Raw genomic sequence first — 115,343 nt, 5'->3', positions numbered from 1 at the left:
TGCTTTCGTTGTCCATATCGATCAGCTGATACTTTAAAGAAGAGCTTCCGCAGTTGATAACTAAAATCTTCATAATAGGTGATTCTCCTGTATATTTATTAATAATTAGTTGTTCTGGCACTGTACAGCTGTAATAGCAACAACACCTACGATATCGTCAGCAGAGCATCCTCTGGACAGATCGTTTACTGGCTTGGCAATACCCTGGCACATTGGACCGTAAGCAGCTGCTTTACCAAGTCTCTGAACCAGCTTATAACCAATATTACCAGCATCCAGGTCTGGGAATACCAGTACATTGGCATGTCCGGCAACCTTGGAATCTGGAGCCTTGGAAGCGCCGATCTCAGGAACGATAGCTGCATCTAACTGCAGTTCACCGTCAAGTGCTAATTCAGGAGCCATTTCCTTAGCTAATCTGGTAGCTTCTACTACTTTGTCTACATCAGCATGCTTTGCGCTTCCCTTGGAAGAATGGGACAGCATAGCAACCTTAGGCTCATGTCCTACTAACATCTTGAAGCTCTCAGCGGAAGAAACAGCAATTGCTGCTAATTCTTCTGGAGTTGGGTTCTGGTTCAGACCACAGTCAGCGAATACAAATGTACCATTATCGCCAAGATCGCAGTCCGGAACTTCCATTAAGAAGAATGCGGAAACCAGCTTGGTTCCTGGTTTGGTCTTGATAACCTGTAAGCAAGGTCTTAAGGTATTTGCTGTAGAATGGCAGGCACCAGATACCATACCGTCAGCATCACCGTTCTTGATCATTAAACAGCCATAGTAAGCATAGTCTCCTAAGATGGTCTCCTTTGCTTTTTCTGGAGTCATGCCTTTTGCTTTTCTTAACTCAACGAAAAGATCGATATATTCCTGGGTCTTCTCATAGGTCTGTGGATTGATGATGGTTGCGCCGGAAACATCTAAGCCCTTGCTGTGTTCGCCGATATCCTCTGGTGTACCGATGATGATCAGGTTAGCAAGTCCCTCTTTTAAAATTTTCTCAGCAGCTTCCCATGTTCTGCGGTCCATGGACTCTGGAAGAACGATAGTTTTTTTGTCTGCTTTTGCTTTTTCTTTGATAATGTCGATTACTGCCATAATCTTATTTACCCCTTTCCTTATGTTGAAGCATATAACCTTATTATATACGTAGGCCCTTGCGGAAACAAGCTGAAATTAACGAAATCTTGCACTTTTTTTCATACTTTTCCAGTTATATGGCTATATTTTCTCGTAGTGGTCTACATTGATAACAAAAATCGTAGCACCGCCTACTTCTACGGTCATAGGCATAGTAGCATAATTTACCATAGCAGTACCGGAAATATAAGGCATATTTACAGTCAGCTTCTGATGCTGTCCACACTCCTGCTTGATCAGGGAGATCACCTCTTCTACTTTCTCATCTTCTACACCGATCATTAATGTTGTATTTCCCTTTTTTAAGAAACCACCGGTAGTAGACAATCTGGTCACACTGTAGTGATTCTGGTTTAAAAGGCTTACTACATCATCTTCATTATCATTGCGTACAATGGCGTATACTAATTTCATAGTCTTGGTCCTCCTTATTTGTGTTATGTTCTCTCGGAATCTTTCTGTACCTGATTTTGTGAGAAGATTTTTTGTCAGTTGTCCCCAAATTTTTGAGGCGTACATTGATGAAATTTGAGTGCGACTGGCAAAAAACCGGCCGCAAAAGCAAGTGCAGGAAAGACTCCGAGAGGACATTGTTTATAGATCCACAGGCACGCTTACGGACTCTGCTGTCGCAGCCGCCTGCTTTTTCATACACTTATTATAGTATAGCATATAAATAAGAAAACAGGCACCGAAATTTCTCTCCGATGCCTGTTTTTCTATTATTTCTAATATTTTTAATATTTTTCTAATGCATCTGCCTGATCAGGGCAAAGCATCTTCTTTATTTTATGAATTAGATGCCGGCTTTGTTCCTAATGTGATCTGTACGTTATGCTCCACGTAAACTCCATTTACAAGGGACTGTACAGTTAGTTCAACCGTGGAACCGCCTTCATAGTAAGTGAGCATCTGCTTTAATTCTTCCATGTTAGTAACCGACTGTCCATCAAATTTTGTAATGATGTCCTTTTCCTTTAAGTCAGAGTTTGCTGCTGCTCCGCCTTCAACGATCTTGTATACATAAATACCAACCGGCATACCATATTCCTTAGAGGCATTTGCATCAATATTAGTTCCCTGGATCCCCAGGTAGCCTTGTGCACTTTCATCCACAGCTTCTCTGGTCTTTTTTGTCATCAAATTATTTAAAATTTCCTGGGCTTTTGAAATTGGGATTGCAAATCCCATACCTTCTACTTCTGTAGATGTGTTCTTTGCAGCATTAATACCGATCACATTGCCGTTTAAATCAAGAAGCGCACCGCCGCTGTTGCCAGGATTGATAGCTGCATCTGTCTGGATGTACGTGTGCTGGATACCATTTTCATCTGTGATCTCACGGTCTAAGGCACTGATATAACCAACAGTCAGTGATTGTCCATATCCAAGGGCATTACCGATAGCAATAACCTGCTCTCCCACTTTTACATGGTCAGAATCACCTAAGGTTGATACTTTGATCTTACTCATGGTATCAGATGGGATATCAGAAAGCTTTACTGCAATGATCGCCAGATCTGTTGCAGAATCTGTACCTTTTACTGCGGCAGCTACCTGTGTGCTGTCTGTAAATGTAACCTTCATATCCGTTGCACCGGAAACAACGTGGTTGTTAGTAGCAATCAGAAGCTCTGCATCATTCTGTCCAACAATAATACCGGAGCCGCTGCTTTGTGCCTGATAAGTCTGAGGCATACCAAAGAAATTGTTCTGTTCAACAGTCATCGTATCGTTGATGGCTACCAGCGAAGGCATTGCCTTTTCTGCAATAGAAGAAACATCCGTTACCGTAGATACAGGTGTTGTACTCTGGTCATCAGAAGCTGCCTTTGTTTCCGGTATCTGCGCTGTTGTGGTGCCTTCTGTTTCTGCTGATGCAGAAGCTGTTATATCAGAAAGACCTGTAAGACGGGCTCCTACATAATTTACTCCTGTCATCACACCGCCTGCAACTGTTCCAAAGAGGACGGCAGCTGCTGTGATACCAGCGGCTTTTCTGACCCAGCTGTTTTTGCGTTTTGGCGTCTGAGGTGCTTCACGGTACTCATTACGATATTCATTTCTGTAAGTTTTTTCTCTGCCTGGCGCCTGCTGTCTGCTTTCCTGCCACTGGGTCTTTCTCTCAGAAGCAGATTTTTCAGGGAATGTCCTCTCTTCAGAAGCTCTGCCGGATGTATTTTTTTCAGGAGCATGATCTTCTGGGCAACTGGTGCGGTTTGGTGTAGTCCAGTTTACATCCTGAGCATCATATGAAGACTGCTGCCTGCATTCACCTTCATGTTCATCTACATCATCCATGATCTCTGTTCTTTTATCTATCTTGTTTTCTCTATCTTCTTCGTACATACTAAAACGCTCCTTTCAGGTGCTTCTATATAAGCTTTCATTTAAATATCAATTGGATCTTTTGTTTTTCTTTCCTTTTGATGACTACAATATACCTTTCCTTTTTGACATAATTGTGATGTAATTGTGTATATTCTGTGTCCTGTTTTTAAGACGTTACTATACACGGGCAGACTTGTGTACAACCACTCGGTCAATTAAAATAAGGGAGTCTGATGCACAAATCAGGCTCCATATCTTCTGTTAAAGATTTCCATGACAGCAGTATAAATGTTGGGGTTGTTTTTTCGTACTTCAAGCAGCACACCCTTGCTATGACATAATTCTTCGATACTTTCAAGGCTTCGAAATGTCATTGCAAAAGTCTGTTTTCGTTTATAATCTCTCAAACAGCGTTCTGCGGTATTGTTTGTGGTTGGCACCCTCATGTCATGCAGGAAAAGAAGATGCTCTGTTTTATATTCCTGCATCCGGCGATATAAGTTGTAGCCTTCGCGGTAATACGGGCTTGGCTCATTACGTTTGTATTCTTCTTTAGCTTTGTCCAGGATTTCCTGATACTCTGTCTCAAAGCCAGATACTGTTTGAGCGTCTAACGATGCTTCACCAGTATGTTCTTTCCGGTAATGTATCATTCGTTGGAGCAGTTCTCTCATTCGCCGGTTCCAGGTAAGGGATGCCTCATTTTCCATGCTGTCTTTCAGATACCGTTCTACATGCGCAAGGCATTCCTGATGAGCGCTTCCATAACGGTAAAAAGTAATTTCATGATCGTGTACCAGAATCCCCCGGAAATCTTCTGTTACAGTTCCCTTTACGCCTTCATGCCCCTTTTTCTCACGGGCAAAGTAAAGTACCTTTTCCTCATCTGAAGATGCGCAGACAAATACATAGGCGCTTTCTCCATTTACGCGGGCATTTGTACAGTCTGTATGCAGAACCGGGCAGGACAGCAGGTCTGCAAAGATTTTTTTCCGTTCTGTTTCTGTTTTGGAAGAAAACTCACGGCAGAGTTTATTGATCATTCCTCTGGAAATTTTCAGCTTTCCACCTGTCAAATCAGAGAGAAAGCGCTGGCTTTTATCAATGGAAACTGCACAGTCTGTATTTAACAGAAATAAAAGTGACTTGATGCTGCCATCATAGTTCACATCATCAACCACTCCTGCGGGAAAAGCTGCATGGACTTTTTCTCCCGTCTTGGAGTTACGATATACATCTGCCTGATATTCCGTTACATGAAGAATCATTTCAATGGAAACAAGCTGTTTGGTTATGATCTTCTTTGTTTTTTTGAAATCCGGATCCTCTGCCACAATTTTGGGCGCAGGCAGATGTACAGTCTGAGTTGCTTCCTGCTTTTTCCTTCCATGATGGGCGTGCCCTGGCTGCGCTCCGGGTTTTCTTCCAGTGCGTTCACGATTGTTGGATATTTTTCGACGGTTTCTTGATTGTGATGACGGAATGGAGGAATTTTCATAATCACGGTTCAACTGTGCCAGAAGTTTCTTATTCTGTCCCTCTGTTTTTTCCAGCTGATCCTTTAGCTCACTGTTTTCACGGCGCAGTCCAGTGACCTCAGACAATGCCTGATCACGGCGTTGTTCTGCGGCAAAGCGCATTCTTTTAGCCTTTTTTAATGCATGCTCCAGATCTTTCATCTGTGCATTCAGTTCCTTAAGTGCATCTTCATATGCCTCTTCGCACCATTTCCAGGCTTTTCTTACATCTTTGCGAAGATTTTCAATCGTTTGTTTCAGACGTTTTATCTGTCGGCGGTACTCATCAAGTACTTTTTGATGTTCCATTTGAATCTGTTGGAATCGTTCTCCTGACTCATGATCGGCTACTTTTTTTCTCAATATTCGGTTTTCACACTGCAACGCTCCAATATATTCAAACGGCTTTCCCATTATGATTGCTCCAATGCTTTAATGATTTTATCCTGGTTTTCAATCAACTGTTTCAGAAGACGGATCTGTTCTTCCTGGGCTTTAATTGTTTTTAAAAGTTCTTTATTTTCTTTTTCGTACTGTTCGCAGACACCCTTTTGAAGTTTCAGTAACTGCTCGATTTTTACAGACATGTCATTCATGCTCATCCCTCTTTTCATGGAATGATTATAGCAGAAGATCTGAATTTATGCGAATTTGCAGGAGATGATCATTCGTCATTTTTTCATGTGAATAACTCTAAAAAAATGGTCAGATAAGAAGCTGGCGTGGAGAAACCATCCACAAAAATCGATGAATTCAACACGCCTCAAAAGAGAATTTATAGATACTGTTGATAACTTAAGCAATAAAACATGTAGCCGGAAGCGATATCCGCAGAATTTCTTCCGGCTAAAATAGTTTTGATGAAAAAGAAAAATGATTTTCGTCACTTTCCACAATGAAAATGAACTACCCGTGTATAGTAACTTTAAGACATAGTACATCGTTTTTGAAACAATGTACTGGTAGACGAATCTGCAGTCCACAAGTATAATGATATCATAAATTATAGAAATAATAGGAGAATAAACAGGGAATGAAGATGAATGTAACCGGGATTGTAGCTGAATATAATCCGTTTCATAATGGTCATGCTTATCAGATCAGGGAAGCCAGAAAGCTCACAGACTGCGATTACTGTGTAGCTGTTATAAGCGGTGATTTTGTCCAGCGCGGTGAAGTATCTGTTTTCAGCAAATATCTTCGCACAAAAATGGCTCTTTTAAGCGGTGCAGATCTGGTGCTGGAGATTCCGTCTATTTTCGCAGTCAGCAGCGCCGAGGATTTTGCCGCCGGTTCAGTAGCTCTTCTTGATAATCTGGGGGTAGTGACCCATCTTTGTTTTGGCAGTGAGCTGGGTCAAAGTAAGAATTTTATGAAAGCTGCAAAGATCCTTGGAAAAGAGTCTGCTGCGTTTTCAGGAAAATTAAAAGAAGGTCTGCAAAATGGTCTTTCCTGGCCTCAGGCAAGAGCCTTTGCCTTAAATGCAGAATTGTCTTATCATGAAGGGACAAAGGACAGTAAAGAGATCATATCTCTTTTAGAAACGCCAAATAACCTGTTAGGCGTGGAATATTGCAAAGCATTATTAAGAAGAGGAAGCTCCATTACGCCGGTTACTGTCAGAAGAAAAGGAAATGGTTATCACAGCGAGGACTTAGACGGAGAAATGGCTTCTGCCTCTGCTATCCGAAAAGGGATTTTTGCAAAAGCCGGAGCAGATACTTCTTTCCTCTCCCAGATTCCGGAAGAAATACAGTATCTTTTCAGGGAAGAGCTTCCTTTACAGGCCAATGACCTGTCCGACCTGTTAAATTACCGTCTTCTGACCTTAAACCGGGATCATATTCCTTTTTCCATTTTTTCAGATGTTTCCAAAGATCTGTCCGACCGCTTAGAACATGTTCTCTATGATCAGGAAAGCTTTGAAAAACGCATTTTCCAGTTAAAAACAAGGCAGTATACCTACACACGTATCAGCCGCTGCCTTCTGCACATTCTTTTAGGGATCACAGATGAAATGGTATCAGCCGGAAAAAAAGCAGGATATGCCCCTTATGCCCGTATTTTAGGTTTCCGAAAGAACAAAGCAGCTCTTTTAGGGGAAATAAAAAAGCATACCCGGATACCATTAGTCACAAAGACTGCCGATGCATCCAGGATGCTTTCTGATACTGCAAAATTGATGTTTGAACAGGATCTGTATGCTTCCCATGTACGTCAAAGCATTCTGGCTTCAAAAACCGGACAGCCGGTGCGAAATGAGTACACGCAGCCTATCTGTATTATTTAGCAGATGGATCAAGTTCCGGTGCTAAAAGCCGTACAATCGCCGGATCAGCATGTAAAAAACGGATCAGTTCCTTTACCTGCTCTCCTGCTTTTTGGCGTTTTTCTTCTTCTGCCGGACTTATTTCATTTTTCTTTCTGGAAACAGCACGCAAAAGGATATTTTTCGGAGTATGCTCCATATCAATGAATTCCAGGATCTGGGTATTGTAGCCAGTGTACTCTAATATCTGGGCACGGATAGCATCTGTGTAAAGAGCCGCCATTCTTTCTTTAATAAGACCATATTCCAGAACCGGCTGCAGCAAGGGATTTTTGATCTGCTTATTTAATTCATGCTGACAACAGGGAACAGATAAAATAACCTTTGCATCCCAGCCAACTGCCTTTTCCAGTGCATAATCTGTTGCCAGGTCACAGGCGTGCAAAGTAACCACCATATCTACATGGTCTACTCCTTCATAAGAGGCAATGTCTCCGCAGGTAAAGCTTAACTTATCATAGCCATAGCGGATAGACAGTTCACTACAATGGCGTATCACTTCTTCCTTCAGGTCAAGTCCAATGATGCGTACCGGATATCCTTTTAATTCCTTCAGGTAATAATACATGGCGAAAGTAAGGTAAGACTTTCCGCAGCCAAAATCAATGATGACATTTTCCTTGTGTTTGTCTAATTGAGGCAGAATATCTTCAATAAACTCTAAAAAACGGTTGATCTGACGATACTTGTCGTAACGGCTGTGAACGATCTGTCCCTCTTTTGTCATAACACCCAGGTCCACTAAAAACGGGACAGGTGTGCCTTCCGGAAGCAGATATTGCTTTTTGCGGTTATGTTCTAAGGTCTTCTGAGTAATGATCCGGGCCTGTTGTTTGAATTTTACTGTCATTTTTCCTTTTTTGCTTACAAGTACGGTTCCTTTGCCTTTGGCAGATGTGATCTCGCCCTGGCGAAAATCGTGAGCCAGACAGTTTTCCACATAAAGAATGGCTTCATCTATGTTTAAATTTTTGTGAAATGCCTGTTTACCCCGCTGTTCTTCTGCCTGAAAGATCAGTTCACCTTTTAAAAGAAGAGGACGGATCTTTGTCTTTGAAAATGTTGACGCATCTACAGGATTGGTTAAAAGGATGCGTTCCAGATCTTTATCCAGGCAAAATTCCAATATCTGGCGCAGTCTTGCCTGTTCATTGAGTTCTGTCATAAATCTCTCTTCTCCCCTTTAGTTTTCCTTAAAAAATGTTTCTGCAAACGGTACAAGCTGCGCAAGATCGTGGATCACTGCTTCGGGATCTTCTACTTTTCCAAAGCCATATGCAGCATGGACAAAGGGGATGCCGGCATCCTTTGCTGCCTGGGCATCCATAGCTGTATCGCCCAGATAAAAGCTGCGATCCAGATGATTGCGCTGGATCACAAGGGAAATATTTTCAGCTTTAGACAGATTTGTATTTCCGTAACATTCGATGTCTGTAATATATTGTTTCAAGTCACAGGCTTCCATCAGCACTTCAATATATCCGCTCTGACAGTTGCTGACAATGAACAGCTCATATTTTTTACTAAGTTCAGAAAGGACTTCCTGTACATTTGGATAAAGTGTTCCCGGATGGTCTAAAAGATACTGGTTTTCATAGTTCATACAGGCTGCCATTACTTCCATCCGTTTTTCTACGGGAAGATCCGGGAACAGGGCATCGCCAAAATCTTTCATATTTTTGCCCATATTCCGGCTGATCATATCCGGAGTGATAGGTCTTGGCCTGTTTAACAGCTTTTCGGCTGCTACCTGCCAGGACTGTGCTACCTGGGTTGCAGAATCCCATAGTGTTCCATCTACATCAAAAATAATCCCTTTTTTCATTTTGCCCTGTTCCTTTCTTATCCTTTCCAGCTGCTTCTTAAAAGCTCTGGATATTTGTCCAAATGCGCATGATCATTAAAACATTCTAAAGTAAATCGTTTATTTTTTTCGTCCCAGTTAAGTTCTGTAATGCTGCAGTTTTCCAGTTCCTTTCCAAGGATGCGGAAACGGCTTAAAGGAATCCCTGTATAGTATGCAGCCATAACCCGGATCAGTCCCCCGTGGGTCACTACTGCAACCCGTTCATAGCCGGTTTTTACCAGTTGTTTTAGCACCGGATCGGCCCGTTTTACCACATCAGCGGCACATTCTCCCCCTGGATAAGCCAGGTCTCTTTCCATTTTCGTCTGTTCTTTCTTAAAATCTGCATATTTCACAGCAATCTCAGTATCAGAAAGACCTTCCATGTCCCCAAAATCGATTTCACGAAGTTCCGGACAGATCATATGCTCTACATTCCAGTAAAGATTAGCTGCCTGGGCGGTTTCTATTGCACGCAGCAGATCGCTGGAATACACAGCCTGGATATTTTTCGGAAAAAGCCGCTCGCCTAAAAGGGCTGCCTGACGGTAGCCCTCTTCACAAAGATCAACATTTACATTGCACAGGCGGCTGTTCTGCCGCCCGTGACGTATGAGATATAATTTCATAAAATATATGCCCTGCTTATAATCAGTGTCCGTTAGTTCTTAAAGCTGTGGATTGGAGCCGGGATACGTCCGCCTCTGGTAACGAATTTCTCACAGGAGAAAGTATTTACCGGAATGATCGGTGCATAACCTAAAAGACCGCCAAATTCAGCAGTATCTCCCACTTTCTTGCCGATAACAGGGATCAGACGGACTGCTGTGGTCTTCTGGTTTACCATACCTATAGCTGCTTCATCAGCAATAATGCCTGCAATGGTTGTGGAAGGTGTATCTCCAGGAATAGCGATCATATCAAGACCTACAGAGCAAACACAGGTCATTGCTTCCAGCTTTTCAATGGTAAGGGCACCCAGGCTTACAGCATCGATCATTCCCTGATCTTCACTGACAGGGATAAATGCGCCGCTTAAACCACCTACATAAGAAGAAGCCATAACACCGCCCTTTTTCACCTGGTCATTTAACATGGCAAGTGCTGCGGTAGTTCCAGGTGCACCTACACGTTCCAGACCAATCTCTTCCAGAATTTCAGCCACGCTGTCGCCTACAGCCGGTGTAGGAGCCAAAGAAAGATCGATAATGCCAAAGGGGATGCCCAGACGTTTAGAAGCTTCCTGAGCTACCAGCTGTCCTACGCGGGTGATTTTGAAAGCAGTCTTTTTAATGGTCTCACAGAGGACTTCAAAATTTTCACCTCTTACCTTTTCCAGAGCCACTTTTACAACACCAGGTCCGCTGACACCTACATTAATGATGGCATCTGCTTCTGTTACACCATGGAAAGCACCTGCCATAAATGGGTTATCATCTGGTGCATTGCAAAATACCACTAACTTGGCACAGCCTAAGGAGTCATTGCCTTTGGTTGCCTGGGCAGTTTCTGTTACAATGCGGCCCATAAGTTCAACTGCATCCATATTCAGACCGGTCTTTGTAGAACCTACATTAATAGAGCTGCATACACGGTCTGTGGTAGCTAAAGCTTCCGGGATAGAAAGGATCAGGTTTTTATCAGCAGTGGTCATTCCCTTACTTACAAGAGCAGAATAGCCACCGATAAAGTTGACTCCTACTTCCTTTGCTGCTCTATCCAGAGTCTTTGCTATGGTAACGAAATCTTCTGGCTTTTTGCAGGCAGAACCTCCTACTAAAGCGATAGGAGTAACGGAAATACGCTTATTTACAATAGGGATGCCAAAATCTCTTTCAATATCTTTTCCTGTAGAAACCAGGTCTTTTGCCAGAGTGGTGATCTTTTTATAGATTTTCTCATTTACAGCATCCAGATCACTGTCCGCACAATCAAGAAGGCTGATACCCATGGTGATGGTACGCACATCCAGCTTCTCATGTTCGATCATATTGTTGGTTTCGTTTACTTCATATATATTAATCATAACCTGTTTTTCCTTTCAGATGTTAGTAAGCAGATATGTTACCTGACGGTGAAATAACGATAAATAAAAGTCATCTGCTACAGTCCTTGGCATGAATACTTCCAAAATTAGATTCTATGCATTTTTGTAAATATTTCTTCTCTCTGGATCTTTACAGTTACGCCAATCTCTTCTCCAACTTTTTCAAGTTCATCTGCAACCTCTCCAAAGGTTTTTTCAATGTTGGTCACATCCACGATCATCATCATGTTAAAATAGTCCTGTACGATGGTCTGGGAAATATCCAGGATGTTTACATGGTTTTCTGCCAGATAAGTACATACCTTTGCGATAATTCCTACTGTGTCTTTTCCTACTACTGTGATAATTGCCTTACTCATTTTTCAATCTCCTCTTCTCTTTTATATACATACGAACCCTGTGGGTAAACGATTTACAGCCAGTTTACACAGCCGGTCCGTTATAAGTAGATTACCTCACTCATTTTATCTCTGGATGCAACAGAAATGGAGAAATCTGATGCTCCATATGGGCAGTCTCCCTCGTCAATTTCCAAGCGGACTGTCTCATAAGCCAGTTCTGCATAATTATTTTCTTTGCTTAAATGACCTAAGAAGATCTTTTTCAGGTTATCATGAAGGATATTGTTTAACAATCTTCCTGCATTTTCATTGGATAAATGTCCGTGATCCCCAAGGATACGGCGTTTTAAATAATAAGGATACGGTCCTGTCTCCAGCATGCGCACATCATGGTTGGATTCTAATAAAAGGGCATCCAGTTTCTGAAGATGGTCAATGGTATACTGGTCAAAATGCCCCATATCTGTGGCAACTGCTACTGCTTTAGAACCGCTTTCCACCCGGTAAGCAACAGGATCAACTGCATCATGATCGATCTTAAAAGGTTTTACCGTCAAATCACCTATCTGAAAATCCACATCCGGCTCAATAGGGGATAAAAGGCTGGTATCAAAGACACCTAATGTCTTACAGGCTGCGATCTCATCTAAGGTTCCTTGGGTCCCGTAAATAGGAAGATGATACTTTCTGGAAAGAACTCCCAGTCCTTTAATATGATCTGAATGCTCATGGGTCACTAAAATGCCTGTTACGTCAGACCCAGTCAGTCCAATATCATTCAAGCCTTCCTGGATCCTTTTGTTGCTGATGCCTGCATCTACTAAAAGATGTGTATTATCTGAACCTATGTAAATACAATTGCCGCTGCTGCCGCTCGCTATGCTTACCATTCTCATGTTATTTTGCTACCTTATCTTTGTCCTTTTCTAAAAGGGCATCTATCTGTTTTCTGGTCTCTTCTTCAGAGCCGCTGTTATCGATCTGGGCATCAGCGAAGCTTCTAAACTCGCTTTCTGTTGCCTGATTTGCCATAATGCTCTCTGCTTTTTTGTCAGAATAACCCCGGCTTTCTTTCAAACGCCGGATACGCACCTCTCTTGATGTATAAAGATACCACATTTTATCACAGATGTCACGAAAATCTTTTGAAGGAACAGCAGCTTCGATAACTACCGGCTGGTCAACATGTTTACCTGCTTCTTTGCGGATCGCTTCCCAGACTAAAGGATGGGTAAGCTGATCTATTTTCTCTCTTTTTGCTAGATCATTAAAAATAATGTCGGCCATGATCTTCCGGTCGATCTCACCGTTTTCCTGTAAAATCACAGGACCTAAAAAATCGCATACTGCCTTATAAGCTTCTTTTCCTGGCTCCATAAGCTTTCTGGCCATCAGATCAGCCTGTATAACGTAAAATCCGTAGTTTTCCTGTAAAAATGACAGGACAGTACTTTTTCCGGCGCCTACTCCACCTGTCAGTCCGATCACCGGATATCTTCCTTCCTGCTGCATTGTTCTTTCACCTCAATAATTCTCCAGCCAGGATGCCATCTATAGATGGCATCCGCATTTATCCATGTTACCTACTTTGCATCAAACCAGGAATCACCTGTTTTTGCATCCACTTCCAAAGAAACCCGCAGATCAGCAGCGTGCTTCATTTTATCTGTAAGGATTTCTTTTACTTCTTCTACTTCATTGTTTGCAGTTTCAATGAGAAGTTCATCGTGGATCTGCAGTACAATGCGGGAAGAAAGGCCTCTCTTTCGCAGTTCTCTGTCCACAGCGATCATGGCGATCTTCATAATATCAGCTGCTGTTCCCTGGATCGGTGAATTCATTGCTACACGTTCTCCAAATTGGCGCTGCATAAAGTTGGATGATTTAAATTCCGGGATCGGTCTGCGTCTGCCATATAATGTGGTCACGTAGCCCTGTTCCTTGCCTTGTTTTACCAGACTGTCCAGAAATTCTTTTACTTTAGGGTATGTCTCAAAGTAACGCTCAATATATTCTTTGGCTTCTTTTCGGGAAATACTTAAGTCTTCACTGAGACCAAAGGCACTGATGCCATATACGATGCCGAAATTAACTGCCTTTGCATTTCTTCTCTGAAGAGGCGTTACTTCCTCTAACGGTACATGAAATACCTGGGATGCAGTAGTTGCATGTATATCCCTGGATTCCCTGTAAGCTTCGATCAGACGCTCATCTCCTGACATATGGGCTAAAATGCGCAGCTCGATCTGTGAATAGTCTGCATCAGTAAATACATAGCCTTCCTTTGGAACAAATACTTTTCGTATCTGCCGTCCAAGTTCCATCCGTACCGGAATGTTCTGTAGATTTGGTTCTGTACTGCTGATACGCCCCGTTGCAGTAATGGTCTGGTTGAACTTGCCATGGATACGACCATCCTCGCTGATATAAGCTGCAAGACCCTCGGCATAGGTAGAATTTAACTTGGTCAGCTGGCGGTAATCAAGGATCTTCTGTACTACCGGATGCTCAGGGGCCAGTTTTTCTAAAACTTCTGCTGCTGTGGAATAGCCGGTCTTGGTCTTTTTGCCTCCCGGAAGCTGCATTTCACCAAAGAGGATCTCACCTAACTGTTTGGGAGAATTGATGTTAAATTCTTTTCCCGTTTCTGTATAAATTTCCGTTTCTAACTTTTTAATACCTACCTTTAAGGTATCGCCGTATTCTTTTAATTTATCCCGTTTTACTAGGATGCCTTCCCGCTCCATATGCCATAAGCTGTAAATCAGAGGCATTTCGATCTCTGTGTACAGCTTATACATCTCTTCCTGCTTTAAGCGGCTTTTTAAAGGCTCTGCTGCTTTCCATGCAATATAACCCATATAGCAGGCGCAGATAACTGCCTTATCATCTCCTGCTTCCAGAAAATCCCCAAGATTGCCTTTGCCGATCAGCTCGTTTTGTGATGGAATTGTCATGGAAAGATAATCTCTCGCCAGATCATCATATCCATATGTGTCTTTTAATGGATTTAAAAGATAACCTGCCACTCCTGCGTCATATACAGGCACCTGGTCTGTAAGATCTAATAACGGAAGCATGGATTTAAGGTCTAATACCCAGATGGAATGACTGCTATTTTCATCACAAAGCTTCTTAACCTCCTCTGTGAGCCATTCACCTGTGATCTGTCCTTCTGTGACTGTGATACAGAAAATCTCCTCTGGTCCGGTACAGATAGTAAGTGCTGCTACAGGAAGATATGCAGATTTTGCCTTTTTACCGGACTTTATCGTTCCGTCTGCATCAAAGGAAAAGGTCAGCTGCTCTGCTTCTTCTAAAACAGCAGCCTTGCTTCCTGTGATCAGCTGCAGACCGATAACAGGGGATTTTACAGCAGCCTTAAAGATCTTTTCTGCCTCTTTTTTATTAGTAATTACCTTAAAATGCTTCTGGATATTTTCTTCTTCTCCCTCAGCATCACTCATAGAAACTGCATCAAAACGGTTTAAAATAGACTTAAATTCCATTCGTTTCATGAATTTAAATGCTTCTGGTGTATACAGATTACCGATCAGGGCATCTTCATAAGAAAACGGGATAGGACAGGTAATACAGATAGCCGCCAACTCCTTGCTCATCTGGGCCATGTCGTAATGCTCCATCAGAGACTTCTGGGCTCTTGGCGGCTTGATCTCTGATACATGATCATAAGCGTTTTCAATGGAACCGTAGGTTACGATCAGGTTGGTAGCTGTTTTTTCTCCAATAGAAGGTACACCAGGAATATTATCAGATGCATCTCCCATGAGAGCTTTTACATCAATAAATTCCGTTGGAGTGACCTGATATTCCCGCTTTACATCATCCGGATAATAATCATAAATGTTGGTGGTTCCACGGCTGGTCTTTGGAATACGGATCTTAATATGCTCATCTGCCAGCTGTAAAAGGTCTCTGTCTCCGGAAACTATAGAAACTTCAATACCTTCTGCCTGGCAGTGCTTTGCAACAGTTCCTAAAATATCATCAGCCTCATATCCTTCCAACGTCAGGATGGGGATATTCATAGTCTGGAGAGCTTCCTTCATTAATGGAACCTGTTCCCGCAATTCTTCCGGCATTGGCTTTCTGGTGCCTTTATAGGCATCAAACATTTTGTGGCGGAAAGTAGGTGCCGACAAGTCGAAGGCAACAGCCAGATGGTCGGCCTGTTCCTCCTCCAGTATTTTAAACATGATATTTAAAAAACCGTAGACTGCATTAGTATGAAGTCCTTCTGCATTTGTCAGATCCGGAACACCGTAAAATGCCCGGTTTAAAATGCTGTGTCCGTCGATGAGTACCAGTTTATTGCTCATAATCACATAAGTCCTTTTCTTTGTTTATTGTCAGAATCCAGTCTGGCTCCAGATACGTACCTGCATGATAAATATCATAAACACAGACCAGAAGCAAAGGGTATTTACTGCGTAAATGGCATTTTGTAAAAGATTCAGGGTATGTATCCTCTGCCGCGAAACATCTAATGCAGTTTCAAGGGCACCTTTAATATTGTAGGTGCCGGATTCCTCATCTAGCTGGCGGATACCTACATCTACTGTAAAGTATATCTCGAGTTCCTCTCTGCAATCCGGACAATGATCGATATGCTCTACAAATGCCTTTAATTCTTCGTCTGTTATGCTGCCATTGATATAGGGCATGACCAGACGTTCTGCCTCCCTGCAAGTCATGGCAGTCACCTCCTTTTACAGCCTGAATAGCTGCACAAAAATAAAACATAATCCAAATACAATCATACACTAAAAGGAGTGCTTTTTCAATGTGGTCTTTTTTCTAAAACAATGCGGTCTTTTTTCTAAAATTACTTGCCAAAATGAAAACCATATGTTAGAATAGATACCGTTGTGAAGGTAAGCCGGCGTGTCGGAATGGCAGACGATGCAGACTCAAAATCTGTTGCGGGTAACCGCGTGCGGGTTCAAGTCCCGCCGCCGGCATTACACCCTTGGCAGGGAGAAACCTTGAAAATGGCGTAGGTTCGCTGTTTTCGAGGTTTTTTTCTTTATTGCAGCAGTCTTCTGTACTAGTACAGCCTTTTCTCTTCGTATTGTGATTCAAAGTTCTCAACCAATCCGGCTTTCTTTTTCCCAATCACATTTTTCAGTTCTTTTCCTGTAAGCTTACCGTTAAAATACATATGGGCCATATCCATTGGCACAGTGCCTATTGCAGCGATCAGTTCAAGATATGTCATTTTACAGTCCTCCTGTTTTTATCCTGCGTGACAGAAATATTTTGACACGCTCTAATACTATATGAAGGAACCGGAAAATGTATGACTGTGATTTCTTTAGAAATTCGTAAACATTTCTTCAAACTGAGGCCATGAAAATAAGGTAAAATATATTTAAGTAATATAAATATGTGATTACAGAGTGATTTTTCTTAGAATCTTCCCACAGAATCAAGTACAAAAAGATTCCGAGAGAACATTAATCTACAAAGGAGGGATCATTTATGGATACCAGTAAAAAAATCATTATAGGTGCAGTTGGTACGGCTGTTGTCATTGGCGCCGCTTCGATCGGTCTGATCCTTGGCCGTGCGCCAGCAGATACGGACCTTTCTACGATCCATACCCAGGCAGTGGCAACTACCCAGGAAACACCAGCAAAAACAGTGGCTGTGACGGAAAATACAACTACTGCTGAAAGTGAAACAATTAAGGAGACTTATACAGGTATTAATGTACAACTGGAGACTTATACTTCGGGAAATATTTCCATCCAGTATCCTGTGGTTGACCAGATGCATGATACTGCGAAGCAGGATGCAGTAAATGAACGTTTAAAGGCCAATGCTCTTTCTATTATCCAGGCAAATGATCTGGATGAAACAAAAGATACCCTCACCGTGAAATGTGAGGTCATTTCTGCAGACCGCAAACGGCTTACTGCTGTTTATAAGGGGGACCGTATGAGTGACGGTGCGGCTTACCCGGTCAGTGTTTTTTATACTAATACAATGGACCTGAACCAGGTGCGGGATCTGGGACTTTCTGATTTTACAGACGGATACACCATGGCTGGTTATGTTTTAAGTGATGATGTGGAGTTTCTAGGCGTTACCCAGGAACAGAAAGAAGCATTTTTAAAGTATCGGGACAGCTTAGATATGGATATTCTTACAGAAGTATTTAATGGGGCAGATTTTCCATTGGCATCGGAAACTGCATGGCCGGAATCTTTTAGCTACGAAAGCCATGGAACCATCTGCTTTTCTGTTCCGGTACCCCATGCTTTAGGTGATTATGTGATTGTAACTTTTAATCCTTCTACTAAGTAAACGTTGCTATAATCAATACTTTCAGTTATAATAAAGAACAGAAAAAAGACAATTATTTGTCTTATACAACACAAATAAGGAGCAGCAAAAAACTATGGAAAATGTAATTGTTTTTGATCATCCACTTATCCAGCACAAGATTTCTATCCTGAGAAATAAGAACACCGGAACCAATGAATTCCGTGCTCTGATTGAAGAAATCGCTATGCTGATGGGATATGAGGCTTTAAGAGATCTTCCTCTGGAAAATGTAGAAGTTGAAACTCCATTAGAGACTTGTATGACCCCTATGATCGCAGGCCGCAAACTGGCTATCGTACCTATTTTAAGAGCTGGACTTGGCATGGTAAATGGTATCCTGGCACTGGTTCCAAGTGCAAAGGTTGGACATATCGGTCTTTACAGAGATGAAGATACCCATGAGCCGCACGAATATTACTGCAAGCTTCCGGATCCTATTGAAGAACGTACCATCGTAGTCACTGACCCAATGTTAGCAACTGGTGGTTCTGCTATTGCAGCTGTTAATTTCATCAAACAGCACGGTGGGAAGAAAATTAAATTTATGGCCATCATTGCAGCACCGGAAGGTCTTAAAAAGCTTCAGGAAGCACATCCGGATATACAGATCTATGTTGGACATCTTGACAGATGCTTAAATGAAAATGCCTATATCTGTCCAGGTCTTGGAGATGCCGGTGATCGTATTTTCGGAACAAAATAATATATAAAGCATTAAACCCCGCCAACTGGCGGGGTTTTTTATCATTTATTCCTTAACAACCTTTGGTTTTCTGGTTGCTCTTTTCTTTGGTGCAGGAGCTTCTTCACGGCTTTCTTTTGCTACAACATTATCCTGGTTCTTATAAATAGAATGAGCGGCAATACAGCCTCTGACACTGGATAATGGATAGATATTGCTTTCTTTTCCTACAACAGTTCCTGGATTAAGAACACTGTTACAGCCGACTTCTACACCATCACCAAGGATCGCACCGAATTTCTTGAATCCGGTAGCAACTTCCTTATCTTCTGCGTGTACTACAACTAAGGATTTGTCGGACTTCACATTAGAGGTAACAGCACCTGCGCCCATATGGGCCTTGTAGCCAAGTACAGAATCACCTACATAGTTAAAATGCGGGATCTGCACTTCGTCAAAAATCAGGGCATTCTTTAATTCACAGGAATTACCAACAACAGCACCTGCGCCGATGATAACATTTCCCCTTAAGAATGCACTGTGACGCACATTTGCACCTTCACAAATGATCATTGGACCAGCCATCATAATAGTAGGAGCAACCTTTGCACTCTTGTGTACCCAGATATCATTACCAATCTTACGGTATTCATTTTCCGGAAGAAGAGGTCCTAAAGAACGGATAAAATCACCAATCTCAGGAAGCACTTCCCAAGGATAAGTATGGTTATCAAAAATTCTTTCTGCAATTGTATGGCTTGTATCAAACAGCTCTTTAATTTTCATTTCCTTCAGTTTCATCGTAATCAGTTCTCCTTTTTTGTTTTGTAAAAGGCGGCAGCCGCGTCAAAAAGTTCCCGCATATCATACTGGTTGTTCAGTCTTGTTACGTTTACTGTACGCATAGCAACAAAACGCTCCAGCTTTTCCATATATTCATCTGATGTAATGGAACCTTCCGCCACATAAGTCAGACCTTTTTCCCAGCTGGCGGTAAGCTCTGGATTTAATAATTGTCTGATGGAGTGGTCCACCACCTCATACACCATTTCTCCCAACAGAGATGGCGTGATCACCTGAGTTTTCTGATTTAACCCCAGGTATTTGATACTGACCAGTTTTTTCAGTATCTCTGCTCTGGTGGCACTGGTGCCGATGCCGCTGCCCTTGATCTGGGCCCGCAGCTCCTCATCTTCGATCAACTGGCCTGCATTTTCCATAGCCAGGATCATGGAACCGGAGGTATATCTTTTTGGTGGAGAAGTCTCTCCTTCCTTCACCTTCAGATCCGCTATAGTAAGTATATCATTTTTTTTCAAATCTGCAAGCACCTGTAGCAGCAGAGTTCGGTCAACTTTTGGAATTTCCGTATTTTTTTCATCTGTTTGTATGGAATTCCCTTCTTTTTCATCAGAAAAGGTTTCCTGAATGCTGTTTTTCTTTGCAAGATTCACATCAGCAACTTTCAAATAACCAGGTTCTGACAATACTTTAAAATTTGCAAAAAACTGCTCATTTTTCCGTTCCAGAACAATACTGTATTTCTGGTAAATGGCAGCGGGATAAAAAATGCTTAAAAAACGGCGGCAGACCACCTGGTAAACCTTTTCTCCCAAAGGAGACAGCCCACGCAGATTCCCAAGCCCCTGTCCCGTAGGTATAATGGCATAATGATCCGTGATCTGCTTGTCATTGACATATCGTGTTTTTCCAATCCCCTTGAAACTTCCAAGATCAATGGCCTCTTTGGCAAACCCAGCCATAGGTTCATAGTGCATCAGTCCACTGATATTTTTATAGATTTCTTTGGCAACCGCTGTGGAAAGGACCCTGGCATCGGTTCTTGGATATGTTACCAGTTTCTTTTCATATAACTCCTGCACTACTTTTAATGTTTCGTCAGGGCTTATTTTAAACATTTTAGAGCAGTCATTCTGAAGTTCTGCAAGGTTATAAAGAAGAGGTGGATTTTTTGTTTCCTTTTTCTTCTCTTTGGAAAGGACTTGTACCTCTAATGGTGGCTCTGTTTTCAAATAAGCGATCAGTTCCTCTGCTTTTTCTCTTTCTTTAAAACCATTTTCTTTATACAGATACGGTGTTTTAAAGTATTTTGAGCCTTCTACTGCCTTCCATTCTGCATCAAGTAGTACAGGTGTACCGTCTTTTGCAATTGCCTGAAAACTTCCTAACACACGATAGAAAGGAGTTTTTACAAAGTTTCGTATCTCACGTTCCCTGCGCACCACCATTCCAAGAACACAGGTCATAACACGACCTACAGAGAGAACTGTATATTTAGTTCCCAGATACTGGGACATAGACGGTCCATAGCGCAATGTCAGGACTCTGGAAAAATTAATCCCCATAAGGTAGTCTTCTTTTGCCCTTAAATAGGCAGAAGCAGACAGATTATCATATTCTGACTCATCTTTTGCTTCATGGATCCCGCGAAGGATCTCTTCTTCTGTCTGGGAGTCGATCCATACACGTTTTTGTTGTTTGTCCTTTACACCAGCCATTTGGGCCACCAGACGGTAAATATACTCTCCTTCACGTCCAGAGTCGGTACAGACATATATGGTATCCACATCCGGTCTTGTAAGAAGACCTTTAACAATGGAAAACTGCTTTCCCACATTGGGTATTACTTCATATTTAAATTCTTTTGGCAGAAAAGGCAGTGTATTAAGGCTCCAGCGCTTGTATTTCATATCGTAAGCTTCCGGGTAACTCATTGTCACCAGATGACCTACGCACCAGGTAACAATGGTATCTTCTGACTCAATATAACCATCGCTCCTTCGTCCACGTATCTTTAACGCATCTGCAAACTGCTGGGCTACACTAGGCTTTTCCGCAATGAATAATGATTTTGACATTTAATCCCTCAATTTTATATAAGGCTTTTTTCTGTAAGCCTCATTAATAATTCTTATAAGACATATTTTATGAGTATAACATTTTTTCGGGGGGCTTGCAAGAATTTACCAGAAAGTTAAAGAAATTAGAGAAACAGCCCAAAACCATTTTAGGCAATGGGCTGTTTTGTTTAAGTATTATGAGCAAAGATCGTCTGTCTGTGATATACTCTTCTACTCTTTACTCTGCATAGAACTTATAAATAGTTGTTGTTTTATAAGTATCTCCCGATTTTAAGATAGGTGACGGGAAATTTGCCTTATGGCAGGCATCCGGGTAATACTGTGTTTCAAAACAGAAGGCGTGACGTCTGTTATAGTGAGCTCCGCCTTTTCCAGGACGTTCATCTGTTAAAAAGTTTGCAGTATAAAGCTGCATGCCAGGAAGATCAGTATAAACTTCCATTACGCGGCCACTTGCTGGATCTTTTGCTTTTCCTGCGATACCAAGTACACCTGCTTCGTGGTTCAATACCCAATTGTGATCATATCCATGGCCTAATTTTAAAGCTTCAAAATCAGCTTCAATATCCCGTCCAAGCGGTTTCATTTTTCTAAAATCCATAGGAGTCCCTGCTACAGGAAGAATCTCACCAGTTGGGATAGATGTTGCATCTGCTGGGGTATAGCTGTCAGCTGCCAGCCATACCTGCTGGTCTAATACAGGACCGCTGTTGTGTCCAGCCAGATTAAAGTAGCAGTGATTCGTAAAGTTTGCCACTGTATCTGCATCGCTGACCATGTTATAATCGATTTTTACACAATTGTCTTCTGTTAAAGTATAGCTTATGCGGATTTTTGCATTTCCAGGATAACCCTGGTCCCCATCCGAGCTGTTTAAAAAGAAATCCAGACGGCTTCCTCCTTCCGTCTCGTATGCCCAGCACTCCCATAAACGGCTGTGATACAGATCAGGACCACTGTGCAGGTTATTAGGTCCGTTGTTTGCCTCTAATTTATAGTCTTTTCCGTCAATAGTAATAACTGCATTTCCAATGCGGTTTGCATTTCTGCCAACTGGTGCACCGAAATGGGGTTTGTTTATCTGATAGCTCTCCAGATCATCATATCCCAGGATCACATCTGTCATATTTCCATCACTATCCGGTACCAGCATTTTAGTCCAGACAGCCCCAAGATCAATAAAAGAGGCACTGATCCCTTTTTTGTTGGTTAATGTGTACTCATATACCTTTTCCCCTGAAGGCATAACGCCAAACTCTTTTTTTAAGATTGCCATAAGAAAACCTCCTTTTAGTCAGTATGTCCCCCGTCATCCAGGAGGACATACATTTTTTCTATACTATTTAGCTGCAATATATCCCTTTGCAGTAAGCAGTTCTGCACACAGAACTGCTCCGCCTGCTGCACCTCTTACAGTGTTATGGGAAAGACCTACAAACTTGTAGTCATATACTGTATCTTCTCTTAAACGACCTACAGAGATGCCCATGCCATGCTCAAAATCTACATCCAGGCTTACCTGTGGACGGTTGTCTTCTTCCAGATACTGGATGAACTGCTTTGGAGCACTAGGAAGTTCCAGTTCCTGAGGAATTCCTTTAAAGTTTACTAATTTCTCGATCAGCTGTTCTTTCGTTGGCTTCTTTCTAAACTTAACAAATACAGCTGCTGTATGTCCATTTAATACAGGAACACGGATACACTGGCAGGTAATAACCGGACTTGTTGCTTTTACGATCTGTCCGTTCTCAATGTGGCCCCAGATACGCAGTGGCTCCTGCTCACTCTTCTCTTCTTCTCCGCCGATGTATGGGATGATATTTCCTTCCATTTCAGGCCAGTCTTTAAAGGTCTTTCCTGCACCGGAAATTGCCTGATAGGTAGTTGCAACTACTTCATATGGCTCATATTCCATCCAGGCAGTTAAAACCGGTGCATAGCTCTGGATAGAGCAGTTTGGTTTTACTGCGATGAAGCCTCTGGTGGTTCCAAGACGCTTTTTCTGGAACTCAATGACATCAAAATGCTCTGGATTTACCTCCGGAACGACCATAGGAACGTCTGGAGTCCAACGATGTGCACTGTTATTGGAAACTACAGGGGTTTCTGTCTTTGCGTATTCTTCCTCAATGGCGCGGATCTCATCTTTTGTCATATCTACAGCACTGAACACGAAATCAACACTGGCAGCTACTTTCTCTACCTCGTTTACATTCATGACAACCAGCTTCTTTACAGCTTCCGGCATAGGTGTGGTCATTTTCCAACGGCCGCCTACTGCTTCTTCGTAGGTCTTTCCTGCTGATCTTGGGCTGGCAGCCACTGTAACTACCTCATACCACGGGTGATTTTCCAACAAAGAAATAAATCTCTGTCCTACCATACCTGTTGCACCTAAGATACCAACTCTTAATTTCTTTTCCATAGTTCCTCTCCTCATCTCTTACAGGGCTTTAAGTAGCAGCCGCTGCTTTCATTTTACTCCCACATCGGGGAATCTTTTCCTATCCTATAACAAAGTCGGAAAAATTGCAACATAAAATTCGCCATTTGCGTACATTCGTCTTTGCATAGCGGACATGGTCTTAATTTTGTTCGTCTATGGCTTTATTATAAACGGACCTTGGTACCTTTTCCATCTCTTTTTGCCAGTTTTAACCTGTTTAAATGAACTTCCTTGCCTTTATAGTCAATGACAGGATTTTCGCCAATGAGATATACAGTTTCCAGTTCTTCATTTTTTGCAAGACGAATGCCGCGCACACCCCGGGATGCTTTTTTTAGTATGGAGATCTCATCTAATGGGAATCGCAGGAAATTTCCGCCTGTTGTCTGAAGAACAATGTCTGTCTCACCGTTTATCATTGTCACAAAAACTACACTGTCTTCATCCTGAAGCTTGGTAGCTGCTACCATACGGTTATTCGTCTCAAATTCTTCACCAGGCACCTGTTTTACCATAGCAAGACGGGTAACAAATAAAAGGATGCGGCCTTTGAGCGCACGGGCTGTGGTGAGAAGGCAGATGGTTTCATTTCTGCCATTGTATTTGCTTAAATTTTCTATCGGAACACCCTTGTCACGAAGCTTGCCGGATGGGATGTCCATTGCTTTGATCTGGTGAAGAACACCTGCAGATGTGAACAGGCACAGTTTATCCGTATTTAAGCATCGGAGCACATGGACCTGTTCTGTATCTACAGTTTCCTGATTGCGCTCATATGTTGCTTTATCAAGGAGTTTACAGTAGCCGAAGCGGTCCATAACAAAAACAACTTCCTGTACTGAAATCTCATTTTCCACATAAACTGCTTCTGCGCCGTCTTCAATGCGGGTCCGCCTCGGAATGGCAAATTCTGTCTTGATAGCAGCCAGATCATCTTTGATCACCTGGTTCATAACAGCTCTGCTGCCAAGGATCTTTTTGTATTCGGCAATCTTTTTTAAAGTTGCTTTGTGTTCTTTTTCCAGAGCCAGTATTTCCAGCCCGATCAGTTTATAAAGACGCATTTCCAAAATCGCGGCTGCCTGACGTTCTGTAAAATGAAGTTTTGCCGCATCTTCTTCAAAACCAGCCACTTTAAAATTTATATTGGAAATATCGCCGTTCATCAGACACGCTTTGGCGTCCTTCAGGTTCTTGGAGCCACGTAAAATAGCGATGATCAGGTCAATGCAGTCGCAGGCTGCGATCAGACCTTCCTGGATTTCTTTCTTATCCAGTTCTTTTTCCAGAAGCACATTGTATTTGTGTTCCGTATTTTGATACTGGAATTCCATGAAATTACGCAGGATACCTTTTAAATTTAAGGTTTCCGGTCTGCCATCTGCAATAGCAAGCATATTGACACCGAAAGTATCCTCTAATTTAGTTTTTTTATATAAAATATTTTTAATACGATCAATATCCGCGTCTTTTCTTAGCTCCAGAACAATACGGATCCCGTCCTTGTTAGACTGGTTGGAAATATCTACTACGTCTGTCAATTTCTTGGACTCTACCAAGTCTGCTACATCTACCAGAAACTTATTAATACCTGCGCCGATCATGGTATAAGGAATCTCTGTGATGATCAGCTTGTCCTTATCTACTTTCCTCTTTCCAAGTTCTACTTCAAAACGACCTCTTAATTTAATCTTGCCAACGCCTGTTTCATAGATTTGAGGCAGCTCACTTTTATTAGCAATAATGCCTCCTGTAGGGAAATCAGGTCCCGGCAGATATTTCATCAGCTCTTCTGTAGGAGCTGCCGGATCATCAATATATGCCTGGACTACGTCTACTACTTCTCCAAGGTTGTGGGTTGGGATGCTGGTACTCATACCAACAGCAATTCCTTCTGCACCGTTTACTAAAAGGTTTGGTACGCGTACAGGAAGGACTTCCGGCTCTTTTTCTGTTTCATCGTAGTTTGGTACGAAATTAACAGTCTTATCCAGGTCTTTTAAGTAAACTTCCTGGGCAAATTTCTCCAGTCTTGCCTCTGTATATCGCATAGCCGCAGCCCCATCTCCTTCAATGGAGCCGAAATTTCCGTGACCGTCTACCAATGCCATACCCTTTTTAAATTCCTGACTCATAACAACTAAGGTATCGTAAATGGAGCTGTCACCGTGGGGGTGGTATTTACCCATGGTATCACCTACGATACGGGCTGATTTTCTATGTGGTTTATCATGATCCAGATGCAGCTGGCTCATGTCATAGAGAACACGGCGCTGAACTGGCTTTAATCCGTCTCTTGCATCCGGGATTGCTCTTGCAGTGATAACGCTCATGGAATAATTCATGTAGCTTTTCTGCATTTCCTCACTGTATTCGGTTCTTAATATCTTCTCCGCCATCTCTGTCTGTCCTCTCTGTTATGCGTCAATTTCTGCTTCGTCTGCATGTTCATAAATAAATTGGCGGCGAGGTCCTACCTCACTGCCCATAAGCATTTCTGTTACTTCTGACGCCATTCTTGCATCTTCAATCTCTACCCGCTTTAATACACGCCGCTCCGGGTCCAGTGTGGTCTCCCAAAGCTGCTCCGCATCCATTTCACCAAGACCTTTGTATCGCTGTAAGGTAAAATCCCCGGTGTGGACCCTGCGGTAACGTTCCAGGTCCTTTTCATCATAAAGATACTGTTCTTCGCCCCGTTTTGGGATCACTTTAAATAACGGCGGCATGGCAATATATACATGTCCGTCATAGATCAGCTCCGGCATGAAGCGATAAAGAAAAGTTAATAATAAGGTATCAATATGGCTTCCGTCTACATCCGCATCTGTCATAAGGATGATCTTGTCATAGCGCAGCTTGGTGATGTCAAAGTCATTTCCATAGCCTTCGGAAAAACCACAGCCAAAGGAATTGATCATAGTCTTGATCTCTGCATTTGCCAAAACCTTATCCATAGATGCCTTTTCTACGTTTAAGATTTTTCCCCTGATAGGAAGGATAGCCTGATATTGACGGTTTCTGGCTGTTTTTGCAGAACCGCCTGCAGAATCTCCCTCTACGATGAAGATCTCACATTTGGAAGCATCACGGCTTTCACAGTTTGCCAGTTTTCCGTTACTGTCAAAGGAAAACCTGGATTTAGTCAGCATGTTTGTTTTCGCTTTTTCTTCGGCTTTGCGGATCTTAGCTGATTTCTCTGCACAGCCGATCACACCCTTTAAGACCTCTACATTTCGGTCAAAGTAAAGCTGCAGCTGGTCTCCTGTCACAGTAAATACAGCTTTGGTAGCATCTGCACTGGCAAGTTTTGTCTTAGTCTGTCCCTCAAAAATGGGATCCGGGTGTTTTACTGCAATCACAGCGGTCATACCATTTCGGGTATCGGCACCGGTAAAATTGGAGTCTTTATCTTTTAAAATACCTAACTCTCTGGCATAAGAGTTGATCAGGGCTGTAAATTTGGTTTTAAAACCGGCTAAATGAGTGCCGCCTTCCTGAGTGAAAATGTTGTTGCAGAAACCAAGTATATTTTCTTCAAAAGTGTCTACAAACTGTATGCAGGCTTCTACCTCTATCTTATCTACCACACCCTTAAAATAGATTGGATCATGGATGGGTGCTTTTCCTGCATTTAATTCTTTTACATAGGCGATAATGCCATCTGGTTCATGGTAAGTTACCTTCTCTTCTTCCCCGCTTCTGCGGTTTTCATAGTGGATCATCAGGTTTGGATTTAAGTAAGCTGTTTCATGTAAACGGCTTTTTAACCAATCTGCTTTAAAACGGGTCTTTTCAAAGATTTCCCCATCTGGAAGAAAATTGATCTCTGTTCCTGTCTCGCGGCTTTTTCCAATTACTGGAAGAAGACCATTTTCCAGTTTTGTAGTAGGATGTCCCTGATGATAGGTATCCTGATAGATACAGCCGTCACGGTAGATTTTTACAGTCATATGCTCAGAAAGAGCATTTACAACGGAGGAACCTACACCGTGAAGACCTCCACTGGTCTTATATGCATTATTGTCAAATTTTCCGCCTGCATGAAGGGTAGAAAGTACTACTCTGGCTGCAGACACTCCCTTTTTATGCATTTCTACCGGAATACCGCGTCCATTATCACGCACGGTACAGGAACCGTCTTTTTCCAGCCGGACAGTGATCTGGGTACAGAAGCCTGCCAGATGCTCATCCACTGAATTGTCCACGATTTCATAGATCAAATGGTTCAGTCCTTTAGATCCCACTCCTCCGATATACATACCTGGTCTCTTACGGACCGCTTCCAGTCCTTCCAGGACGGTTATACTGTCTGCATTATATTGTTCCTTTGCCATTTTTCCCTCCATATTGCATTGATGTCCTCTCGGAATCTTTCTTGCACGCCTTTGTGGTCGATTTTCCGCCAGTCGCCCCCGGATTTCATCGCCGTACACCCCATACGCCTCAGAAATTTGGGTATAACGGACAAAAATCTTCTCACAAAATCAGGCACAGAAAGGTTCCGTGAGAACATATTGTGTTCTTTTTGAACTTTCTGATGACAAAAAAAAACCTTATAGAAACAAGGCTTTTTAGTATTTCATAATTATATTCTAAATAGACATGTCATCTGACGGTAACATCATCATAAATGAAAATCATGTACTACATGCTGTTGGAACTTTTGCAACTGCTACCAATATTCGTAATCCGACCTGTCACCCTGCTTATTCATAACCAGCTTGGCTGCCAAATATCTATATAGCCTCGCACACTAGCATTTCCCATAACCACCTAGTACATCGTTTCGTAAATAACTGTACTAATCACATAGGATGCGGATTTGAATGTGCAGGTCTAAAAACGCAGGCGTAGCGGACTGCGCTGAGGCTTTTAGACCTGTGTAATCAGATTCGCAGACAAGCGAGTGGTATAGTTATTTCGAAAATGATGTACTAGCAACACGTTCATAGTAGTTCTTCTAAATCGGCATTATTATAGCAATAATTTGCAAAATTAGCAAGACGTTTTGTGTTTTGACCAGGCTGCAGCAGAATCAATATGGTTTTGCCACAGTCTTAATTTAATCTAAACGAACATGTTACCTAGTACATCGTTTCGTAAATAACTGTACTAATCACGTAGGATGCGGATTTGAGTGTGCAGGTCTAAAAACGCAGGCGTAGCGGGCTACGCTGAGGCTTTTAGGCCTGTGCAATCAGATTCGCAGACAAGTGAGTGGTATAGTTATTTCGAAAACGATGTACTAGCTATAATATCTCCACAAATGAAAATCAGATGTCACCCGCTTCTGACACTCCCATAACTGCTTCCAATATTCGTGATCAGAGCTGTAATCCTGCTTACCCATACCGGCTTGGCAACAATTTCATAGTAATTATTGTGAAAGTTCCAGTCCAAGTCCCTTACATACATTGGTGACGAAATCCTGTACATTGGTAACAATACCCCGGGCAGAAAGACTGCCGCGATCGGTCAGTTTATTTACGGTGAATTCTGAAATATCCACACAGTAGAAATAAACTTCCCGGATAGAACCGTCTTCCATAACACGGAAAGATGGTGTCATATTTCCAGTTGCTATGGTATGAAGCATCGTTGCCAGGCAAATCACTGTGGTAGCTTTTCTCACATGGGAACGCATGGCATCCTGAGCTTCGTAAACATTTCCATAAACCTCTGGCAACGGACCGTCATCTCTGATAGAACCAGCTAATACAAAAGGAACCTTATGCTTCACACAGTTATAGATAATACCATTGTTGATATTTTCTTCTTTTATAAAATTCTCTATAGAACCACAGGTTCGGACACGATTGATCGTAGTCAGATGGTTGTAATGCCCATTTTCAACACTTTCCTGGGTGTAGATATCCTGGCCAAGTGCCGTTTTCAGATAAGCACCTTCCAGGTCATGAGTTGCCAATGCATTTCCTGCAAGTACTGCATCTACGTAGCCGTTTGCCACCAGCTGGGAAAAAGCATTTCTGGCATCACTGTCAAAGCTGAACGCCGGTCCCATGACCCATACTACATAGCCATGCTCTTTTTCATGATGTAAAAGTTCATAAAGTTCATCATAGTCTCTTGAAAAGGCTGTTTCTCTGGATCGGTTCTGACGGAACGCAAATACTTCCTGCCTTTTGTCAATGCTTCCAAAGCCGTTTGCATGTACATAAATGCCGTCCTGACAATCTTCTGTTCTCCCTACGACTACCAGATCGCCTTTTTTCAAATGACGAGGTTCGATCACATAAACTTTCCCATCTTTGTATACAGGAACACAATCCATACGGCTGTCCTCTGCAAGAAGCCATTTCCCGTTTATCTTAAAATATTCCGGAAATATGCTCAGTGCATGAAAATTCTCCGGGGCTGCCATATCTACTGGGGCTTCTTTTAACACAACATCTGGTGCAGAAATGAATTTTTCCTTTGAAAAATCTGGTGCTGTATAAGTTCTTAAGTGAAATGCCATATTTTTTCCTCCTCTTTTGAAAAATAATTACTTTTTTATAATATCTCATTTCTAGGAATAGGAAATCCACATAAACCTTGTAGTCATATGAAAAAGCTTTGTGAGTATTGACTTTTTCAGCATTTGCAAGGCTTTTCACAAGAAGCACCCGGATGCTTCAAAGCTCCGTCTTGTCCTGGCGTCAGAGTGACTAGTATAATCCACAGACAAGTGCGATAGTTATTTCGAAAACGATGTACTAGCCTTGTTGCCATACGACCTTCTGTATCCATATAATACCATTTTCCACCGATAGTTTGCAAGCCCTTTACCATGAGTTGAAAGCTGATTTCATTTTCAGATCAATGGTATATGTAACAATCAAACAGAAACCATGGCACTCTCATTTGATATTGATTGTAAGTGCCATAAAAGCCGAGATGTAAGTTTTATTCCACCTCGGCTTTTTATTGATACTATAATACTTCGTTGTTACTGCCCATAACCGGGCCGTCTTACATTCCTCTTCCTCTACTTTTCTTCTTTGGCTTTTCCTGTACCAGATTTTCTACGTTGATGTCGTTCATAATGACGATTTCACTGGTGTTCCAGTCTTTTATATGGAAAAGAATGGCAGTGCCGTCCGGAGCTTTGATTAATGGAATGATATCAGTGAAAACATCTATCTGCCAGAAATTTCGGGAAATGATATGGATAACTTGTCCGGTTCCATAAGTTAAAAGCAGGGGATTTACAAGAATTTTTTATAAAAGAAAAAGGCGGCTGACCTTTTATGATCAACCGCCAAAAATCACATCATTCCCAGCACTCTCTTAAATACCCTGAAATTCGTATCATCACGAGGCGAACAATATACAGCAAACTCAATGGTTTTAAAGACTTGCAGATAATCCGTAATCACTTCTTTTGCAGCTCTGGCCATCACTTCCGGTTTATTCTGAAAGGCTCCGCACCCAAAAGCACCAAGAATCACTACTTCCGCATTGTTCAGTGCGGCAACATCCAGAATCCTGGTCAGTCTCTTCTTATGGATTTCAAGAAGTTCTCTATCACTGACCTTTACAGCGTGATCACCATTATTCTGATTGAACCGATTGCTTGGTCTTTCCCGTAAATTCGGTGCTGCGCAGGTAATAACATCTACATCATACCAGTCTTTCTCATCCAGCAGTTTCGGATTGCTTGTATCTGTCTTAAATACAGTTACACCCGGCGTATAGATGATATCTGCATTATTGATCGGATTTTTCGCATTTCGATGAGGATAATAAAACCCTTTCATCATCTCCGGTACACTTAAGCAAAAATACAGTCCGGAGCATCTACACAGGCATTCCTCCTGGGCACTGGATCCTCTTGTCACTCCACCACCCGGATTAGTGGAAGAAGCAAAGTTATGTACTGCAACTTTTTGCTTTACATAACCAGAAGCTGCCGCAAAAGTCCGCTTTGTGGACAGGATCACTTTTGCATTATCTGTAAAACGTGATTTATCCACAACAGGCAGATGTTCTCCTTCCAAAATAAGTTTTTGATTTTTCACGGATTTAGCAAGAGATTCTTTAATTCTCCCATTTTTTTCACACAGATTTTTTGTATCTTCAAAAATCTCTACATTTTCAAAACTGCTCATATATTTACCATTCCTTTTAACCTTTTATTTGTTATCAGGTTTTCTCTATACATTTTAGTTTTTCTCTTCGCTCTCTATCCACCTGAATCCATTCATCCAATGTAAGCGGGATATAATCAGAAAACATGCAAAAACAATTTATCATCTGACAGGGAATAGGCACTTCTTCTTTAGAACCCTGAATCGCTCGCTGATGTTTACGCACCTGTTCCTGATATTCCTGAATCAACACTTCATCAAAAGTGTTATGAACATGACCATACAACATGTAAGTTTTAGGATTCCCCTCTGAATCATAACGATATTGCCCGTTATAGCACATAATGGGATAGTGAGATAAAATTATTTTTCGCTTATTGTCATTTAGCTCTATATAGGGAGTGATTTTTTCCAATAACTCTGACCGGAAATCTTTCTTATCGATAAATTCATCGTGATTACCAAGAATAAGGGTCTTTCTGCCTTTTAGCCGTGTCAGTAATTGATTTACCTGCTCTCCGTGCTTATAAATTGCGAAGTCTCCGAGAATCACAACTTCATCATTTCTACGCACCCTGGAATTCCATTGAGCGATCATATATTCATCCATGGCTTCCACGCTTTCAAATTTCCGATTATCCATGCGATTATTTAGCCCACCATGACCAAAATGCAAATCCGCAATGTAATATCTCATTATTATCACCTTCTCTATAGTAACTACATTTTAGCAATTATCTGTTTCGCATACCAATTTAGCCCTTTATGTGCCAATGCTTCATTTGACGAATCCCAATTTGTGGCAGCAACCGCAGCTTTTTTTTTACTTCGGCAATTGTTAGTTTTCCAAAGGAAAATTGCATTAAAGCTTTTGTTAGCTCACTTTCAATAGTGTATTTCTTTTTCTGCTTCATAGCTAAATGCCCCTTTCATTCCAAAATACGGTCCATTTCTCTCTGATCATGGCGAGTATAGACTTTTTCTGGACCATACGCACCTTTATGACGATACGAAGCTTGTCCATTCTTGATTTTTGTTTTCTTGCTGACACCACGAGTGATCATCCCATAATCATGTTTTGCAAGAATTCCTGGCTTCTCACCATTTACTGCCGCTTCTAACTTTTCAAAGTGTTTCCCAGAATGAACCCTTCCTGGTTCACCATGCCCACCAATCGCAACTGCCATTTCCTTACGCTGCTTAATTTTCACTTTTCGCTTCTGCCTTCTATATTCTCTCGTCCTCATTTTTTTTGCTTCCTGGCTAATAGTATGCCTTTTTCTGTTACTCGTCCCGCTCCTCTTCTCTGTTTTTCAATTCATCCCGCATATTTAAAATCAAATTGTTTAAGTTCTCATCATCACAATCTAAATCCAGAGCAACGCCGATATGTCCCTCGATAACGCCATCTTCATAAGCTCTGTACATAAAAGCTCAAGTATACTCCTTTTTTTTCAAATTCTTCTGGAGTAGTCTTATAATGTTGTTGAAAAAGCTCTGGCACACGAGTCTTAGCTTTTTCAACCAAAGCTCTTAGTTTCTCTTCATTTTCGTCTGTTACAGTCAGCAATTTTTCATTTTTCGTCATAATTATTTTTCCTTCTACCTTTGGCAATTTCTGTTTTTTCTACTCTGTCAGCGATATCGCAGGCTTCATCCAATGGCATATCCGTACATGCTGCACCTATCTGAATATCATCCATTCCATATTGCTTTAAAAGCTTCTCTGCTATTTTAGCTTTTTGTTCTTGAAGTTGTTTCTGAATACTGGCTTTATCCGCTAAAATATCAACTGCTTTCTGAGCATCATCATCTGTAAGCCCATATGTAGTAATTCCACCTGATGCCATGTGCATAGTACACACAACAAAATCTTCCAGATAGTTCCAAAGCCAAAATTCATCATCCAGAATAACAAACCGTTTTACATTAGCCCGGCCTGCAAGCCATGTACGAATCTCATATGGACGCGCATTTGCTCCATTGATATAGGATAAAGGCGTTATATCAGCAATTTCTAAACCATATTTCTTTAATAATATAATAAGACGATCCACATCCTTGTCATAATAATCCGACTCAGAATTTATATGACGTGCATATTCATAACGCCAGGAAGAAGACAAAACAATGGACGCTCCTGTTTTCCTGGCAATATGAGCCAATCTCTTTACCATATCTTCCGCAATGATTGGTTCTGTCGAACGATTGCTATTTAAAACCCCATCAATATCAAGAAAGATCACTTTTTCAGGGCCAGTACTAATCAGTTTTTCCATTACAATCCCTCTGATTCAATCATTTTCTGGTATCGTGCTTCCAGTTCTTCATCTGAAAGTTCCTTTCTCTGAAAGACTGGTTTATACTCCCGCAGTTCCTGATCAGACGGTACAAAGTTTAAAAATTCTTTCTCTGTAAGATTGAAACTCTCTATAATATAATCATCGTCAATTCCCTGAGAAACTAATTCCAATACTGCATACTTGTCTGGATCCTTTGCCCATTCTTTTACACAGGATAAATCTATACCATATCCTCTGGATATTTTATCGTAATCAATGTCCTTATTTTTAAGGCAGTTACAAAGACTTTCCACTTGTCCAACCAAGCTTCCCTCAGCATAGCCTTCCTTAATGGTTAACTTCCACTGGCATTTATCTGCGATTTCTTCAATTTCCGCTCTGGAAAGGCCAGTATAATACTCCATATCAGCATACGTTGGACCACCAAGCAGTGATTTGGCATTTCTCCACAGAATCCGTTCCGTAATCTGTTCTTTCTGTTTTTGAAGTTCTTCCTTCAGGTATGCCTGAATTTCTGGATCATTTTTATCGATCATCGTCTTTACCTCCTTAAAATAGCCGTACATCATGAAAAAGAAATTCCATCTTATCAATGCGTTTATTAATATGCCAGTGTCCGCAATACCACTTCTTATAATCCAGTTTATCTTCTATCAGATCCAGCCACTCTTCTGTTATTGTATCTATTGTGCTCTGATCAATTCCATGGATCATTGCTTCAAGCGGACGATATTTATAGGGGCAGGTATGAGAAAAGACGGCATCTACTTTCCAATTTACTCTGTCAAGCTGTTCTTCTGCAAATTTCTTAATTTCAGCAGATGACTGTTCATTTGGAAACCACTGATAATCATGAGCAAGCCTGTAATACTTATCTACGGAATATGCACCGCCAAGTACAATTACTTTCTTGCCATCCAGATCATAAATTTCGCCATCTTTTGCGAAGATCAGATTGGGAAATTCCGGTTGCCACCAGACTTTTCCACCATGCCAGTTTATGAGTTCATAACATCCTGCATCTTCCGGCCGCATCTCATGATTTCCATGAATACAGAAAATCTCTGACCCAAGTACATTGGCTTTCTTTTTCCTTTTATGATCTTTCCAGCCACCAAAATAATTCAAGGCCACATCGCCAAGGATAACGATGATATCACTTTTCTTTAACTCCATTGCACAACCCCACTGCTGCAACTCAAAAAAATCACCATGCACATCACCTGTAATATAAATGCTCATATCTTATCACCCCTTCTCTTATTCATTATACGTCAGGTAAAGCAAAACCTCATTCAACTGCCGGTTGAATTATGAATTTATGGCAACATCTTTATTTTGTATATAAATACGAAAAGAGGCTGCATTGTTTTAAAGCAACCTCCCTTTGATCAGTTTTATAATCATTTATTCTGTTTATATTGTTTATTTCGTCAAACTTGAATCTACCTATTTCTTTTTCGACTTAGGAACTGGCAATTCCGCGTACATTGCATTAAAAAGCCCAGCCAGAAATTCTTTGCTGTCAACCTCTTCTACCAACAGCATTTCTTTTGCTCCATCATATGGTAATTCATAAGTTACTGTTGGCATGTAAGAAATTGCAGATTTTATGGGTTTTACAAGTAATCTGTCATCATATATGCCTCCGATAATTTTGCTCCGATAATATATGATGTATTCTCCCATCATAGCACGATAATTAATCTCTTCTAAATCCGATAACTGTTCTAATACAAATTGTAAATATTCTTGACTTGATGCCATAAGTTTATCCCTTCAACTACCAACTTTGAAAGGCAGATTTCTTTATTACAATTTTATCTATACATTCCCGTCAATCCATTCCCGAACTGTATCAACATTGATTTTAACTGCTTGTGCAATCTTATCAACAGATAAGCCCATTTCAGCAAGGGAAAGGGCGGTTTCTTTAGCTTTCTTCAGTTCGCCTTTTTCAATGCCAAGCTTTTCGCCCTTCGCAATACCAAGTTTTTCACCGTTTTCAATTCCTTCACTATAAATCTGTTCCATTTCACGGCACATGAATTCCACCCCTTTCTGTGTTTCTTTTAATTCGTATACTCTATCAGCTAAAATCTTACTATGCATATCTCCTGCATTCTTACAATGCAGATCATGCATCAGTCGTCCTAATTCAGTGTCGTCCTGTTTCTTAGAATTTACATAAATAATATGGGTCTCATCCTTAAAATTCTCACTGACTTCTTCAATCGTTCTATGTATATGATAAATTGGAAGTCCATAACCCAGTGCGTCATCTCTGGTAATAAAAATAACATAGCTTTCAGGGAGCTCATCAAAATCCTGCCCCGGATTCAATGTATTCATATCCATTAAGCCGCTATGATATCTCGCCCGCTTTGGAGATGCACCTTCATTATCCTGCTGGATTTCCACATCCATCTGTTTTCCATCAGCATCTCTGACAACACAATCCAATATAGCTGAACGTCCCTGTAAGTTTTTATAATCTTTCTGCAAAACCTGATCGATGATCCGCAGATTCTTTTTTCCCATGATCACCTGCAAAACATATTCTGTGCATTCCCGCTTTTTGAATACATTCCGCATAAACACATCGCTCATGATAGTGAGGTCTTTTAAGATACTCTTATATCTTTTATAGCGGGCTTCCAACGCTTCTGTTTTCACAATTTCTTCTTTCGTCACTATAACCTCCATTCTTCGTCGATGTCAAGCTGGATTTAAAAATGCATCCTATCCCAATTTCATCTTATCATCAAAATCCATTTTTCTCAAGGTTAGATAATTTAATGCAGGGATTTCGCTTTTAGCACTGTATATTTATAAATAGTGCCCCTCTCACGCTTATTTTCTCTTTTGCTTCCTGAATAGCTGAATGCGCACAACGTCCCCCCTTAGTTAAATTTAGCTCATTTCAAAGCGCCTGTTTTTATTTTCCCACTGACAGACTATCCGCCCTTTTCATACAAGATACTTTTTACTTTTTCCAATAATAGCTCATCACAAAACTTCCGGTTCACACTTTTTCGGCTGATTCCACTTTCTTTAAATCTTTGAATACGGCGATACAGGTATAATTCTCTCATGTTGAAGCCGATGATCATCAGATCAAATATTACTTCTGTTGCTGCATGGCAATAGCAATGTTTTGCGTGATAATACGTTTTCAACTGGTGGAATCCATTCTCTTCTATATCCCATCTTCGGTTCATCATCTCCCATAAAACCCGAGGTTCCCCTTGATCCAGAGTCGTTACCAGCCACATCCGGCGTTCGTTTTCTTTCCAGCTTTCATGATATCGGATCACACGAAGCTTATGGGGACTATTATCTATCTCAAATCCTGAAAGATCCCAGACTTCTATATTCTTTTTTCCACAGGTAAACGACCTTTTTTTCCCCTCATCCCGCTTAAACAGGCTTTCCGCATCCTGAAACAGTTCCCTTCGTTCATCTTTTAGTCGGATCACCGCATCCAGTCCGCACTCTTTTATCGTATTGATAAATGGGGCATTCAGATACAGCGCATCTGCTACGATCACATCTGCGAAATGTCCGTGTCTTTCCTTCAGACGTCTGATCAGCTTTTTTCCTCCTGTCAGTTCTCCTTCATCTTTTTCCGCTCCGTCCCTCGGTTTTAACATTTCCTGGCCCAGGATTACATGTGGCGTTTTTCCTACTGTCATACAGACCACGCTCCGGTGGAAATATTCTGTTTCACCTGCACGGTTTTTCCGGCTAAGGCAGTCCGAACAGGACTTTTTTGTGCTGTTGAACAATTCCACTCCATCGATACCGGCTACAACATATCCACCTATAGTCCCTTCCCGAAATACACGGTTGCTTTTTATGATATCGATCGTCTGGTCGTGGATCTCACGGATCTCATCTGGATCTATCTGGGTAAGAAGGTCACGGACCGCATCAATTTTAGGTATTTTTCCATGTATGCAGTTTTTCAATCGTTTTCCCATACTTTCAGGCGCAGAAAAAACTGTATGAAAACTCTCATACTGCAGCATCAGAAAGAGCAGTGCCGGCATGACGATATTAAATAATGGGATCGTTCTTCTTTTTCTTTTGTCCGATAACCCCTTGATTTTCTCCGGGATTTTATATACACTTTTCATATAAGTTAGCAGCTTCTTTAATGCTAATTTTTCATTAAGGACACCTTCTTTCGTGTTGTTTTGTGGGTAACATAATTATACAATAAAAGGTGTCCTTTTTGATTGCTTATGCAGAAAAAACAGTAACTTTTTATTCAATATGAGAATTCCCCGTTCTGCCAGATGGATCCCTTGCAAAACGGGGAACTTTTTATCTTAAAAGCGAAATCCCTGAATTTAATGTTTGAAAATAATTTCACATTATGTTACTATACACGGGTAGTTCATTTTCATTGTGGAAAGTGACGAAAATCATTTTTCTTTTTCATCAAAACTATTTTAGCCGGAAGAAATTCTGCGGATATCGCTTCCGGCTACATGTTTTATTGCTTAAGTTATCAACAGTATCTATAAATTCTCTTTTGAGGCGTGTTGAATTCATCGATTTTTGTGGATGGTTTCTCCACGCCAGCTTCTTATCTGACCATTTTTTTAGAGTTATTCACATGAAAAAATGACGAATGATCATCTCCTGCAAATTCGCATAAATTCAGATCTTCTGCTATAATCATTCCATGAAAAGAGGGATGAGCATGAATGACATATCTGTAAAAATCGAGCAGTTACTGAAACTTCAAAAGGGTGTCTGCGAACAGTACGAAAAAGAAAATAAAGAACTTTTAAAAACAATTAAAGCCCAGGAAGAACAGATCCGTCTTCTGAAACAGTTGATTGAAAACCAGGATAAAATCATTAAAGCATTGGAGCAATCATAATGGGAAAGCCGTTTGAATATATTGGAGCGTTGCAGTGTGAAAACCGAATATTGAGAAAAAAAGTAGCCGATCATGAGTCAGGAGAACGATTCCAACAGATTCAAATGGAACATCAAAAAGTACTTGATGAGTACCGACGACAGATAAAACGTCTGAAACAAACGATTGAAAATCTTCGCAAAGATGTAAGAAAAGCCTGGAAATGGTGCGAAGAGGCATATGAAGATGCACTTAAGGAACTGAATGCACAGATGAAAGATCTGGAGCATGCATTAAAAACGGCTAAAAGAATGCGCTTTGCCGCAGAACAACGCCGTGATCAGGCATTGTCTGAGGTCGCTGGACTGCGCCGTGAAAACAGTGAGCTAAAGGATCAGCTGGAAAAAACAGAGGGACAGAATAAGAAACTTCTGGCACAGTTGAACCGTGATTATGAAAATTCCTCCATTCCGTCATCACAATCAAGAAACCGTCGAAAAATATCCAACAATCGTGAACGCACTGGAAGAAAACCCGGAGCGCAGCCAGGGCACGCCCATCATGGAAGGAAAAAGCAGGAAGCAACTCAGACTGTACATCTGCCTGCGCCCAAAATTGTGGCAGAGGATCCGGATTTCAAAAAAACAAAGAAGATCATAACCAAACAGCTTGTTTCCATTGAAATGATTCTTCATGTAACGGAATATCAGGCAGATGTATATCGTAACTCCAAGACGGGAGAAAAAGTCCATGCAGCTTTTCCCGCAGGAGTGGTTGATGATGTGAACTATGATGGCAGCATCAAGTCACTTTTATTTCTGTTAAATACAGACTGTGCAGTTTCCATTGATAAAAGCCAGCGCTTTCTCTCTGATTTGACAGGTGGAAAGCTGAAAATTTCCAGAGGAATGATCAATAAACTCTGCCGTGAGTTTTCTTCCAAAACAGAAACAGAACGGAAAAAAATCTTTGCAGACCTGCTGTCCTGCCCGGTTCTGCATACAGACTGTACAAATGCCCGCGTAAACGGAGAAAGCGCCTATGTATTTGTCTGCGCATCTTCAGATGAGGAAAAGGTACTTTACTTTGCCCGTGAGAAAAAGGGGCATGAAGGCGTAAAGGGAACTGTAACAGAAGATTTCCGGGGGATTCTGGTACACGATCATGAAATTACTTTTTACCGTTATGGAAGCGCTCATCAGGAATGCCTTGCGCATGTAGAACGGTATCTGAAAGACAGCATGGAAAATGAGTCATCCCTTACCTGGAACCGGCGAATGAGAGAACTGCTCCAACGAATGATACATTACCGGAAAGAACATACCGGTGAAGCATCGTTAGACGCTCAAACAGTAGCTGGCTTTGAGACAGAGTATCAGGAAATCCTGGACAAAGCCAAAGAAGAATACAAACGTAATGAGCCAAGCCCGTATTACCGCGAAGGCTACAACTTATATCGCCGGATGCAGGAATATAAAACAGAGCATCTTCTTTTCCTGCATGACATGAGGGTGCCAACCACAAACAATACCGCAGAACGCTGTTTGAGAGATTATAAACGAAAACAGACTTTTGCAATGACATTTCGAAGCCTTGAAAGTATCGAAGAATTATGTCATAGCAAGGGTGTGCTGCTTGAAGTACGAAAAAACAACCCCAACATTTATACCGCTGTCATGGAAATCTTTAACAGAAGATATGGAGCCTGATTTGTGCATCAGACTCCCTTATTTTAATTGACCGAGTGGTTGTACACAAGTCTGCCCGTGTATAGTAACCCACTGAGCATTTTCTCACCCCTTTTCTGTCTGTTTACTTTTCCTTTTTCCCGTCTTATACTGTACTTACAGGCCCCCGCCAGGGCTAAGTACTAAAGAAAGGAGAATAGCTTATGGCTCTATATTCCAAAGTAAATAAATTAATAGAACAACTTTCACACCTTCACAAAAAAGAAGTCCTTATTTTGCTTTTTCTAACCGTATACGCACACGGAATTATTCATTCCTTGCATTGCCTCTTTGAGATTAAAAAGTCCTTGTTTTTATTGAATAGGTATATATACGCAGAGTCAGCAAACACCAAAAATCTTAAAAAAGTTTTGTCCTATTACCCCATTATTGTTAAATACAGTTATCAAAAAGAAAGCATGAAACGTAGCAATCCAGATTATGTAAATTATGAAATTGCAAAACAGCATTACTCTGACCTATTAAACAATTGGGATTTTTTTGTATACGATTACAAAAAAGCGTTTAATCCTTTAGTTGCATTAAAGGCTACCTTTTCTATTCCAAGCTCTTTCTTAAACTGGATTGGATTTTATCCTAGAAGAATCAATCTTAATTTTTTCAATTTAACTTTTTGGTTCATTAATCTTTATTCCAATGAAATTAAGTCTTTTATAAATCTTCTAATTCAAAAGCTGATTTACACATAAATAGACAAGGCAATATATACTGGCCTCTTCATATCTGGACATGCTCCCACCTGATAAAAATACAAATACCTGGGAGCATGCCAGCGCAATAATGCAGCTTATTATGTTTTTCTTCATCTCTTCTCACCCCTTTTTCTATCTGTTTACATTTTTATCTTCCCGTCCTATACTGTACTTACAAGCCCCCGCCAGGGCTGAGTACATACAAAGGAGTTTTCTATGAAACAATCTGTTGACTTGTCTTCTGCGCTGGAACGTCTCATTGCCCAAATAAAACAGATCACAACACTTTATGAATCAGCTTTCCAGCCTGATACACTAAACGCGGCATTAAGTCAAATGGCTGCATCACTTAAAGAGGCATCTGCCCTTTATTCGGAATCATATTGCACTCAATTTTCCGAACTCATTCAAAGTTCTATTGTTTCCATGCGTAAAAATGATTTTTCTTTTATTGCTAAATCATTAGATACACAATCCCTCAATAATATTAATGACGTATTAATCTATCAATTAGAGTCATTAATAGATGCTATCAACGCAATTCATGTTGTCGATAATTACGTAGAAATTCCCAAACAGCTTATCCCTGAGAATTTCGATTATGACGAAGAAGTAAATCCCCCCATTCAGAATAAATCACTAATTAAGTTGCCATCTGAAAAAGCATTAAGCATAATCAGTTTGCTCATAACAATAGTTATTGCATGCATTTCATACTACCAAAGCTTATCTCCAGCAGCTTGGCAAGAAAAATACCACCAAGAAGAAATGGAAAATGATGCTACGATTATTCAGCAAAATGAAGAAATGCTTAAAATTCAGCAAAAACAATACGAAGCTATCGCAAAAGAGCTTGAGTTACTAGGGGCTATTTATGATCAATTAAAATCTAATTCAAACGATCCCCCAACTTCCTGTTACATTCCTCCAGAAGTTGATTTTCCTCTTCAAGAAGCTGGCTCATTGCCTCATTGTATTGAATCTCATTATCCAAATGATCACTCAGATGATCTCCCAACTGAATCACAGCTTTCCACAGCTCCTCATTCGCCTGACGGATCTGAACTGCTGTTAAAATCTGACTGACTATTAATGAAATAAGAATCCATGTTTTCCAGACTGGGAAATGTGGGTTCTTTTCTTCTTTGTCACTGGCTTGAATGTCTTTGTGTACAGCAGGCATTTCTTCTCACCCCTTTCTTATGCTCTAGTGCTTACGCACTCTTCTGGGCCAACTGTTTTCCGAAACGTACTCCCTCCAGGAATGTGAGGAAGTCTTCCTTTTCTTTTTGTTCCAGCTCAGACACAAAGGCCATTGCCTCTGCTGCTTCTGGCTCATACTCCATTGCTACTAATGCTATTAAGCTTTCTGTTGTTTTTTTTCTTTCTGCCATAATGGTTGCTCTCCTTTCATCATTATTTTTTAATACAAGTAATTTGTTTTTAAATACCATTCACTTGTTTTATATTTTGATATTATACCAGTTACTTGTATTTGTCAACAGTTTTATTGTTATTCCTATTGACTTTTATACAAGTGACTGGTATATTTGTTTTATCAGCAGAAAAGAGGTGAAATAATGACAATAAATGATCGAATAAAATATTTTCGCAAAGAGATTAAGGGAATAAATCAGAAAGAGTTCGCTAAAGTTCTAGGTGTAACGCAATCTGGAGTTAGTTATATGGAGCAAAAAGGCTCTACTGTAGCTGATAGTAGCATCAAAGCTATATGTTCTGTATTCGATGTAAATGAAGAATGGCTACGAAATGGCACAGAACCAATGTTCGCCCAGCCTACAACCTTTAGCTTGGACGACTTTGCAAAGGCCAAAGGTGCTACACCACTGGAGCTGAAGATCATGAAAACATATTTTGAACTGGATCCAGACATCAGAAAAGCAGCAATGGATTTTTTCAAAAAGCAGCTACTGTCTGCTGTAGCTGCTGATCCTGGATTATTAATCCCGGACGATCAGGACGATCTTGAAAAGCTTAATCCACCTGCTGAGGCCGGAAACGGTACCAGGAAGGAAACTTCTCAAAAGGCGCCCAGCCTTCCGGAGCTGGGTTAACGGATATAGTAGAGTTTTGTCAGATTGTGGTTAAAAAGTAGGTTATAGTAGATAGTACGGGTTTTCCGGTAACATATCGCAAACACTCTGCAGTCTGCATAGCTTATGTACTTTTTGATCATCAAGCCTCACACCTTTCTGCTGTTCTGGAAAGACTGGACGCATTCGTTTATTATATCCTTTGTGTATATTGGTTTGGAAATATTTGGAAATAAGAAAAGGGGAATAATTATGAGTAATTTTGTTACAAATACTAGCCATAAATCTAGAAAAACTGCATTGCTTCTATGTATTTTTGGCGGTTTATTGGGATTTCATTATTTTTATGTCGGACGTTTTTGGAAAGGGGTTCTTTTCTTCTGTACTTTTGTTTTTTTTACTTTGGGTTGGATGCATGATATCAGCAAAATTCTTCATGGCAGATTCCGCGATCAGTACGGATACCCCCTTATTGAGTGGTAAAATAAAAACCATTTTGGTGATGTCAACAAAATGGTTACACTAAAATCAACTAGAAAGGAGCTATCATGACAACAACAGAATTTATTCAGTTCCTTATGGAACGTTTTCATATAGAATGGAAGCGCCGTGACCGCTCTGGAGTCTATGGCCTCACCCAGCGATTACTTGCTTATAACTCCAACAAGATTGAAGGCAGCACGCTGACGGAAGAACAGACTGCTTCCCTTTTTGATACCGGCACGCTTCCAAAATCAGATGATTATTACCGGGCAAAAGATGTAGAGGAAATGAACGGGCACTTCTTAATGTTCAATAAGATGCTTGAAACAATCGATCAACCTCTCAGCCAGGAACTGATCAAGCAGTTCCATTATGAACTAAAAAGCGGTGTCTTTGAAGATCGCGCTAACGGATATGCAATTGGTGACTACAAGAAACGTCCGAACATTGTCGGTATGTATGAAACGGTACTTCCAAGTAAAGTCCCAGAAGAAATGGAAAAGCTGATCTCCTGGTATGCTTCCCAGGAAGTCACTCTTGAAATTCTAGCCGAATTTCATGTTCGCTATGAAAGCATTCATCCCTTCCAGGACGGAAATGGACGCACTGGCCGGATGATTCTCTTTAGGGAATGTCTGCGCCATAATATTTCCCCATTGATCATTGAGGATGCTCATCGTCCCAAATATCTGGAAGCGTTAAAAGAATACCGTGAAAGCGAATCTGTAGCAAAAATGTGTTCCCTATTCCGTCTGGAACAGGATTATTATTGGAACAGGTGTCAGTATTTTATGTCTGAATAAGTTCAAAAATTAAAGATCTGTCCATTACCATTGCAGATCTATTGAAATAAACAGAACCTGTAAGAATTACTTGCAAATTCAACTTTTGGAAACGATATTACCTGATTTACACTTACTTTTATACGCCTTGACAAGATCATATTTTTTGCTTTACAATACGGATATGATTGAATCGTGAGCACTCACGCTACGGTGAATTAAAGAAGGTGTTATCAGGCAACTGATAGCATCTTTTTTCTTTTTCACCCGTCATAAATATTTGACAAGACTTTTTCATATGCTATAATGTTGATATTAGCAAATGACTGCTGGGCGGTCGCTGAAAGAGTCTTGGAAATATATTCCAGGGCTTTTTTTGTTATAGATAATAAAGACCTGGAAACACAAAAAAACCGCCCGGTATTGGCGTACCGAACGGCTTTACATAGATTTTCTCTTGCCAGATACTCTGGAAAGATATAACCTACACTCCAAGTCAGATTATACCATTTCAGGAGCATCTCGGCAAGAGGTGTATTTTTTATACTCTTTAGGAGGTATACTATGGCATCTATCAGAAAAAAAGGGACTGGGTACGAGATCCGGATCACAGACGGTTATGACAGCACAGGAAAGCAGATCACCATTAGCCGTATGTTTAAACCGAAAGAAACCTGGTCAGAGAAAAAAGCACTCAGTGAAGCGCGTAAGTTTGCTGACAGTCTGGAAAACCGTATGAAAAACGGTGAAAATCTGGATTCTGATAAGCTTACCCTGGAAAAGATCAGCCGTCTTTTCCTAGTGGATATGCAGCCGCCGGAACTGGCCCGTACTACTTATGCCTCGTACCGCAATATTCTTAACCAGCGCCTGATCCCCTATCTTGGATCTATAAAGCTTTCACGGATCAACGGCCACACAGCCAATGAATATGCCCGCCTGATCCGTGATCCCAAAGTCCGCAGGGATAACCGCCCCGGACCTTTGTCTGAAACAACGATCCATAAGGACCTGGCTGTATTAAGCGCTGTACTCTCCTATGCTGTGTCAGAAGGTTATCTTTCTATCAATCCTCTGATCTATGCCAGAAAACGCTCAAACCGCCGTAAAACGGTCAAAGAATATTCGGTGAAGTATTTTACCATTGAACAGGCAAAATGGTTCCTGTGGGCTCTGGACAATCCAATTGACATAAAGCATAAAGCCCATACCCGGAAGCTAAAGAACGGAACAACTTACACCGTCCTTGAATATACGCAAAGCTGGCAGCTTCCCTTGAAATGGCGCTTCTGTTTTCAGCTTTTTCTTTTTACAGGAGACCGACGGGGTGAGAATCTGGCACTTACCTGGAATGATCTGGATTTTGAAAAATGCACGGTCAATGTTTGTAAGGCCTCTGCCCACGTAGACGGTGAGACTTACATGAAAGAAACCAAAACGGGATCCACACGTACCGTGGTCGTTCCACGCTTTGTTATGGATGTAGCTGCCCAGTACCTGACAGAGCAAAAAAAGCAATGCCTGATCCTGGGCGACCGCTGGCAGGGATACCGGGGGAAGGAATTTAAAAAGAATTTTGTTTTTATTCAGGAAAACGGAAAACAAATGGACCTTGGAAGCCCACGCCATGAATTCAAACGATTGATCCGGATCTTCAATGAAAACGTAGCACAGTCTGAAGATGAGAAGCTTCCGGAAAGTGTTACACTCCATGATCTGAGACATACCGCTGCATCCATCCTGATCAGCAGCAACATGGATCCCCGGTCTGTAGCCGGTGTCCTTGGACATGCAGATCCCAGTACCACTCTCAATATATATGCTTATTTCTTTAAGAAAAAAAGCCAGGAAGCGGCTGACATTATGGAGTCCGTTCTTGGGAAAAATCAAGATAATGGGAAAATAATGGGATTTAGCCAGTAAAAAGAGATTTTCGCAAACCTCTTTTTATTTTGTGCAAAAGAAAAACCCTTTTAAATACACAATGTCATTAACTTAAAAGCAGAAGATATTTATTCCGAAATGGATTAGATATCTCCTGCTTTTTTTGATATGCTTATATTGTAAAAAGAAGCCATGAACCTGCTCAAAAAAGGATGTGATTATACATGAAACATTCTCAGAAACGTACATTCATGGATATAGAAAAAATGAGTTCTGATGAATTTAAGGCATTTTGCCGATCAGGTAATAAAAATTATTTTACCAGAATTCGAAAAATGCCTCTTCAGGATCTTCTTTTCACGATGATAAACAGAAAGGGGCTGACGTTGGCATTGGAACTGAGAAATTATATGAAACTTGCTCATCCTGGTGTGTCTATTTCAAAACCAGGATATCTGAAACAGCGTATGAAACTTAATCCAGATGCTTTTTTAGAATTATATAAATATCATAACCGTAACTTTTATGCAGATTCCACCTTTTCAACTTATAAAGATCATTTAATATTAGCCGCTGACGGCTCAGATATTAATATTCCTACCACTGCTGAAACACTGAAACTATATGGTTCTGCAAGCCGGAAAAACGCAAAGCCCCAAGCTCAAATAGGATTAGGCTGTATTTATGATGTAATGAATCGTATGATACTGGAAAGTGACTGTAATAAGGTGAAATTTAATGAAATGCGCCTGGCCGAAAAACAGATGGAGCGAATACCGGAAACAATAGGCAGCATTCCCTATATTATTATCATGGACAGAGGCTATCCTTCTACGCCAGCGTTTATACATATGATGGATAAGGATATTAAATTTATCGTACGTTTAAAAAGCAGTGATTACAAAAAAGAGCAAAACAGTTTAACAGAAAAGGATCAGCTAGTTAAAATAAAACTTGATAAGTCAAGAATCAGACATTACGAGGGAACGCCAGATGGAGAACGTATGAAAGAATTAGGTGAAATTTCATTGCGTATGGTAAAAATCCTATTAGAAAACGGAAGTTTAGAAGTTTTGGCTACAAATCTTTCACAAACTGAATTTCATACAGAAGAAATAAAAGAATTATATCATATGAGGTGGGGGATAGAGACTGCGTATGAAACGCTAAAGAGTCGGTTGCAATTAGAGAATTTTACAGGAACAAAACCTATTCTGTTATTACAAGATATATACAGCACTATATATCTGAGCAATTTAGTTGAAGATATCATATTAGATGCAGAGCGTGAACTGGATCAGAAAGAAGCGAACAGAAAACATAAAATGATGATCAATCAGACTGTTAGTATTGGAATCTTAAAAAATGATCTGATTTATATACTTCTTGAAACGGATGGTCAAAAGAAAAATATGTTATTTCAGCAAATATATGAAGATATCAGTAAAAATCTTGTTCCCATTCGTCCTGATCGGCATTATACCAGAACGAAAGGGCAATTAGCAGGAAAATATTCGAATACCCATAAAAGAGCGTACTGAGCTAAAAAATACGAGTACAAAGAGAAGGGGATAAGTATGCCCATATACAAACAAAAAGCAGGAATCATAGTTTTATAAATGCTTACGATTTCTGCTCTTTGCTAAAGTTAATGACATTGTTTAAATACAAGGGTTTCAAGCAAAGCCACTGGCCGGACTCGAACCGGCGACCCACGCATTACGAATGCGTTGCGCTACCAACTGCGCTACAATGGCATATTCATTTTTAAAAAAAAAGCCGCTACAAATGCAGCAGCCTTACCAATATGACCTGACCGGGAATCGAACCCGGGTTTACGCCGTGAGAGGGCGTCGTCTTGACCGCTTGACCATCAGGCCTAAATGAATCGAGGCGACGTGATTCGAACACGCGACCTCTGCGTCCCGAACGCAGCGCTCTACCAAACTGAGCCACGCCTCGATCTCGATTACGTTGAATAGTATAATACACATTCTTCCAGTTGTCAACTACAAATTTTCAAAATTGTTAATTTTTTTTAGACAACTAAAAAAATAATGCTTGGGCAGAAGCCGTATGCTGTTCTCTTACAGCACAGGCCTCTGCTTTTGCTGTATTTTTCACATGTTCTAAATGCTTCTCATTTAGAATTTATTTAGAAGAATTTCGCAATATATCCCTGAACCAGAATAAAGATCACAATCAGCGGAAGGATATAACTTACGTAAAAACGTGCCCATCTTGGAAATTTAACACCGGCTCCCTCATTTGCTTCTGCCAGGAATTTTTCAAATCCCCATCCATATCTGCTGGTGCAAAACAACAGATATAACAGACTTCCAATCGGCAGCAGATTATCACTGAGGATAAAGTCTTCTAAATCCTGTATATTGGATCCTGCTCCTAATGGCTGGAAATTACTCCAGATATTAAATCCGAACACACATGGCAATGACAAGATGATCACTACTGCTACATTCCACGCTACCGCTTTCTTTACAGAACAGCCTGTAAGGTCTGTTGCAAAAGAAATAATATTCTGGAATACAGCAATTACAGTAGAAAGAGCTGCAAAGGACATAAATACGAAGAACAATGATCCCCACAGTCTTCCTCCTGCCATATGGTTAAATACGTTTGGCAGTGTGATAAAGATCAGGGACGGACCGGAAGTTGGTTCAACTCCATAAGCAAAGCATGCCGGGAAAATAATCAGACCAGCCATAAATGCAACCAGTGTATCCAGAATAGTAATACTGATGGCTTCGCCAGTCAAACGGTGTTCTTTTCCGATATAACTTCCAAAAATAGCCAGCGCACCAATACCGATACTTAATGTAAAAAAAGACTGTCCCATAGCTGCAAAAATAGAATTTCCCAGTCCTGCATCTACCATTTTTCCAAAATCAGGCTTTAAATAAAACTCCAGTCCCGGTTCACCGCCCTTTAATACCATAGAATGAGCAGCCAGTGCTATCATAAGAAACAACAGGCAGACCATCATCACTTTTGTAATACGTTCTACACCTGCTACCAACCCCTGGGCACAGATACCAAAACAAAGAACTACCACAAAAACCATAAATCCCGCCATCAATGTCGGGTTCCCAAGCATGCTGGTAAACTCTCCAGCTACTGCGTCTGAATCAAGTCCTGTAAAGTCTCCCCGGAGCATTTTAATGAAATAATAGATCATCCATCCTGCTACCGTGGTATAGAACATCATCAGCATATAGTTTCCTGCCATAGCTGCATATCGGGTCAGATGCCATTTTGTATCCTTTGGCTCTAGCAAATTAAAAGAAAGAGCTGCACTTCGTTTACTGGCACGTCCTACAGCAAATTCCATTACTACAATAGGAAGACCAAGGATCAGGAGAAATGCCAGATAAATAAGCACAAAAGCAGCTCCTCCGTAAGCTCCTACAATATAAGGAAATCTCCATACATTGCCCAGACCAATAGCACAGCCTGCTGAGATCAGGATGAAACCTAATCTGGAAGAAAATTTTTCACGTTCCATTAAAAATATTAAACCCCCATTTACTTTGATTTACGCTGTTTTCATTTCAACGTATTACTTTAACGCTTTGATGCGTCAATTTGCTTTTAAAGTGCAAGAAAGAGTTTTTTCACACTCCACATGCGAAAAAACTCTTTCCAAAATATACCATAATTTTTTTTATAAGTCAATTTTATGATACCAGATCAATACGCACATATGAAACCTGATCGATACGCCGCAATATGATACCAGCTCATCAGGTACAGCCTGTTCCCAATTCTTATATCATTATCATTTTATAGATCGAATAATGATAACTGATTAGACTGAGGAAGATCCTTAAGCAGTCCCAAGTCAGACATCAGGGAACAAATTGTTCCATTTACTTTGGTACGGCCTGAGAAATCTTCTACTGACAAGAATGGACCATCCTTTACTGCATCCACCACTGCTTCTGCCGCCTTTTCACCTAAACCATCAATACTACTTAAAGAAGGCATCAGTCTGCCATCAATAATCTGGAAATGCCTTGCTTTTGCCTTGTAAATATCAATAGGCACAAAATCAAAGCCTCTTGCATACATTTCCTGGACAATGCGCATATCTCGCAGCGTATCCTGTTCCTTTTTAGAAAGGGTATCAGAACGCTTTTTATAATCTGCCAGATAATATTCCAACTTATCTCTTCCCTGACACATGATCTCATAGGAAAAAGCGCTGGCGCGGATACTGAAAAAGGCTGCATAATATGCCAGAGGGTAGAAAATCTTACAGTAGGCAATACGCCACGCCATCATAACGTAGGCCGCAGCATGGGCTTTCGGGAACATGTATTTGATCTTCTTACAGGACCATATGTACCAGTCAGGCACGCCATGAGCCTTCATATCCTCTTCCCATTCCGGTTTTAACCCCTTACCCTTTCGCACACTCTCCATGATGGTAAAGGAGAGTCCCTGTTCCATTCCCTGAGCGATCAGATAGATCATAATATCATCTCGGGTACAGATGGCTGTCTGAATAGTGGCTTTTCCTTCCTGAATCAGTGTCTGGGCATTTCCCAGCCATACGTCTGTACCATGGGCCAGACCTGCAATACGTACAAGATCAGAAAAATATTTGGGTTTGGTATCAAGGAGCATCTGCATCGCAAAATCAGTACCAAACTCCGGCACTCCCAGAGCCCCTAAAGGACAACCGCCGATATCATCTGGTGTGATCCCCAACGCAGATGTGTTCTGGAACAAACTCATAACCTCCGAGCTGTCCAGAGGAATGTCCTTAACCGGATCCAAACCGATCAGGTCCTGAAGCATACGGATCATGGTTGGATCATCATGTCCAAGAATATCCAGCTTTAACAGGTTGTGGTCAATAGAATGGTAATCAAAGTGTGTAGTAACGGTAGAAGTAGTCATATCATTTGCCGGATGCTGTACTGGTGTAAAGGAATAGATTTCTTCGCCTAAAGGCAATACGATGATTCCACCTGGATGCTGTCCCGTAGTACGGCGCACGCCTACACATCCCTGTACAATACGGTTGATCTCACAATTCCGTTTTCTGGTTCCCCTTTCCTCATAATATTTTTTTACATAACCGAAAGCCGTCTTATCTGCCAGTGTGCCAATAGTACCAGCACGGAAAGTCTGACCTTTACCGAAAATAACTTCTGTATAGTCATGAGCCTTACTCTGATATTCACCAGAGAAGTTTAAATCGATATCAGGCTCCTTATCTCCCTTAAATCCAAGGAAGGTCTCAAATGGGATGTCAAAACCGTCCTTTTCCAGAGGTGTCCCACATACCGGACATTTTTTATCCGGCATATCGCAGCCCGCCATACCGGAAAACTTACGAACTTCTTCAGAATCAAAGTCATAGTAACGGCACTTTGGACAATGGTAATGGGGACTTAATGGATTTACCTCTGTAATACCAGACATAGTTGCCACAAAGGAGGAACCTACAGAGCCTCGGGAGCCTACCAAATATCCATCCTCGTTAGACTTCCAAACCAGTTTCTGGGCAATGATGTACATAACAGCAAATCCATTGGTGATAATGGAATGAAGCTCCCGCTCCAAACGGTCTACTACGATCTTAGGAAGATCTTCACCATACATTTCATGGGCGCGGTCATAGCAGATTTTTGTTAAAGTCTTGTCAGAGTCTGGAATAACAGGAGGACATTTGTCTGGACGTACCGGAGCGATTTTTTCGCACATATCAGAAATCTTACGGGTATTTGTAACTACTACCTCGTATGCCTTATCCGGCCCCAGATAAGCAAACTCTTCCAGCATCTCTTCCGTTGTACGCAGGTACAAAGGTGCCTGGTCATCGGAATCTTTAAATCCCTGACCAGCCATGATAATACGCCGGTAAACTTCATCCTGCGGATCCAGAAAATGCACATCACAGGTTGCACACACCAGTTTTCCAAACTGAGTTCCCAGATCTACGATTCTTTTATTGATCTCGATCAGATCTTCTTCTGTCTTAACTGTACTCTTTTCATCCCTCAGCATAAATGCGTTATTGCCCAAAGGCTGGATCTCCAGATAATCATAGAAATTAACCAGCCTTGCGATTTCCGCATCTGGTGCACCTCTAAGAAGAGCCTGATACAGTTCTCCTGCCTCGCATGCAGAGCCGATCAGCAGACCTTCTCTATACTTATCCAGAACGCTCTTGGGAATACGGGGACGTCTGGAATAATAATCCAAATGGGACCAGCTGACCAGACGGTACAGATTGATACGTCCCAGATCATTTTTTGCCAGGATGATAACATGATTGGTGGGAAGCTTCATAATAGTCTGAGCATCCATGGTACTTAATTCATTTAAGTGATCCAGATCCTCGATATCACGCTCCCGCAGCATTTTTACAAAAGCGGTAAAAATCTCTGCTGTCGCTCCGGCATCATCGACTGCCCGGTGATGGTTTTCCAGAGAAATATTTAAAGCTTTCGCCACTGTATCCAGCTTAAAACGATTTAAGTTTGGTAAAAGAAGCCGTGCCAGAGATACTGTATCCAGCACTGTTGGTGAAAATGGCAGTCCAAGGGCTTCTGCATAATGTCCAATAAAACCTACGTCAAAACCAGCGTTGTGGGCTACCAGCACTGCATCTGCCACAAATTCCAGAAACCGGGGTAAGATCACATCAATTTTCGGATAAGGCAATACCATAGCGTCATTAATACTGGTCAGCTTTTCAATATCAAATGGAATGGGCACATCTGGATTTACAAACGTAGAAAACTTGTCTGTGATCACACCATCTACCACTTTTACAGCACCAATCTCAATGATACGGTTCTTTACAGGACTAAAACCCGTGGTCTCAATATCAAAAACAACATAAGTATCTGCAAAAGTCTGGCCTTTAGAATTTTCTACCAGCTGTTTTGTATCATCTACCAGATAACCTTCTACGCCATATAAGATCTTAAAGGTATCTCCTTTATCCAGAGCATGATTTGCATCAGGGAATGCCTGAACGCAGCCATGATCCGTAACAGCAATAGATGACATACCCCATTTTTTCGCCCGCTTTATGATGCTCTTTACATCAGAAACACCATCCATATCACTCATTTTTGTATGGCAGTGCAGCTCCACACGTTTTTCCAGACTGTTATCCATACGCTTGGTAGTAAAATCTTCTGCTTTTTTAATACCTGCAATGGAGCCTAATGTAAGTTCTCCATCAAATTTATCAATAGTGGTAACGCCCTTGATCTTAATAAACATGCCTGTTTTGATCATGTCCTTCACTTCATTAAATATCTCCGGCCTAATGAACATCTTTGCTGTAATGGTATCTGTAAAGTCTGTTATATCGAAGGTAAGAATAAATTTACCGCTTCTAAGTTCACGGCTTTCACAGGTTAAGATCTGCCCCCTTAAAGTAACTTCTCCGATCTCTCCGTCAATCTTCTCAATCTCCATAAAGTCATCATCAAAGTCACGTCCATAGAGCACATCCGGGTTATTGGAACGCTTGACTGAAAACTTCCTGTCTTCTCCAAAGCCAGAGTCTTTTTCTCTTCCCCAGCCTTTTCTTCCTTTGTTTAGCTGAGGTTTTTCCGTTCTTTCTCCTGCTAGCATCTTTGAGGCAGCCGTTTTTTCCACATCTGTTGGTTTTGTCCCAATTGCTACAAGAGAAATATTCTCATCATTTCCCGGAACATTTCCTGAAGCTGCCTGATCCATTAGCGCATCCCAGGGAGCTGCTTCAGGCGTAGGAACATCCATGATGATAGCATCCTCTGCCTGAGTTTTTTTCTCATCTGTATTCCGTATCGCAGCAGGCTGTGAGATATTTTCTCCGCTATTCACACTGCCTAATTCATCCTTATGATTCTGCCAGTAAATAGCCTGTGCTTCTCTTTCTAATTTCTGTTCTATCTGCTTTCTTCTGTCATTTTCCTTTGCAGGGATATACAGAAATGACACTTCCACCGGCAAACCACACCGCTCGTTAAATACTTTTTCCAGAACCCTTTTTAATTCATTGGTCTTGTCCCTGTTTACCATGGTATCTTCTACAGTCAGTACCATTTTTCCTTCGTTCTCAAAAACAATCTGAGCCTTGCGGAACATACTGTATTCTACGATGCTGTAATGCTTTAATTCTAACAACAGACTATCCTTATACATCTTTAAAAGCTTTTCAGGCGTATACTGTCCTGACAGTCTGTATTTTTCCTGGATCTTAATAGTGATCTGTTTATCTGGAAACAGCTGGTCTTTAATTCCACGTTCCAGATCATAAATATTTTGTTTATGAATGAGCCTTGCGCTTTTCATATAAACACGAATAGAGCTTCTATCTTTGGCAGAAGTAACTTTTTCTACTTCTGCCAAAGCTAAAAGCTCCTTTAAAGGCTCTGCAATATTAAGAGTTGGAAATACTTCTAAAAAACCTTTTGCCATTCAGATTACTTCTTTCTTGCTTTTGCCATTGCTTCCAGTTCACTGCGAAGGGAATTTAACAAATCTTCTTCTGGTACTTTTCGTAAGATCTCACCTTTTTTGATGATCAGACCTTCGCCAACCCCGCCGGCAATACCTATATCTGCCTCTTTGGCCTCTCCAGGTCCATTAACTACACAGCCCATAACTGCTACTTTTACACCGTCCAGACCTTCCATTCCAGAAACCATAGTCTCTACCTGATTAGCAAGGTGGATCAGGTTAATGCGGGTACGGCCGCAGGTCGGACATGAAACTACTTCCACTCCACCCTTTCTAAGTCCAAGTGTTTTAAGGATCTGGCGGGCAGACTTAATTTCCTCAACGGGATCGCCTGTAAGAGAAACGCGAATAGTATCTCCAATGCCCTGATATAAGATAATTCCCAATCCCACTGCAGACTTGATATTTCCGGAAAATAAGGTTCCTGCTTCCGTAATACCTACATGAAGGGGATGATCGGTTCTGGAAGTGATCAGTTCATGAGCTTTAACGCACATTAATACATCGGATGATTTGATACTGATGACCAGATTATCATAACCCATATCTTCAATAAGATGTACCTTATCTAAAGCACTTTCCACAATCCCTTCTGCAGTTACACCACCGTATTTTTCTAGCAGATCTTTTTCAAGAGAACCGCTGTTTACACCTATACGGATTGGGATATTCCCCGCTTTTGCCCGGTCTACCACTGCTTTGACACGGTCTGTACTGCCGATATTACCTGGATTAATACGTATCTTATCAGCCCCGTTTTCCATGGCTGCAATAGCCAGACGGTAATCAAAATGGATATCTGCTACTAATGGGATATGGATCTCTTTTTTAATATCTTTAAGAGCTTCTGCTGCCTTCATGGTAGGCACTGCCACACGGATAATATCACAGCCTGCTTTTTCCAGGCTTAAGATCTGGTTTATTGTAGACTTTACATCTTCTGTTTTTGTGTTGCACATGGACTGGATGAGGACGGGATTTCCCCCACCGATCACCCGGTCGCCAATATGAACAACTTTCGTATCCTTTCTGCTCATGTTTCATTCCTCTTTATTTTTAAATTGTTCTATGCATTTCACGCATACGCTTCTTGTCCTTCAGACAGGAAATATACCTCGCTTTCAACCAGTACATCGTTTCGAAAACGATGTACTGGTTCAATTCCAGCTGTCTCCAAAAACGGAACATTTACAATAGCTTCCTCACATCATTAAACAATATAAATACCATAAGCACCAGCAGAACGATCATTCCCACCGCATGGATCGTTCCCTCTTTTTCCCGGTCAATAGGTTTCCTACGAATTGCTTCAATGATCAGAAATACCAGCCGTCCACCGTCTAAGGCAGGAAGAGGAAGCAGATTCATCACTCCCAGGTTGGCACTTAAAAGAACAGCAAAATTCATAAGAACGACAGCAACTACTGTTTTCCCCGCTGATGCTGCCTGCTCTACCGTATGGTCAATGGTCGTAACAATTCCTACAGGACCGCTGATATCATCTGCAGTTACTTTGCCTACAAACATCAGATGAATGCTGTCAAATACATAACCGATCCAATGTTCTACCTCATAAACAGATTGTACTACTAACTGCGCTGGGTTTGTAATCTTCTGGAGGGTTGCATCAAACCGGACACCGATCATAGACTGGCCTGTTCTGTCAATATAGACTGGGGTGATCTTTGCCGATCTCTTCTCTGTTTTTCCGTTTTCATCCGTGTGCTTCCAGGTAATGGTCACATCCTGATGGGGATGAGCTGTAAGATAAGGCGTAAGATCCCGGTAAGAATGGACAGATCTATGATTTACTTTTGTGATCACATCTCCCGGAAGGATCCCCACCTGCTCAGCCGGGTAGCCTTTTTCTACTCCCACCACCACCGGCTCATAAAAACCACCGGCGCAGCCTACGATCACAAGGGACAGCAAAAAAGCCAGAAGAAAGTTAAACAAAGGTCCACCTGCCACTACAGCAATACGGTTAAAAACAGGCTTGTTATTAAAGGCTCTGTCACCTTCTGCATCCTCATCTTCCCCCAGCATAGCACAGGAACCGCCAAAAGGCAGAAGTTTTAAGGAATATCTTGTTTCGCCTTTTTTTAAGCTTAAAAGCCTTGGTCCCATTCCCAGAGAGAACTCTGTTACTTCAATGCCGCTTAATTTTGCGAAAATGAAATGCCCAAGTTCATGGAACAGGATGATTCCCCCAAGGATCAGTACTGCCAGTACACTATTCATAGGATTTCATTCATCCTTTCTGATTTTCATTTAAAACTTATTATTCTATTCCATTTTGACTGTATAAAATTATAAGTTTCTGCTTCCGCTGCCAGGATCTGGTCTACATCCGGCCCGTCAATTTTTTTATGATGCTCCATAGATGCCTGGATCATATCCGTAATCGTAAGATACGGGATCTTTTTCTTTAAAAACAGACTTACTGCCAGTTCATTGGCTGCATTAAATACAGTTGGCATACTTCCTCCTGTTTTTCCTGCTTCATAAGCCAGCCTTAACCCTTTAAAAGTCTCTGGATCCGGCACATCAAAGGTGATCTCACGAAGCTTTGTAAAATCCAGCCGGTCTCCTGGAAGAAATCTTCTTTCCGGATAATATAATGCATACTGGATAGGCAGCTTCATATCCGGCGTACCAAGCTGGGCGAGCACTGCCCCGTCCTCATATTCGATCATAGAATGGATGACACTTGCAGGCTGGATCACTACCTGGATCTGATCTAAGGATACACCAAAAAGCCAGCCAGCTTCCATAACTTCCAGACCCTTATTTACCATAGTAGATGAGTCAATGGTGATTTTATGCCCCATAGACCAGTTTGGATGTTTTAAGGCATCTTCTACCTGCACCTTTTCCAGCTGTTCTCTCTTCCAGCCTCTGAAAGGACCTCCGGATGCTGTCAGCAAGATCTTGTGGATCTTATTTCCTGCTGCTCCCTGAAGACACTGGAAGATAGCAGAATGTTCAGAATCTACCGGAAGGATCTTAACTCCGGTTTCTTTTGCCAGAGGCATGATAATATGACCGGCTGTAACCAGCGTTTCCTTATTCGCCAGGGCAATATCTTTTCCTGCTTCCATGGCAGCAATAGTAGGGCGGATACCGATCATGCCCACTACTGCTGTCACTACGATCTGTGCCTTTGGCTCTGTAGCTGCTGCGATCAGACCATCCATGCCAGAAAAAACTTTTACATCCAGATCTTTTACCCGCTCTTTTAACTCTTTTGCCTTTTCCTCACTCCAGAGGCAGGCAATCTCCGGCTTAAATTCACGGATCTGTTTTTCCATCAGTTCTACATTAGAACCGGCTGCCAGGGCTGTCACCTTAATGTCTTTATTATATCTGACTATTTCTAATGTCTGGGTACCAATAGAACCGGTAGAACCCAGAACAGATATATTCTTTACCATAATTATTCTCCTTTTATAAAGGAAATGCTTATTTAAAACGTTTACTTTAAAAAAGTAACTGCAAAATAAATTGCCGGGGCAGTAAATATCATACTATCAAAGCGGTCCAGAATACCACCATGGCCCGGTATCAGATGACCATAATCTTTAATGTTATGATTTCTCTTAATGGCAGATGCTGCCAGATCACCGATCTGGGAGATCACTGCAGCAATAGCACAGGCAATCGCGCAGGCTGCTATAGGGTTTGCCACTTCTTCCATGCAGTGTCCAAAGTAGGCTCCGTATGCAAGTCCCAGCAAAGCTGAACCGATCACACCGCCAACCGCACCCTCAATGGACTTTTTAGGGCTTAACACAGGGGCCAGCTTGTGTTTTCCAAGAAGCATTCCCACGCAGTAAGCACTGGTGTCGCAGCCCCAGGAGCTTAAAAAGATAAGCCACACAAGATAAACCCCGTCATGCATGCTGCGGGTCTGATACAAAAATGACAGCATTACCGGCACATAGCACACACCAAAGAACGCTCCTGTTATTTCCTCTGTTTTATACCGTGGAAAAGTAAAAACATAAAGAGCCATTAAAAGCATCAAGGATGCAATGATCATTAATGTAAGGTATTTCTGACCTTCAAACCATAAGATCCCATAATAACAGAAGGCTGTCAAATAGCCAACTACGGCCACAGACCGTTTTTCAATCCCAAGAACCCGGTACAGTTCAAAAAGGCCTACCAGAGAGATCAGGGCTGTCACTGCAAAAAGAAGTCCCCCTCCTTTTCCAACGAAGAAAATAGCAAGGATAACCAGTACGATACCACTGATCAGTCGTGTTGTAAACATAAAATTCTCCTTTTCCTTCCTACTATGTACTCCCGGAGTCTTTCCTGCACTTGCTTTTGTGCGTGTTTCTGCCAACCCAATCCAAACCGCATAAACATGGGCTTTTAAAACTAGTACATCGTTTTCGAAATAACTATACCACTCACTTGTCTGCAAATCTGATTGCACAGGCCTAAAAGCCTCAGCGTAGCCCGCTACGCCTGCGTTTTTAGACCTGCACACTCAAATCCGCATCCTACGTGATTCGTACAGTTATTTACGAAACGATGTACTAGGTATAACTGGCAAAAAATCTCCTCGTAAAAACAAGCATAAAAAGATCCCCGACGTACATCATTTTACCCCGCCGAACCGCCGATCTCTTTTATTATACTGGATGATCGCTTTTTCCAGTTCCTTCTCATCGAAATCCGGCCACAGACAATCTGTAACATACAGTTCTGTATAAGCCAACTGCCACAGCAAATAGTTAGATAATCTTAATTCCCCACTGGTGCGGATCAAAAGATCCGGATCCGGGATATCGGCTGTATCAAGATAGGAAGCAAATACAGATTCAGTAATATCTTCCGGCTGCAGTCTTCCTTCTTTTACATCTTCCGCCAGTTTCCCAACTGCTCTGCGGATCTCATCTCTTCCCCCATAATTTACTGCGATCACAAAGGTAAGTCCTGTATTGTTTTTTGTTTCTTCTTCCAGACGGTTAATACCATCTATAATGTCCTGGGCAAAGCGCCTTCTGTCGCCGATCATCTTTACCCGTACATTATTGGCAGCTGCGATTTTTAACAGACGTACCATATAATAACGGAACAGCTGCATCAGCGCTCCAACCTCTTCTTCCGACCTCTTCCAGTTTTCCGTGGAAAATCCATAAACAGTCAGATATTTAATTCCCATCCTGGCAGCGGTCTCTACTGTTTTTTCTACTGTAATACAGCCCTCTTTATGGCCAAATGTTCTTGGCAGCCCTCTCTTTTTTGCCCAACGGCCATTTCCATCTAAAATAAGAGCCACATGAGCCGGTATCACCATATTACTGTCTAATGCCATTTTTTCACCTTTTTTCATCATAAATATATGTTCTCTATAAACATAGATAAGAGGCAGGAGTCTCTCCTGCCTCCGTATTTATTTAATGTCCTCTCGGAGTCTTTCCTGCACTTGCTTTTGTGGCCGATTTTCCGCCAGTCGCACCCAAATTTCATCGACGTACGTCCCACGTACGCCTCAGAAATTTGGGCACAACTGACAAAAAATCTTCTCACAAAATCAAGCACAGAAAGATTCCGAGAGAACATTTTATTTCAGAGACTATACAGTCATGATCTCTTTTGTCTTTTCTTCTACTGCCTTATCAACACGCTCAATGGTCTTGTCCGTCAGTTTCTGCATCTTTTCAGTCAGATCAGCTAACTCATCCTCAGTGATCTCGCCTGCTTTTTCTGCCTTTTTAAATGCATCATTTGCATCGCGGCGGATATTGCGGACAGCAACCTTTGCATTGTCACCTTTCTTCTTTACATCCTTTGCAACCTCTTTTCTGCGATCCTCTGTCATCTCCGGAAAGATCAGACGGATGCAATTTCCATCGTTGGTAGGATTGATACCTAATTCAGATGTAAGAATAGCTTTCTCAATAGCTTTTAATAAACTCTTTTCCCAAGGCTGGATCACGATCATACGTGCTTCCGGAACAGATACGTTTCCTACCTGCTGAAGAGGTGTTGGTGTTCCATAGTAATCTACTTTGATCTTGTCAAGAACATGTGGGTTTGCACGACCTGCACGGATGGTACCGTAATCAGCGATCAGAACCTCCATTGTCTTGTCCATCTTATCCTGATAAAATTTTAAATCTTCCATAAAATTCCCTCCTGAACATACAGCTTTTGCTGTCATTTTATTTTTCTGTAATGATCTTAACTTTATTACCCAGCTGTAACAATGGTTCCATTAATACGACCCTGCATAGCATTTGCAATACCATCTGCTTCATTAAGGCTGAATACTGCCATCGGCATCTTGTGTTCCATACACATAATGGATGCAGTCAGGTCTACTACTGCTAACTTACGGTCGATCACTTCCTGAATAGAAATCGTATCGAATTTCTTCGCATCTGGATTTACCTTTGGATCGCTATCATATACACCATCAATTGCCTTTGCAAGAAGTATACAGTCAGCTTCCATCTCAATGGCACGCAGTGTAATACCTGTATCCGTTGAGAAATACGGATGTCCTGTACCACCTGCAAAAAATACAACTTTTCCTTCTGAAAAGCACTTATTTGCCTGATCTTTTGAGAACAGCTGGGTCATAGTACCGCATGCAAATGGAGTAAAGATCTCAGTCTGCATTCCTGCATTACGGAAAATTTCAGAAACATAGATACAGTTCATAACAGTTGCTAACATACCGATCTGATCTGCTTTAGTACGCTCGATCGCATCGCTGGTACGGCCTCTCCAGAAGTTTCCGCCTCCGATAACAATACCTACCTGAACACCTGCATCTACAGATAACTTCACCTGTCTTGCCACTTCTTTTACAGTATCTTCGTCGAAACCGGTCTTCTTAGGACCTGCAAGGGCTTCGCCGCTTAATTTCAAAAATACACGGTTCATTTTCATAAATGAATATCTCCTTGTGTTGGATTATACTTTATTAAGTATACCATAGGAATGGATATTTGGAAAGAAAAAATAGTCATTTTATAAAATAGTAGAAAATAAAATTGAGATTTTAGTTATTATATACTATAATAGAAAAAAACATTTCTATATTCTGCCAATAAGCAGGTATAGAACTGATCTGGGAGGAATGATCGTATGGATTGGTTTCGCAATAAAAAAGATACAAAACAACCACAGGAACCTACTGCTCCTGTAATTTCACAGCCGGATATCCAAACTGAAGATGTTAGCAGCCGTAATCAGTGCCTGGCTCAGTTGGATAAACTATTTGCGCCTGTCCCATCTAAGGGAATGGCTGTAAAAATATATCTGGAAAACTTCAAAAGTTTAAATCAGGCATTCGGATACGAATACTGCGAAAAGCTGTTATCACAGATCACAGCTTATTTAAAGGATATTTCTGAAGTAACTGTTTACCGCTATATTGGTGTGGAATTTATCCTTATTTTGGATGGCTGCACAGAAGGACAGGCATCTGCTCTGGCTGACACGGTCTTAGAGCGTTTTGAAAATGTATGGAAGGTAGATAATGTTGACTGTCTGTGTTCTGCCCAGATTGGCCTGTGTTCCTATCCTGAACACAGTGAGAATACACAGATGCTTTTAAAGCACCTGGATATAGCGGTACAGGCTGCTACTGAGCAGGGTGCCAACCAGTCTGCAGTATATGATTCTGTTCTCCACGAAAAAGCTATCCGCCGTCAGGCCATTGCCCGCTATCTGCAGACAGCTCTGGAAAAGAACGAACTGGAAGTACGCTACCGTCCTACTTATAATTTAAAGGAGAAACGCTTTACAAGAGCAGATTCTTATATGCGGATCTTTATTCAGGGCATCGGCCTTGTAGGTGCTGCTGAATTTATCCCGATCGCAGAAGACTCTGGGCAGATCCGTGCTGTAGGCTATTATGCATTAGAACATGCAGGACAGTTTATACATGAACTGATCCAGGCAAAAAAAGACTTTGAATCAATTTGTATACCGGTATCCCCGATCCTGCTGGTTCAAGAAGATTTCTTAGATCAGGTAAACAATATTCTTGACCGTTATGAAATTCCAGAAGGGAAACTGGCTCTGGAATTGGATGATGAAGCATTGTCCAGCGTTTACATCAACGTAAATGTTATTATGCAGGAACTGTCCTCTATGGGTGTGGAACTGGTATTAAATCATTTCGGCTCCGGCTGTGCTCCTGTGACCAGTGTTCTGGATCTGCCTGTCAATACTGTTAAACTGGAACGTATGTTTGTATGGCAGTTAGAGAATAATCCTGCTTCTGCCTGCATTGCAGGAGGACTGATCCAGATTGCCAGAGATCTTGATCTGCGCATCATCGCAGAAGGCGTGGAAACGGAAAACCAGATCAAGGCATTAAATCATTATGCCTGCACTTATCAGCAAGGCTTCTACTACGCTCCAACCATGGAGAAAGATGTTCTGATGAAAGTATTGGGAAGCACCCTGGAAGAATCACGGGTCACTATTGAAGAAGAAAAATTAAAAATGAAACGATAACATAATGCACAACCCCCGCCGTTATGGCGGGGGCTTTGTTTATTTCTTTATTAGGAAAGACCACCTACAACGCCTTTTTGAATTAAAATGCCCAGGATACAGGTTCTATAATATCTTACAGATCACCCAGCTTCTCCCGTATGCTTCTTGCATCCGTATCTGACAGTGTATCACAGATATCATAGATTTTTGCCGTGAGCTGCGGATCATTACCCACATTTTTAATGATCCACAGTCTGGATTCTCCGGACTTTTTGAAACGAAGGACTTTTGCAATGGTAAACAGAAGTTCTTTTTCTTTTGCATCATTTGCATCTCTAAGCTGCTTTTGCTGATAACGTTTCTGCTTTTTTTCGTATTTACTTACCTTTGTCTTTTCTCTCTGTGCAATAGCCGCTTCTGGAGTACCATAACCTTTCTCCAGCCAGATGGTCTCTACCGTGTATTTGCAGTCTTCTATAGTCATAACAGCCATGGAAAGAGGCAGCGTATTTCTCTTATAACCGCAGCTTCCCGGATTCAGCCATAATCTTCCGGCAATCTCCTGCTGCTGATACATATGGGAATGGCCAAAAATCACTACCTGGGCATCCCCTAATGCTACCGGGATATCTGTTCTCTGATGAGCCATGACCATTTTCACGCCGCCAATCTCAAAGCGCTTGATCCCCGGAAGCCCTCCAGACCAGCCTCTGTCATTGTTCCCACGTACTGCATAAAGTGGCTGCTTCCCGCTTAATTTCATATAAAGCATCTGTGTATCAAAATCACCTGCATGTACGATCACATCACAGGTCTCTACTATCTTCTCTACTTCCGGGCGTAATACTCCATGGGTATCTGCCATTACTGCCACCCTTACAGGTCCCCGTTCCATACCTGTTTCCTCCTGTTGTGTATAAAATGATGTACCAGTTTATTATAAACGATTCCTTAGCCACTGACAATGGAGCAGTTTTTTTATTGTTTTTTTCTGACAATTTTGTGAACATTATTGTGAGATAGCCAGGTGGATGTTATACTATAAAATGATGATTTAAGAATTTTGAAAGGGGAAAATACATGATAAAAACATACAAAAAACTATTCCTATCCCTTGGGGCTGTCATCATTTTAAGTACAGGTACTGCTATCTGCGCACAGGCATCCACTGCAGGATGGGTCAGTGAAGATGGTGTCTGGAAGTACCTGGAAGCCTCTGGAAATTATGCATACAACACCTGGAAAATCTCCGGTGATAACTCTTATTATCTTGACAGCAACGGAGTCATTGCTGTAAACCAGTGGATCGATGATACTTATTATGTAAATGGCGATGGTGTTATGGTAAAAAACTCCTGGATCCAGCTGACTGAAGATACTTCCCAGAAAAAATCCGGCTGGTATTATGTAGATGCCAAGGGAAAAATGATAAAAGATAAATGGAGCACTATCGGAGACAAAAAGTATGCCTTTGACAGTGATGGAAAAATGCGTACAGGCTGGTATTTTGACAACGATGATATTTATTATCTGGGTGAAAAAGGCTATGCAAAGACCGGCTGGCTGTGCCTGGATTATGATGAAGATAACAAACCGGAGGATGGGACTGTTTCTGAAGTCCGTACTTCTGCTTCTGACACTGCCAAATGGTTCTACTTCCAGACAAACGGCAAGGCCAAACGTTCTAAAAATGATTCCTACTCTGCAGAGACCATTGGGGATAATAAATACTATTTTAATGATGAAGGCGTTATGATGACCGGTTGGGTAGCTGTAAAAAGCAATGCAAAAACAGGCGATACTTCCGGCATCAGCAAATTTGTATACCTTGGCGGTGCTGACGAGGGCATTATGGCAAAGAATAAATGGCTGGAACTTTCTGAACACCCAGGTGATTCTGATGATAAAGATGAGATCAGTGCCGACAGCAACAGCGATGAAGTACCGGATGAAGGAGAATCCAACTGGTACTATTTCGACAGTGACGGTACAGCAGCTTATTTAAACAGCAAAGCAGCCAATATGAGCAAAGCAACTACAAAAATAGACGGAAGTTCTTATTTCTTCAATGCTTATGGCGTCCGCCAGACCGGACTGATCCATATCGTCACCTCTTCAGGCAAAGATTTTACCGGATATTTTGGTGAAAATGATTCTGACGGAAAGATGATCACCGGTAAACGTTCTAATTTAAGTGTAGATGGCGAAAGCGCTTCTTACTATTTTAGCGAATCCGGCTCTGATAAAGGCTGCGGTTATAATGGTGCAAAAGATGATTATCTGTATTATCAGGGACGTCTTGTAAAAGCAGACAGCGGTTCTGATTTCCAGGTATTTTATGTAAATAACAAGCTGTATCTGGTCAATGAATCCGGCAAGATCCAGTCTTCCAGCAAAAACTACAAGGTAAATGGAACCTGGACTTTCAAAATCTCCGGCGGTTCTATCTATTTCATTGATGATGACAAGGAATCGGCAGGAAAAGTAACTTCTTCTGATGCAGAATCTCTTCCGGAGATCATCTACGATAAAGAATATACTCTATAGTTAAGAGGCCCTTTTTAAGAAAATGTCCCGGCACTGGATTTTTCCTCTGCCGGGACATTTATTTTCCTATGACTCTCTATATAATGATGTGAGTGTCAAAAGTAAATTTTGCCACTCACTGATGTAACCGGATTGCTCCATTGCTATGCAATTCCCGCAATCCTCGAACACCTCAAACTCCCATAAAATGGCGTGTTCACACCATTTTATTTCGTTTTCGGTGTTCGGCGTGTCAATAAGTATAAATTGCTTATTTGTGCGAGCACAAACGCAATTTATATTTTTGACACTTACATCATATAGTTTCTTTTTTCTTCCTTTTATAATTTTTTTCAGCTACCAAGAAGATTCCTAATACCAGTATATCTGCTGCAGCCAGTCCTGCTTCCCACAGAGGGAATGGAGCCCTGATCGCAGGCTTTAATACACTTCTATCTCCTGTTTCTTCTGCGTAAGCCTGATTTCTTACTACGGCGTTTAAGTACATATAAATAATATCTTTTGCAGCTTTTCTCAGTTCCTGGTCATAGGCAGCTTTATTTCCCTCATTTTTAAAAGCAAAGCTTCCATCATTCATGAAACCATCCATCCACAGGGTCCCGCCTGCAAAAAGAGCCTGATCTCCATTCATATATCTGTGGTGATCAGAATAATCTGTGATAACTGCTCCCTTAAATCCCCACTCTTCTCTTAAAATACCGGTAAGAAGACCCTTGCTGCCTCCGGCCCACACAGCGCCCAGACGGTTGTAGGAAGACATAAGCCCTGTAGCCCCATTTTCCTGTACGATCATCTGGAACGGTTTTAAATAAGTTTCCCGTAATGTCTGCTCTGTCATCCAGGTATAGACTCCGTCTCTGTAAATACCAGATTCCTGGTCATTGCAGATCAGATGTTTTACATAACAATAAACTCCCATATCCATACTTCCAGCTACAGCTGCGCCGCACATTTTGCCAGAAAGCAGACTGTCCTCGGAATAATATTCGTAATTGCGGCCATCAAAAGGACTGCGGTGCAGGTTCACAGCCGGAGCATACCAGCCACTGTAACCAAACTGCCCAGCTTCTTTTCCTACTGCCCGCCCCATTTCCTGGGATAATCCTGTATTCCAGGACTGTGCCATAATGCCTGCATTGGGAAAGCCGGTACCTGTTGGATTCTGGTTGAAACTTCCGATCTGGGCCGGTCCGTCAGCTTCTCTTGCCAAAGGTTTTCCGATGCTTTTCAGTTTTTCCGTTTTTACGTATCCGTGAAGGAACAATTCTTCTGTTTCTTCTTCTGTCAGCTGGTTTAGGACTTCTTCCCACTTAGGATCATTATAATCAGCGCCTAACTCATAACCAAGTTTTGTAACAGTTCCATTTTTTTCAATAAGGAGTCCCTTATCATCACCGAAGATCACCTCTTCTGTCTCCATGGCCTCTGCATTTTCATCTGCCTGTTCCTGTGTATACAAATTAAAAGCTGCAGTTCTTTTGGGAAGCAGACGGCTTTTTACAGGCGTTTTAGGAAAGGTCTCATCAAAGTTACTGCGAGTCATATAATTAATATACTGACCACTGTCTGTACCGTCTATACCTACACCATCAACTGCGCCGGTACCTGTCATTTTATTAGAAACTGCCGCTCCTGTATATGGATCTGCAGGATACTGGACATTTTCTTTTAGTGCAAGGCTTATTTGAGCCCCAGGGATATCTGCTGTCTCATGGGCATTTTTACGGATGGAAAACTGATAATCGCCAGGATCCAGTTCATAGCCAGTAAAACCATTATGATTGCTGTCATTGTAATCATAGGCAGCCATATCTTCTGATTTTACACATAAGGTTATTTCTTCACTTTCTCCAGGTGCCAGTTCCTTTGTTTTTCCATAATCTGCAAGTACAACATCCGGTTTTTCAATCCCACCAGGCTCATAAGGAGGGGTGTAATACAACTGGACCACATCTTTTCCTGATATCTGCCCGATGTTAGTTACCTGAACGGTTATCTCTACAATACTGTCTGCTGCCAGTTTTTCTTTTTTCCCCGGGGCTTTTACCACCTTCCAGTCAAAATCGGTGTAAGACAGACCATAGCCAAAAGGATACTGCACTACCGCATCATAACCCTTTCCATGAAGATTGCGGTACTTATCCCAGTAGTTTTCTGCATCTGCTGTTTCATACCATTTATAACCAATATAAATACCTTCTGCATAGTCCACATAGGATACCTGGTCATATTTAAAGGATTCTCCCAGATTACCGCTTTTTGTACCATCAAAGGGATACAGACCTTCTCCATTTTTATAAGCCCCCACACCATTTGCAGCTGCAGTAGCATAGCTGGCTGCAGTAGAAAAATTATAAGCCCAGGTATCTGCGGTGCGGCCGGAAGGACTTATTTTTCCCCACAAAAGGTCAGGAAGAGCCTCAGCTGAATATTCCCCGGTCATACCTGCCATAATGCAGGCGCCGATGCCAGGCGTAAGGTCGATCGCTCCTAAAGTCATTACATTCCCTGTATTTAATAGAAGGATGACATTTTTAAAATTCTCTCCCAGATACTTTAAAAGTCCCTCTTCTTCTGTGGAAAGATCCAGATAGGTACGGCGTTTATCTACCAGCAGCTGGCCGTTTTTCTTATTTTTCTTGTACTGCAGCTGGGTACAGTCACTGCTCTCTCCGGAAAAACGGCCTACTACCATAATAGCTGTATCAGAGTAATCTTTCGCATCTTGAAGCATTTCCTCTGTATAATATTCCCGGTCACTGATATCCGGTTCATACAGACGGCATGTTTCCTCCGGCCAGCTTTCCAGAGTAGCTGTTTTTGCACGTTTCGGCTGAAAATCTTCATACATGTGGGTCAGTTCTTCATTATAAGAAATGCCAGACTCCTTTAAAGCACCCAGAAAATCCAGTTCCACTTTTTCAACTCTTCCAGAACCGGAACCACTTCCTAACCACTGAGTAGAAGCCCAGCCAAATACATTTACCCGGGTAATATCTTCAGATAATGGCAGTGTATTATTCTCATTTTTTAATAACACTGCTCCTTCTGCCTCAATCTGCTCTGCAAGCCGGCGGCTGTCATCTGCTGCAGCTTTTTTTTCCTCTTCTGATACATTAGTGCGGCTGCCGCAAAGGTACAGATCAATGGTTTCCCTGAATACAAAAGCAGCTGTGCTAAATATCAGCATAAAAGCCAGTAAAATAGCTGAAATGCAAAAAAAGAACCTGTACCGGAAAGGGATTTTCCCTCTGGGATTCAGGGTGGAAATTCTTTCTGGTCTCTGGTTCTTTTTCATAAGGTACCTCACAATTTTTATGGGATATCCGCATTAACCGCGGATTTATAACTGTCAGTCAGTTATGCGGCATGTCTGCTGCTGGTTTTACAGGCATCCGTAAATTCTTTTAATTTTCTCTTTGCATCTTCAGTCAGGTTCTGTGGAACAGCGATCTGGATAGTCACATACTGGTCGCCTTTGATCTTTGGATCTTTCATAGAAACAATACCTCTGCCGGCAAGACGGATCTTTGAACCACATCGTGTTCCTTCTTTGATCTTGCAGGAAACATTGCCGTACAATGTAGGTACAATGATCTCCCCGCCTAAAACTGCAGTCATAAAAGGCACTTCTGTGCTTGTATACACATCCATTCCTTTTCTCTCATATCCAGGACGGGTTCCTACATGGACTTTTAAGAGCAGATCTCCTGCTTCACCGGATCCCATACCGAGATTTCCCTTGCCTTTTAAGCGGATGCTCTGTCCATCGCCGATACCTGCCGGGATATGGATCTGAAGATTCTGCCGGCTTCCATCTGTGCCGGACAGCGTGATCACACGGTCCACACCAAAAGCTGCATCATCAAAGCTTAGATTGATCTCTGCCTGTGCATCACTGCCTTTTTCACTGGCTGCATCTGCGCCAAAACCGCCGGAATAACGGTGGAAACCATTAAATCCACTGGCACCCTGATGGAAGCTGCTCTTCTTTCCGCCGCCGAACATATTTTCGAAGATATCTCCGAAAATATCATCCCCTTCACCGCCTTCAAAGTGGTAGGTATGGGTTCCGGAACCACCAAAACCATGAAAACCGCCTGCATCAGAGAAGCCGCCAAAACCGCCACTGAAATGACCATTTGTGCCAAATCCGCCGTTTGCCCCGTCAAATCCGGCTCCAGCTGCGCCAGTACCATCAAAAGCTGCATGGCCGAACTGGTCATATAACTTCTTTTTCTCAGGATCGCTTAAAATATCATAAGCTTCATTTACTTCCTTAAATTTCTCATCAGCCGCAGCATTTCCAACATTGCTGTCAGGATGGTATTTCTTTGCCAGCTTACGATAAGCCTTCTTGATAGTTGCCGGGTCTGCAGTTTTATCTATTCCAAGAACTTCGTAGTAATCTCTTTTCTGTTGTGACATCGTTCTCATCCTTTCTATATCTATATGTGTTACATTATTTCTTTACTATTTTTATTTTATCTGTTCTATATTATGTATAACACATATACCATTCGTTGTCAAGGAGGGAACTATTTCTTTATTTATGCTTCTTTTAATACTTTTACGCTATTTACTATATAAATTCCTATACATACCAGGATCAGTGCCACAAGGCTGTTTACAGAAAATGCCTGCGCAGTCTCCCCCAGTACCAGAGCAGATAAAAGTACACCAAACACTGGGTTCATGAAACCAAATACAGTAACACGGCTGACCGGATTGTATTTTAACAGTACGCCCCAGAGTGTATAGGCAACTGCGGAGATAAATGCCATATACAGCAATAAAATGTACGCCAGGTAATTTCCGCTGACCTGTACCCTTCCGCCGCCTGCCAGGCCAATGATCATCAGGATCAGACCGCCTAACATAAACTGATAACCGCTTAAGGTAACTACATCGTGTTTGTTTCCGTACTTTTTCAAAAGTGCACTGGAAGTAGCATAAAAGACCTGGGCAAACAGAACGAAACCTTCACCAAGCAAGGATACTTCAAACATGTTTCCTTTCTGACCGGACAGGTTCATAATAACAATACCTGCAAATCCAAAGGCACAGCCGATCATTTTTCTGGCTGTCAGTTTTTCATACCTGAAGATCAGGCTTGCCACTAATATAGAGATAAAAACATTTCCTCCTGTGATAATGGCACCGTGTACTCCACTTGCATGAGCCAGTCCTGTATAAAAGAAATAATACTGAAGAACCGTCTGGTTTAAACAAAGGGATACAATAGCTTTTCCTGAACCGGGTTCCGGCATGATCCAGTGACGTTCCTGGATACTGTGGAACAGTATTACCAGAAAGCCGGCCAGTACGAATCGCATTCCTGCAAATAAAATAATGGACATAGCATCTGAGGACTGGATCTGGAATAACTGATATCCTGTTTTAATAGCTGGTGTAGCACTTCCCCATAAGAAACAGCAGATACCTGCCAAAAACATTACTACAGGAAGCTGTGTCAGTTTGCTGTTATTTTGTTGTGTATTCATATTTTCCCCTATCTTCTGTTTTTTATCTTAATAAGAGTACCAGTAAATACAAAGAAAGTCAATTTTTTATCAATAACTTACAGATTAGTATTGAATTTTTCGCATTTTTGTTTTACACTATATACAAAATATTTTAGGTTAGCAAAAATATTTTTGTACTATTTTGTCATGTGTGCCTATTTTTTAACACGAAATCGGGGATTATAGACCACATGATCTGGGAAAATAAAATATATGTGAAAGAACAGGAGATTTTATTATGTCGTTTCAATCAGTCTGTAAGCGTTATGGTCTATTTCTGGCCGGAGTTATCTTATGTGCAACAGGAATCGCCTTTATCACCCGTGCGGGACTTGGAACCTCGCCGGTTTCCGGACTTCCTTTTGTGCTCAGCCTAGTAATACCTGTATCTATGGGATTTTTTACCTTTCTGTTTAATATGATATTTCTGATCTGTGAGGCTATTTTAAGAAAACGGTTCAGTATAGAACAGGCTTTACAGATCCCTATCACTTTCTTTTTCAGTTTCTGCATCGACAAGGCCATGGCCATCATTCCTACCCGTTTCGGCGGCCCATGGGGTGATTCCTTTGTTTACCTGGTCATCGGATGTATCATCATGTCCCTTGGGATCAGCTTTGAAGTGATCGCAGATGTGATCATGCTTCCTGCAGAGGCATTTGTACGTGCCTTTGCTAAAAAGACCGGTTTTATATTTGGAAATGTAAAAGTTGGTTTTGACAGCACTCTTACCATTCTGGCAATGATCTTAGCTTTGATCTGCTTCCACAAGTTAAACGGGGTGCGGGAAGGAACACTGATCAATGCCCTGGTAGTGGGCCAAATGGTTAAGCAGTGGCGACGGTATATTGAAAAACCGCTATCAAATGCAATCGCATAAAAAATATAACCCCCGCCAGCTGACGGGGGTATTTTTAAATCATAACATCCAGTCTTTGATCACATTGTGGTCTCTTAACAGTTTCCCAACTACTGTTTTATCAATCTTTCTAAGAAGCGGCTTCTTTAACAGCTCTAATGGCAGAGGCAGTTTCATTTCCAGTGGGGATTTTCCGTCCATCAGCTTTACAGTACTGTCTAACAGATCCCTCACATCATATACGCTTCCCCAGACCTCAGGAACGCCACGGTCTACGCCGCAAAGTCCGTATACAGCTTCCATAGCAGTACGCACGGAGTACTCAGTGGTGAAAATAGTATCTCTTGGTGTTTCAGCAAACTGGCCTAAGAATGCAGCGTTTACGCAGCCATCCGGGATAACATCCGGTCTGTCTCCTGCACTTCTTGGCATAAAGAAAGCAGTGATATATGGCATCATAGTCGGAGTACAGTTTGCATGGTTTGCTGCCAGGTCATCGATCTCCTCTGCAGGGATGCCCAGATGATACAGCCATTCTGCTGTGATCTCTTTACCATTGCACTCTTTCATCGGCTTTTTAATATAATCGCCTGGTACATCAGTAAACAGGCTGTATACCCATACACAGATCTCATCCTTCTTCTGAGCCTTAAACTGTCCCTGGCGGTTAATCGTCCAGCTTAACAGCCAGCTGGAGTCTCTACAGCTTACGATACCTCCGGTAACTACCTTTCCGGTTCTTGGGTCTCTCTTACAGATCTTCTGGATATAGGAAATGATCTTTTCATCAGAAGTTGTAACAGTTGCAGATTCCCAATTGGTCTTAGCAATATTAGAGCAGAACTTTTCCGGATGTCCAAAAGATCCATCCTGGGCTGCAATGTTCTTCCACAGGCTCCAGCAGCCACTGGTGCGTACCTCTGCATCCCCAACAGGTGCATGATCCTGATCCCCATAAATGGTACCTTCTGTACAGCTTCCATTTGTTATAAATACCAGATCATTTTCAGTAAGTGTGATCTCGCCTTTTCCACCGTCTTTTATATATTCAATAGCTTTGGCAGTCTTCTTTTCGCCTTCAATGTCAAAACGGACATTGGTAACGCTGGTGCCAAACTGGATCTGTACACCTGCTGCTTCCAGATACTTCTGCATTGGAAGGATCAGGGATTCGTACTGATTGTACCGGGTAAATTTCAAAGCAGAGAAATCTGGCAGTCCGCCAATATGGTGGATAAAACGCTGGAAATAACGCTTCATTTCCAGAGCACTGTGCCAGTTTTCAAAAGCAAACATGGTGCGCCAGTACAGCCAGAAATCAGAACCAAATACTTCATCATCAAAGAAATCTTCAATGGACTTGTCATACAGGTCCTCATCCCTTGTAAAAAACAGCTTCATGATCTCCATACTGCCTTTCTGGCTTAAACGGAACTTGCCGTCAGTATGGGCATCTTCGCCTCTTTTTTCAGTAGCACGGCACAGGGAATAGTTTGGATCATGTTTATTTAACCAGTAATATTCATCCAGGACAGATGCATTTGGTACCTCCAGTGAAGGAATACTGCGGAACAGATCCCATAAACACTCGAAATGATCTTCCATCTCACGTCCGCCACGCATTACGTAGCCCCTTGTAGGGTCATCAATACCATCGCAGGCACCGCCAGCTACATCCATTGCCTCTAAAATATGGATATTCTTTCCAGGCATCTGGGCATCTCTTACTAAAAAGCAGGCTGCTGCCAGCGCTGCCAGGCCGCTTCCTACTAAATAAGCACTCTTTTCTTCGATTCCTTCCGGTTTTTCCGGTCTTGCAAAGGCTTCATAGTTACCATTAGTATAGTAAATTCCCTTGCTGTTTTTTGCAAACTTGCCAAGTTCCGTATTACGATAATCGCTGTTTGTCTCTTCTTTTTTGCTGCGGCGCTTTCCAGCCATAACCGCAGCTGCTCCAACGCCGGCTGCCACTGCAGATACTGCTCCTGCACGCAAAACTTTCTTGTTCATTGATAAACCTTCCTTTCTCATCCTGTTTTCATATTTTGAATATCAATGTTTTTATCATTACTATTATTCTCGTTACGTATTGCCTTAATATATAGTATTGTTTACTACATATGCATATTGATATTATAACTTTTTGGGCAAAATGTCAATAATACACATAAAAGAACGGACAATCACCATACATATGAATGAATACACCATTAAAAATACTCTCAGCCACAGGCTTATTCTCCTGTAATGACTGAGAGTATTTTTTCCAAAATATAAAACTTTATACGATTGCCAAAGGATATTCACGATTCGTTATACTGTTTCCTCATGATCAAATAGCTGCAGCACAGCATTTTGCTAAATGTTACAGTTCAGACATGACGGTTAAATATCTAAAGCTGCATGGTATCCCTGATAAACTGCATTTGTAATGGTAGAAACCTTTCTTGCGTCCCCAATAACACGGACAAAGGGCGCACCATTTCTGAGAGCTTCCACAACATCCGTTCTGCTTCTCTGTCCAAGAGCACAGATCACTGTCTTACCGCTGATCAGCAGCTCTTTGCCCTCTTTATCTTTACAGCGTACTCCTTCAACTGTCACTTCTTCTACCTTGCATCCGGTATGGACATGAACATATTTCTCAATTTCTTTTAACAGCAGCGGACGATGACGCACATTGGCATCTACAGCCAGCTCATCCCGCATTTCGATCAGGTGTACTTCTTTTCCTTCCATGCCTAAATGGATGGCACATTCACAACCGGCCAGACCACCACCCATAACAGCAACTTCATCTGCCACGCGGTCCTGGTTTTTGTATAGCTCATTAACAAGGATCACGTTTTTGTCCTTAATTCCAGGGATCGGTGGAACCAGCGGCTTAGAACCAACAGCAATGATCAGAGCATCTGGTGCTTCTTTTTCAACATATTCAGCAGTAACTTCACATCCTAAACGTATCTCTACACCGCTCTGCCTTGCGAAACGTGCATAGGTCTCTGTAAGCTGGTACATTTCTTTTTTAAAGGGAATGGCGATCTCGCTCTTTAAAATTCCGCCCAGTTCCTCTTCTTTTTCACATAAGATGACCTGATGCCCCCTTCTGGCTGCTGTCCAGGCTGCATACAGACCTCCCGGCCCTCCTCCGGCTACCAGGACTTTCTTTTTCACCGGCGCAGGCTGTATTTCATCCCCTTCCAGCTCTCTTCCGATCAGAGGGTTTACAGTACACCTTCTGGTTGAAGTAGCTGCACGTTCTGCCATACAGGTAAAGCAGCGCAGACAACGGACAATATCCTCATCCCTGTTTTCCATGACCTTTCTTGGAAGGAATGGATCTGCCAGAAGTGCACGGGCCATATAAACTACATCTGCCTTGCCGGAAGCGATGATCTCTTCCATCTGTTCCGGGTCATTTAAACCGCCCAATGTGGCAACCGGAATGGATACGTGCTTTTTGATCTCAGCTGCCAGATGTACGTTACAGCCATGCTCCTTAAACATAGAAGGATGGGTATCGCCAAAGCCCCTCTGGTAAGTACCGGCAGATACATGGAGCAGATCGATCTTTGATTCCAGCTGCATAGCAATGCGTATACCTTCTTCCAGGTCATAGCCGCCTTCAAACAATTCAGACCCGCTTAAGCGGAATTCAATAGGAAATGCAGGACCTACAGCCTCACGGACTGCATCTAAGATCTCACTTGCCAGACGACAGCGGTTTTCCAGACAACCTCCGTATTCATCAGTTCTGTGGTTAAAATATGGGGATAAAAACTGGTTGATCAGCCACCCATGTCCACCGTGGACCAGGATCATCTCAAAGCCTGCACGTTTTGCAAGGCCTGCCACTTTACCATAAGAAGCAACAATATCTTTAATCTGTGCTTTGCTTAAAGCCTTTACCTTTACGCCATCTGCACGCACAGTATCAGAAGCCCCCCACTGGCACATTTCATGCTGTCTTGATTTATCAGTCATATAAGTTCCTGCATACATACCGGAATGGGACAACTCCAGACTGGCTGCTGCCCCGTGGCGGGAAATGGCATCTGCTGTATAAGTGGCCGCTGCCAAGGAATTTAGAATCGCTGTATCCAGATGATAGGCATGGGAGCCGTCTGTTTCCGGATGTACCATACATTCGCTGACTGTTACTGCTGCTGCGCCGCCTTTTGCACGAAGCTCGTAAAAGGCTGTAGATTTGGGACCGATACAGCCGTCATTGGAAATATCTGTTCCACCCATAGGTGCTGAAAACATACGGTTGGAAAAGGTGCGCCCTGCAATGGTAATAGGACTGCAAAGATGTGGAAATTTGTGTGTCATAATATTTTTCTCTCCTTTATATTGATGATGTGAGTGTCAAAAGTAAATTTTGCCACTCACTGATGTAACCGGATTGCTCCATTGCTATGCAATTCCCGCAATCCTCGAACACCTCAAACTCCCATAAAATGGCGTGTTCACACCATTTTATTTCGTTTTCGGTGTTCGGCGTGTCAATAAGTATAAATTGCTTATTTGTGCGAGCACAAACGCAATTTATACTTTTGACACTTACATCATATGATGTTGGGGTCAAAAGGTATTTTGACCCCTCTGATACCGAATTGCTACGTGCTTTGCACTCCCGCAATTCTAAAAACATTCGTAATCCGCTCATTTTTCTTCAAAAAATGGCTCCTTACTCATGTTTTTGGCGGGTCCCAAGTTCAAAAATCCTCCTGCAAGCAAGCTTGCATCGGATTTATGACCTTTTGACCCTGGTATCATCATATTGATAACGTATTCACCAACCCGCGCTGGTACGCCTGGCTGCCTTCTGTCGCAGGCGGATCGTCTATTCAACAACGTCTTTTAATTCTTCTTCGATCTTCTCTTCTTCCTCTTTATCATCTCCATAAATAAGCACAGGGAGGAAAGAAAGATGTTTTCCAATACTTCTTGCAATAAATCCCACTAAAACAGCTGCTACAATGGTACCCTCACGTACACCTTCTAAATGGCCGGAAAGAAGAACAGAAAGAGCAGCTGCGATCACCGCCATGGAAACATCAAAACAGACCTTGGTAAAACCAAACTCAGAATGAATACAAAATACCACGGCTCTTACAAAAGACTCTCCTGGAAGCATAACTACATCTGCCAGAACTTCCATATAAACACCGCTGCCAAGGATCAGACAGCCGATCAAAAGTCCAGCTACCTTTGCCAGATAATCAGCCGGATGTACAAAACCAAGTAAGATCATAGATGCATCAATAAAATAACCAAATACCATGGATACAGGTATCTGCAATAAATGTTCTGCCTTAAAATTCTTTCCCAGCAGCAAAAATTGGAGGAAGATCAGAAGCAGACTGAACACAATAGTGAAATTTCCCAGTGAGAACGGAAAATTCAGACTTAGTACATACGGAATAGAAGAAATAGGGGAAGTTCCCAGATTCCCTTTTGTAATCAGGCTGACGCCCAGAGAGTTTACAAACAAGCCCACTAAAAAGATAAAATATCGCTTTATCTGTTCTGCTTTTGTACGTTTCATAATTTTTGTTCCCTTTCTTGCTTTTTCGCTGTCTGTCCCTTATTGGAACACGTTTTCTTTTATGGTAACATCATTATACAAACATGTCAATGCTTACATGTTTATATGTATATATTTTTTCCTATGGCACAGAAAGAAATTGTATGATATACTGCTGATAGCATGAAATATACTTTCATATTTATATTTAAAGAAGGGATCTAAATATATGGGAACTTTAAAATATGCCATTTTGGGACTTTTAAATAGAAAAAGTATGACTGGCTATGATCTGTCAAAAGAATTTGAGACCACTCTCTTTGAATTCTGGAATGCGAAGCACAGCCAGATTTATCCAGAGCTGAAAAGTCTTTCCGAAAAAGGTCTGGTCCAGTATGAGGTTGAGATCACAGGAAATGTGCTGGAAAAGAAGGTTTATTCTATTACAGAAAAAGGACGGGAAGATTTTTATGAATGGGAAGAAAGCTTAAATCCTTTAAAACCTGTACCAAAGGATGAGTTCCGCTTGCAGCTCTTTTTTTCTGGTGCCTTATCTCCTGAAAAGCGTCTGGCATTGCTAACAGATCAATTAAAACAGCATGAAGAAAAACTAGATCATCTAAAAGGAAATATGGAGAAATTTTCCAGTGTTCCCCCTGAAGATGAAAATGATTTTGCCGATTATCTGGTCCTTCACGGAGCTGTTTTAAGAGAAGAAACCTGCTGTAAATGGTTAAAAGACTGTATCAGGTTATGCAAAAAGGGAGTGTAGTTTTTGCTACACTCCCAGATCTTTATAATCTGCCGGAAGGAAACGATGATAGGTAATGTGAAAACCTTCATCCTTAAAGCAATAATAATACCTGTCATCACCTTCTGTAAAGTGGATAACCATATCAAACTCGCCGCCCTTCATCTGTTCCACGTCACTTGGATAAGGTTGCTGTTTAAACAGTTTTTTCACCTGCTCCATATCTGTTTCATGGGAAGCGATCAGATTTACCAGCTGGTGGATAAATTCATTTTCTTTTTTATGTTCATGAACATAAACACTTGTTTCTTCTGGAAGGATCAGACAGAAACGCTCTTTCTTGTGAGTAATCATTATTTCACCCAGACGTTCTTTAACAAACCCTGCAAATCCTGTAAGGGCCTTTTGCATTTCCTCTGCATCATAATCAGTGCCAAAAAGATTATTTAACATGCCCACAGGATAATACAGCCGGATCACTTCTTTGCGAAAGCCCAGTTTCGCCTGTTCTTCCATTACAGAATCTTTAATATGCTCTTCTAATGCTTTATAATCCATTATTTTACCTCATCTTATATTTTAACGCCAGTCTTTCAGACTTTACTTATCATAGCACATCTTGATCCTGTTGTCTTTATTGATATATTTCATTTATTATCAATAAAAATAGCAAAAGCTTAAAATATTACAGTTCAATTACTGTAATTGTTGATTGAAAAGTTGTCTGAAAACTCTTATAGTGTGTGTAATATAAATAATATGTTCCAGGGAGGGAATTATCATGGGCGAAAAAAGAAAAAAGCTTCTGCCTATCGTGAACCACTGATCCTTATTGCCTTTGTCATCTTAGGCGCCATTATTGGAATGGTGATGGGAGAAAAAGCATCATTCCTGTATCCAATCGGCCAGATCTGGCTGAACCTGCTGTTTGTACTGCTGGTTCCGCTGCTTTTCTTCTCAATTTCCAGTTCTATTGCTAATATCAGCGATACAAAAAGCGTTGGAAAGCTGTTAGGATTTACGCTGGTGATCTTCATTGTAACTGCAGCCATTGCCGGAAGTTTTATGTTTATCGTATTAAATATCTTTGGTGTCGATACTTCCGTTCAGTTAGGTGCAGGTGATGCTACTGCACAGGCTGCTGTTTCTAGTATTGGTGACCAGCTTGTTAATACCTTTACTGTTGGTGATTTTCCTGACGTGATTTCCAGAGGACATATTCTGGCTCTCATCGTATTTACTGTATTCTTTGGCGTTACTGTTTCTTCCCTTGGAGAAAAAGGCTGCGAAATTGCAAACTGGTTAAACAACATGTCTCTGGTATTTTACAAAATGGTTGCTATTTTAATGAAAGCTGCTCCTTTAGGACTGATGGCTTACTTCGCAAACCTGACCGGTACATATGGCTCTGACCTGTTAAAAAGCTACGGGCGCGGACTTCTGATCTACTATCCAACAGTGCTTGTTTACTTCTTTGTTTTCCTTGGGCTTTATGCATTTATTGCTGCTGGTCCATGGGGTGTAAAACATTATTTTAAAGAAATTTTAACACCTGCACTGACTGCACTTGGTACCCGTTCTTCTGCTGCTCTTCCAATGCAGCTTGATGCATGCGACAAATTAGGTGTTCCAAGAGTGGTAAGTTCTGTTGTTGTACCAGTTGGCGCTACCTGTCATATGGACGGTGCATGCCTTGCTACTATTTATGAGATCGTGCTCTGCTGCACCTTGTTTGGACATCCATTCAGAAGCATTGGTGATTACGCTTTTGCACTGACCATCGCTGTATGTGCTTCTGTTGCTGTATCTTCTGTTCCTGGTGGTGGTGCTGCTATGGAGACCATGCTTATTTCTTCCTTTGGTTTCCCTGTTATCGCCCTTCCGGTACTGATGATGATGACACAACTGTTTGATGCAGGCTGTACCCTCATCAACTCCTGCGGCGATACCGTTGCTTCTATGCTGGTTTCCCGTTTCCTGTACGGAAAAGACTGGTACAAGAGAGATTTAAATAAAGAACTGGCAGAAGCAGAAAATAAAGAATAAATTGAGAAAAAATAATAAATCTGTTCTTTTAGATTTAGAAATGAATGTCAGAAAGGACCGTTTATATGTGTTGTAAAAATACAAATGCGAAAGAAACTCATTTCGGCGCCTGTTGCAGCCGGCCCGATCTTTATGGTATCATAATCCCCGGAAAACATGGAAAACTCTTTGCCACTTTATACTCAGCAGGGGGCGAAGGTCCCCATCCTACCGTTCTCCTTCTCCATGGCATTCCCGGATGTGAACAGAACCTGGATCTTGCACAGGCATTCAAACGGGCCGGCTTTCACGTAATGACATTCCACTACAGCGGCAGTTGGGGGAGCAGCGGAAATTATTCCCTGCAAAAATCTGGATCTTGCACAGTCTCTTCGTCGGACTGGTTTTTCTTCTGTTATTTTTTTCTACCGGGGATGCTGGGGCAGCGAAGGTGACTTTTCTTTTGAGGGAAGTTTTGAAGATACAAAAGCAGTCTTAGATTTTGTATTAAATGATACTCAGTATAATTTTGACAAAAATCATATTTTCTTTATCGGCCACAGCTTAGGTTGTGTCAATGCAGCCCGCATGATCGCCCTTTGTTCCCAGGCAAAAGGCGGCGTATTCTTAGCCCCCTGCGATCTGTGGCGCATTTATCTTCTTGGACTTGAAAATGATGATTACAGAGAACACTTAAATGATCTGCTGGAAGAAGGAATCCCCTATATTCATGGCACAGACGAAAAAACATTGACCAGTGAAATAAAAGGCAGTGCCAGACGGCTTTCCATCAGCTCCTGTCTCCAGGCTATCTCTGAAAAATCCATTCTCTGGATCAGCAGCCCTGATGATGAAGTAGTTTCTGAAGCAGAAGAAACCTATCCATATATAAAAAGAATGAAGCAGTTTTCTCCCTCCTGTTTTAAATGGCTGCGGGTTTCCTCTGATCACTATTTTTCCAACATGCGTTCCCAGCTGACTGAAGACATTGCATGTTTTCTCTTGGAAAATACAGTTCATAAGAAATCCCATATTGATCAGACTGCTTTTGAAACCCAGCTTCGCAAACTGATCTGGCAGCAGCTGGCAACCATTACACTGCCGGATGTGGCCAGCTATTTCCACATCAGCGTTCCCTATGCCAGTGACCTGATCCGCCAGGTCACTGGGAAGAATTTCACTGCTCTCGTATTAGAAGAACGGATGAAAGAATCTGAGAAGCTTTTAAAAACCAGCAATGTGCCCATTTCCAAGGTAGCACTGCTCTCTGGCTATCAGGAACCTTCTTATTTTATGAAAGTATTTAAAAAATATTTTGGCTGCACACCAAGCCAGTACCGGGAAAATATCTCCCTAAAATAGATATTATACACCTGGCCTGATATAAGCGGATCAGCGTTCAAAATTTACCGGACGCAGATCCCTTTTTAATATCTTCCCGCTTTCATTTACCGGAAAAGCATCCAGAAAAAAGACATACCTGGGGATTTCTTCTTCTGATAAAGTATTTTTTAACAACCGGCGGATTTCCTGCGATCCTACTGATAAATTTTTTTCTCTTGGAATGATCCATGCAGCCAGATAATCCCTTCCATTTTTCTCTATGGGTTTTACAGCCGCCTGTTCTGCTATTCCCAAATTCAAAACAGCCTGTTCTACACGGACTGCGGATATTTTCCTGCCATTGATATTACAGATATCATCTTTTCTCCCGTCAAAACAGAAATATCCATCTGGATCCTTATGGGCGTAGTCCCCTGCACTTGCCTCTTTTCCTGTCCCGATCACTCCAAAAGCTGTATTTACCAGCAATCTGCCAGCATTAAGACATACGCCTACTTTTGGAAAAGGACGGCCGATCCGGGTCTTATCCTCATTCATCTCCTGATCCCGTATATAAGTAACATAGCTTAACTCACTGGCTCCGTAATAAAGAGTGATCTCTGCTTTTGGGAAAAATGTTTTAAGCTTCATAGCGTCTTTCTTTCCAAGACTCTGGGAGCCGCTTAAAATGGTCTGGATTTTTTCTACCGGATCATGGTCTTCGTGTTTTAATGCCTGATACAGGGCATGAAGTTTTGCAGGGATCAGGTAAATGCCATCTGCCTGCCACTGCTCTATGTCTTTTATCCACAATCTTGGATCAAAACGATCTTCTGAAAGTATGGTGGCACCTGCAGACAGCTGGGCCATATACAGGTTCATATTTCCGGTAAAAGCCAGGCTTCCCTGCATAAACAGACGACTTTCCGGCGTTATATGGAAAATCTCATTCTGAATGGGAAAATAGTCATACCAGCTTTCAAAGGTTCTGAAAAGCAGTTTATTCTCACCGGAGGTCCCTGAGGTCATAACTGCCATACAGGCTTCTTCCGGCACTTTGGTTTCTGCACAGAATTTTTGTATCAGTGCAGTTTTTTTATCTTCTTCCATATCCTTTGGAAGAATTACCGGCACATAGCCCATTCCCTGACAGGTCAGAAACTCTGTCAATTGGTCTAATGCCTGCTCCTTCTGGATGAAATACAATTCCTTTTTAGCCGCCGTTTTCCACTTTTTCTGTTTTTCCTTAACCAGAAGAAACAGTTCCCTGTATGTAAGAGAACTGTTTCCTGTACAAAATGCTTCTTTTTCCGGTGTTTTGTTTTTTATATCTTCTATCATTTCCAGATAGTTGCTTATCTTTCCCATAAATTCTGTATCTCCAACATACTCAATGTACTTTCTATGTCTTTGCTCTCTATGCCTTTACTCTTTCTACCAGAAGGGAGGTTCCGATCCCCCCTGCTGCTGCTACGCCGCAGATGCCAAATCTCCCCTTATTTACCTGCAGATTTTTTAAAAGATGCAGAAGGATAATGGCTCCGGAAGCACCGTAAGGATGTCCGTAGGCAAGAGCTCCACCTAAAGGATTTAACCGGTCTCTGATCCCCGGAAATTCCCGCTCTAAAAGTACATCGATCACAGCAAAGGCTTCATTAACTTCCAGGCTGTCAATTTCATCTATGGAAAGTCCAGTCTGCTTAAACAGCTTTCTGATCGCCAGAACCGCTGTTTTAGGGCTCATAAAAGGGTCGCTGCCAATGGATGTACCAAAGCGAAATGCTGCCTGAGGTGACAGTTTATGGGCTTTTCTGTATTTTTCAGAACAAAGGACTACAAAAGCCGCCCCGTCATGCATCAGACAGGCATTGGCTGCTGTGATCACTTTTCCCCCTGGCAATATGTATGGAAGGCGGTCTAATAATCGCTGGCTCATAGAAGGTCTTATTCCCTCATCTTTCCTGCTGCCTTCAATGGAAAGCTGTATATCTGACAAAATACCTCCTTTTGCAGCCTGTGCTGCTCTTTTATGGCTTAACAGCACCCATGGATCCATTTCTGCCTTAGTGACATTTTCTGTAAGAGCTGTCTTTTCTGCTCCTTCCAGCATTACCTGCTCTCCCTGAAGTTCAGGAATGAATTTTGCCACTGTATAGCATTTTCCTTCCTGATAGTCCGGGTGGTTAGGATTCCACATACGAAAAGGCTGTGTAGAAGAACTTTCAAAACCGCCTGCGATCACCAGATCTGCCAGACCGCTTTCGATCTTCGCAGCTGCCGTTGCAATGCTTTCCAGAGAAGATCCACACTGGAGATCTAAAGTAACAGCAGGTATCTCTTCACTTAAACCTGCTGTAAGCGCCGTAAGGCGGGTGATGTTTCCACCTCCCGCCACAGCATTTCCACCTATTATGTAATCGATCTCATTGTCTTTTAAAGCAAATCTGTTTTTTATTTCTTTTAGAACCTGGGCACCTAAAATTTCCGCTGGGATTTTACGGTACATGCCGTCTTTCACACCAATAAAACTTCTCAGACCACCTAAGATCCATACATTATCCATAGCTTATACCTTTTTTTGTTATATACTTAATCTGCCGGGAACAATCTGCGCAGAGGTTTTGCGATTCCTGCTGCAGCAAAGCATTTTACTATATCCAATGGAATAAACGGAAGCACAGCCTGGATCATAATAGCACCCCATGGCTGGTTGGTCACGTATTTCATCTGGACTGCGCCAAACAAATAGATCACCGGGATTCCTACAATAATGATAAATGCTGTCTGCCATCTTACTTTCTTAACTTTACAGCAGAACATGGAGATCATAACAGCTGCTACCAGATTGCCATAACGATATCCGCCTGCCGGTCCTAAAAGTTTTCCTAAAGAACCACCAATCCCAACAACACTTAACAGGATCCAGGTTACCATAACCGCCAGTGTCTGTAAGGGGGAAAGCAGAAGTCCGATCAGGTTTACCATTAAAGTCTGAGCTGTAATGCTGGCACTGGAAAATGGCAGCGGGATCTTTATATAAGTGGATACGATCAGAAGCGCTGTCATCAATGCCATGATAGTAAGGCTCCGTATATTCCATATGCTGTGTGCTTTTACGTTGTTAATAGATTTTGTTGCTGTCTGACTCATATCATTTTCGTCCTTTCTTTTATCACGCAGAATATATGGCTATGGTGGATCACTTCAGATCTCCGTTACAACTGCCTTTAAAATGGTCCTTTCAGAAATTTTAAATAAAATGGTCTTCTTACTATCTTCCGTTTTCACAGTGACCTCTGTTTCTTCTCCCACCTGTAAGGGTGTAAGGAAACGGACATCCACCTGAAAAGAACCTGTTGTAAAGATCTGAAACATTTCAAACATCTTGTTTACCATAAGAAAGCCTGGAACAATGGCACTCTTTCCCTGGTGAATAGGGTTTGTGTCATTTACCGCCTGTAAATATGACTGGATCTCATTTTCTGTTACTGTTAAGGATGATGTGGAATGACAGGGCCTTGATTGAACACCTATTCTCTCTGATCCTTTCTCACCGGAAAAGCATCCAGGATTAATAAGGGTGACATTTAAGCTGTCCTCCTCTTTTCCTCTGCTCTCCTCTGTAATACAAACCTGTACCAGTCTTGCATCACTTTTTAAAACCTGCATCTGATAAGCAAAACTTTCATCCTCTAACTGATTAAAATCCACTGTCTCACCGGCATGGTTCCTTTTCTTTTCATCAAAACGAAACCTACACTTTGCGATCATCCAGCCTTCATATCCTGCAAGCCCTGAAAGTGTCTTTTCCAGTCCCAGAAGCCTTTTTGTGTGATCCATAGCAGTTATAAGCTTCCTTTCTGTCTGTAAATGATGTTTTATACAAATATTCTGTTTGTAGTAAAGTGTTATATCAATTGTCTCCGAAAACGATTTGAGTATAACAAAGCTGCTTTTAAATGTCAACCATTATTTCACATTGGTTAACATTCAAAAATGCTGATTCCCTTTTACCTATTCTGGTTCCAAAAATTTTATCATTTTGCTAAAGCGACTGTAAAATTTCCACAGTTCGGTAAATTTCTTCTTCATCGGTACGATAGATTTCAAATTCACTTATCCCTTCAAGTCCCATATGCACCCGTTCATTCCGATATTGCATACCACTGGAACACAGCTTTTTACCGGACAAATGAAAAGCATAGGCTCCTGTTGCCTTGGCAATTTCTGCGATATTAGACGATTTCACTCCACCGCCCACCAATATAGTTGGTTTACCGCTGATATTTTCCATTTTAAGCATGTCTGCAGATACCTGAATCAGATGCCTGATAAGTTTGCTTCCCAAAAGACAGTCTGCTTCCTGACCCGATGTCAAAATCGTATCCACACCCATTCCTGCTGCTTTTTCCAGCGCTGCAATCGGGTCTGCGCAAACGTCAAAAGCACGATGTAATGTAATACCGATATTTCCCGCTGCCTTAACCATTCCGCCTATTTGCGCTTCATTAAGTGTACCATCTGTATTCAGGCTTCCGATCACTACACCATCAGCGCCTGCCTGGGAAAAATGGCGGATATCAGCAAGCATCTGCTGGTACTCATAATGTGTATATAAGAAATCACCAAATCTTGGACGTATCAACACTCTGACAGGAAGACCCGTTTCTTTTTTTACCTGTTCAAATAAAGTATATCCCGGTGTTGTCCCGCCTATCACAAGGTTTGCACATAATTCCAGTCGTGTTGCACCGCCCCGCTTTGCCTCCAGCGCCGATTCTACGCTGTCCACACACACTTCTAAAATATAGTCCTGCATTTTTACCTGCTTTCATTATCAGAGGGGCAAAATACATTTGGACCCCAACATCATATTTATGTCCTCTTGGAGTCTTGCCTGCATTTGCCTTTGTGACCTATTTTCATATATTACAAGATCTTTATTCTATTTTCGTTCAAAAACATACTCCAACTCTGATGACAGATCCTCTCTGAATCCATAGCCCAAACGGTCAAATTTCTTTATATCTAAAGGATCTTCCATCAGTTTTTCTGCCATATATCTAACCATTTCGCCCCGGGCCATTTTTGCATAGGTACCCTTCGTTACCAATCTGCCCCCAGATGATTCGCAAAATGTGATCGTAATATACCGATCCTCAGGAGACAGATATTTTTCTATACATTTTGAGTACTCTTTTGATGCCAGGTTAATTATGATCCCACTGTCATCTCTTACCTCATGATATAACCTGCTACCCCAGAAATCGTATAAGTTTTTTGTATCCCCTATAGCAACTTTTGCCTGCATTTCAAGACGATACGGTGTTACTCCATCCATTGGCTTTAAGGCACCATAAAATGCAGACAGTATCCTCAAGTGGCTTTGCACATATTCTAACTGCCTGGTTTCAAATACTGCCGGAGCCATATACTGAAAGGCAATCCCTTCATAAGCCATGATCGCCGGAGTCAGCCTGCTATAAAGGTCCATATTCTCTAACCTTTCAAAATTCTGCTCTGCGATCTTGTCATTACATTTCCAGATCGCCTTCAGTTCTTCTCTGGACTTCTTCTTCAGACAGTTCAGTATTTCCTTTGTCTCCTCTATAAAAACAGGGAATCCTGCTGACTCAATACTGTCTGTATCCACATTCATCTTTTTTGCAGGTGATAATATGATCTTCATCCGTTCAGTTCCTTAAGCATATTTTCAGGATCATCTGCTGCTTTAACCTTGTCATTTGCTTTTACAATGATCCCCTGTTCATCAATAAGATAGGTAGTTCTCACAACTCCCATGGAAACCTTGCCATAATTCTTCTTTTCTTTCCACACATCATAGGCTTCGATCACCTTACGCTGTGGATCTGCCAATAAGGTAAATGCAAGCCCATATTTTTCTTCAAATTTCTTGTGGGATGCTACAGAATCTTTGCTTACTCCAAGAATAACTGCACCTTTTTCTGTAAACTGAGGATATCTCTCTGAAAAGCCACATGCCTGTTTGGTGCAGCCTGGTGTATTATCTTTTGGATAAAAATATAAAATCACTTTTTTACCTGCATAATCGCTTAATTTATGTACATTTCCATTCTGATCCGGTAACTCAAAATCTGGTGCTTTTGTACCTGCTTCTAACATATCATGTGTCTCCATTTCTTTTCCATGTTCTCTCAGAGTCTTTCATGCACCTGCTTTTGCGGCTGATTTTTCTCCTGCGTCAGCTGAAGCTCAGTTATTACAACATAACCCTGGAACCTTTAAAATCCTATTTTTAGAATGTATCTCCTATACGGTATATTCCAAATTCCTTGTGTCCAAGAACCTCTGCCTTAGTCAGTTCACCATTTGCCACAGCCACCATTTTATCAAAGATCTCCTCACCTATATCCTGTGGGGTCTTTCCTTCTGTGATGATCCTACCAGCATTTATATCAATATTATCCATCATTTTTTCATAGGTTTCAGGATTTCCTGTAACTTTGATCACTGGCGCAACAGGACTGCCGGTAGGAGTTCCCCGTCCTGTGGTAAAAAGAATGATCTGAGCTCCACCTGCAACCATGCCTGTAATAGAATCAATATCTTCACCTGGTGTATCCATGAAATAAAGGCCGTGCTTCTTCGGATCAATACTTTCTGAGTACTCTAAAACGCCGATCACAGGACTCTGCCCTGCTTTGTGAATGCACCCAAGAGATTTTTCTTCTATAGTTGTAAGTCCGCCTGCAATATTGCCCGGTGTAGGCTGTGTACCCCGAAGGTCCACTCCATAAAGCTTTGACTTATCTTCAATGCGCTTGACCATAGCTGTAAGTTTATCACCCATTTCTTTTGTTACACAACGGGCTGCTACCAGATGTTCTGCTCCTATAAGTTCTGTGGTTTCGCTAAGGATACTTGTACCTCCCAGTTCGATCAGCTTATCGGAAGCTGCTCCTACAGAGGGATTACCTGCAATACCACTGGTTGGATCGCTGCCTCCGCACTCCAGACCTAAAACAAGTTCACCGATATCAAATTCTACCTTGTTTTGAACAGAAAGTTCTCTGGCCATTTTAGCTGCAATTTCAGCGCCTTTTGCAATACATCCCAGTGTACCGCCGCACTCCTGGATAATAACAGTTTCAACAGGCTTTTTACTCTCACGGATCTGATCCGCTACCACATCCGGCTGAATGCCTTCACAGCCTAGACTGACAACCAGCACTGCTCCTACATTGGGATTTTTTCCAAAGCCAACCAGAGTATTTACAGTCTGAAGGTAATCTGCACCCACCTGACAGCAACCGTGCTGATGAGGAACTGCAACAGCCCCAGGCACTAATTCAGCAATTCTCTGTGCTGTCTCGCTGGAACAGACAGATGTTGGCAAAATCAACAGATGATTTCTTATCCCAAAAGTTCCATTTTCTCTTTTGTATCCCATTAATTTCATAATTATATTTCCCTTTCTTCTAACGGTCACCGCGACCTCTGCCTGATTCTAAGTTCTGGGTATGAACCCAGTCGCCGACCTTGATATCACAGCTGGCAGTACCTATACTCTCACCATATTTTACCACGGTCTCTCCTGCTTTGATCTCTTTGATCGCGATTTTATGGTATACAGGGATGTCCTGGTTTGCTTTGATCTCTTCTCCATCTACATTGAGCATTTCTCCGGCATTTAAATGGCGGATCATAGTTACCACATTATCCTTATCGGTCATGTATACGTAATTTTTCATTTTCTCTCCTTTGATCCAATCGTATTTTTCTACTGTAATCTCAACTATAACAAAGTATTTTCTTACATTTTCCCTTCAAAAACATCAATCTGGCAGCTCTTCATTGTTTCTAATGCAGCTTTGTGTTTTTCTGGTGTTACACCGGCACAGCAATCAGCATCTACAGATATGACAGTTTCTGGATATTTAGCTTTTAAAATAATAGCATTGGATACAACACAGATATCTGTGCATACACCGATCAGTTCAATCTTATCATCCTCTGCAAATCCATCCCAGTTCAGCCAGCCAAATGTCGGCTTATCTATGTATTCACAATTTTCTATTTCCAGTCCGTGAACAATCTGCCAGCCGTCCGTCCCTTTAACGCAATGCTTTACTGGCAATTTCTTTCCTTCTGGCGTTTCCAGATAATTTTCCCCATGAGTATCTCTGGTAAAAATAATCCGGTCACCTCTATCTGCATATTCTTTGATTTTCGCCTTAACATTTGGCACAATCGCCTGGGCTTCTTTGCTGCCTAACGTTCCTGTTATAAAATCATTCTGCATGTCAATTACAACTAAAATCTTACTCATTTTATTTTACCTCCACTTTTATCCTGTTTATATACCACTGTTGTCCTTTAAAATCTGCTTAATCCCTTCTATATTATCCGCAAAATAAATTCCAGCTTGTCTTTCTTTTGAAGATAGTCCTTTACAGATCATATGATCAAGCAGATCCTTCAAACTATTGTAATAGCCGTTTAAATTATAAAGAATACACGGAGCATCCAACTGTTTCAAAGATATTTTTGACATAACTTCTGCGATTTCTTCTAATGTACCTGTACCCCCAGGAAAAGCAATGAAAGCATCTCCCAATTCAATCATTTTATTCTTGCGCTCTGACATATCCTTTGTAATGATCAATTCAGTCAATCCATCATATTGAAACTCTTTATCTATAAAAAACTGCGGTTCAACTCCGATCACATTCCCGCCAGAACTCAGAGTACTTTCCGCAAGCATGCCCATTAATCCAGTTTTTGAACCTCCATAAACCAGAGTGTTTCCACTGTTTCCAATCCACATTCCTAATTCTCTGACTGCCTCAGCCAGCATTGGATCATTCCCTTCTAAAGCTCCAAGATATACTGTAATATTCATTTTCCTTTTTCCTTATCCTATCGAAATCCTCTATTTAAATAATCGTCCATTGCTCCGCATTTTAAAGCTTCATCCTGCTGTTGTATCATTTATATAGAGAACAATATGTTCACTATACTGCTATACTTCACACCTGTGTTCCAACTTCGATCAAGTGACCATCCAGATCATAAAACCGAACAACCTGTTGACCCCAGCTGCAGGTCATAAGCTTATTAGCATACTGGATAGACGGATACAGACGTTCCAGTTTTTCTATAAATGATTTTATATCCTTTTCCTCAAAATATAACTCAGACGAATTATGCTTTGATGTTATCTTTTTTCCTAAAAAGCTGGTCCAAATTTTTTCATCCTGAAGTACAAGACCTTCCGTTAAGATCACATTCCCATCCTGCTTCAAAACCACATCAAGGCCAAATAGATCATGGTAAAACTGCTTTGCTTTTTCAATATCTTTTACAACGATTAAAATATTTTTTAATTTCATAGATTATCTCTTTCATCCTTTTCCATTTTTCGTATTTAAAACCCATGCAAATGCTTTTGCAATTCTCAAAACCGGATCTTTAAAATGGCCACCCTGATTCCATTCTAAAGCACATTGTATCTCTTCAGTTTGCATCCATGCATATAATTTCCGAAGGCAGTCTCCCACATTTGACATAACTGGGCTCTTCGTTTTTTCTTCCTTATCACCAAGACTGAGATAAACAGATTTGCTTTTAATTTTCTGCTCTTTCAGGTATTCAACAAATCCAGGAAACCAAACAGAAGGAGAGGCTGCTGCCACACCATAAAATATATCCGTTTGACACGATGCCCATAATGCAAAAAGCCCGGAAAGGGAATAACCTCCAATATAATATATCTTGTTTTTATCTGTACAGATCTTCAAGATCTCTTTCAGAGTTTGCCAAGCACCATCACCAAAGTTTTCGTTTCCAAATACAGCCGGCGCTTTCCATGGAGTTAGCTCCTGATTCCAGCTATCGACCTTTACAGCGATAAACTGAAAGTCCTCGTTTACAAGTTTTCCGATCTCCATAACCTCATTTTCAATTTCAGGCAGATCATGATCACCTACTGGCTGGATCAAAACAACCTCTGCCTCTGGATTTCCATATTCATATATCGTCATCCGGTCATCAGCCCTTCTCTTAAATAACATATTATGTTTAGTATAAAACACAGGCTCTTACTACGTCAACTATAGTCCGAACATTGCTATTATAAATATAAAAAGAAACTGGCTTATTTTATCATTTACAAAAAGCGAGGAAAATCAAGGCTTTCCAGACTTTCAAATACACAACTTTTTGTGTAGAAGGCCCTCAAATATTTACCCGCAATATTCCCTACTAACTTGTGATATTTAATCTATAACACATATAACATTAAATAGACAAAGAAAAAGCCCGGAAAACCGCATTTCTGCGCAGTTTCCGGACTTATATCATTCATTATCAGTCTATACCATGATGTCAATTTTTTAAAGAAGTTTCATGCAACTATCAGATTATTTACCCATCTGCTTAGCAACTTCTTCTGCAAAGTTCTCTTCTTTTTTCTCCATACCTTCGCCAGTCTCGAAACGAACGAACTTCTTGATTGTGATGTTTGCGTTATTAGCCTTAGCTACGGAAGCAACATACTGGGATACACTCTGCTTGCCATCTTCTGCCTTAACATAAACCTGATCCATCAGACAGAATTCTTTTAATTCTTTGTTGATACGTCCCTGGATCATGCCCTGGATAACTTTCTCTGGCTTGGAAGCTTCCTTAGGATCGTTCTGAATCTGAGCGATCAGGATTGCCTTCTCATGCTCGATGAATTCTGGGCTAACTTCATCACGATTTGTGAAGGTTGGCTTTAATGCAGCTGCCTGCATTGCTACATTTCTAGCCATCTCCTTAACAGCATCATTGATAACGTCAGTTTCAACATCTACTAAAACGCCGATCTTTCCGCCTGCATGGATATAGGAAGCAACAAAACCGTTCTCTTCTGTTACTTTCTCAAAACGACGGATGTTCATATTCTCACCGATGATAGAGATCTGGGAAGACAGAGCCTCTTTTACAGTCAGAGTCTCATCTTTTGCCCACTTTTCAGCCATAAAGCTGTCCATATCAGCTGCTGAAGAAGCCAGTGCCTGAGCAGCTACATCTGCTACATATGTCTGGAACTTAGCGTTCTTAGCAACGAAGTCTGTTTCAGCATTTACTTCTACTACTACAGCAGTTTTTTCATCAGCGGACATTGCAGTATCAACGATACCTTCAGCTGCAATACGTCCAGCCTTCTTAGCTGCACCTGCAAGTCCTTTTTCTCTTAAGAACTCTACAGCCTTTTCCATATCGCCGTCAGTAGCTGCAAGAGCTTTCTTACAGTCCATCATTCCGGCACCGGTTGTTTCTCTTAACTCTTTTACCATTGCTGCGGTTACTGCCATTTTGTCATCCTCCAAATATTAAATTTAAAGTTTTTTGATTACGCTTCTGCGTTCTCTGCTACGAAATCAGCTGGAACTTCGATCTCCATTGCGCCTTCTAAAACTTCACCCTGCTTTGCTTCAATAACAGCGTCAGCCATCTTGGAAACGATCAGCTTAACAGCTCTGATAGCATCATCGTTACCTGGGATCACATAATCAAGTTCTTCTGGATCACAGTTAGTATCAACAATACCGATCAGCGGAATACCCAGAGTATGAGCTTCCTGTACGCAGATGTGCTCTTTCTTAGGATCTACGATGAAAATTGCATCTGGAAGTTTCTTCATATCCTTGATACCACCCAGATTCTTCTCTAACTTATCCCATTCTTTCTTTAACTCGATAACTTCCTTCTTAGGAAGAACATCGAAAGTACCGTCCTGAGACATAACCTCGATCTCTTTCAGTCTTGCAATACGGCCCTGGATGGTCTTGAAGTTGGTCAGCATACCGCCTAACCATCTCTCATTTACATAGTACATACCGCAACGCTCTGCTTCAGTCTTAATAGCTTCCTGAGCCTGCTTCTTGGTACCTACAAACAGAATGTTTCCGCCCTCAGCTGCGATGTCAGATACAGCCTTATAAGCCTCATCTACTTTGCCTACAGACTTCTGTAAGTCAATGATATAGATGCCATTTCTCTCTGTGTAGATGTATGGAGCCATCTTAGGGTTCCATCTTCTTGTCTGGTGACCGAAATGTACACCAGCTTCCAGTAACTGCTTCATTGAAATAACGCTCATATTCTTTACCTCCGTTTGGTTTTTAACCGGTTTATTGAGCTTAAACCAGTCGCATCCGCCTGCTTCTCGTGCTTCCCGGAAGACCGTTTCCGGCACCTTTCCGTGGAATCCACAGACGTGTTTTTTATCAACTTTATGACTATAACATAAAAAATGACAGTCTGCAAGTGTTTTTTACAGACTGTCCAATAGTTTTGTTACGGTTCAGCCATGCGCTGGTTTGAATGAGGGAGTGTGTTGCAAGCTTGCTTGCATAAGCACTTTCTCATCCAAATCAGCATATGGTGGAATCACCAAGCTTCTTGTTTTCATGAATATGGAAACAAGAAGCTGTCATGGCTGAACTGTAACATAGTTTTGCAATATAAGCAGGAAATCAGTTATTTCAAGTTGGAATTAGAGGCTTTTATGGCTTTTAATTCGTCAAATACCACATCATTCAGAACCTTGATATAGGTACCTTTCATACCGGAAGAACGTGACTCAATAACACCGGCGCTTTCAAATTTACGCAGGGCATTGACGATAACGGAACGGGTAATACCTACACGGTCAGCAATCTTGCTTGCAACCAGGATACCTTCATTTCCATCCAGTTCTTCAAAAATATGGATAATGGCTTCCAGTTCAGAGAATGAAAGTGTACTGATCGCAGATTTAACGATCTGCACCTTACGTGTTTCTTCTGCATTCTCTTCATTTACGGAACGCATCATTTCCAGTCCTACAACTGTAGTACCATATTCACTTAAAATAATATCATCAATATCATACTGACTGTCTGAACGATAAATAAATAATGTTCCCAGTCTCTCTCCAGCAATATCGATCGGAGTAATGATAGCCTGATATTTCTTTACATTCTCCTCTTCAAATCCAAGAGTTGCCAAATTTACATTTTCCTTTGTGGACAATACACTGAGCAGACGTTCATTCAACATCTTATCTACATAACCGCCCACCTGATCTTCGATCAGCTCTTCTATTTCATCCACCCCAGGCCAGATACTTACACCAAGCACCTTGCCCTTTTTGCTGATAACAAGAATATTGGATAACAAAATTTCACTTAACACTTTGCATATGTCATTGAAAACAACTTTATGCGAATTATTGTTATGCAATAGCTTGTTGATTTTTCTTGTTTTGTCCAACAACTGAACGCTCATGACTGAAACCCTCCTTATCTCAATTGTATACTCTACAAATATACTTTACTAATAATTGAATTTTAACACAATTTTTGTCCAATAACAATAGTTTTTTGAAGATTTCATGTTTTTCCGAAAATAAAAAAGAACATGTAATGGCAAAAAAAGTGCCTGCACATGGGAATGTTCCTGTACAGGCACTATATCTCTTTAAAAAATCATATATTCATAGCTTTTTTGCTATTTCTGCTCTTCTGCCGGTTTATCCATACGATATCCGCAGGTTTCATTTGCACAGAGAAGTTTATTTCCCTTTTCCACCATATAAGAACCACATTTAGGACACTTTAATATAGACGGCTTCTGCCAGGACATGAAGTCACAGTCAGGGTTTGCCTCACAGCCATAGTATAAACGGCCCTTCTTTGTCTTCTTGCGTACTACCTCTTTTCCGCATTTCGGGCAAGGCACACCTATTTTTTCCAAATATGGTTTTGTATTCTTACATTCCGGGAAACCAGGGCATGCAAGGAATTTTCCATGAGGACCATATTTTACTACCATATGACGTCCGCACTGTTCACAGATCTCATCTGTTACTTCATCTTCAATCTTAACAGATTCTAATTCTTTCTGGGCAATGTTTACTGCTTCATCCAGATCCGGATAGAAGTTCCGGATAATAGTCTTCCATGTTACAGTTCCATCTGCCACACGGTCCAGTAAGGTCTCCATATTTGCAGTAAAGCTTAAATCCACAATACTTGGGAATGACTTCTTCATAATGCGGTTTACCACTTCACCCAGCTCTGTTACGTAAAGATTTTTATTTTCCTTTGCAACATAACGTCTGGCAATGATCGTTGTAATTGTAGGCGCATAGGTACTTGGACGGCCAATGCCCTGTTCTTCCATTGCTTTTACCAGAGAAGCTTCTGTATAATGAGCCGGCGGCTGTGTAAAATGCTGGCTTGGCTGAAGTTCTGCCAGTTTTAACTCCATTCCGCTTTCAATAGCTCCTATCACCTGTTTCTTTTCTTCTTCATCATCTGAAGCTACATAAACAGACATGAAACCATCAAAAGAAAGGCGGGATGCAGAAGTTGTAAACATATGTTTCCCTGCACGGATCTTTACAGAAGTCGTCTCATAAACAGCCGGAGACATACGGCTGGCTGTAAAACGCTTCCAGATCAGCTGATACAAACGGAAAAGGTCTCTTGGAAGAGATTCCTTTACCATAACAGGTGTCAATGTGATATCTGTAGGGCGGATAGCCTCATGAGCATCCTGGATCTTACCTGTATTCTTAGCAGAAGCTTCTCCTGCCGCTGCGTAATTTTCACCATAGTGTTCTTCTACAAAAGAACGTGCTGCTGCATCTGCTTCATCTGCTACACGGGTGGAATCCGTACGCAAATAAGTGATCAGGCCAATAGTTCCATGACCTTTTACTTCAACACCTTCATACAGCTGCTGTGCAATACGCATGGTTTTCTGAGTAGAAAAGTTTAATGCCTTGGAAGCTTCCTGCTGTAAGGTACTGGTGGTAAATGGAATCGGTGCTTTTTTAATACGCTCGCCCTTTTTTACCTCATCAGCCACATAGCTGACACCTTCCAGATCCTTTAAAACAACATCTAGCTCCTCTTTGCTGTGTATCACTGATCTGCTGCCCTTTACGCCTTCTTCATTTGCCAGACCATAATACTTTGCATCCAATGGCTTTTTGCTTCCGGCTATATTTAACATCGCATCCAGATTCCAGTATTCTTCCGGGATAAATGCATTGATCCCATCTTCTCTATCACATATCATACGAAGGGCTACCGACTGTACACGGCCTGCACTTAAGCCTCTTTTAACCTTTGCCCATAAAAGCGGACTGATACGATAGCCTACCATACGGTCTAACATACGTCTGGTCTGCTGTGCGTTAACCAGATTCATATCCAGCTCTCTCGGAGCCTTCAAGGATGCTTTTACTGCATTTTTTGTAATCTCGTTAAAGCTGATGCGGTATACCTGTTTATTTTTAAGTTCATCCAGCTTCAAAGCCTTCATCAGATGCCAGGAGATTGCCTCTCCCTCACGGTCCGGGTCCGTTGCCAGATAAATCTTATCTGCCTTTTTTACTTCCTTGCGCAGTTTTGCAAGTACATCCCCCTTTCCCCTGATAGTAATATATTTTGGCTCATAGTCGTGTTCCGGATCAAAGCCTAACTGGCTTTTTGGCAGGTCTCTTACATGACCGCCGGAGGCGTCTACTTCATAATTACTTCCCAAAAACTTTTTTATGGTCTTCACTTTTGCAGGTGACTCTACGATTACCAGATGATTCGCCATTGTAAACTCCTTATTCCTGTTCCTATATTTATGCGCCTTATCCCCAATAACCCCTTAATGTTCTCTCGGAGTCTTATATTATGGCAGGATACATCTGTAAACTGCAACAGACCTTTAAAACAGTTTTTTCGTATAATAAAGTCCTGCTGTCCTCACAGCATATCCGCCAAGTTCTAATTCCAGAAGAGCATCCATAGACTGGCTGACAGACAGCCCTGTTTTTGATGCGATCTCCTCTATATGGCGCGGTTCGGAATCCAAGCAACTATACACCATTTTTTCTTTCTTTGCAAGTCCCTTCTGTTTTTTTTCAGAAAACTGTTCTTTCTCTTTTACAAAAATCCCCAGGTTTTCAAGAACTGTTTCCGGTGAAAAAAGAACCTGGGCGCCTTCTGCGATCAGCTGGTTGCATCCTGTACTTAAAGCATCTGTGATCCGGCCTGGAAGGGCATAAATTTCTTTTCCCTGTTCTAAGCCTGACTGGGCAGTAATAAGCGACCCGCTTTTTTCTTTTGCCTCTATAACCAGGATAACATCAGAAAGAGCACTGATGATACGATTGCGTATAGGAAAATTTCTGGGTACAGGAGGTGTTTTTAAAGGATACTCAGAAATCAGTCCCCCATAAAATGGGATATTTTCGTACAAGTCAAAATTACTCCGTGGATAGCACTGATCTACTCCGCAACCAAGAACTGCATATGTCATTCCGCCAGCCGCCATTGCTCCCTCGTGACCTGCACCATCAATCCCCAATGCCATGCCGCTGATGATCTGAATACCGGCAGCAGCCAATTCTTTTGCCATATAACCGGCTGCTTCCCTTCCATAAGCTGTACAATTTCTTGCACCGATCACTGCTGCAGTCGCTTTATCCTCCTTAGGAAGGCTTCCCTTTACATAAAGTCCTAATGGATAATCATATACAGAATACAGCCGTCTTGGATATTCTTCATCCAGAGGCGTAATAAAATAAATGCCTTTTTCACTTAATTTATAATATTCCTCTTCCAATCTGGAAAATTCCCCTTTCCAGGCATCAAAGCGGAGGGCATTTTCTTCTTTTTTAAAGATCCCCTTTTTCCATAATTGTGTTCCTTCTATATAATATGCCTGCTGAAAACCTCCTGCCGCTTCTCCTATGCGGCGTATCTGTAAAGCCCCTGCATCCGGCAGATGACATAACCAGTATAAAAATATTTTCTCTAATGCTTCTGTCCCCATATCCGTTCCTCCAACGCCCTGTAGCCAAAGGCTTCTGATAAATGTTCTTTCTGGATCCATTCTTCACCAGCCAGATCTGCAATTGTCCTTGCTGTCTTTAGTACTCTGTGATAACCTCTGGCACTTATTCCTCTCGCTTCATATACCCGTCTTGCAAAACGTTTCTCCGGCTCTTTTAACTTACAGAAACGCTGTATCTCTTTCTGTCCCATACGGCTGTTGTTTCTGATATCCGTTCCCTGAAAACGTGTAGCCTGTATCTTTACTGCTTTTTCCACCCGGCTTCGTATAACAGCTGAATCCTCATTTTCCGTTGTCTGGTCTTCTAACTCTGCAAATGTCACAGGTGCAGCTTCCACACATATATCAAAACGTTCCAAAATAGGTCTTGAAAGCCGGTTTAAATAATTTTGTATCTGCACAGGCGTACAATTGCATCTGCTTCTGTCCGGGAAAAAGCCGCAGGGACATGGATTCATGGCTCCAAGGATCAGAAAATCTGCCGGAAATTCATAGCTTCCTGCCACACGGCTTATTGTGATACGGTGTTCTTCTAAAGGTTCCCTTAGTGCTTCTATAGCGCCTTTACTGAAATGAGGCAGCTCATCTAAAAATAAAACGCCTCCGGAAGCAAGGGATAACTCCCCGGGTTTTGGCACTTTTCCACCACCGGTAAGACCCTGGGGAGAAATCGTGTGATGAGGACTGCGAAAAGGTCTTTGTGAAAGCAGAGGCTGTCCTTCTGGCAGCAGACCGCAAAGACTGTATATCTTGGATATCTCTATATTTTCTTCCCAGGAAAGATCAGGGAGAATGGTTGGTATCCGCTTTGCTACCATAGATTTTCCTGTTCCTGCACTTCCGCACATCAAAAGACCATGTCTTCCGGCTGCCGCCACTTCTGCTGCCCGGCGCAGAACGTTCTGACCGCATATTTCCCTGAAATCAAAGGGATATTCTGATTTAAATGTACGATTATTTATTGTGACCGGCATTTTCTGATCCATGCTTTCAAAATTCTCTTGAGATACCACTTCCTGCAAATGAAGAAGCGACTTTATACCTATGATCTGTATCCCTTCTACTAAAGCTCCTTCTGCCATATTGGGTACTGGTAAAAAGCATCGGCGAAATCCCATTTTCTTGGCAGCCGATACCAGGACCAGTACGCCCCTTACTGGTTTTACGCTGCCGTCTAACCCCAGTTCTCCGATCAGAAGAGAATCCTTCAGTTTTTCTGCTGCCAATAACTCAAAAGCTCCTAAAACTGCAGCTGCAATTGGCAGATCAAAAGCCGTTCCTTCCTTTTTCATTCCTGCTGGTGACAGATTTACTGTGATTTTTTTTGCCGGAAGCTGAAGATCTGAGTTTTTCAGTGCTGTCCTGACCCGCTCCTGAGCCTCTCTTACCTCCAGTGCCAGCTGCCCTGAAATGGAAAATCCCGGCAGTCCATTCGATACATCTGATTCAACAGATACCAGAAATCCTTCCATTCCATGGATCCCGGCACTGTTTATCTGCGTAAACATGCGCAACGCTCCTTTCTGTTTTCCTGAGATTGTTTTTTCCTGTGGAATTAAAAATAGAATTAATAAAGAGATGTAGATATCAAAATAATGCATTTAGAAAAAAATGAATTACAGATAGTTTCAGTTTATCCAAGAAAAGAATAAATTGCAAGCACATTTTAACATGGATATGAAATATAGTTACAGTTCAGCCATGCACCTTCTTGTTTCCATATTCATGAAAATAAGAAGCATGGTGGATCCACCATCTACAATAAAAAGGCTTGCTCAAAATGATTGAAATTCCGTCATAAGGGGACGAAAACGTAAAGGCAGATGACTTCTCTGACAATCTGGATTCTTTCTCTGTTCAATGGCAATGGCAGTAAAGAAAGTCTTCCAGAGTTTTTCCCAGTCCTTTTCATCACTTTGTATACATATTTTTTCCAGTTCATCACTGGAAATCTCTGCCAGGAACCACTTTTCACCCTTTACATGGATCGCTGCCTTTCCTCTGCCTATATCACAGATCAGCCAGTCTTCCTCCGGCAGACGGTCTGCAAAGTAAGGTGCTATCAGCTCTGCCACATCATTTTTCGGCTGTATCTTTCCTGCTAAAAAGCCTTCCGACATCTGGGAAAAACGCAAAAATTCAATAAACTGATGCTTTTCGTTATATACGCTTCGACACAGTTTAAAAACTTCATAAACAGCAGGGATCTGAAGCTGGTCAGCAGCAGATGCACCCCGCAAAAACAATACCTTCAGATACCGGTATATCTTATCTGCACGCAATATATCTTCGCTAAGACAGACCACATACAGCTGCTCCTGGATCCGGGAATTTAAATGCCTGCGTACAGTTTCCATCACCTTTTTTACTTTTTCCGATGATGGAACGCACTCTACATAGGATGAAAAAAGTTCTACATTCTGTCCGCTGTTTTTGATCTCCAGGCGCAGTTCATCCTGAGGGATCTTACTCATTCCCGCATCATAAATACAGCTTAATATACCTTCGTAACCAGGCTCACATACAAAAACCGTCATATCCGTCTCTCCTGTTTATACTACAGCTGGCCAAATATAGCACTATTTGATGCTTCTTTTACCAGCTGATCCTTTAAAATCACGTTTTTTTCTTCTTCCAGGTGCATATCATCAAACAGGGATAATTGCCTGTAACTGTCCCTGTTTTCTATATCCCATACTTTCCGCCTCTCATCCCCTATAAGGGCGCTGGTGATGGAATCTTCATCCAGTCTGAAGGAAACTTCCATTTTCCCGGAACAGGTGATAAAATAACGGGCCCGCTTTAAAACAACTCCTATCCGTTTTAAACCATCAAAATCCAATTTTCCCTGCTTTCTGGCAGAGATGATACGTCTGGCAGATTTCACCCCTACTCCGGGTATACGAAGAAGCTGTTCGTAAGAAGCTTTATTTATCTCTACAGGAAAATCTTTCAGATTCTGCAGTGCCCAGTCGCACTTGGGATCCAGAAATAAATTAAAATTAGGCTTTTTTTCAGAAAGAAGTTCCTCTGCCTTAAATCCGTAAAAGCGCAGCAGCCAGTCTGCCTGATAAAGCCGGTGTTCTCTTAAAAGAGGCGGTCCTCCCGGAAGGGATGGCAGATGGCTGTCCTCATTGACCGGAACATATGCAGAGTAAAAGACACGTTTTAAACCAAAATTATGATAAAGAGCCTGCGTCACAGAAAGCATCTGAAAGTCATTTTCCGATGTAGCACCTACGATCATCTGGGTACTCTGACCGGCAGGAACAAAGGCTTTTGTTCCATAATATCGCTCCTTAAGGGCAAGACCATGGCTTTCTGCCCCGCCGGTAAGTATCATGAAATCTTTTTCTGTCAGATCCGGACGTATAAGGGAAGCACCGCCTGCAAAACCGGCTCTGTCAGAAGGATATAATTTCTTATATCCTCTGTCATACCCTAGCAGACGCCCAGACAACGCAATTCCCTGCTGTACCTGCCGCATAGGAGCCAGTATCTTCTCTCTTGTCTTTCCAGGAGCCAGATTTCGAAGGCCTTCAGCTGTAGGAAGTTCTAGATTGATGCTCATACGGTCCGCAAGAAAGCCCATTCTCTCTACCAGTTCCCTGGAAGCACCGGGAATGGATTTTACATGAATGTAACCATTGAAATTATACACATTCCTCAGCTTATGAAGAGTTTCATAGATCAGCTCCATAGTATGATCCGCTGTAGACAGAATACCAGAACTTAAGAACAGACCTTCAATATAATTTCTCCTGTAAAATTCCATAGTAAGTTTACAAACTTCATCCGGAGTAAATGCAGTCCGCAGCGTATTATTGCTGCACCGGTTTACACAATACTTACAATCATAGATGCACTGATTGGTAAAAAGGATCTTTAGTAATGAAATACATCTTCCGTCTGCCGCAAAGCTGTGGCAGATACCTGCCTCTGAAGAATTTCCCAGGTGTCCTTTCTTTCCTCTGCGCTCTACTCCGCTGGAAGTACAGGCAACGTCATATTTGGCTGCATCCGTAAGTATTTTCAGTTTTTCATCTATAGTAAAATTCTCCTGTATCAGCATCTCATCACCACCAGAACGTTTGTTTGATTGTATTTTATCACAGTATCTCCGCAAATGCAACAAAAATCGAACATTTGTTCTTTCATCTGATGATCAGTGATTGCTTTATATGGATAATGTTGTATGCAGATAAACACTCTTTGAACCTAACGTGCCATACGATGTACTTAATTGCCTTCCCAATATATACGACAAAAAACACGGCAGTGTGTACATTTTACACCATACTGCCGTGTTATCAGGTCACTTACTTATGGAGTAACAGGTGATACCCTGTTACTATACTAATACTTATATTAATGATGTGAGTGTCAAAAGTAAATATTGCCACTCACTGATGTAACCGGATTGCTCCATTGCTATGCAATTCCCGCAATCCTCGAACACCTCAAACTCCCATAAAATGGCGTGTTCACACCATTTTATTTCGTTTTCGGTGTTCGGCGTGTCAATAAGTATAAATTGCTTATTTGTGCGAGCACAAACGCAATTTATACTTTTGACACTTACATCATATTAATTAATCTCTGTAACCGTTCGGATTCATGCTCTGCCATTTCCAGGAATCAGCACACATCTCTTCAATTCCCTTTTCAGCCACCCAACCAAGCTCTTCTTTTGCCTTGGTGCAGTCAGAATAGCAGGTTGCAATATCTCCATCCCTGCGTGGCTGGATCTCATACTTTAATGTTTTTTTGCAGGCCTTTTCGTACGCATGAAGAACATCTAATACACTGTATCCAACTCCGGTTCCCAGATTATAGATGCTGACGCCTTCTTTTGCTTCCAGTTTCTTCATAGCCTTTACATGGCCTTTTGCCAGATCTACTACATGGATATAATCTCTGACGCCGGTTCCATCCGGGGTATCATAATCATCACCAAATACATTTAAATGATCCAGCTTGCCGATGGCAACCTGTGCAATATACGGTACAAGATTGTTAGGGATACCCTTAGGATCTTCGCCAATCAAGCCACTTTCATGAGCACCTATTGGATTAAAATAGCGAAGGAGCATTACATTCCACTCCGGATCTGCAGTATGCAGGTCTGTAAGGATCTGCTCTAACATTCCTTTGGTGCGTCCGTAAGGATTGGTGATCTCACCTTTCGGGCACTTTTCTGTGATCGGAATCTGAGCCGGATCACCATAAACAGTTGCAGAAGAACTGAATACAATATTCTTTACACCATGATTTCTCATCTCATCACAAAGGATCAACGTTCCGGTAATGTTATTGTTATAATATTCAAGGGGTTTGTGAACAGACTCTCCTACTGCCTTTAAGCCTGCAAAATGGATCACAGCTTCAATATCCTCATTATCAAAGATTTCTTTTACCTTTGGCTGGTCAAGCAGGTCCACCTCATAAAATTTCAGTTTCTTTCCTGTGATCTGCTCTACTCTGTCTAATGCTTTTTTGCTGGAGTTATAAAGGTTATCTGCTACTACCACGTCATAACCTGCATTTAACAGTTCCACACATGTATGACTTCCGATATATCCAGCTCCTCCGGTCACTAAAATAGCCACTGCGTTATCCTCCTTGTTTCTCACATCTTTCTTCCCAGAAAGTCCTTTCGACTTCTATTACTATTAGTATAGCGTTAAATCCCATTAATAACAATGCATATTTTTTCTGTCTTTCTATGATTTTCTTTCCAGGATCTTCTTTCTTCCGTATTTTTTCTGCTTTCTTATTTTTATCCCTTACTTTTACAGAACCTGATGTTTTTCAAATACATCCCGCATTTTCCCAATAGCCTTTTTCTCGATCCTGCTTACATAAGAACGTGAAATGCCTAAAACTCCGGCAACTTCCCGCTGGGTATGCTCCTTTTCCCTAAACAGGCCATAGCGCATGGTGATCACCTGCTTTTCGCTTTCTGTCAGGCATGTGTCAAATGCTTCATACAGTTCTCTGATATCCTGATCTAATATAAGCTGGTCAATGGTCCTTGGATTTTCCATTTCGATCACATCCACAAGATTCACTGCTTCTCCGTCTTTATCCGTACCAATAGGTTCAAATAAAGACACTTCCCTGGCCCGTTTTTTACCTGCCCTAAGAAGCATGAGTATCTCATTTTCCACGCACCTGGCTGCATAGGTAGCCAGTCTGGATCCTTTATCTGTATCAAAGGTGTTCACTGCCTTGATCAGTCCAATGGTCCCCACAGAAAGCAGGTCTTCTGTATCGTATTCCTGACATTGATATTTTTTTACTACATGAGCCACCAGGCGCATGTTATGTTCGATCAGCATATTTCTGGCGGTCTGGTCGCCTTCTTTGCAGCGTTTCAGGTACAGCTTTTCTTCTCCGTGAGATAGTGGTTTCGGAAAAGTCTTCAAAAAAAGCCACCCCGCATATTCTTACTTACATACTATGCGAAGGCGGCTTGCCCGGTGCTATTTCCATATAGATAGACTCAAAAAACACCTGCCGGATTTTGGAGCTTCTTACTGCTCATAATAAATATTTTAAGAGATATCCTTCAAAAGCTTTTACTGTTTCTTTTACATATTTTTCCCGTTCTTCTTTATCTGCAAGACGGACTGCTCCAGGATTCATGTTTTTAAAATCTGCTGTATCTTTATAAGCATAATCGTGGCTTCCATTTGGATAACACCAGGCAAACCACCAGTCCTCCGGCAGTATTACCTCCTTCTTGATATATCCGGCAGCTTCCTTTGTAAGTTCATCTGTTATATGATCCACCTGACAGCCTATGGGAGCCCCATCCTGTGCCTTTGCTTCTTTATCAAAAAGACAAAATCCTGCAAACAGGTCATGTTCTATTTCAATGCGAAACCACAGCTGTAAACTTTGTTTCTTAAACTTTGCCTTTTTTACCACATAGTTTAGTCCTGGATATGTACTGTAACAATCATAAAATCTTTCATGATGAGGATCCTTATAGGAATAATACCCTGTATCTTTTTCAGGTTCCAGACCATATTTTGCAGCCAGTGGCTCCATTTCTTTTTCAAAATCCCCAAACACAAGCCGGATCAGCTTAAGTTTTGCCTGTTTCATGGATCTTTCTATCTGGATCCCCGCCTTGAAATACTGCGAAGACTCATACAACAGATCAACCGTTTTTTCCACCATTTTTATTTCCCTTTCATCTGCCGTCATACGGATAGCATCTACATATTGCATAACCATGGATCTTAATGTTTCCTTCAGGCAAGGAAGCAATCCCGTAAGCCATGCGCAGATATTTTCTGACCAGGAAATACAAAGGATCCTGTTTAATGACAGTATCCCCTTTCCATTTTTTTCTTTCCTGCTGTATTCCGAAGGTGGTGTTCCAAAAGGTGTCAAATAAACTATGGGAGCATTTTTCGCATATTTAAAATAATCAAAACACTGCCCCTGCTGTTCTCCGGCATAAATCTTTACTTCCACCGGAATAAAATAATCTGCATTGCGTATTACAATATCGATCCGGCGATCATGATCAGTGACATATTCTTTTGTGACAACTGTATGCATAAGAAGCAGGTCACTCATGGATTTTATTTTCAGCACATCCCGGACAAAAGTTTTAAGAAACAGGACACCGCAGCCATGAGCCCCCTGGGAATCTAACAGATCTGCCAGAAACCGGCACATGACTACTTCTTTTTCCTGTATTCCTAAAACCTGAAAAACATTATAGGACAGAAAAGGGCTGTGATCCGGGATTTTTCCCCATTCTTCGCTGACCCTGGATAACAGGTCTCTTTGATTTTCCATTGTAACTTCCATTCTGCCATTTCCTTGCAATGCACTCTATCTGCAAAATTTATTTTTCTTCTTCCAGCGTAAACAGAGGTTTATATTTACGCCTGTCAATACTGTGATTATAGGCCATAGCCTCATAGTCTAAAATCTGTTTTCTGTTTGGATTCTCTCCTGATTCTGCCTCTGACCAGGACTGGTAATTTCCATCTTTATCATAAAATCCCAGAAAATGAAGGACCGGATAGATCTGTGACAGGTCTAACAGAAAACGGTTATAAGGAGTCATATCAAGACCTGCCAGTTTTAATACATAAGAGGACAGATACACTGCTCCCAGCTTTCCAATATCCTTTGAGGGCTGCTCATAATTAGTCCAGATGATAAATGGGGTCTCATACCACATTAAACGATCTTTCGTAGGCACTTCATAACTTGGCGTGCCGTATATTTCATCAAAAAACTCATCTTCTACACTTGGCTGGTGATCTCCGAACATAACGATCATAGTCGGCTCATCACTGTGACTAAAATAATCCAGTAAATAAGCAAAAGCTTCATCAGAGCGCTTTACCAGAGAAAGATACTGGTCAGCCTTTGGATATTTTCCTTCCATATCACCAGTCAGCCACACAGTCTGATCAAACTCATCAAAAGTCCCCTCATAGCCACCATGGTTCTGCATGGTAACATTAAATAAAAACAGTTTTTCCTGGGGATCTTCTTTTTCTTCTACTACCTGGATCAGTTTTTCAAAATCTCCCTGATCACTGGTATAATAACGCAGCTGCTCACTGCCCTTAAAATATTCTCCATCTAAGAACTCATCAAATCCCATATTGGCATAACAGGCATTCCTGTTCCAGTTTTCTCCTGGATATGGGTGCATAGCTACAGTGCGGTATCCCTGGTCTTTCATGGTACTTACCATAGTCCTGGCATCCGGCTTTACATTAAACTGATAGGCAATAGAATTAGATGGGAGCATGGCAACTGAATCTCCTGTAAGAAACTCAAATTCAGAATTGCTGGTCATAGAGCCAAATACAGGCATGCACAGATTTCCCTTTATAGTATTTTCTGTCAGGCTGTTGATAAAGGGGAAGTATTCCTGATTTGTGGAAAAATCTCCGGCTACCCGCAAGTCAGAAAGACTTTCGTTCATAATGCAGATCAGATTGACTGGCTGGATAGTTACTTTGTGAGACAAAATCTCATCATCTTCGTTTTCTGTTTCGTTTATTCCTTTCTCCTGCTCTTCTTCAGAAATTTCCTTATAAATACTTTCCAGACGTCCCTGACTGTATTCTGCCGGCGGTTTCTTTACCACATACTGAAAAGACATGGCTGTGGATAAAATATACCCGCAGGATTCATAAGTATCATTAACTGCCCACATATTAATCCCCATCTGATGTGCAGGAACAATACTGTGGAAAAAGCCATAGCCAAAAGCAAAAGCAGTTCCCACACAGGAAACACCCAAAAGCAGCCTGTTTTTTAATCCTTTTACATGAACCGGGAAAAACCATAAAATAATATTGGCAGCGACTACTGCTTTGGCAGCCTGTACCATTTTATCTGAAATAACAAATGCATAATTGCCGGATACAGTCATGGCTGTGCGCACTGCCAGCACATCCCAGATCATAATAGGCCGGTCCCGGAAGCCTACTACAAAGGTTTCAGCAAATGATATTATAAGCAATACAGCTGATCCAACTGGTACTGATATGCGGGTAGTTCCTGTAATACCTGTAAGGATAAGATACAGTACATAAACCCAGCATATATTTAATGCTGTCATAAAAGCGGAAATATTTGCCAGATTCCCTGTCACATATTCAAATAAATAATACGACAGTATGGGAACAAGAAAAAGACACAGATAACCTGTGCCTTTTATTATGTATTTACATATAGTTATAAAAATATTGCTGTTTTTTACAACTGCCTTTTCTGTGATCTTTTCTTTTTTAGTTCCGCTTTCCTCTGTATTTCTGATTTCTTCTGCCACCTGCTGTAATCCTTCTCTTCCCGTATCGCCACGTATCTGGGATATCTTTTTCATATACTTTTTAGAATATCAACAGGAATTTTATCATATTTTGTAACCACTTTCAATCATCAATATGCAGAGATATGTCTTATTTTTTACAGGCGGATCACATATTTTCCGAAAATAATGCGGCGATAGAAAATAATAGTCAGAACCGTTGCTGCGATCCAGCCAAATGGCCAGGCCATCCAAATACCTGTACTTCCAAAATACTTTGTAAGCAGCAATGCTACCAGGATACGTAAAATCAGATCCGGAACCGTTGCCATTACAAAATAATGCATGGCACCTGCACCACGGATGATCCCGTCAGTCATTAGTTTAATAGAGATCATAAAATACATAGGACTTACAATATGCAAAAACTCCCGTCCTGCATTAATAGCATCTGTACTGGACTTATTCAAAAACAGTCCCATCATCTGCCTGCTGGCAAAGAAATAAAGAACCACAAAAGGAATAGCGGCGATCAGTGACAAACGGATACCTGTACGAAATCCCATAGACAGCCGTTCTTTCTTTCCTGCGCCAAGATTCTGGGCTGTATAGCTGGAAAGACAGCTTCCAAGAGCCATAAAGGAATTGATCGCAAAGGTATTTAACTTGATGGCGCCGGAATAACCTGCGATCACTGCAGAGCCGTAGCGGTTTACAATCTCCTGTACAAACATATTTCCAATAGATAAAACGCTCTGCTGCATAATACTTGGAATGGCAATAGCAGCAATCTGGGCTAAAAGAACAAGATCCAGCCACTTAAAAGTTCCTTCGCAGTTTATCCTTTTTAAACGTACTGCCAGAAATGTAAGAGCCAGGATAGCGGAAATACCCTGAGCAATAAAAGTTGCCCAGGCAACGCCTGCCACTCCCAGTCCTACACAAGCTACAAAATAATAATCCAGGATAATATTTCCCACAGAAGAACCGATCAGGAAATACAGCGGTGTTTTAGAATCACCTAAAGCCGTAAAAATGCCGGTACACACATTATATAAAAGTAAAAATGTGATGCCGTAAACGTAGATCTTTAAGTATAACCGTCCATCTGCAAAAATATTTTCAGGTGTGTGGACGAGCCGCATCATACTGCCGCAGAAAAAATAGCCGATAAATGTGAGGAAAAAGCTCATAAAAGCACAGGCAATAAAAGCCGTACTTACTGCCGACTTCATTCTGACCATATCCTTAGCGCCAAAAAGCCTGGAAACCACAACAGAGGCTCCCAGGTTGGTTCCTACGGCAAACGCCATAAATATAACAGTAATAGGATAAGATGCACCTACCGCCGCCAGGGCATCCTCTCCTGCAAAACGACCGGCAATACAGCTGTCTGCAATATTGTATATCTGTTGAAACATAACGCTGACTAACATAGGCAGCAGAAAGCGCCATAAAATCTTATCCGGGTGCTCTCTGGTAAGGTCCTTCATCATAAGTACTTCCCCCTGAAATTCAGCCGGCGCACAAACTCTGCTGCCTTAATTTAATCTTAACGTTTCCTTGAAATCTTAAATTAATGGTGGAACAGACGGATACCGGTAAATGCCATTACCATGCCGTACTGATCGCAGGTTTCAATGACCTGATCATCTCTTACAGAGCCGCCGGGCTGTGCTACATATTTTACACCGCTCTTATATGCTCTGTCAATGTTATCTCCAAATGGGAAGAAGGCATCAGAGCCTAAAGCTACGTCTGTAAGACCGTCTAACCATGCTCTCTTTTCTTCTCTTGTAAATACCTCTGGTTTCTCCTTAAAAATCTTTTCCCATCTTCCATCAGCAAGAACATCCATATAATCTTCACCAATATATAAGTCAATGGCGTTGTCACGGTCTGCCCTGCGGATACCATTAATAAACGGCAGATTTAACACTTTTGGATTCTGGCGCAGATACCAGTTATCTGCCTTGCTTCCTGCCAGTCTGGTACAGTGTACTCTGGACTGCTGTCCTGCTCCAATACCAATAGCCTGACCGCCCTTTACGAAGCATACTGAATTGGACTGGGTATATTTTAAAGTGATCAGGGAAATAACCAGATCCATGGCTGCTTCTTCCGTCATATCCTTGTTTTCTGTAACAATGTTTTTCAGCAGTTCTTTATTGATCTTTAAATTGTTATGTCCCTGCTCAAATACAACACCGAACACCTGCTTACGTTCCAATTCCTCCGGTACATAGTCCGGATCGATCTGGATCACATTGTAATTGCCGTTTTTCTTGGCTTTTAAGATTTCTAATGCTTCCGGCTCATAGCCTGGTGCGATCACACCATCAGAAACCTCTCGTTTGATCAGCTTTGCAGTCGCAACGTCACATACATCAGAAAGAGAAATGAAATCCCCAAAAGAAGACATACGGTCTGCACCTCTGGCTCTTGCATAAGCACTTGCAAGGGCAGAAAGCTCTCCCTGATCGTCTACCCAGTAGATCTTGCGTAAAACGTCATCAAGTGGAAGGCCTACTGCTGCTCCTGCCGGAGATACATGCTTAAAAGAAGTAGCTGCAGGAAGTCCGGTGACTTCTTTTAATTCTTTTACCAGCTGCCAGCCGTTTAATGCGTCTAAGAAATTGATATAACCAGGACGGCCGCTTAAAACAGTGACCGGCAGTTCCTTATTGTCATTCATAAAGATCTTAGCAGGCTTCTGATTTGGGTTGCATCCATATTTTAATTCCAGTTCTTTCATGTGAAGTTCTCCTTTTTTTCAAAATGTGCTTTCAAAGTTTTACACAGCTTCCAGTACATCGATGTACTAGTATAATCCACGATAATTACCGATCCATTACACGCAGGATAAATTTTCATGTGCAAGGAAGCTGAATGAGGCGATGCCGGTAGCATCGTCGATTGAAGCTGACGCGGCAGATGGAAATTTAGACAAGTGAAAGGGGCGGATAATTATTGTGGATTATACTAGTCCTTACTGATTTTTATTTACAATACGAGTCTCCCATTTACCTGTTTCAATATCAATAAAACGCACGAACAGGGACACCTTGTTGTCTTCGTTTAAACTGTTCCATACCTTATCTGTAAATTCATCAATCGTACCATCGATTTCTACAGGCTTTGGTTCTCCCTCAAAACTTGGAAGCGGACTGCCGTCATGCATATATGTATGGATAAAATGACCCATTCCAGGAACCGGATTCTCATATGCAAATGTAAAACGCAGACAGGAATCCGGATTTCCCTGGTTGCTCTTTAAAATGGACATTGCATAGCTGTATTTTTTATTTTCCACATGGAGCACACCGGAAATACGTGGTGTATAGTTTGGAGCATCTGGCTCAAACTCACGGCTGCGAAGAGACTGTTCAAAGGTAAGCTGATGATCCATTCCCTCATAAATGGTATCAGTCTGATCGCCATTTGTAACAATAGTCTTATTTCCCAGTACGCGGACCGGTGCATAAATGATCAGGCTTGGATCTTCTAATTTTGCAGGATCAAACGCCTGGGTACGGATGCCCTCTCCTTCTTCCACAAAAACACGGTTACGGCTGTTTGAACTGCGCCCCATGATAAAATAAGCAGTGACAGCTGTTTTTCCGTCTTTGCTTTCACCGATAACAATGCCGCGGCCCGGATATGCATTTTCTTTTAATTCCTGTTCCAGATTTTTCATATACATAGTAAAGTCCTCCTGAATTTAATAAAAACCGCCCACCTGTACACGAATAACATCATTTCGTGCCCAGGCGGACGGCTCTCACTTTCTGCGTGCTCCCTGTGGTTGATCCACTTTCCGCCAGTCACACGCTGTGCTCTCTAACTGCTTTTAATATATATGCTTTTTACTAATAATGCAAGTGCTTTTTAGAAGTTTTACTTATTAGTTTTTCTTATGATTCCATCTTACTTCCTTGTCTGGATCAGATACTGTTTGTTCTTTTATTCGTTTCGGATCGCTGCCAGCGGACTTAATTTCATAGCACGCATAGCAGGCATAAAACCAGCTGCCATACCCACAAAAACAGCAAAACCAATAGCTGCAAAAGCCAGCCATAAAGGAATCCTTGACAGATTTCCGCTCATTCCCATCATATCAGACATACTTACAAAACGGTTGACTATCACAGACACTCCATAGCTTAACAGCGCTCCCAGCACGCCACCCATAAAACCGATAAAGCCGGATTCAATAAGGAACATACTGCGGATATTTCCCATATCACAGCCTAAGACCTTCATAACACCGATTTCTTTGGTCCTCTCATAAATGGACATCATCATGGTGTTGGCAATACCGATGGCTGCCACAAACAAAGATACTGCACCGATTCCACCAAGAACTGCCTGTACCATATTGGACTGCTGTCTGGAACTTTCCAGCCAGTCCATCTGGCTGTTGACCTGATAGCCCTTATCTGCCAGGATCTTCTGCACCTGGGCCACATGTTCCATATCATCTACAAAAATCTCTGCGCTGTTGTATACAATATAATTTAATGGTTTGCCCTTTTTATTAGTGGGTTGTCCGGGAATAACCGTTCCTTTTTTAAAGGCTTTTTTCAACTGCTCCTTTAATCCATCAATATCTGTATATACAGACCAGGAATAGTTACTCCATTCATCAATTCCACCGGCAATCAAACCTGTGACCGGGATCATATACTTTTTCGGTGGTTTTACGCTGTTTCCGTCATCTCCGGTGCCGCCTCCCTGACTCTGGTAATAAGCATCCATGTCAAAAACTACAAAGACCGGTTTTCCCATAAGATCCACATCAGGCAGTTCTCCTGTATCCCAGTAACCTTTGCCTGTTTTCGCATTGGTAAAACGCTGGAGTACACCATTTCCAAAAACCATTCCCATTTCACCAGAAGCCGGGATGCGTCCTTCTCCTAAGTTCAATTGTTCTAAATAAGACTGGCTGACACCAGTTAAACTGATATACTGGGCTTCGTAAGCTCCCTGACGCATCAGCACATTCATTTCCAGTACCGGTGAAACCCCTGTTACATAAGGGATCTTCTGGAAGTCTGCGATCACCTCATCGGTAATATAAGATGTGTCCCCGCTTTTAGATGAGGAAGAAGAAAGGCTTGAACCTCCAACGATCCTTACAGAGCTTCCATTATCATTTGCATATACTTCTATAGTAGTCAGACTTCCCCAGGAAGCGATCTGCTCCATGGTCATCTCATTTAAACCGATTCCCAACGAAACCATGACTACAATGGAAGCCGTACCTATGATAACACCTAAAACAGTAAGAAAAGTCCTTAATTTTCTCCTGCGCAGGTTATTGACACTCATCATCAGAAGATCAGGAAATCTCATTTTCATCATCCTTTTGCTGTTTTGCTTCTTTGCGCTTTTTAATGAACTTCACCGTAAATACAGCTGCTGCAATAACAGCCACCAAAACGGCACCTCCGCCTGCTAAAAGAAGCTTATTATTGGCTTCTGAAGCTGCCTGTCCAGAAGCATCCACATCTTCAGGCATATCCATATTCCAGTCTTCCTGCACATCTTCCTCCACCAGAAGCGTCAGTTCCTTTTCCACCGGCTCCGCCGGCTGGCCATTTTCATCTTCATAGTTAATGACCACGCGCACCGTACCATCGTCTGCAGTGGCTGCTACACCTGAAAGCATGGTATCTACATTTCCTGTTTCACCTGGCTTGATATTTCCTACATAATAGTCCGTTGGCTTAATGGAATCTGCTTCAAAATTGACCGTTACATTATAAAGAACTACTTTTCCTGTATTGTTGATGCCGAACATAACATTGGATTCAGAACCTACGGTCATAGAATCAGGCATTACATCCATATTGCTGGTACTCAGTCTTGCATACTGCTTTACCGGGATATCCACGATAATGCTCTCTTCTGCATTCTTGAATTCAGGGCTGTCATATTTTTCTTTTACCGTAATGCCATAGGAACGCTGGTCAACACCTGCTTTGGCTGTAAAATGCGCCCGGACTTCAGTACTTTCTCCCGGTGCCAGAGAATTAACTACTTTAGAGGCAGTTCCGCTTTCTGTGGTGAAAACAGCACTGTCAGAAACCTTTTCTGACTCCAGGTTAAACAAAATATTGCTGGCCGGTACAGCCGAAGAAGCATTTTTCATGTTTAAAATCAGGTCAAACTCTTCTCCTGCGTACACGTCAGAAGGTTCTGTGCGATAGCTGTCTACGACCACCCGGGCCTTGGTACGGTCATTGGCATCAAAATCGCGAAGATCATCTTCTTTGTCCTTGGATATTACGTGAACAAAGAATGTATTTTCTTCCGTA

General features: G+C 41.6%; 102 protein-coding genes, 4 tRNA genes and 1 riboswitch (2 of these 107 only partly in view). Of the genes, 19 read left to right on the top strand and 87 right to left on the bottom strand.

Features of this window, described 5'->3' with window-relative positions:
* The 6 genes from OGM16_14735 to OGM16_14710 all read right to left on the bottom strand — a co-directional run.
* Positions 1–73, bottom strand: the 5' end (the start) of a protein-coding gene (locus OGM16_14735) for an acetate kinase (protein UYJ46042.1). It extends 1,124 nt beyond the left edge of the window; 73 of the gene's 1,197 nt are visible here — the first part of the coding sequence; it begins with the start codon at positions 71–73; its stop codon lies beyond the left edge, outside the window.
* Between the two features lie 32 nt (positions 74–105).
* Positions 106–1,101: a phosphate acetyltransferase gene (gene pta, locus OGM16_14730; GenBank protein ID UYJ46041.1), complete on the bottom strand. Its 996-nt coding sequence runs from the start codon at positions 1,099–1,101 to the stop codon at positions 106–108.
* A gap of 123 nt (positions 1,102–1,224) precedes the next feature.
* Complete coding sequence (locus tag OGM16_14725; protein ID UYJ46040.1) at positions 1,225–1,557, bottom strand: cyclic-di-AMP receptor; 333 nt, start codon at positions 1,555–1,557, stop codon at positions 1,225–1,227.
* 375 nt (positions 1,558–1,932) lie between these two features.
* A complete protein-coding gene (locus tag OGM16_14720; protein ID UYJ46039.1) occupies positions 1,933–3,492 on the bottom strand; it encodes a trypsin-like peptidase domain-containing protein in 1,560 nt (519 codons plus the stop codon).
* A 224-nt stretch (positions 3,493–3,716) separates the two neighbouring features.
* Entirely contained in the window at positions 3,717–5,405 is a 1,689-nt protein-coding gene (locus OGM16_14715; GenBank protein ID UYJ46038.1) for a transposase, read from the bottom strand.
* Positions 5,405–5,587 carry a hypothetical protein gene (locus OGM16_14710; GenBank protein ID UYJ46037.1) on the bottom strand — a complete coding sequence of 61 codons (183 nt, stop codon included), beginning with the start codon at positions 5,585–5,587 and terminating at the stop codon, positions 5,405–5,407. Before OGM16_14710 ends, OGM16_14715 begins: the two co-directional genes overlap by 1 nt.
* A 443-nt stretch (positions 5,588–6,030) precedes the next feature.
* On the opposite strand from OGM16_14710, the gene OGM16_14705 reads away from it, so the two are divergent.
* Positions 6,031–7,281 carry a nucleotidyltransferase gene (locus tag OGM16_14705; protein UYJ48475.1) on the top strand — a complete coding sequence of 417 codons (1,251 nt, stop codon included), beginning with the start codon at positions 6,031–6,033 and terminating at the stop codon, positions 7,279–7,281.
* Here OGM16_14705 and OGM16_14700 read toward each other — a convergent pair.
* The 9 genes from OGM16_14700 to OGM16_14660 all read right to left on the bottom strand — a co-directional run bounded on the left by OGM16_14700 (position 7,274) and on the right by OGM16_14660 (position 16,269).
* Positions 7,274–8,485, bottom strand: coding sequence for an SAM-dependent methyltransferase (locus OGM16_14700; GenBank protein ID UYJ46036.1), 1,212 nt, complete (start codon positions 8,483–8,485; stop codon positions 7,274–7,276). The two genes, OGM16_14705 and OGM16_14700, sit on opposite strands and share 8 nt — an antisense overlap.
* Before the next feature lie 18 nt (positions 8,486–8,503).
* A complete protein-coding gene (locus OGM16_14695) occupies positions 8,504–9,145 on the bottom strand; it encodes an HAD family hydrolase (GenBank protein ID UYJ46035.1) in 642 nt (213 codons plus the stop codon).
* 17 nt (positions 9,146–9,162) lie between these two features.
* Positions 9,163–9,795 (bottom strand): histidine phosphatase family protein, encoded by a 633-nt coding sequence (locus OGM16_14690; GenBank protein ID UYJ46034.1) that lies wholly within the window; start codon positions 9,793–9,795, stop codon positions 9,163–9,165.
* A gap of 32 nt (positions 9,796–9,827) precedes the next feature.
* Entirely contained in the window at positions 9,828–11,192 is a 1,365-nt protein-coding gene (locus tag OGM16_14685) for a PFL family protein (protein UYJ46033.1), read from the bottom strand.
* A gap of 107 nt (positions 11,193–11,299) precedes the next feature.
* Complete coding sequence (locus tag OGM16_14680; GenBank protein ID UYJ46032.1) at positions 11,300–11,572, bottom strand: ACT domain-containing protein; 273 nt, start codon at positions 11,570–11,572, stop codon at positions 11,300–11,302.
* An 80-nt stretch (positions 11,573–11,652) separates the two neighbouring features.
* Positions 11,653–12,450 (bottom strand): MBL fold metallo-hydrolase, encoded by a 798-nt coding sequence (locus OGM16_14675; GenBank protein ID UYJ46031.1) that lies wholly within the window; start codon positions 12,448–12,450, stop codon positions 11,653–11,655.
* Between the two features lies 1 nt (position 12,451).
* Positions 12,452–13,066, bottom strand: coding sequence for a dephospho-CoA kinase (gene coaE, locus OGM16_14670; GenBank protein UYJ46030.1), 615 nt, complete (start codon positions 13,064–13,066; stop codon positions 12,452–12,454).
* 71 nt (positions 13,067–13,137) lie between these two features.
* The gene (gene polA, locus OGM16_14665; GenBank protein UYJ46029.1) at positions 13,138–15,894 is read right to left on the bottom strand and encodes a DNA polymerase I; all 2,757 of its coding nucleotides are present in this window, start codon (positions 15,892–15,894) and stop codon (positions 13,138–13,140) included.
* Between the two features lie 30 nt (positions 15,895–15,924).
* Positions 15,925–16,269 carry a zf-HC2 domain-containing protein gene (locus tag OGM16_14660; protein ID UYJ46028.1) on the bottom strand — a complete coding sequence of 115 codons (345 nt, stop codon included), beginning with the start codon at positions 16,267–16,269 and terminating at the stop codon, positions 15,925–15,927.
* Between the two features lie 184 nt (positions 16,270–16,453).
* Here OGM16_14660 and OGM16_14655 point away from each other — a divergent pair.
* A tRNA-Leu gene (locus OGM16_14655) sits at positions 16,454–16,536 on the top strand.
* An 86-nt stretch (positions 16,537–16,622) separates the two neighbouring features.
* Here the strand turns inward: OGM16_14655 and OGM16_14650 are convergent.
* On the bottom strand, positions 16,623–16,793 hold the full coding sequence (locus OGM16_14650) for a hypothetical protein (protein ID UYJ46027.1): 171 nt from the start codon (positions 16,791–16,793) through the stop codon (positions 16,623–16,625).
* Between the two features lie 263 nt (positions 16,794–17,056).
* On the opposite strand from OGM16_14650, the gene OGM16_14645 reads away from it, so the two are divergent.
* Both OGM16_14645 and upp read left to right on the top strand, forming a co-directional pair.
* On the top strand, positions 17,057–17,884 hold the full coding sequence (locus OGM16_14645) for a hypothetical protein (protein ID UYJ46026.1): 828 nt from the start codon (positions 17,057–17,059) through the stop codon (positions 17,882–17,884).
* 94 nt (positions 17,885–17,978) lie between these two features.
* Positions 17,979–18,608, top strand: a complete 630-nt coding sequence (gene upp / locus OGM16_14640; GenBank protein UYJ46025.1) for a uracil phosphoribosyltransferase — start codon at positions 17,979–17,981, stop codon at positions 18,606–18,608.
* Positions 18,609–18,653: 45 nt separating this feature from the next.
* On the opposite strand, the gene OGM16_14635 is transcribed toward upp, so the two are convergent.
* From OGM16_14635 to OGM16_14540, 20 genes are all read right to left on the bottom strand, one after another.
* Positions 18,654–19,388: a UDP-N-acetylglucosamine pyrophosphorylase gene (locus tag OGM16_14635; GenBank protein ID UYJ46024.1), complete on the bottom strand. Its 735-nt coding sequence runs from the start codon at positions 19,386–19,388 to the stop codon at positions 18,654–18,656.
* A gap of 5 nt (positions 19,389–19,393) precedes the next feature.
* Entirely contained in the window at positions 19,394–21,466 is a 2,073-nt protein-coding gene (locus tag OGM16_14630; GenBank protein UYJ46023.1) for a DNA topoisomerase, read from the bottom strand.
* 220 nt (positions 21,467–21,686) lie between these two features.
* Positions 21,687–22,745, bottom strand: a complete 1,059-nt coding sequence (locus tag OGM16_14625) for a galactose mutarotase (GenBank protein UYJ46022.1) — start codon at positions 22,743–22,745, stop codon at positions 21,687–21,689.
* 63 nt (positions 22,746–22,808) lie between these two features.
* Positions 22,809–23,894, bottom strand: a complete 1,086-nt coding sequence (asd, locus tag OGM16_14620; GenBank protein ID UYJ46021.1) for an aspartate-semialdehyde dehydrogenase — start codon at positions 23,892–23,894, stop codon at positions 22,809–22,811.
* 185 nt (positions 23,895–24,079) lie between these two features.
* Entirely contained in the window at positions 24,080–26,314 is a 2,235-nt protein-coding gene (locus OGM16_14615; GenBank protein ID UYJ46020.1) for a DNA topoisomerase 4 subunit A, read from the bottom strand.
* 18 nt (positions 26,315–26,332) lie between these two features.
* The gene (locus OGM16_14610) at positions 26,333–28,252 is read right to left on the bottom strand and encodes a DNA gyrase subunit B (protein ID UYJ46019.1); all 1,920 of its coding nucleotides are present in this window, start codon (positions 28,250–28,252) and stop codon (positions 26,333–26,335) included.
* Positions 28,253–29,295: 1,043 nt separating this feature from the next.
* On the bottom strand, positions 29,296–30,396 hold the full coding sequence (locus tag OGM16_14605; GenBank protein UYJ46018.1) for a hypothetical protein: 1,101 nt from the start codon (positions 30,394–30,396) through the stop codon (positions 29,296–29,298).
* A gap of 116 nt (positions 30,397–30,512) precedes the next feature.
* A complete protein-coding gene (locus OGM16_14600; protein UYJ46017.1) occupies positions 30,513–30,710 on the bottom strand; it encodes a hypothetical protein in 198 nt (65 codons plus the stop codon).
* Positions 30,711–31,186: 476 nt separating this feature from the next.
* Complete coding sequence (locus OGM16_14595; GenBank protein ID UYJ46016.1) at positions 31,187–32,029, bottom strand: TIGR02452 family protein; 843 nt, start codon at positions 32,027–32,029, stop codon at positions 31,187–31,189.
* Positions 32,030–32,063: 34 nt separating this feature from the next.
* Complete coding sequence (locus OGM16_14590) at positions 32,064–32,705, bottom strand: metallophosphoesterase family protein (protein ID UYJ46015.1); 642 nt, start codon at positions 32,703–32,705, stop codon at positions 32,064–32,066.
* 58 nt (positions 32,706–32,763) lie between these two features.
* A complete protein-coding gene (locus OGM16_14585; GenBank protein ID UYJ46014.1) occupies positions 32,764–32,922 on the bottom strand; it encodes a hypothetical protein in 159 nt (52 codons plus the stop codon).
* Between the two features lie 15 nt (positions 32,923–32,937).
* A complete protein-coding gene (locus OGM16_14580; protein UYJ46013.1) occupies positions 32,938–33,255 on the bottom strand; it encodes a hypothetical protein in 318 nt (105 codons plus the stop codon).
* Positions 33,256–33,292: 37 nt separating this feature from the next.
* Positions 33,293–33,436, bottom strand: a complete 144-nt coding sequence (locus OGM16_14575) for a hypothetical protein (protein ID UYJ46012.1) — start codon at positions 33,434–33,436, stop codon at positions 33,293–33,295.
* Entirely contained in the window at positions 33,420–33,596 is a 177-nt protein-coding gene (locus OGM16_14570; protein UYJ46011.1) for a hypothetical protein, read from the bottom strand. The genes OGM16_14575 and OGM16_14570 overlap by 17 nt, the downstream gene beginning before the upstream one ends.
* Positions 33,583–34,287, bottom strand: a complete 705-nt coding sequence (locus tag OGM16_14565) for an HAD domain-containing protein (protein ID UYJ46010.1) — start codon at positions 34,285–34,287, stop codon at positions 33,583–33,585. Before OGM16_14565 ends, OGM16_14570 begins: the two co-directional genes overlap by 14 nt.
* Positions 34,287–34,847 (bottom strand): hypothetical protein, encoded by a 561-nt coding sequence (locus tag OGM16_14560; GenBank protein ID UYJ46009.1) that lies wholly within the window; start codon positions 34,845–34,847, stop codon positions 34,287–34,289. Before OGM16_14560 ends, OGM16_14565 begins: the two co-directional genes overlap by 1 nt.
* A gap of 13 nt (positions 34,848–34,860) precedes the next feature.
* The gene (locus OGM16_14555; protein UYJ46008.1) at positions 34,861–35,553 is read right to left on the bottom strand and encodes a metallophosphatase family protein; all 693 of its coding nucleotides are present in this window, start codon (positions 35,551–35,553) and stop codon (positions 34,861–34,863) included.
* A gap of 207 nt (positions 35,554–35,760) precedes the next feature.
* Positions 35,761–36,078 (bottom strand): TfoX/Sxy family protein, encoded by a 318-nt coding sequence (locus OGM16_14550; protein UYJ46007.1) that lies wholly within the window; start codon positions 36,076–36,078, stop codon positions 35,761–35,763.
* 57 nt (positions 36,079–36,135) lie between these two features.
* The gene (locus OGM16_14545; GenBank protein ID UYJ46006.1) at positions 36,136–37,017 is read right to left on the bottom strand and encodes a PD-(D/E)XK nuclease family transposase; all 882 of its coding nucleotides are present in this window, start codon (positions 37,015–37,017) and stop codon (positions 36,136–36,138) included.
* Between the two features lie 251 nt (positions 37,018–37,268).
* Complete coding sequence (locus tag OGM16_14540; protein ID UYJ46005.1) at positions 37,269–38,450, bottom strand: transposase; 1,182 nt, start codon at positions 38,448–38,450, stop codon at positions 37,269–37,271.
* 572 nt (positions 38,451–39,022) lie between these two features.
* Between OGM16_14540 and OGM16_14535 the strand changes: the two genes are divergently transcribed.
* The 4 genes from OGM16_14535 (at position 39,023) to OGM16_14520 (ending at position 42,710) form a co-directional block, all read left to right on the top strand.
* Entirely contained in the window at positions 39,023–39,205 is a 183-nt protein-coding gene (locus OGM16_14535) for a hypothetical protein (GenBank protein UYJ46004.1), read from the top strand.
* The gene (locus OGM16_14530; protein UYJ46003.1) at positions 39,205–40,893 is read left to right on the top strand and encodes a transposase; all 1,689 of its coding nucleotides are present in this window, start codon (positions 39,205–39,207) and stop codon (positions 40,891–40,893) included. The genes OGM16_14535 and OGM16_14530 overlap by 1 nt, the downstream gene beginning before the upstream one ends.
* Before the next feature lie 182 nt (positions 40,894–41,075).
* Positions 41,076–41,621, top strand: a complete 546-nt coding sequence (locus tag OGM16_14525) for a hypothetical protein (protein UYJ46002.1) — start codon at positions 41,076–41,078, stop codon at positions 41,619–41,621.
* A 219-nt stretch (positions 41,622–41,840) separates the two neighbouring features.
* Positions 41,841–42,710 (top strand): hypothetical protein, encoded by an 870-nt coding sequence (locus OGM16_14520; GenBank protein UYJ46001.1) that lies wholly within the window; start codon positions 41,841–41,843, stop codon positions 42,708–42,710.
* A gap of 128 nt (positions 42,711–42,838) precedes the next feature.
* Here the strand turns inward: OGM16_14520 and OGM16_14515 are convergent, their stop codons facing one another.
* The gene (locus tag OGM16_14515; GenBank protein UYJ46000.1) at positions 42,839–43,018 is read right to left on the bottom strand and encodes a hypothetical protein; all 180 of its coding nucleotides are present in this window, start codon (positions 43,016–43,018) and stop codon (positions 42,839–42,841) included.
* A 186-nt stretch (positions 43,019–43,204) separates the two neighbouring features.
* On the opposite strand from OGM16_14515, the gene OGM16_14510 reads away from it, so the two are divergent.
* The 5 genes from OGM16_14510 to OGM16_14490 all read left to right on the top strand — a co-directional run bounded on the left by OGM16_14510 (position 43,205) and on the right by OGM16_14490 (position 48,368).
* Entirely contained in the window at positions 43,205–43,699 is a 495-nt protein-coding gene (locus OGM16_14510; GenBank protein ID UYJ45999.1) for a helix-turn-helix domain-containing protein, read from the top strand.
* Positions 43,700–43,930: 231 nt separating this feature from the next.
* Positions 43,931–44,161 carry a TM2 domain-containing protein gene (locus OGM16_14505; GenBank protein ID UYJ45998.1) on the top strand — a complete coding sequence of 77 codons (231 nt, stop codon included), beginning with the start codon at positions 43,931–43,933 and terminating at the stop codon, positions 44,159–44,161.
* Positions 44,162–44,226: 65 nt separating this feature from the next.
* Complete coding sequence (locus OGM16_14500; GenBank protein ID UYJ45997.1) at positions 44,227–44,964, top strand: Fic family protein; 738 nt, start codon at positions 44,227–44,229, stop codon at positions 44,962–44,964.
* A 543-nt stretch (positions 44,965–45,507) separates the two neighbouring features.
* Complete coding sequence (locus tag OGM16_14495; protein UYJ45996.1) at positions 45,508–46,866, top strand: tyrosine-type recombinase/integrase; 1,359 nt, start codon at positions 45,508–45,510, stop codon at positions 46,864–46,866.
* A gap of 185 nt (positions 46,867–47,051) precedes the next feature.
* Positions 47,052–48,368: an IS4 family transposase gene (locus OGM16_14490; protein UYJ45995.1), complete on the top strand. Its 1,317-nt coding sequence runs from the start codon at positions 47,052–47,054 to the stop codon at positions 48,366–48,368.
* Between the two features lie 143 nt (positions 48,369–48,511).
* Here the strand turns inward: OGM16_14490 and OGM16_14485 are convergent.
* The 12 genes from OGM16_14485 to pyrH form a co-directional block, all read right to left on the bottom strand.
* Positions 48,512–48,584, bottom strand: a tRNA-Thr gene (locus OGM16_14485).
* 51 nt (positions 48,585–48,635) lie between these two features.
* Positions 48,636–48,707: transfer RNA gene (locus OGM16_14480), tRNA-Glu, on the bottom strand.
* 8 nt (positions 48,708–48,715) lie between these two features.
* A tRNA-Pro gene (locus OGM16_14475) sits at positions 48,716–48,789 on the bottom strand.
* A gap of 193 nt (positions 48,790–48,982) precedes the next feature.
* Entirely contained in the window at positions 48,983–50,350 is a 1,368-nt protein-coding gene (locus OGM16_14470) for a sodium-dependent transporter (GenBank protein ID UYJ45994.1), read from the bottom strand.
* A gap of 278 nt (positions 50,351–50,628) precedes the next feature.
* Entirely contained in the window at positions 50,629–55,278 is a 4,650-nt protein-coding gene (locus tag OGM16_14465; GenBank protein ID UYJ45993.1) for a PolC-type DNA polymerase III, read from the bottom strand.
* Between the two features lie 5 nt (positions 55,279–55,283).
* On the bottom strand, positions 55,284–56,357 hold the full coding sequence (ispG, locus tag OGM16_14460; GenBank protein ID UYJ45992.1) for a flavodoxin-dependent (E)-4-hydroxy-3-methylbut-2-enyl-diphosphate synthase: 1,074 nt from the start codon (positions 56,355–56,357) through the stop codon (positions 55,284–55,286).
* Positions 56,358–56,508: 151 nt separating this feature from the next.
* Positions 56,509–57,561 (bottom strand): site-2 protease family protein, encoded by a 1,053-nt coding sequence (locus OGM16_14455; protein UYJ45991.1) that lies wholly within the window; start codon positions 57,559–57,561, stop codon positions 56,509–56,511.
* A gap of 26 nt (positions 57,562–57,587) precedes the next feature.
* A complete protein-coding gene (locus OGM16_14450) occupies positions 57,588–58,754 on the bottom strand; it encodes a 1-deoxy-D-xylulose-5-phosphate reductoisomerase (protein ID UYJ45990.1) in 1,167 nt (388 codons plus the stop codon).
* Between the two features lie 41 nt (positions 58,755–58,795).
* The gene (locus OGM16_14445; protein UYJ45989.1) at positions 58,796–59,596 is read right to left on the bottom strand and encodes a phosphatidate cytidylyltransferase; all 801 of its coding nucleotides are present in this window, start codon (positions 59,594–59,596) and stop codon (positions 58,796–58,798) included.
* Between the two features lie 333 nt (positions 59,597–59,929).
* Positions 59,930–60,649, bottom strand: coding sequence for an isoprenyl transferase (locus OGM16_14440; protein UYJ48474.1), 720 nt, complete (start codon positions 60,647–60,649; stop codon positions 59,930–59,932).
* A gap of 261 nt (positions 60,650–60,910) precedes the next feature.
* A complete protein-coding gene (frr, locus tag OGM16_14435) occupies positions 60,911–61,462 on the bottom strand; it encodes a ribosome recycling factor (protein ID UYJ45988.1) in 552 nt (183 codons plus the stop codon).
* Between the two features lie 65 nt (positions 61,463–61,527).
* Positions 61,528–62,232, bottom strand: coding sequence for a UMP kinase (gene pyrH, locus OGM16_14430; protein ID UYJ45987.1), 705 nt, complete (start codon positions 62,230–62,232; stop codon positions 61,528–61,530).
* Between the two features lie 198 nt (positions 62,233–62,430).
* On the opposite strand from pyrH, the gene OGM16_14425 reads away from it, so the two are divergent.
* Complete coding sequence (locus tag OGM16_14425; GenBank protein UYJ45986.1) at positions 62,431–63,810, top strand: bifunctional diguanylate cyclase/phosphodiesterase; 1,380 nt, start codon at positions 62,431–62,433, stop codon at positions 63,808–63,810.
* Positions 63,811–63,925: 115 nt separating this feature from the next.
* Here the strand turns inward: OGM16_14425 and OGM16_14420 are convergent, their stop codons facing one another.
* Complete coding sequence (locus OGM16_14420) at positions 63,926–64,687, bottom strand: YfcE family phosphodiesterase (GenBank protein UYJ45985.1); 762 nt, start codon at positions 64,685–64,687, stop codon at positions 63,926–63,928.
* A 185-nt stretch (positions 64,688–64,872) separates the two neighbouring features.
* On the opposite strand from OGM16_14420, the gene OGM16_14415 reads away from it, so the two are divergent.
* Positions 64,873–66,339, top strand: a complete 1,467-nt coding sequence (locus tag OGM16_14415; protein UYJ45984.1) for a cell wall-binding protein — start codon at positions 64,873–64,875, stop codon at positions 66,337–66,339.
* Positions 66,340–66,634: 295 nt separating this feature from the next.
* Here the strand turns inward: OGM16_14415 and OGM16_14410 are convergent, their stop codons facing one another.
* From OGM16_14410 to OGM16_14400, 3 genes are all read right to left on the bottom strand, one after another.
* Positions 66,635–69,529: a glycoside hydrolase family 3 C-terminal domain-containing protein gene (locus OGM16_14410; GenBank protein ID UYJ45983.1), complete on the bottom strand. Its 2,895-nt coding sequence runs from the start codon at positions 69,527–69,529 to the stop codon at positions 66,635–66,637.
* 170 nt (positions 69,530–69,699) lie between these two features.
* Positions 69,700–70,767 carry a J domain-containing protein gene (locus tag OGM16_14405; protein UYJ45982.1) on the bottom strand — a complete coding sequence of 356 codons (1,068 nt, stop codon included), beginning with the start codon at positions 70,765–70,767 and terminating at the stop codon, positions 69,700–69,702.
* Positions 70,768–70,889: 122 nt separating this feature from the next.
* A complete protein-coding gene (locus OGM16_14400) occupies positions 70,890–71,843 on the bottom strand; it encodes a DMT family transporter (GenBank protein ID UYJ45981.1) in 954 nt (317 codons plus the stop codon).
* Positions 71,844–72,102: 259 nt separating this feature from the next.
* On the opposite strand from OGM16_14400, the gene OGM16_14395 reads away from it, so the two are divergent.
* Positions 72,103–72,744: a DUF6198 family protein gene (locus OGM16_14395; GenBank protein UYJ45980.1), complete on the top strand. Its 642-nt coding sequence runs from the start codon at positions 72,103–72,105 to the stop codon at positions 72,742–72,744.
* A gap of 39 nt (positions 72,745–72,783) precedes the next feature.
* Here the strand turns inward: OGM16_14395 and OGM16_14390 are convergent, their stop codons facing one another.
* The 3 genes from OGM16_14390 to OGM16_14380 all read right to left on the bottom strand — a co-directional run bounded on the left by OGM16_14390 (position 72,784) and on the right by OGM16_14380 (position 78,274).
* The gene (locus OGM16_14390) at positions 72,784–74,733 is read right to left on the bottom strand and encodes an oleate hydratase (protein ID UYJ45979.1); all 1,950 of its coding nucleotides are present in this window, start codon (positions 74,731–74,733) and stop codon (positions 72,784–72,786) included.
* Between the two features lie 375 nt (positions 74,734–75,108).
* Positions 75,109–77,055, bottom strand: a complete 1,947-nt coding sequence (locus tag OGM16_14385; GenBank protein UYJ45978.1) for an FAD-dependent oxidoreductase — start codon at positions 77,053–77,055, stop codon at positions 75,109–75,111.
* A 514-nt stretch (positions 77,056–77,569) separates the two neighbouring features.
* Positions 77,570–78,274 (bottom strand): DUF6198 family protein, encoded by a 705-nt coding sequence (locus OGM16_14380; protein UYJ45977.1) that lies wholly within the window; start codon positions 78,272–78,274, stop codon positions 77,570–77,572.
* Positions 78,275–78,482: 208 nt separating this feature from the next.
* Here OGM16_14380 and OGM16_14375 point away from each other — a divergent pair, with 208 nt between their 5' ends.
* Positions 78,483–79,025 (top strand): PadR family transcriptional regulator, encoded by a 543-nt coding sequence (locus tag OGM16_14375; protein ID UYJ45976.1) that lies wholly within the window; start codon positions 78,483–78,485, stop codon positions 79,023–79,025.
* A gap of 6 nt (positions 79,026–79,031) precedes the next feature.
* On the opposite strand, the gene OGM16_14370 is transcribed toward OGM16_14375, so the two are convergent.
* A complete protein-coding gene (locus OGM16_14370; GenBank protein ID UYJ45975.1) occupies positions 79,032–79,562 on the bottom strand; it encodes a DUF3877 family protein in 531 nt (176 codons plus the stop codon).
* Positions 79,563–79,763: 201 nt separating this feature from the next.
* Between OGM16_14370 and OGM16_14365 the strand changes: the two genes are divergently transcribed.
* Positions 79,764–81,050, top strand: a complete 1,287-nt coding sequence (locus OGM16_14365) for a dicarboxylate/amino acid:cation symporter (GenBank protein UYJ45974.1) — start codon at positions 79,764–79,766, stop codon at positions 81,048–81,050.
* 567 nt (positions 81,051–81,617) lie between these two features.
* Positions 81,618–82,391, top strand: a complete 774-nt coding sequence (locus OGM16_14360; protein UYJ45973.1) for a helix-turn-helix transcriptional regulator — start codon at positions 81,618–81,620, stop codon at positions 82,389–82,391.
* A 30-nt stretch (positions 82,392–82,421) separates the two neighbouring features.
* Here OGM16_14360 and OGM16_14355 read toward each other — a convergent pair whose 3' ends face one another.
* From OGM16_14355 to OGM16_14210, 30 genes are all read right to left on the bottom strand, one after another.
* Positions 82,422–83,720 carry an AMP-binding protein gene (locus OGM16_14355; protein UYJ45972.1) on the bottom strand — a complete coding sequence of 433 codons (1,299 nt, stop codon included), beginning with the start codon at positions 83,718–83,720 and terminating at the stop codon, positions 82,422–82,424.
* A gap of 49 nt (positions 83,721–83,769) precedes the next feature.
* Complete coding sequence (locus OGM16_14350; GenBank protein UYJ45971.1) at positions 83,770–84,915, bottom strand: thiolase family protein; 1,146 nt, start codon at positions 84,913–84,915, stop codon at positions 83,770–83,772.
* A gap of 26 nt (positions 84,916–84,941) precedes the next feature.
* A complete protein-coding gene (locus tag OGM16_14345) occupies positions 84,942–85,502 on the bottom strand; it encodes a biotin transporter BioY (GenBank protein ID UYJ45970.1) in 561 nt (186 codons plus the stop codon).
* Between the two features lie 54 nt (positions 85,503–85,556).
* Positions 85,557–86,192 carry a hypothetical protein gene (locus OGM16_14340; protein ID UYJ45969.1) on the bottom strand — a complete coding sequence of 212 codons (636 nt, stop codon included), beginning with the start codon at positions 86,190–86,192 and terminating at the stop codon, positions 85,557–85,559.
* Positions 86,193–86,397: 205 nt separating this feature from the next.
* The gene (locus OGM16_14335) at positions 86,398–87,171 is read right to left on the bottom strand and encodes a copper homeostasis protein CutC (protein UYJ45968.1); all 774 of its coding nucleotides are present in this window, start codon (positions 87,169–87,171) and stop codon (positions 86,398–86,400) included.
* 126 nt (positions 87,172–87,297) lie between these two features.
* Complete coding sequence (yaaA, locus tag OGM16_14330) at positions 87,298–88,041, bottom strand: peroxide stress protein YaaA (protein UYJ45967.1); 744 nt, start codon at positions 88,039–88,041, stop codon at positions 87,298–87,300.
* Positions 88,038–88,496, bottom strand: coding sequence for a thioredoxin-dependent thiol peroxidase (bcp, locus tag OGM16_14325; GenBank protein UYJ45966.1), 459 nt, complete (start codon positions 88,494–88,496; stop codon positions 88,038–88,040). The genes yaaA and bcp overlap by 4 nt, the downstream gene beginning before the upstream one ends.
* A 133-nt stretch (positions 88,497–88,629) precedes the next feature.
* A complete protein-coding gene (locus tag OGM16_14320; GenBank protein UYJ45965.1) occupies positions 88,630–89,793 on the bottom strand; it encodes a UxaA family hydrolase in 1,164 nt (387 codons plus the stop codon).
* Between the two features lie 19 nt (positions 89,794–89,812).
* Positions 89,813–90,085, bottom strand: coding sequence for a UxaA family hydrolase (locus OGM16_14315; GenBank protein ID UYJ45964.1), 273 nt, complete (start codon positions 90,083–90,085; stop codon positions 89,813–89,815).
* A 62-nt stretch (positions 90,086–90,147) separates the two neighbouring features.
* On the bottom strand, positions 90,148–90,663 hold the full coding sequence (locus OGM16_14310; protein ID UYJ45963.1) for a cysteine hydrolase: 516 nt from the start codon (positions 90,661–90,663) through the stop codon (positions 90,148–90,150).
* Positions 90,664–90,690: 27 nt separating this feature from the next.
* Positions 90,691–91,236: a TIGR00730 family Rossman fold protein gene (locus tag OGM16_14305; protein ID UYJ45962.1), complete on the bottom strand. Its 546-nt coding sequence runs from the start codon at positions 91,234–91,236 to the stop codon at positions 90,691–90,693.
* Between the two features lie 127 nt (positions 91,237–91,363).
* On the bottom strand, positions 91,364–91,726 hold the full coding sequence (locus OGM16_14300) for a VOC family protein (GenBank protein ID UYJ45961.1): 363 nt from the start codon (positions 91,724–91,726) through the stop codon (positions 91,364–91,366).
* Between the two features lie 12 nt (positions 91,727–91,738).
* The gene (locus OGM16_14295; protein UYJ45960.1) at positions 91,739–92,377 is read right to left on the bottom strand and encodes an esterase; all 639 of its coding nucleotides are present in this window, start codon (positions 92,375–92,377) and stop codon (positions 91,739–91,741) included.
* A 378-nt stretch (positions 92,378–92,755) separates the two neighbouring features.
* The gene (tsf, locus tag OGM16_14290; protein UYJ45959.1) at positions 92,756–93,694 is read right to left on the bottom strand and encodes a translation elongation factor Ts; all 939 of its coding nucleotides are present in this window, start codon (positions 93,692–93,694) and stop codon (positions 92,756–92,758) included.
* Between the two features lie 38 nt (positions 93,695–93,732).
* Positions 93,733–94,482, bottom strand: coding sequence for a 30S ribosomal protein S2 (rpsB, locus tag OGM16_14285; GenBank protein UYJ45958.1), 750 nt, complete (start codon positions 94,480–94,482; stop codon positions 93,733–93,735).
* A gap of 380 nt (positions 94,483–94,862) precedes the next feature.
* Entirely contained in the window at positions 94,863–95,651 is a 789-nt protein-coding gene (gene codY, locus OGM16_14280; GenBank protein UYJ45957.1) for a GTP-sensing pleiotropic transcriptional regulator CodY, read from the bottom strand.
* 222 nt (positions 95,652–95,873) lie between these two features.
* Positions 95,874–97,979, bottom strand: coding sequence for a type I DNA topoisomerase (gene topA / locus OGM16_14275; GenBank protein ID UYJ45956.1), 2,106 nt, complete (start codon positions 97,977–97,979; stop codon positions 95,874–95,876).
* Positions 97,980–98,093: 114 nt separating this feature from the next.
* Positions 98,094–99,203 carry a DNA-processing protein DprA gene (dprA, locus tag OGM16_14270; protein ID UYJ45955.1) on the bottom strand — a complete coding sequence of 370 codons (1,110 nt, stop codon included), beginning with the start codon at positions 99,201–99,203 and terminating at the stop codon, positions 98,094–98,096.
* Complete coding sequence (locus OGM16_14265) at positions 99,185–100,732, bottom strand: YifB family Mg chelatase-like AAA ATPase (GenBank protein ID UYJ45954.1); 1,548 nt, start codon at positions 100,730–100,732, stop codon at positions 99,185–99,187. The genes dprA and OGM16_14265 overlap by 19 nt, the downstream gene beginning before the upstream one ends.
* Positions 100,733–100,999: 267 nt before the next feature.
* Positions 101,000–101,761 carry a TIGR03915 family putative DNA repair protein gene (locus OGM16_14260; protein UYJ45953.1) on the bottom strand — a complete coding sequence of 254 codons (762 nt, stop codon included), beginning with the start codon at positions 101,759–101,761 and terminating at the stop codon, positions 101,000–101,002.
* A gap of 20 nt (positions 101,762–101,781) precedes the next feature.
* Positions 101,782–103,296: a putative DNA modification/repair radical SAM protein gene (locus OGM16_14255; protein ID UYJ45952.1), complete on the bottom strand. Its 1,515-nt coding sequence runs from the start codon at positions 103,294–103,296 to the stop codon at positions 101,782–101,784.
* A 520-nt stretch (positions 103,297–103,816) separates the two neighbouring features.
* On the bottom strand, positions 103,817–104,833 hold the full coding sequence (gene galE / locus OGM16_14250) for a UDP-glucose 4-epimerase GalE (protein UYJ45951.1): 1,017 nt from the start codon (positions 104,831–104,833) through the stop codon (positions 103,817–103,819).
* Positions 104,834–105,016: 183 nt separating this feature from the next.
* A complete protein-coding gene (sigK, locus tag OGM16_14245) occupies positions 105,017–105,652 on the bottom strand; it encodes an RNA polymerase sporulation sigma factor SigK (GenBank protein ID UYJ45950.1) in 636 nt (211 codons plus the stop codon).
* Between the two features lie 115 nt (positions 105,653–105,767).
* Positions 105,768–107,054 (bottom strand): PD-(D/E)XK nuclease family protein, encoded by a 1,287-nt coding sequence (locus OGM16_14240; GenBank protein UYJ45949.1) that lies wholly within the window; start codon positions 107,052–107,054, stop codon positions 105,768–105,770.
* A gap of 37 nt (positions 107,055–107,091) precedes the next feature.
* Entirely contained in the window at positions 107,092–109,098 is a 2,007-nt protein-coding gene (locus OGM16_14235) for an LTA synthase family protein (GenBank protein ID UYJ45948.1), read from the bottom strand.
* Between the two features lie 83 nt (positions 109,099–109,181).
* Positions 109,182–110,519, bottom strand: a complete 1,338-nt coding sequence (locus tag OGM16_14230; GenBank protein UYJ45947.1) for an MATE family efflux transporter — start codon at positions 110,517–110,519, stop codon at positions 109,182–109,184.
* 80 nt (positions 110,520–110,599) lie between these two features.
* Positions 110,600–111,778 (bottom strand): phosphoribosylaminoimidazolecarboxamide formyltransferase, encoded by a 1,179-nt coding sequence (locus OGM16_14225; GenBank protein UYJ45946.1) that lies wholly within the window; start codon positions 111,776–111,778, stop codon positions 110,600–110,602.
* Positions 111,779–112,012: 234 nt separating this feature from the next.
* Entirely contained in the window at positions 112,013–112,726 is a 714-nt protein-coding gene (locus OGM16_14220) for an IMP cyclohydrolase (GenBank protein UYJ45945.1), read from the bottom strand.
* Between the two features lie 54 nt (positions 112,727–112,780).
* A riboswitch (ZMP/ZTP riboswitch) is annotated at positions 112,781–112,861 on the bottom strand.
* 125 nt (positions 112,862–112,986) lie between these two features.
* On the bottom strand, positions 112,987–114,378 hold the full coding sequence (locus OGM16_14215) for an ABC transporter permease (GenBank protein UYJ45944.1): 1,392 nt from the start codon (positions 114,376–114,378) through the stop codon (positions 112,987–112,989).
* Positions 114,365–115,343, bottom strand: the 3' portion of a protein-coding gene (locus OGM16_14210; GenBank protein UYJ48473.1) for a hypothetical protein. Its footprint extends 830 nt past the window's final position; only the last 979 of its 1,809 coding nucleotides appear in the window; the start codon falls outside the window, past its right edge; it ends in the stop codon at positions 114,365–114,367. Before OGM16_14210 ends, OGM16_14215 begins: the two co-directional genes overlap by 14 nt.

This window comes from Lachnospiraceae bacterium (assembly GCA_025758065.1).
Classification (GTDB): Bacteria; Bacillota; Clostridia; order Lachnospirales; family Lachnospiraceae; genus Enterocloster.
Note: the sequence above shows the minus strand (reverse complement) of the source record. Positions and strands in the feature narration are given on the sequence as shown.

What these genes read in the sequence shown, in the direction of transcription:
- OGM16_14605 (UYJ46018.1), bottom strand. Translation starts at nt 30,396, where the DNA reads ATGGCATTTCACTTAAGAACTTATACAGCACCAGATTTTTCAAAGGAA.
- tsf (UYJ45959.1), bottom strand. Translation starts at nt 93,694, where the DNA reads ATGGCAGTAACCGCAGCAATGGTAAAAGAGTTAAGAGAAACAACCGGT.
- bcp (UYJ45966.1), bottom strand. Translation starts at nt 88,496, where the DNA reads ATGTTAGAAGCAGGTACAAAAGCACCAGATTTTGAGTTACCGGATCAG.
- OGM16_14410 (UYJ45983.1), bottom strand. Translation starts at nt 69,529, where the DNA reads ATGCTGATATTTAGCACAGCTGCTTTTGTATTCAGGGAAACCATTGAT.
- OGM16_14260 (UYJ45953.1), bottom strand. Translation starts at nt 101,761, where the DNA reads ATGACGGTTTTTGTATGTGAGCCTGGTTACGAAGGTATATTAAGCTGT.
- OGM16_14225 (UYJ45946.1), bottom strand. Translation starts at nt 111,778, where the DNA reads ATGAAAGAACTGGAATTAAAATATGGATGCAACCCAAATCAGAAGCCT.
- codY (UYJ45957.1), bottom strand. Translation starts at nt 95,651, where the DNA reads ATGAGCGTTCAGTTGTTGGACAAAACAAGAAAAATCAACAAGCTATTG.
- OGM16_14295 (UYJ45960.1), bottom strand. Translation starts at nt 92,377, where the DNA reads ATGACGATATATGAATATGGAAATCCAGAGGCAGAGGTTGTTTTGATC.
- OGM16_14510 (UYJ45999.1), top strand. Translation starts at nt 43,205, where the DNA reads ATGACAATAAATGATCGAATAAAATATTTTCGCAAAGAGATTAAGGGA.
- OGM16_14515 (UYJ46000.1), bottom strand. Translation starts at nt 43,018, where the DNA reads ATGGCAGAAAGAAAAAAAACAACAGAAAGCTTAATAGCATTAGTAGCA.
- upp (UYJ46025.1), top strand. Translation starts at nt 17,979, where the DNA reads ATGGAAAATGTAATTGTTTTTGATCATCCACTTATCCAGCACAAGATT.
- pta (UYJ46041.1), bottom strand. Translation starts at nt 1,101, where the DNA reads ATGGCAGTAATCGACATTATCAAAGAAAAAGCAAAAGCAGACAAAAAA.
- OGM16_14235 (UYJ45948.1), bottom strand. Translation starts at nt 109,098, where the DNA reads ATGAAAAAGATATCCCAGATACGTGGCGATACGGGAAGAGAAGGATTA.
- OGM16_14335 (UYJ45968.1), bottom strand. Translation starts at nt 87,171, where the DNA reads ATGCAGGACTATATTTTAGAAGTGTGTGTGGACAGCGTAGAATCGGCG.
- OGM16_14695 (UYJ46035.1), bottom strand. Translation starts at nt 9,145, where the DNA reads ATGAAAAAAGGGATTATTTTTGATGTAGATGGAACACTATGGGATTCT.
- OGM16_14715 (UYJ46038.1), bottom strand. Translation starts at nt 5,405, where the DNA reads ATGGGAAAGCCGTTTGAATATATTGGAGCGTTGCAGTGTGAAAACCGA.
- OGM16_14255 (UYJ45952.1), bottom strand. Translation starts at nt 103,296, where the DNA reads ATGCTGATACAGGAGAATTTTACTATAGATGAAAAACTGAAAATACTT.
- yaaA (UYJ45967.1), bottom strand. Translation starts at nt 88,041, where the DNA reads ATGAAGATCATATTATCACCTGCAAAAAAGATGAATGTGGATACAGAC.
- OGM16_14530 (UYJ46003.1), top strand. Translation starts at nt 39,205, where the DNA reads ATGGGAAAGCCGTTTGAATATATTGGAGCGTTGCAGTGTGAAAACCGA.
- OGM16_14690 (UYJ46034.1), bottom strand. Translation starts at nt 9,795, where the DNA reads ATGAAATTATATCTCATACGTCACGGGCGGCAGAACAGCCGCCTGTGC.
- OGM16_14645 (UYJ46026.1), top strand. Translation starts at nt 17,057, where the DNA reads ATGGATACCAGTAAAAAAATCATTATAGGTGCAGTTGGTACGGCTGTT.
- OGM16_14560 (UYJ46009.1), bottom strand. Translation starts at nt 34,847, where the DNA reads ATGATCGATAAAAATGATCCAGAAATTCAGGCATACCTGAAGGAAGAA.
- OGM16_14550 (UYJ46007.1), bottom strand. Translation starts at nt 36,078, where the DNA reads ATGGCATCAAGTCAAGAATATTTACAATTTGTATTAGAACAGTTATCG.
- OGM16_14425 (UYJ45986.1), top strand. Translation starts at nt 62,431, where the DNA reads ATGGATTGGTTTCGCAATAAAAAAGATACAAAACAACCACAGGAACCT.
- OGM16_14365 (UYJ45974.1), top strand. Translation starts at nt 79,764, where the DNA reads ATGTTCCAGGGAGGGAATTATCATGGGCGAAAAAAGAAAAAAGCTTCT.
- dprA (UYJ45955.1), bottom strand. Translation starts at nt 99,203, where the DNA reads ATGGGGACAGAAGCATTAGAGAAAATATTTTTATACTGGTTATGTCAT.
- OGM16_14725 (UYJ46040.1), bottom strand. Translation starts at nt 1,557, where the DNA reads ATGAAATTAGTATACGCCATTGTACGCAATGATAATGAAGATGATGTA.
- OGM16_14505 (UYJ45998.1), top strand. Translation starts at nt 43,931, where the DNA reads ATGAGTAATTTTGTTACAAATACTAGCCATAAATCTAGAAAAACTGCA.
- OGM16_14305 (UYJ45962.1), bottom strand. Translation starts at nt 91,236, where the DNA reads ATGAATATTACAGTATATCTTGGAGCTTTAGAAGGGAATGATCCAATG.
- OGM16_14415 (UYJ45984.1), top strand. Translation starts at nt 64,873, where the DNA reads ATGATAAAAACATACAAAAAACTATTCCTATCCCTTGGGGCTGTCATC.
- OGM16_14395 (UYJ45980.1), top strand. Translation starts at nt 72,103, where the DNA reads ATGTCGTTTCAATCAGTCTGTAAGCGTTATGGTCTATTTCTGGCCGGA.
- OGM16_14315 (UYJ45964.1), bottom strand. Translation starts at nt 90,085, where the DNA reads ATGAAAAATTACGTATACATGACCGATAAGGATAATGTGGTAACTATG.
- OGM16_14520 (UYJ46001.1), top strand. Translation starts at nt 41,841, where the DNA reads ATGAAACAATCTGTTGACTTGTCTTCTGCGCTGGAACGTCTCATTGCC.
- OGM16_14540 (UYJ46005.1), bottom strand. Translation starts at nt 38,450, where the DNA reads ATGAAAAGTGTATATAAAATCCCGGAGAAAATCAAGGGGTTATCGGAC.
- OGM16_14705 (UYJ48475.1), top strand. Translation starts at nt 6,031, where the DNA reads ATGAATGTAACCGGGATTGTAGCTGAATATAATCCGTTTCATAATGGT.
- OGM16_14240 (UYJ45949.1), bottom strand. Translation starts at nt 107,054, where the DNA reads ATGGAAGTTACAATGGAAAATCAAAGAGACCTGTTATCCAGGGTCAGC.
- OGM16_14445 (UYJ45989.1), bottom strand. Translation starts at nt 59,596, where the DNA reads ATGTTTACAACACGACTGATCAGTGGTATCGTACTGGTTATCCTTGCT.
- OGM16_14360 (UYJ45973.1), top strand. Translation starts at nt 81,618, where the DNA reads ATGATCGCCCTTTGTTCCCAGGCAAAAGGCGGCGTATTCTTAGCCCCC.
- OGM16_14545 (UYJ46006.1), bottom strand. Translation starts at nt 37,017, where the DNA reads ATGGAGGTTATAGTGACGAAAGAAGAAATTGTGAAAACAGAAGCGTTG.
- OGM16_14345 (UYJ45970.1), bottom strand. Translation starts at nt 85,502, where the DNA reads ATGAGTCAGACAGCAACAAAATCTATTAACAACGTAAAAGCACACAGC.
- OGM16_14660 (UYJ46028.1), bottom strand. Translation starts at nt 16,269, where the DNA reads ATGACTTGCAGGGAGGCAGAACGTCTGGTCATGCCCTATATCAATGGC.
- OGM16_14455 (UYJ45991.1), bottom strand. Translation starts at nt 57,561, where the DNA reads ATGAATAGTGTACTGGCAGTACTGATCCTTGGGGGAATCATCCTGTTC.
- OGM16_14650 (UYJ46027.1), bottom strand. Translation starts at nt 16,793, where the DNA reads ATGACATATCTTGAACTGATCGCTGCAATAGGCACTGTGCCAATGGAT.
- topA (UYJ45956.1), bottom strand. Translation starts at nt 97,979, where the DNA reads ATGGCGAATCATCTGGTAATCGTAGAGTCACCTGCAAAAGTGAAGACC.
- OGM16_14450 (UYJ45990.1), bottom strand. Translation starts at nt 58,754, where the DNA reads ATGGTAAAGAATATATCTGTTCTGGGTTCTACCGGTTCTATTGGTACC.
- OGM16_14375 (UYJ45976.1), top strand. Translation starts at nt 78,483, where the DNA reads ATGGGAACTTTAAAATATGCCATTTTGGGACTTTTAAATAGAAAAAGT.
- OGM16_14615 (UYJ46020.1), bottom strand. Translation starts at nt 26,314, where the DNA reads ATGGCGGAGAAGATATTAAGAACCGAATACAGTGAGGAAATGCAGAAA.
- OGM16_14340 (UYJ45969.1), bottom strand. Translation starts at nt 86,192, where the DNA reads ATGGATCACACAAAAAGGCTTCTGGGACTGGAAAAGACACTTTCAGGG.
- OGM16_14535 (UYJ46004.1), top strand. Translation starts at nt 39,023, where the DNA reads ATGAATGACATATCTGTAAAAATCGAGCAGTTACTGAAACTTCAAAAG.
- OGM16_14470 (UYJ45994.1), bottom strand. Translation starts at nt 50,350, where the DNA reads ATGGAACGTGAAAAATTTTCTTCCAGATTAGGTTTCATCCTGATCTCA.
- OGM16_14585 (UYJ46014.1), bottom strand. Translation starts at nt 32,922, where the DNA reads ATGAAGCAGAAAAAGAAATACACTATTGAAAGTGAGCTAACAAAAGCT.
- OGM16_14625 (UYJ46022.1), bottom strand. Translation starts at nt 22,745, where the DNA reads ATGGCAATCTTAAAAAAAGAGTTTGGCGTTATGCCTTCAGGGGAAAAG.
- OGM16_14265 (UYJ45954.1), bottom strand. Translation starts at nt 100,732, where the DNA reads ATGTTTACGCAGATAAACAGTGCCGGGATCCATGGAATGGAAGGATTT.
- ispG (UYJ45992.1), bottom strand. Translation starts at nt 56,357, where the DNA reads ATGAGCAGAAAGGATACGAAAGTTGTTCATATTGGCGACCGGGTGATC.
- OGM16_14370 (UYJ45975.1), bottom strand. Translation starts at nt 79,562, where the DNA reads ATGGATTATAAAGCATTAGAAGAGCATATTAAAGATTCTGTAATGGAA.
- OGM16_14675 (UYJ46031.1), bottom strand. Translation starts at nt 12,450, where the DNA reads ATGAGAATGGTAAGCATAGCGAGCGGCAGCAGCGGCAATTGTATTTAC.
- OGM16_14300 (UYJ45961.1), bottom strand. Translation starts at nt 91,726, where the DNA reads ATGAAATTAAAAAATATTTTAATCGTTGTAAAAGATATTGAAAAAGCA.
- OGM16_14635 (UYJ46024.1), bottom strand. Translation starts at nt 19,388, where the DNA reads ATGAAACTGAAGGAAATGAAAATTAAAGAGCTGTTTGATACAAGCCAT.
- OGM16_14390 (UYJ45979.1), bottom strand. Translation starts at nt 74,733, where the DNA reads ATGAACAAGAAAGTTTTGCGTGCAGGAGCAGTATCTGCAGTGGCAGCC.
- OGM16_14630 (UYJ46023.1), bottom strand. Translation starts at nt 21,466, where the DNA reads ATGTCAAAATCATTATTCATTGCGGAAAAGCCTAGTGTAGCCCAGCAG.
- OGM16_14710 (UYJ46037.1), bottom strand. Translation starts at nt 5,587, where the DNA reads ATGAATGACATGTCTGTAAAAATCGAGCAGTTACTGAAACTTCAAAAG.
- OGM16_14590 (UYJ46015.1), bottom strand. Translation starts at nt 32,705, where the DNA reads ATGAGATATTACATTGCGGATTTGCATTTTGGTCATGGTGGGCTAAAT.
- OGM16_14680 (UYJ46032.1), bottom strand. Translation starts at nt 11,572, where the DNA reads ATGAGTAAGGCAATTATCACAGTAGTAGGAAAAGACACAGTAGGAATT.
- coaE (UYJ46030.1), bottom strand. Translation starts at nt 13,066, where the DNA reads ATGCAGCAGGAAGGAAGATATCCGGTGATCGGACTGACAGGTGGAGTA.
- OGM16_14230 (UYJ45947.1), bottom strand. Translation starts at nt 110,519, where the DNA reads ATGATGAAGGACCTTACCAGAGAGCACCCGGATAAGATTTTATGGCGC.
- OGM16_14310 (UYJ45963.1), bottom strand. Translation starts at nt 90,663, where the DNA reads ATGAGTAAGATTTTAGTTGTAATTGACATGCAGAATGATTTTATAACA.
- frr (UYJ45988.1), bottom strand. Translation starts at nt 61,462, where the DNA reads ATGGAAGATTTAAAATTTTATCAGGATAAGATGGACAAGACAATGGAG.
- OGM16_14600 (UYJ46017.1), bottom strand. Translation starts at nt 30,710, where the DNA reads ATGGTAAAGGGCTTGCAAACTATCGGTGGAAAATGGTATTATATGGAT.
- OGM16_14405 (UYJ45982.1), bottom strand. Translation starts at nt 70,767, where the DNA reads ATGTCACAACAGAAAAGAGATTACTACGAAGTTCTTGGAATAGATAAA.
- OGM16_14685 (UYJ46033.1), bottom strand. Translation starts at nt 11,192, where the DNA reads ATGATTAATATATATGAAGTAAACGAAACCAACAATATGATCGAACAT.
- OGM16_14380 (UYJ45977.1), bottom strand. Translation starts at nt 78,274, where the DNA reads ATGAAACGTACAAAAGCAGAACAGATAAAGCGATATTTTATCTTTTTA.
- OGM16_14575 (UYJ46012.1), bottom strand. Translation starts at nt 33,436, where the DNA reads ATGTACAGAGCTTATGAAGATGGCGTTATCGAGGGACATATCGGCGTT.
- OGM16_14700 (UYJ46036.1), bottom strand. Translation starts at nt 8,485, where the DNA reads ATGACAGAACTCAATGAACAGGCAAGACTGCGCCAGATATTGGAATTT.
- OGM16_14720 (UYJ46039.1), bottom strand. Translation starts at nt 3,492, where the DNA reads ATGTACGAAGAAGATAGAGAAAACAAGATAGATAAAAGAACAGAGATC.
- asd (UYJ46021.1), bottom strand. Translation starts at nt 23,894, where the DNA reads ATGGAAAAGAAATTAAGAGTTGGTATCTTAGGTGCAACAGGTATGGTA.
- OGM16_14490 (UYJ45995.1), top strand. Translation starts at nt 47,052, where the DNA reads ATGAAACATTCTCAGAAACGTACATTCATGGATATAGAAAAAATGAGT.
- OGM16_14555 (UYJ46008.1), bottom strand. Translation starts at nt 35,553, where the DNA reads ATGAGCATTTATATTACAGGTGATGTGCATGGTGATTTTTTTGAGTTG.
- rpsB (UYJ45958.1), bottom strand. Translation starts at nt 94,482, where the DNA reads ATGAGCGTTATTTCAATGAAGCAGTTACTGGAAGCTGGTGTACATTTC.
- OGM16_14500 (UYJ45997.1), top strand. Translation starts at nt 44,227, where the DNA reads ATGACAACAACAGAATTTATTCAGTTCCTTATGGAACGTTTTCATATA.
- OGM16_14595 (UYJ46016.1), bottom strand. Translation starts at nt 32,029, where the DNA reads ATGAGCAGTTTTGAAAATGTAGAGATTTTTGAAGATACAAAAAATCTG.
- OGM16_14525 (UYJ46002.1), top strand. Translation starts at nt 41,076, where the DNA reads ATGGCTCTATATTCCAAAGTAAATAAATTAATAGAACAACTTTCACAC.
- OGM16_14400 (UYJ45981.1), bottom strand. Translation starts at nt 71,843, where the DNA reads ATGAATACACAACAAAATAACAGCAAACTGACACAGCTTCCTGTAGTA.
- OGM16_14495 (UYJ45996.1), top strand. Translation starts at nt 45,508, where the DNA reads ATGGCATCTATCAGAAAAAAAGGGACTGGGTACGAGATCCGGATCACA.
- OGM16_14215 (UYJ45944.1), bottom strand. Translation starts at nt 114,378, where the DNA reads ATGAGATTTCCTGATCTTCTGATGATGAGTGTCAATAACCTGCGCAGG.
- polA (UYJ46029.1), bottom strand. Translation starts at nt 15,894, where the DNA reads ATGAGCAATAAACTGGTACTCATCGACGGACACAGCATTTTAAACCGG.
- OGM16_14320 (UYJ45965.1), bottom strand. Translation starts at nt 89,793, where the DNA reads ATGAAATTAATGGGATACAAAAGAGAAAATGGAACTTTTGGGATAAGA.
- OGM16_14385 (UYJ45978.1), bottom strand. Translation starts at nt 77,055, where the DNA reads ATGACACACAAATTTCCACATCTTTGCAGTCCTATTACCATTGCAGGG.
- OGM16_14440 (UYJ48474.1), bottom strand. Translation starts at nt 60,649, where the DNA reads ATGGCATTAGACAGTAATATGGTGATACCGGCTCATGTGGCTCTTATT.
- OGM16_14350 (UYJ45971.1), bottom strand. Translation starts at nt 84,915, where the DNA reads ATGGATAATGTATGGATCTTAGGTGGTCTGAGAAGTTTTATTGGTGTG.
- OGM16_14420 (UYJ45985.1), bottom strand. Translation starts at nt 64,687, where the DNA reads ATGGAACGGGGACCTGTAAGGGTGGCAGTAATGGCAGATACCCATGGA.
- OGM16_14580 (UYJ46013.1), bottom strand. Translation starts at nt 33,255, where the DNA reads ATGAGGACGAGAGAATATAGAAGGCAGAAGCGAAAAGTGAAAATTAAG.
- OGM16_14355 (UYJ45972.1), bottom strand. Translation starts at nt 83,720, where the DNA reads ATGGGAAAGATAAGCAACTATCTGGAAATGATAGAAGATATAAAAAAC.
- pyrH (UYJ45987.1), bottom strand. Translation starts at nt 62,232, where the DNA reads ATGAAAATGAACCGTGTATTTTTGAAATTAAGCGGCGAAGCCCTTGCA.
- OGM16_14465 (UYJ45993.1), bottom strand. Translation starts at nt 55,278, where the DNA reads ATGGCAAAAGGTTTTTTAGAAGTATTTCCAACTCTTAATATTGCAGAG.
- OGM16_14610 (UYJ46019.1), bottom strand. Translation starts at nt 28,252, where the DNA reads ATGGCAAAGGAACAATATAATGCAGACAGTATAACCGTCCTGGAAGGA.
- OGM16_14220 (UYJ45945.1), bottom strand. Translation starts at nt 112,726, where the DNA reads ATGTATATGAAAAATCTGGAACAGGAATTAAAAGAAAATGCATATCCG.
- OGM16_14565 (UYJ46010.1), bottom strand. Translation starts at nt 34,287, where the DNA reads ATGGAAAAACTGATTAGTACTGGCCCTGAAAAAGTGATCTTTCTTGAT.
- OGM16_14570 (UYJ46011.1), bottom strand. Translation starts at nt 33,596, where the DNA reads ATGACGAAAAATGAAAAATTGCTGACTGTAACAGACGAAAATGAAGAG.